Raw genomic sequence first — 115,343 nt, 5'->3', positions numbered from 1 at the left:
CCCGTTCCAGCTTGTGGTGGGCGCCCGCCGCGCCCTCGCCGACATCAGCGCCGTTCGCACCCGCTGGCAGCACGCCACGGGAACTGTCCCGCCACCGCGGCCGCGCCCGGCGCCTGCCACTCGCGCCGGCCCGCCGACCACGACGGCCGCTCACGCCGCCCGCGCCGCGCGAGCAACCCGATAGCACCCCGCATACGCCGGTGGCCGGGCCCGAAGGCCCCGTCACCGGCAGAAGAGACGACACCTCAACGTGACTCCCTCCATCGACGCTCACGTCCGCCTCGACACCCACCCCACCCATCCGAGCGCTGTGACCGCTGTCCTGACCGGCAGCCAGGCCCACATCGCTCTCATAGCTCTCGAGGCAGCCGACTGGGCCGTCCTCGCCGACAACGTCCTGGTCCTAGCCCGCATCGACCACGAGGAGCCCTACTGGGCTGAGGACGCAGCCAAGCACCTGTCCGCCGGCGGCATCACCGTCGAAATCACCCCTCGACTCCGGGAGGCCATGGACGAGCAATGGACCTGGGCGAACTATCCGATGCCGTGGTGCACCCGCAGCGAAATCCGCGAGGTCTCCAACCACGCGCAGAAGATCCACGACGCCATCCGCCACGGCCATCTCCTCATCCACGCACACGCCCACGACGGCCACACCACCGTCGCGGTCGGCACGTACCTCGGCCGTGACGGCAAGTCGGTCTACCTCCACGGCGAGGACCACCTGCGCCAGGTCGCCGACACCTTCGACTCACCCGCTCAGGCCCTGCTCGCCTTCGAGAAGGTCCACGGCACCGACATGCGCCCCGGTCCGGCACCCCTGACCGACGCCGAGCGCGCCGCCGTCGAGGCCCGCACCGCCTTGGACCTCGGCGCAGCGAAACCCGGGCCTCACCGCCCGGAGCCGAAGACCGTCCCCGTCTACCTGGCCGATGCAGGCGACCACGACGCCCTCCTCGACTCCTTCCTCGACAGGCACGGCGAGTTCGAGAAGTGGCGGACTTGGTCCGACGAGACAACCCACGCCATCCACGAGTCGCAGACCCTGCGCATCGAGCGCGTCCACGAGACTTCGGCCCACGAGACCGCGTGGACCGTGGCGGCCTACGAGACGCCCGTCTCCGACCGCATGTGGGTCCTCACCGCTACCGGCGCCACCCCCGCCCCGGTGATAGAGGAACTTCTGCATCACCTCGCCGACGGCGACGGCTGGGACACGCCCACCGGCGCCCCGGTGGACGAGAAGATGGTCACTGCGGCCACCCAGCCGCTCTCCGACGCCGGATGGAAGCACACCGTGGACGGGCGATGGATCCGCTGGACATCCCCCGACGGGAACGTGGGCGTCCAGTTCGACGCCTTCACGGCACAACACCCGAATCAGAACCTAGCCACCTGGACCGTCTGGGCCGGCCCCGGACCGGACCGGCCGACCTGGGCCATCACTGCGTCGCCACATACCCCGACTTCGCTGCTGACGGATCTCTCAGAGAACCTCGCCCACGAAACCGGCACCCGCAGCCATCAGGCCACGGGTCGCGCACCAACAAAGGGACTCGCCGTCACATCGCCGACTGCTCTGGCGGTCACGAGCTTTGCAGCCAGCCATAGGCGCTGATCACGGATACGCCTGAAGAGACCACCCGACGACCAAATCTCGCCAACAGACACCCAAGGCCAGCCGATACTGTCGGCCGTCACTCCGCCCCATAAGCTCGCAGAACGGCTCGTGCGCCCGGTCCACGTGCCTCGGCTGCGGAGCTCCACCCGCACGTCGTCCGCCCAGTAATGGCAGAACGCCCTCCTGAGCGCGAAGCCCGAGGCAGGCTCCGGACCCCCAAGAACGGCGAGGGGAGTCTGGCTGCCCTACGGACCCCTGGAGCTGCACTCTGCTTGCGACCAGCGGCAAGCAGAACTGAACACAAGCAGCCCAGGGGATCCGTCAACCACCACAGGTTGCCGAATCCCCTGGGCGTACATCAGTCGACGAGGTAGTGGGCTTCGATGTAGGCGACGGTGGAGCCATACGGTTCCCCCACCGGCTTCAACGCGTACCGGCGGAAGACCGCGGCGGTGGCGCGGCGGACACCTCGGTTGCGGGCCTCGGCGTTGTCCCACGACTGCGCGAGGGTGCGCTTGACCACTTGATCGATCTCCTCGGCCAGGTTCCGCTCTGTGATGGTGAGGCCGGACGGTGCGTGATCGTGAATGATTCGCGACAGGACACCCACGTGGTCGTCGTCCAGCACGACGGCTTCGTCGGGGTGCTTCTCAGCGTTCACGATGGCACGGGCGACTCGGAGTGCTTCGGCCAGGAACTCCAGGGCGTCCTGGGCGTTCTGGATGATCCGGTCCCGCAGCTGCCTGATCCGCTCTGCCAGGGCGGTGTACTTCGCGGACCCCGGTTCGACCCCCCTTTCGAGGGCGTCCTTGATCTGGTCCAGGATCTCCGCCGCAGACGGCGGCTTCTTGTCCTTGCTGTCGTCCTTGTCGGACTTGGGGCGGACGAGGGCCAGCAGTTCCTTGAGGATGGCGATGCCCTGGGCGTCGAGGACGAGGGGTTCCTCCTGGGAAGCGACCACAGAGAAGGAGTGGACGTGGGCATTGATTATCTCCAGGACCATCGGTCCCAGCTCGCCCAGGCGTTCCTTCCTCTCTTCGTCGGAGGATTTCTTGAACAGGGTCGTGTACGCGGACCCGAACAGCCCGAACCCGTCCTGGTACTTGGCGATCCGCTTGTCGGTGTTGATGAGCGGGTACAGGCGGGCCAAGAGCCGGTAGTCCTTGGAGAACGCCTCGGCGGCGACAGGGTCGGCGTTGAGGAAGACGTTAATGGCTCGTACCGACTCGTACCCGTGGACCGTGAGGTCCAGTCCGTCCACGTTCGCAAACAGGTCTTCGATACGGGCGAAGGTGGTGCGGAACTCGGCGACCAGGTCGGTCACGTCGGTGACGAACCCCCCACCCTTGCCAGCGGTCCCCTCCGCGGTGGGGTCGACGACGGCCCGCTGGACCTCCTCGGCCAGGCTGATGTAGTCCACGACCACACCGGAGGTCTTCACGAACCCGGTCGGGGACACCCAGGTGCGGTTCGGCCGGGTGATTGTCTGGAACAGGTTGTGGGCCTTCAGCGGCTTGTCCAGGTAGAGGACGCCCTCGTTGGGGGCGTCGAACCCCGTCATCAGCTTCGCGGTCACCACCAGGAAGCACAACGGATCGTCCGGGGCGAGGAAGCGCCGCTTCTGCTCCTCCTCGTCGACCTCCGAGAGCCGGTAGGGCCGCATGGCGGCGTCCTCGTCCTTGGAGTCCTTGACGTGGATGTTGACCTCGGCGGTGATCCGGTCATGTTTCCCGACCTCGGCGAGCACCTGTGACGCCTCGAAGCCGGCCAACAGCTCGTTGATTTTGTCGGTGTAGGCCACGGCCAGCTCACGGTTGTAGGCGACGACCTGGGCCTTGAGGCCGTTGCGGTAGGCGCCGGCCAGGTAGTGGTCCACGATGTCCTGGCAGACCGTGTGTATCCGTTCGGGGTTGGCGAACACCGAGGTGAGGCGCCCGAACTTGCGGGACAGGGTTTCACGGTCGGGGTCGTCGAGGTCGAATTCGTCGGCGAACTGGTCGAACTCAGCTTGCAGCGCCTGGTCGTTCATCTCGAAGGTGACCGGGTGCGGGTCCAGCATGACCGGGACGGTGGCCTCGTCATGCAGGGATCGGGACACCGAGTATCGGTGCAGCACCCTGCCCGGGTCGGTCTCCTCTCCGAAGAGGGCGAAGGTGTCGGTGGCGAGGTTCCTGATCGGGGTGCCGGTCATGCCGAAGAACTTCGCATGCGGCAACGCTGCACGCATCTGCCCGGCCAGAGACTCCTCCTTGGAGGACTGGGTGCGATGGGCCTCGTCGACCAGCACGATGATGTTGCGGCGGGTCGATAGGTTCTTGCCGGCGTCGGCGAACTTATGGACGGTGGTGGAGATAACGCCGCGTACGTCGTCGGCCAGCAGGGAACGCAGCTTCTTGCTGGTGGCGGGCTGGTGGAAGTAGGCGTCCCCCATCGCGGAGGTGAATACCCCCGAGGTCTGCCGGACGAGGTCGGTGCGGTCCGAGAGCAAGATGATCGTTGGCGAATCGGTGCGAGTGTCGGCCAACAGCAGGGAGGCGGCGAACACCATCAGCAGTGTCTTGCCACTGCCTTGGTGGTGCCAGATCAGGCCCTTCTGGCCGTCGGCCAGGACCCGCTCGTGGATCAGATGTGCGGCTTCCATCTGCGGATAGCGGGGCAGGTACTTCTTGTCCGCGCCGCCCCCGGAGGTGCTGAAGAGGGTGAAGTTGGCGAGCATGTCCAGGACCGTGCCCGGGGTGAGCAGCAGCTCCACAGAGCGTTGCACGTCGGCCTGCCCGGAAAGGGCCTCATCGTCGGCAGTGGACCGGAACGGCTGCCACAAATTCAGGGGTGCACCGGCGGCACCAAATCGCAGCTTCAGCCCGTCGGAGGCGATGGCGAAGAGGTTGGGGGTGAAGAACCATGGGTACTCGGTGGCGTACACCTCGTTGATCTCGCGGGCGGCGCCGGCCCACCCAGACTTCGCGGTCGGTGACTTCACCTCTACGACAACGAGGGGCAGGCCGTTGACCCAGTAGACGAGGTCGAACCGTCGGGGGGTCTTGCCAGGGATGGTTATGGTCACCTCGTCCGACACGACCAGCGTGTTGGCGATTGGATGCTCGAAGTCGACGAGCTTCAGAGCGTGCCACACGCCGTCGGCGTGCCGGAACTCCTTTTGCCCGCGCAGCAGTTTCAGCACCTGTTCGTTGGCCCGCACCAGCCCGCCCTCGACGGCGTTGACCGTGGCGACGATCTCCTCGACCACGGCGTCCACATCGAACCCGTCGATCACCTCAGGGTTAAGTCGGACGATGGCGTCCCGCAGGTGGCTGACAATCACCGTCTGCGTCGTCTCACGCGGCAGCGACCTGCCAGCTGCGAAGTTCCAGCCCATTGGCAAGGACCATTGGATCATCAAGTTCTGAAACTCGCGTTCCCGAATGCCCTTTGCCACGGCTCAGACCTCCAACTCGGCAGACTTGATGTCGATGGTGCGGTCCAGTAGCCCCGCCAGCAGCCCGGCCCGGACTTGACGGAGGCGGGCGGCCTCTGCGCGGGTAGCCGCGACGACCTCGCTCATCGAGTCGAGCTCTGTCGCGATGCGCTCCTGGTCGGCGACGTTCGGGAGACGCACCATCATCTGGACCGCCCGCCTAGACCCGATATGCTTGATGTTGGTTCCGCCAGCGACGTTACGGAATTGCCCGGACTCGTACGCCCATAGGCACCAGTGCTTGACGAACGCCGGAATGCTGACGCCTTGGATGGCGCGATAGCGAAGCAGAGTGTTCTGGAAGCAGACCGGAGCTGGGAGCTCGTCCCGCCACATGGCTGGCATTCCCACTGCGGTCTCGCTCGCGCTCCCCTCGGAGACGAGGACGTCCCCGTACCGGAGCCCAAAGGTCTCACGCTCGCTCGGGTTGAAGTCCATTTCAAGTACGTCGGAGAGGTCGAGGGTTCCATAACCGACGTTGGCAGACCGTAGGTAGGAAGTCATGTACGGGCCGGTGGCGCGTTGAGGTGAGCGCTGGCGTCCCATCGTGATGCTAAATGCCTCGTCCGCGCGGACTTCATCGACTGAACTGTCGGTCATCGAGTCGGCGCGAAGGCGGCGAAGAACGTCTCGAAGCGCATCCGCCTCCATGTCGAGTGCGGTGACCTGGGCGTCCACCGCATCAAGCACTTCGACGATCCGCGCTTGCACCTCGGGGGGTGGGATGGGGAGTTGGATCTGCAAGAGTTGCTCTGGGTTGAGACGCTTGCGCCGTTGAACCGTCCCGCTCACTCGATTCTTCATTTCTGCCCAAAGTCGCGGTGAGCGGCAGACATGCCTCATCCAGTCGGGCATCAGTTCTGGGCCAAGCGTGAACGTCGGGAACTCGTTGCTGACGACGAAACCGTCGAACTCGGCAGGTACTACGGTGATCGGGCCTTCCCAGGCGGTCAGTTTTCGCATCACGACCTGGTCAGCGCGCAGCACGTTCATTGCTGCGTACTCTGTATCTCCGCCGTCGAGTTCGCCTTTAGCGACCATCCCCTTTCCTGCATTTAGGACCCCGGCCAGGCGGTAGGTAGTTGCAGGCTTCATCGGTGTGCGCTGGATGTCGAGGTGCATTACCTCCCCGAGTGAACGAAGCGGATAACCGTCACTTGTCGAAGCCCTCGATCCCTGCGGCGGAACGGCCGCCTTAGGGCGCACAGGAGTTTCCAGATCACCGAGGCTGATCTGCTGCCAGTCACTCATCGAAGCCCTCGATCCCTGCGGCAGAGAGGACCGCGAGCATGCGCTGCTCGGTCTTTTGGCGCTCAGCCCGGGCGATGTTATAGGCGTCGATGAGGGTGCCGAGGTCCTCCTGCTCCGCGGCGGCCTGCTTGATGTAACGGCCGATGTTGAGGTCGAACCCGTTCGCCGCGATCTCTGTGGCGGGGACAAACCGCGCCGAGAGGCCAGCCTCTCCGTCACCGTCGGAGCCCGAGTGATAGGCCGTCACGATGTCGGTGATGTCTGCGGCAGTAAGGAGGTGACGGTTCTTGGCTTTGGTAAACCGTGTGGAGGCGTCGATGAACAGCACGCCGCCCTGCCGCTCCGGGGTCTTGGTGCCCGGGGCACGCAATACCAGGATGCAGGTCGGAATCGTCGTGTTGTAAAAGAGGTTCGACGGCAGCCCGATCACGGCTTCCAAGAGGTCGTCGTCCAGGACGCGCCGGCGGATAGCTGCCTCCTGACCACCTCGGAAGAGGACGCCGTGCGGCAGGACGACGCCGGCACGGCCCTTCTTCGGATCCATGCTGGCGATCATGTGCTGCACGAATGCCCAGTCCGCCGACGACTGTGGGGCGACCCCACCGATGGCGCGCGGGTCGTTGGTCCAGGGCTTCCACTTCAGGCTGTAGGGCGGATTGGCGACAATCACGTCGAATTGCTTGACGGACCCGTCCGGCTTCTTGAAGCGCGGGTCCCTCAGGGTGTCGCCGACCTCGACCTTGAATTCAGTCAGGTTGTGCATGAAAAGGTTCATGCGGGCCACACCTGCGGTATCCGTTACCGCCTCTTGCCCGTTCAGGCTCAGTGTGTAGCCCCGCCCGCCGTGGGTCTTCAGGAAGTTCGCGGCGGCAATGAGCATGCCACCAGACCCGCAGGTCGGGTCGTACACCGACTCATGGTTCTTGGGGTCCAGCAGCTCGATGATCAGCTCGACGACCTCACGCGGGGTGAAGAACTGGCCGGCGCGGGTGCCTGACCCGTCGGAGAAGCGCTTGAGCAGGTACTCGTACGCTCCACCTAGCACGTCGTGGGACATGTTGCCCTCGTGCATCTTGGGGGTGCGGTCCATCGCCCGCATGACCGACGCCAGCACCTCCCCTGGCAGCACCGTTTCGGAGGTCCAGGTCATGGACCCGAACAGACGGGAGAACTTGTCAGGGTTGGCCGACTCGATGGCCTGGAGGGAAGCGCGAACCCGCTGGCCGAGGCCGTGCTGGGCGACGGTGGCGAGGATGGATGACCAAGAGGCGCGGCGCTCGGCGACGGTACCAGGGAAGATGAAGGGGATCTTGAACGTCTGGTAGTTGCTGTACTCGACCTCGTCGGCTTCCTCGGCTGAGAGGTCGAGGTCCTCGTTCTCCTTGAGGAAGATCTGGTGGGTGTGCTCCCAGGTATCCGACAGGTACTTCCAGAACATCAGAGGGAAGACGACCGAGGAGTACTGCGCTTCGGGCATCGCCACGCGCAGCTCGTCGGCGGCGTCCCACAACCGGTTCTCGATCTCCTGCTGGGTCACTACCATCAGTCGGGGGTGTCCTTGCTCGTCTAAAGGTGGCGACCCGAGGGTCGTGGTGTTCCTATCAGTCAGCCCAGTACGGGGATGCCCGGCGCGCATCCACCGGACACGCCGCCGAGTGGACATGCGCGGGGCGTCGCATCCCTGTGCGGACGACCCGCCAACGATATCCCTCCCCAGGACCACGAAGGACGGCAATCGCGCCCAGCAGGAGACGCTCCGAGACTGACGGAGACGGCGCCACAGCGACGCCGTGGGCTGGCCGCCCTATGGCGCGTGCTCGTCGGCGACCGCCCCTTCTGCGACGTCTGGCGCGCCCGCCCTCGTGATCGACAGGTCACGCCTTCGATCGCGCGCCCGGCAGGTGCATGACTCGGCCCCGATGTGCTCCTGGAGGACGGCGCTATCTACGCCCTCATCACCGACGACTCGATCCCGGGACACGATCACGACGGGCTCTGGGCTTCAGGCACGCCCCCCCCCCGCACTCGCTTGAAATCCCCTCCACGCTGACAGGCACCCGGCGCCTCATCAGTTGCCATGAAGTCTTCACTGAGGTTCCCTACGAGTATGCCGAGGCATCTGCTAGCCGTTGAGCACACCAAGATCAGGGCGCTGCGCGAGCAGGCTGGACTCACTCCGCAGGAGCTTGCTGATCGCGTGGGGGTCACGTACCGCGTGGTCGTGTACTGGGAGGAGGGCAGGTATGCGCCTGAAGCCAGGAACGTGCGGCGGCTCGCCGATGCTCTGGGCTGCGCCACCGCCGACCTCACCGGTACGCCCAGCGGGTCCGAGACGCTGGTTGATCTCCGATATGCCGCTGGTCTCACCGCGGAGGAGGTCGCCACTCGTCTTCGCGCGACTGCCGTCGGCCGTGATCTGTTCGTGGACGCGCACAAAGTCCGCAGCCTGGAGCGGGGCCGTCAGGTGTCCGGCTGGAACTGGAGGAAGCCGGGACACACGGGCCGACTCGTGCAGCAGATTGCCGCCGTGTACGAGGTGCCGGTCCGGATGGTGGTCGACGCCTGGATGCGTACGCGGCCGTCTGATGAGCCCCCGCAGCTGCCCGAGCGGGAGCGGAACGGTCCGCCGGCGTCAGCGGTCGAGGGCTGGGAGGGGCTGAATGAACGGCAGCGGGTCTATCTGGGGGAAATCCTGCGCGATGACCAGATGACTGAAACTGAGATGTGGATGCGCCGGCAGAACCAGGCCGGCGTTCCGCCGGCCAAGCAGTGGCGGAAGTTGCCGTTCGCTCTCGACGCACCCACCGAAGTAGTCGGCCACACGCGCCTTCAGCAGCGCCTGCGGAGCGCTGGCGTCCACGATCAAGGGGCCGGGGCCACCCTCCACTCCCTGGAGCGGCTGGGACTGATCAAAGTGACCAAGGACCGCGTAGACGTTCCAGGGGTCGGCGAGGCGGACCGGACCCTCGTGGAGATTACGCGCCGCGGCCGTGCCTGCGCCCGCGCCGGGCGGGGAGAGCCCGCAGAGTCGGCGCCTCCCGCGCACCTGCTGTCCGAATGGCTGTGGGGCGTTCTGCTGCGTGTCGCCGCGGCCGGCCCGGAAGGTCTCCACGAGAGCGAGCTGACGGGCAAGTCCCTGTTCTACTTGGCTGTCGGCTATCGGCCGAAGCGCCAGGCGCATCCCAGCAGAGGCTTCATCGAACTACGTCCCCGGATGGCACCGGGCGATACGCACGTCCTCGAGTACCGGTGGCACACCACCGCTCTCGGGCAGCAGCACATTGCCTCCTACCTGCACGTCTACACGGAGATGTACCCAGCTGCGGCGTCTCCAGCACAATGATCATTTAGGGCCGTCCGAGGCCGTTCCGGGGGGATTGTCAGACCCGTGCTCTACCGTCGTCTCCCGTGACGACCCATGTCGATGATGACGGCCTGACGTTCTCGCATTTCGAGGCGTTCCGCCTGATCAACTTCACCTTCATCAAAGCCTGTCAGACGATCAATGCCCCGGACCTGAGCCCGAGGGACCGGGCCGAAAAGCTGATGCGGTACCACGGGGACTTGCTCGCCGCGTACGGCCCCGGAGTGCCGCTGTCGTTCGGCGAGTTCCGTCGAAGGCTGCGCGGTCCCATCGACGGCCTGCTCCCGCCGTGGCTGGACCGGTCCGGCTTCGGCGATCTCGACTTTCCCGTTGTCGACGCCGAGGGCTGCGTCACCGGGAACGCCTTCGATCTGCAGTGGGAGACCTCCCAGTTGCACCGGATTTTGAAGCGGCTTCGGCGGATCGGCCGGATGCGGTTCACCGAGGAGCAGCTTCAGGACGAGATCGACCAGGATCAGATGTACGAGATCCTCAAAGGTCGCGGTGACGCCCAGTACGTCAAGGACCGCACCACGCTGGTGGAATGCCCGGCCGGCACGGCCGCGGAGCTGAACAAGCGCGGCCTGCCCCTCAACGCGATCGGCTTCTACGAGCCGATCCCCTACCACGCCGTCTACCGCACCTGGTGGTTCCCCTGCACGGTGTGCAAGTGGCCCATGAAGATCAGCAAGCGGATGAGTGCGGGCCGCGAGTACTACCGCGTCGCCTGCCTCTATGGCCGTCACGCCGATACCGGTGCCAGCTTCATGTTCCGTCCCACGTCCGGAGACGCGCCGCAGCTGCATCCGGACAGCCCCGACACCCCGGCTCCGCACGAGGCAGCTCTCGCGCTGGGCACCAGCGGTGCCGTGCCGGAGGCGAAGCCGGTTGAGGGGCATCTGGCCCTCAAGCGCGGCGTGTGGCGCTACACCTGCGTGCCCGGCCTGCACGAGCTGCGTTTGCACACCGTTCTGCGGGAGCGGCTGGCCACCGCGCTGGCAGATGTGGACGAGGCCGTCAGGCTCTGGCCGATGAGCGATGCCTACGACCATCGCATCGAGGTCAAGGGCCCTGACGGGAGAACGCACGTCTTCACCGTGGATGTGAAGGACTACACCCACGGCCGTGTCCTGGCCGAGAGCCTGCACCGCAACGAAGGTGACAAGGGCGGCGCCGAATGGCTCGTCGTTCCTGACCACCGGGCCGACCAGATCCCCCTGCTGACCGTGACCTGCCACAAGTACGGAATGAAGGCCGCGACCATGACCGACTTCGCCAAGATGGTCTGCCAGAGCGCCGGGGTGGTGTGGGCATGAGCCAGATGACCGTCAGGGACGCCTTCGTCCGCGCCGCGCTTGCCCTGGCCGCACACTACTTCCCGCAGCAGGACGATGACGGCAAGCCGCTGGCCTCCTTCCGCCACGCGGCGTTCTTCGCCAGCTGCAAACCGCAGGCATGGGAGAGATGGAATGAGCTGGGCAGTGAGGAACGACTGCTCGTGGCCGAGGTGATGAAGCTCAGCAACCCCGACCTCGCCGACGAGAAGCGGTTCGCCTCCGCCGCGCGGATCCTCCTGGGCGCCATGGACAGCGCCGACGAGGAGGACGAGGAGACCACCCTCCAGCTGTTCACCCTGGCCGGTGATCCTCTCACCGCCACCGCGGCCTACCCCCTGCTGGGAGGGGACTACCTCGGCTACGCCAAGAGCCTTCTCGCGCCCTACCGGCGGCCGAGCAGCCGGCGCAAGCCCCACGAGTTCGCAGCGCCGGGCCAGACGTACGAGACGAGTGAGCGCACCGAGGGCAACGAGATCGTCCACGGGCGCGTGACCATCCCCCGCTTTCCCGCTTTCACCCAGCCTCTCGGCCACGACACGCTGCCCGCCCTCACCACCCGGCCCAACGTCGACACGGTCCCGGTCTACGTCCAAGATCTCAAGGACATCGCACAGCTCCTGGACACCCAGTACGAGGACACAGAGGCTGGCCCCTGGTTGCACAAGGTGCTGACGGGCCTGCTCGACCGGGTCAAGGCCCGTGACACCGACACCGTCGATGTGCTGGAGCTCCTGGCCGGTTGCACCCAGATCTTCCACGCGCCCACCGGAACCGGTAAGTCCGTGCTGGTCCGTCTCCTGGGCTCGTGGGCCGCGCTCAACGACTACCGCATCACCCTGCTCGTCCCTGATGTGAAGGCCACGCTCGCCTCCGTCTGGGACATCAGCCGCGACCTCGAGATCCTGCACGAGGCGGGCAAGACCGAGCACCTGGCGACGTGCTCTCCGCTAATGTCGCCGTCTTCACGGCACGAGCGGGCCCTCAAGCACGCGGCCCTCGTCAAGGAGGACCCCGACGCCCCCGGGGAATGGGGCAAGCGAGGCCGCCGTGACGTCGACCACCTCGCCTATGGATGCGCACAGCAGCACTGGCTCGACTCCGCCGGCATCTACCGCCCCGGCAAGGAGAACTGCCTGAGCCTGCGCGGCGGCGGAGAAATGCTGGCCTGCCCCTGGATCCCGACCTGCGGCAAGTTCGCCCCTGCTTACCAGGCCGCTGACGCCACGGTGATCGTCACCAACCACCACAACTTCATCCAGGGCACCATGCGGGTGGGCATCCAGATCGACGGCCGCCCGGTCCGGTCCGTCACCGTCCGCGAGTTCGTGCTCCGCGCCAGCGATTTCGTCATCATCGACGAGATCGACGCCTTCCAGGCCGTCGCCGTCGACCGCTGCGCCACCACGGTCGACCTGCACTCCCGACGCCCGTGGACCGCAGAACCGCAGGTCCTGGACACCGCGGCCAAGCACCTTCCTCTGCGCTTCGAGGACCAACTCATCGAACCGGTCAGCCACGTCCGGCTCATGGCCGAGTCCCTGCTGACCGGCCTGTGCACCAAGGCATTCCGCCTCAACCACCACGACGACGCCCGAGTCCCGCGGCTGAGGCACGAATACGACTACGAGGGCTGGCGCCTGCCACGCTCCAAGGACCGAGAGCTCATCAGCCTCCTGTTCCCCGAATACCAGGTCAGCGACGGCCAGCCGCTTCCCGCCGAGGCCATCCACCGGCTCAACGCCCTGGTACCAGCGCCCGACCTCGGCGAAGACGACGAGACGGCTCCTACACCCATGCTCATGGACCCCGAGTGGGAACGAGTGAGCAGCGTCCTCGGGGCCGTCGTGTCGCCGCGCGGCATCAACCAGCGCGACGCGCTCAAACTCAGGCTCCACGAGGCCCTCGCCCCGATGATCAGCGACGGCCGCACACGCAACCGGGCCATCGACCACCTCCTCATCCGCACGCTGATGAGCGAACTGGACGTGTCGCTCGCCGTTCTGCGCGACACCGCCCAGTCCCTGCGCCACTCCGGGCTGCTCAGCGCCAACCGCATCATCGACTCGATGCGCTCCGGCGGCATCGCCGACGTACTTCCGCACGGAACAATCGGCAGGCCGATCAACGGCTACCGGGTCACCGGCATGAAGAACCCGGAGAAGGACGCCAAGCTCTCCACGCAGCACATGGCCGGCGACCCGCACACCTACGTGTCGGAACTCGGCGGACTCGTCTCACTGATCACCGCCGGCGTGGAGCGGCCCATCTTCGGGCTCTCCGCCACGGCCTACTTTCCCCAGGCGGTCAAGGAACACGTCCACGCCCCCGTGATGTGGTGGATGACCGACGCCCAGGAAGAATCCATCCTGGTCGAGTCCTCGGCCGTCACCTACGGCAACGGCCACCGAAAGGCCGGAGAACGCATCCCGATCGCCGGCCAGTTCCCCTCCGACAAGCCCGAAGCCCTGCGCGAAATCGGTGAACGCCTGTACGAGACAAAGCTGTCGAGGAAACTCACACGCCTGGCCAAATCGGAATCGACCCGCACCCGCGCCCGCGTGATCCTCACCGCCAACAGCTACGAACAGTGCGGCCACATCGCCACCGGCATCGCCAAGGCGAAAGGGCTCTCCCACCGCGTGTGCGTCCTCGTCCGGGAAGAAGACCGCCTCAGCAACGTCCGCTACCTCCCCGACCCGTCACTGGTCCGCCGCATCACCGTCGAAGAGGTCGAGGAATTCCCCCAATTCGGCGACATCCTGATCGCCCCACTGGCTAACATCGCCAGAGGACTCAACATCGTCGTCAATCTCCGCTCAGCCATCCACTCCATCTACCTGTGCGTGAGGCCCCCGCTGATCATCGACGACCCCACCTGGATGTACGGCAGTGTCAACGCCGCAGGCATCAACTCGTTGCCCGCATCCGGTGCGTCGGATCCCGTCCAGGCTCTGCAGACGGCTCGCACCGCAGCACGCGACCACTTGGCCACCATTCTGCGTTCCTCCCCGCAGCTGTCGACCATGGACCTCGTCCTCCAGGAACAGATGGTCGCCGGAATGCTGGTGTCCCTCATCCAACTCGCCGGCCGAGCACGACGCGGCGGTACCAACATGGAACTGCACTTCGTGGACTACGCCTTCCACGACGAGACCTGGAGCTCTGACCTGGCCAGCATCATCGAACGCATGGCCTCCCGGTGGCTGCCGGAAGAACGCCAGCAGATGGCCGAACTGTACGGGGAGGCGGTCAACGCCTTCCTGTCCTACGCCGGCGTCGACCTCGCCCTCTCCGCATAGCCCAGCGCTTTTTCCCGAAAGAGATCACAGCATTGAGCGACACCACCACTCTCCCGAGCACCCTCACCCTGCGTTGCACCCCCGAACTCGTCCAGGGCCAGAAGGTGTACGTACGGCTCTTCCCGCGCAGTGTGCGCGATGAATGGGAGAAGCTGAAAGGCGGCGGAGACGACGAGCAGAAGAGCCAGCAGCATCCGGACGAGAAGAAGAATCTGCCGTATTCAACCGCCCTGACCTACCTGAAGTTCAAGACCGGCGGGTACGTCCACCTCGACCGGTACCTCAACTTCCTGGTGTCACTGGAGAAGATCGACGACGAGACCCTGCGCCACGTCTTCCGGTGCGTCGTCGGCTACAGCAAGGGGCTGAACACCGACCAGGCCGTCCTCCTCGACGTACCGCCGGTGGCCGAAGCCATCGCGAACACGCCCGAGCAGGAGTTCGAGATGACGCGCTTCCTCAAGCCGGTGTCCGGCAGGCAGCCGAAGTGTCCCGACTGGATGTACGTGGCCGTGCCCTGGGTGATCTCCAAGAAGCTCGCCCAGGAGAAGTTCACCATCTACGACCTCGTCCCGATCACTGAGAAGGTCGCTGCGAAGGAGAAGGACGGCTCCCCCAAGCTCGACGCCAACGGCGAACAGGTCTACAAGAATCGCACGATCGGCTGGAAAGCCAACCCAAACAAAAGGGAAGTCACCTACCTTCCCGACAGCCGGGGCGGCCTCATCGCCTGGGATCACCCTTTCGGACGCAAGTACAACCTCCGTGACGACGCAACCGAGGTCAACGAGGCCACCAAGGCCCAGTACGCGATGTCCCGGCTCTCGGTGGTCATGAAGACCGAGCCCAACGTCATTCACCCGGTCATCTTCCTGGACGCACATGTCACCCGCGTCCACAGCAACATGGTCTACGCGAAGTCCACGCACATCTACCAGGGCAGCGACGGCCTTCCCATCCTGCACACCGAGCTAGTACGCAACGGCAACGTCCGCGCCGTCAACCAGCGCGCCCTGGAACTGCTCGCACGCGACGAGATGGACATCAGCGTCCTGCAAGCCCTGCAGGCACGCGTCACCGAAGAGCGGGACCTGCTGGAAAGGGCCGCCGAGAAGGGGGAATTCCCCTCGTTCATCACCCCTGACGCCGGCGTCATCCGCCCGCTCATGCCGCAGAACGACAACTTCGCTGTCGGCACGGGACCTGGCACCCTCCACCTGCGGCTCCTGGCCGAACACGTCTCCAAAGTGCTGGGCGAGAAGGCCACCTGGGTCGACTTCACGGTGGAACCGATGACCTTCGAGCCGCGCCCCACGGACAAACAGAAGATGGCCCCGCAGGAGCGTGCAAGCCGTATCGAGGCCGGCGAACTCCTCCACAGCATTGGCTTTCCCCCACCCGAAGAGATCACGGCTTCCGTGAAGGCACAGGGTTTCGAGCACCTGCGGATCGTATGCCTGTGGTACCGCTGGAACACCCGCCTTCGCATGATCAACGCGCTGTCCCTGGCCTTCCCGGACGGCCCGCCCATCGGCGATCCCTCGCCGGGCGAGGAGGTCTTCCTCGCTCCCGGCATCAGCGTGGTGTTCCGCCAGGCCGAGCGCTTCCTGTCACACGGCGACGCCATCAACCGGACCGTGGAGTTCAAATCCCTCGAAGACGACTTCGCCGACAGCGAGCCGCAGGTAATGGTCGGCGCCTGGTGCGAGACCGAGATCCCGGCCCTGAAGAAGAAGGACGGAGAGAAGCGAAACGCCTTCCTGCTGCGCAAGGAGCGCTATGACGGAAAGTTCCAAGTCCGCCGCTTCCTGGCCAAGAAGGGCTTCGTCTGTCAGTTCACCACGGGAATGGAACCGGGATCCTTCGGAAACCCCGCAACAGAAATCAGTCCTCCGAAGCCGGGGAAAGACCACGCCGCTTACATGGCGCTCCTCGACCTGTACCGCTCACTTGGGATCATCGACCAGCGCCTCGCGCGGGCCATCGCGAAGGACCGGAAGGGACGCGAGGCGGGGAAACTCGTCTACTGCGGGATCCACGCCCGCCGGCAAGCCAAGACCGCCGACGGCAAGCACACCAAACGCATCATCGTTGCCACCGCCCTGTTCCCGCCAAAGGAGGAGGGCGACGCCTGGACGATGCGAGCATGGACGCCGCAAATCGGGGCCTGGGTGCCCTACCGGAAGGCAATCGCCGCCTTCCACGCCAGTGACTACACACTCCACGTCGACGGCAAAGGCGAGACGGACAAGGAACGCTGGGCGGAAGCAGCAGCACACGTCGAAGATGCCCTCTCCAGCCTCGTCCGCGACGAGCTGGAACCCGACATGGGCTATGTCGTCATGGTCGACGGGCACGCCTGCCGACGGATGTGGACGGGCCTCCACAACGAGAATCAGAGCTATCAGGAAGAGGACATCACCGATCCGCGCACCTGGCTGCCGGGGTACGGCAAAGGCAGGAACGCACCGCGCAAGAAGCCGAGCGCGGTCATCCGGATGAACGTCGCGGCGGACGAGGTGCCCCAATACGTTCCCGTCCCTCGCGAGAGCGATCCGGACACCGAAAAGGAATCCATCCTGTTCACGTCGGCCAAACTACACCGTGCCGAGGTGGACTTCGGGAATCCCTTCTGGATCCTGTTCAACATCCCGCGCAACTATCAAGCCAAGGGCGGAGACCTGGGCAAGTCCATCACTCGCTGGGATGCCAATCCGGGCAAGGGCGGGGAGGAGGGGGAGCGGGAAACGAATGAGCTTAAGGCTCCGTGGTGGGCCGTCACAGCGACCGAGATCTACCCCGTCGGTGTAGCCGATGGGGTCGACCGGACGATGCTCGCACGGGCGACCGCGCGCTTGTGTCACCAGACCATCGCTTGGTCCGACCGCTCCCGCTACCCCGTCCCCTTGCACGCAGCCAAAACAGCTCGACCTCGACCACCCTCAGTACCGGCGGTCGGCGCCGCCCGAGGAACAGGGAGATGACGCAGCCGACGAGTAGCCCATGGGCGCGTCACTGGGACGATGCCAGAAGGAAAGGCCGGCCCGCCTCCTGGGCCGGCCGATGGCGGTTAGCGGTCTCGTATCCAAGCGCACCGTGTGAGCGTGGGGCAGCGCAACATAGCGCGGGGTCGCCGGTTAGCCAAACCGGCGACCCCGCGCATCATTGGTGGTCCACCGCCACGTTCTGTCCCCGCGTCCAAAGGCATCACCTGACGAGTCCGACCGCGCACACGAGCAGGCACGACCGAGGAAACCGCCGCGATCACGCCGCCGCGTAGCTCGCCAGGAACAGATCTTGCGCCCGCTCCACATCCCTCGGCGTACGCAACTGCACCTCCAGATCACCCGTCCCGTGGTGACCGAGACCGGAGACATCCCGGGTGAATCCCGGGACAAGGTCGACGTCCTTCGGGTTCGCCTTCAGGTAGACCAGCAGCTTGCTCCGCTGCGGCGGACAGAGGCAGGCGAAGTTCCGCAGCCGCTGGTACGCCCGGTACGTCTTGCGATCGACGCGGTTCACACCGTCCCCGAGCCCGAGCAGTGCCTCATCGACCGCGCTCGCTAGCTCAACCATCGACGCGTCCTGGACGCCGGCTGTCGCCCGGGCAACCGCCTGGCGGCGGACTCGGCGTGCCCCCTGTACGCCGCCGCTCCCGGACGCTACGGTCTCAAGCCCGAGCAGGTCGCTCCCGAAGAATCGGTAGCGAACCAGGTCGATCGACCGCCGGTGCTCGTGCACGGCGTGCACGTCGTAACGCGTGAAGTCGCCAGCGATACAGATCAGGCGAGGGCTGCTCCACAGGACCTGGGACGCGGCCCTCATCCCGAGCCGGTCGCGGACCAGGTGCTCGAACTCGGCACGGTGGTCCAGCAGCCACGCCAGGTAAAACAGGCCCTGGTTGATGACGCCGGCGTCGACGCCGCGCTTGTACTCGACGATGACCGGCGATCCGTTCTCGTCCAGCCCGAGCGAATCGATCCGGCCCTTGTGGACCGGCCCGGTGCCGTACTCGCTCGCCAGGAATCGGACGCCTAGCAGCGTCTCCATGTGCGCCTCGACGAGACCCTGCACATCTGCCTCGACCTCAGCAAGACGCGGCATGACCTCGCTCACTCCGCATTGCGATGCATCCGTCCGGAACAACTTCAAGCCGACCACCCCTGTTATCGCATAGGAGATCGACAACGTCGGGCAGGCAGGGATTTGTTTCCGCAACCGGCGCGAGTCACGTGAAGAGCGTGTGCCGGAGGCCCGATCGACTGGTTCAGCTGCCCCGGCGCGCAGCAGGCAGGCCGGTGGTGCCCGTGACTCGTCGGCGTCCAGCACGAAGCCAGCACGGTACGGGTGATGTGGGGTGATGACAGGTGACGATAGGTCAGAAATCCAGCACCTATCCAGCACGGTAAAAATCAAGGGGCCTGACCCCGAAGAGCCAGACCTCAATTGACCTGCATGTTTGCCAGATCAGCGAAGTGGTGCTAAATCACCCGCTAGACGTTGAAGCGGAACGTTTAAGACCGCGATGCCACGAAGCCGACTTGCCTTCCTGGCCGCTGACGTGACGGTGAGCGCCCTGCCTTCCGTCTGACACGGATCGTGGTTCGCGCACTCCTGGGGTCGAGGCAGGCATCGGACTCCTGCTTCCAGCTGCGCATAAGCGGGTCTCGCGCTCGAGTGGCATACGTGACAATGAGGACGGAGGGAGAACCAGCGAGTTCGGGGGTACGTATGTTCGGCAAGTGGCTGGAGCAGGAGCCAGTGGAGCAGCCAGAGGGCGAGCTGCACTATGAGGCCCTCGTCGAGTCTGGAGAACTCGATGACGAGGAGCTGATGGACCAGCTCGGCCGCGATGTGGCCCGCAACTATCTCGCTCCCAGCGAGCTCGCACTCGTGTTCGACGACTTGGGGTCCCCGGAGGTCGCAGCCTACCTGCGCGCCAACAAGTTCCCCACTCGAGTCGCGGTGCGGCACGGTGACTTCGGAGAGATCGTCACCGCTGCCCTCTACCGGAGGGTGCGCCGCTGGTGCGTGCCGATTCTCAAGCTCCGCTACAAGCAGACCCCGAACCAGGCCGTACAAGGCACGGACGTACTCGCCTTCCGCTTCCGCCAGACGCCGCCGGTGATCGCCGTGCCCGAGGTGAAGACCCGCGCCACACGCAAACGGGACCTGGGGAAGGAGGCGTACGACAGCCTGGAGAAGGTCCTCGTCCGCCTGGACGAGAGCATTCATTTCGCGATGGTTCGCTGCGCCGAGCGCGACCACCAGTTCCTGGTACGCCATCTCGCCAGCCTGCTGCGCCGCCCCAAGGAACGCGTGGTGGAGCGGCACATGGTCTTTGTACACGATGCCCAGGCATGGAAGGACGACGTCGTCGACCTCCTAGCGGGCATGGTGACCCAGCCCACCGAACTGACGGTCGTCAAGATCCGCGGACTGCAGGCGTTCGTCGCCCGAGTCTTCGAAGCCGCCGAAACCGGCGCCGGCCCCCGCCGTACCGAGACCAGCGAGGACACCGCGGCGTGAAGGACTACAACGGCACCCTCCACCGGCTCGGCGAGGAAGTCCTCACCGACGGCGACGCCGCCCCGGGTCTGCGCGCCCAGCTGCGCTCGCACGTCCTGGGCGACCAGATCAGCCTCGAAGGCGCCCCCGTCGCCTACACCTACGACCTCGACGGCATGCGCAACGGCCTGACCCTCGCCCGGCTGGGACAGCTCACCCGCACCCCACGCGAACGCCGCGCCGATGCCGGCCCGCTGACCGAGATCGCCGAGGCGTACGCCGACCTCGCCGAGAGGTACGAGGCCGCGCACCCCCGACGCGTGGAGCTGCTGGCCATCGCCGCGACGATGTGGAGTCTGGCTGGCTACCAGGCCAACGCCGCCACCCTCGCCGTCGCCTTCACCCGCGAGGCACGGTCGCTGTTCGCCCTCGGCGAGCTCGAGGTCTTCGAGACGCCGACCACGGCCGCTCCGTACCGGATCGCCGAACTGACCGGAGCAGTCTTGCGCCGTGACCTCGACGAGGTCTCGCGCCTGGGCCAGCAGACCGCCGACGACCTTCGTGTCCTGGGCCAGCGGCTCCTGGGGGAAACCGCCGAGGGGCGGGCCGATGTGGCGGACGCCGCCGTGCTCGCCGCCTACGGCCTCGCCGGACGGGCCGCACGCAACCTCGCCGCTCTGTGGCGTACCGGCAACCGGTCCGCCGGCCACGCGGCCGTCGCCGACCTGCGCAAGGCCGCCTCCATCCTGCTGGACGCCTCGGTGGCCGACACCTGGACCCTGATCGACTCCCTCGCCCACGTCGCCGAGGACATCGTCGCCACCTCGCCCTGGCTGCTGCTGCGCCGCGCGGCCACCTGGGGCCGCCTGTGGGAGCACTACCTCAAGGCCCTGATCGTCGCCGAGCGGCCCGTCATCCAGGTGTGGCCCTCCCAACGCGCCGCCCTGGACGCCGGCCTGGTCGACGCCGCCGCGCGGAACATGGCGGTGACCATGCCCACCTCGGCGGGCAAGACCCACATCGCCGAGTGGGCCATCCTCCACGCCCTCGCCCCCCGGCCCGGCGACGAGAACCGCTGGTGGCTCGTCTCCCGGCTCGCCGTCTATGTCGTCCCCACCCGCGCCCTCGCCGCCCAGGTCGAGCGACACCTGGCCGACAGCCTCGAACTGCTCGGCCTGAGGGTCTCCTCCCTCTTCGGCGGCGCCGAGCACGTCCGCTACGAGATGCAGCTCCTGGACTTCACCGACGTCCTCGTCGTCACCAGCGAAAAACTCGACCTGCTGCTGCGCAACATGCCCGAACTGGCGGCACGCCTCGCCCTGGTCCTCGTTGACGAGGGCCACGCCATCGACCGCTCCGAGCGCGGACTGCGCCTGGAGATGCTGCTGACTCGTATCCGCCGCACCGCCCCGGCCGCCCGCCTCCTCCTGCTCTCCGCCGTCCTGCCCAACGGCGAGGACCTCGCCCGCTGGCTCGAACCCGCCGCCAACGCCACCAACCTCGCCAGCATCAACTGGTCGCCCTCGAGCCTGAGGATGGGGGTCTTCTCCTGGCGCGGCCGCGACGCCGACGGACAACAGGGCGCCATCGACTACGGCAACGGCGGCAACGGCGACTTCTTCCTCCCCCGCGTCCTGACCCGGCACAAGAAGCGCGTCAACCTCTTCCCCAGCGCGCCCAAGGACGTCGCCGCGGCCCTGGCCCTGCACTTCGACCGGCTCGGCCCCGTCCTCATCGCCCAGCCCACCAAGGTCAAGGCCCGCGCCGCCGCCAAGGCCCTGGGCGAGGCCCTGAAGAAGGAGGGCGCGCCGAAACTCGGCATGGCGGACGGATCCTTCAGCGCCGAGGTCGCCCGTCGGCGCCTGGAAGCCTCCGCCGAGATCGGTCGGCACATCGGCACCAGCCACGAGCTGGCCCTCATGGTCCTCGGTGGCTACGCCTACCACCACGCCGAGGTCCCCCAAGCCGTCCGCAACTGCCTCGAGCGCGCCTACCGCAATGGGGCACTCCGGGTCTTGTGCGCGACCAGCACCCTGTCCCAGGGCATGAACCTGCCCACCAAGACCGTCCTCGTGCCCGACACCTGGCGAGGCCAGGGCGAGCGGGTCAGCGTCCGCGACTTCTGGAACACCGCCGGGCGGGCCGGCCGCGCCGGCCAGGAGACCGAAGGCCACGTCGTGCTGATCGCCAAGGACTCCAGCGCCGCCCAGGAACTGCGCCGCCACTATCTGGACCGGGACAGGATCGAACCGGTCGTCTCCACGCTCGCCTCGCTCTACTACGAGCTGATCACTGCCCGCCTCGGCCACCGGCCAGGCACCGGCCAGGATCTCACGGCGCTGGACCTGGCCGACCCCGCCGGCGGACAACTGGCCGAGTGGGCCGCGGGACTGGACATCCAGCTCCTGGCCCTGCTCGCCGAGGAGGTCGTCGACACTCCCGACCAGCACCTCCTCGAGCAGGCCGCCCAAGCACTCCTCGGCGACACCCTCGCCGGACACCAACTCGGCGCTCAGGACTGGTCCTTGGCCCCGCTGGCCCGCTTCTCCGCCCGCCGCGTCGCCGCCATCGCCCAGCGACTGCCCGACCGGCCCGCACGCGCCGCGATCGTCCGCTCCGGCCTCAGCGTCCAGGGCGGCACCGACGCACTCGCCGCCGCCGAGCAGATCCAGACCGTCCTCGACGTACGACCCGAACTACTCACCGCCGAGCACTGGCCCCACCTGCAGCGCCTCATCCTGACCCTCGCCGCGGACGTGCACGAAGTCCAGCGCGGCATCCGCCAGAAGAAGGTCGCCGCTCCCGCACTTGTCCCCCTAGCCACCGACTGGATCGCCGGCCTCCCGGCGGCCGAACTCCACCAGAGGCACCACGGCAACCTGCTCACACTCGACATCACCGCGACGACCAGCGCGATCGACAAGATCATCGTCCAGGACCTCGCCTGGGTCGTCTCCGCGCTGCTCCAGATCCTCGAACTCCGCCGAGGCGTCCCCACCGAGGGCCACCTGGCCGCACTCCCCGCCATGATCAAATACGGGGTCGGCAGCCCGGCTGCCTGCTACGCCTCCAGCATCGGCATCCACGACCGCGCCACCGCGACCATCCTCGCCGCCAACTGCCCCTACCCGGAGCCGACTTTCCGCCAGTTCCTCGACTGGCTCAGCCAGCTCACCACCGACGAGATCACCACGCTCACTGACCCCGACACCGCCCGCCTCCTCATCCGCAGCACCGAGCGCCGAAGTCCCCGCGCCACCCAGGCCGCGATCCTCAGCGGCACCGGTACCTTCACCTGCCCCCTGCGCGGCGTCCGCCACAGCGGCAACGACGCCCACCTCGCGCAACTGCCGGCCGGAACCCCCCTCGACCTCGTCCGCGACCCCGGCAACGAGGCCGACCCGAACGCCATCCAGGTCCAGCACCAAGGAGTCTTCCTCGGATGGATCGCCCGAGAGATCGCCCGCCCGCTCGCCCTCGCTCTCGCTCTCGACGAGGACCCCACACCCCACATCTACACGCAGCTCGCCACCGACGCCCGCTCGATCGCGCAGCAGTACGGCGCAGACCAGCTCCACAGCCAAAACGCAGTCACCCTGACCATCATGCTCACCCCAAGATGACCCTCCGGCCACCCGCGTAAGTTCGGGTCTGAGTGAAGACGAGTGCGGCAGCACTTGACTGCATGCGCGAGACCCCCGGCGTCGGGCCTCCGTCCCGCGTAACCGTCGCAAGTCCGGAGTACACGCGTCTGCACAGCCTATACAAGGCGGAAAGATCATCCGCTGGCGCTGGGAGTCTCCTGGGACTTTTCTGGGACTTTCGGCTGCATCAACAGGCAAGAGCGTGAAACAACCGAAAGGACATTCCCGCAGGTTAGCGCCCCCTAATCACCCATCGCCGCAGGCCACAAAGCTGGCTGGTCTCTTCCGGGACATCTGATCAGCACGACTCAGTAGGTCCACGCTCAGCGTCGCCTGTCCTCGGCGCCCCATCGATGCTCGCCACCTTGACAGGGTCTGACCTGCCCGAAAAGGCGCCTGACGCCCCATCAGAACGAGCGTCAAATGAGCGTCACGAGCGTCATTTCAGCGTCAAGATATCGCCCGTACCGCCCACACCGCACATAATGCGCACGCACAAAACCGCAGGTCAGGCGCCCTTCGCGACCGGTTCAAGGATCGCCACGCACTCCACATGATGCGTCATCGGAAACAGATCGAACGCCCGCAGCGTCCGCACCCGGTACCCCCCGTCCCGGAAGTACGCCAGATCCCGCGCGAGGGCCGCCGGGTCGCAGGCCACGTACGCGATCCGGCGTGCGCCCAGGGACGACAGGTGCGCGACCGTCTTCCGGCCCGCTCCCGAACGGGGCGGGTCGAGGACGATGAGGTCGACCTCCGTGATGCCCGTGCGCGGCAGTACCGACTCGACCTTGCCCTGCTCGATGCGGACGCGGTCGAAGTCGGCGAGGTTGTGCCGGGCGTCCTCCACCGCGCGCTTGCCCGACTCGATGCCGAGCACCGCGCCCTTGTCGCCGACCCGGTCGGCGAGCGCTCCCGCGAACAGGCCGACGCCGCAGTACAGGTCCAGCGCCGTCTCGCCCTTGCGCGGCAGCAGGCCCTGCATGACCGCCGTCACCAGGGTGTCCGCCGCCTTCGGGTGGACCTGCCAGAAGCCGCCGCCGCCGACCCGGTGGGTGCGGCCGTCCGCGCGTTCGCGGACGAAGGGGCGGCCGTGGACGCGGTGGACGCCGCCGGAGCGTTCGTCCACGCGCATCACCGACACGGGGCGGTCCAGTTCCACCAGCGGCAGGCGCGCGCCCGGCTTCGGCGTGAGGATCACCTGGCGGTCCTGGGAGCCAGTCGCCGCGATCGCCTCGACGGAGTCCATGCCGGTCCAGTCGCGCTTCTCGATGCCGAGTTCGCTCACCCCGGGTGCGGCGATCATGCAGTGGTCGATGGGCTCTACCTCGTGCGAGCGGTGGCGGCGCAGGCCCGCCCGGCCGTCGGCGGTCACCGCGTACTGCACGCGCGTCCGCCACGCCGGGACCTGGCCCGCGGGCACCTTGTCGCCCTCGGCCGGGACCACCGTGCCGTCCCAGCCGGCCTCCTCGGGCGTGAGTCCGGCGAGCCGCTCCAGTTGCTCGGCGACGACCTCGGCCTTGAACCGGCGCTGGGCGCCCGGCTTGGCGTGCTGCCAGTCGCAGCCGCCGCAGCGGCCGGGGCCGGCGAACGGGCAGGGGGCGTCGATGCGGTCCTTGGACGCCTCCAGGATCCTCACCGCGTCGGCGCGCAGGAAGCGGGCGCCCTCCTCGCCCTCCGTGACACGGGCGACGACCCGCTCACCGGGCAGCGCGTGCCGGACGAACAGCACCTGCCCGGGGGACGTACGGGCGATGCAGTGGCCGCCGTGGGCGACGGGGCCGATCTCGACCTCGTACTCCTCCCCCACCAGCGACTTCCTCGGTTCTGCCTGCATGGTGGGGTGACTCCGCAACTTCACGAGAGGGACGGTCGGACAACAGCCCACCAGTCTACTGGGACGCGGAGGACTCCCTGTCCCGCTCCTGCGCCGGACCGCGCCGCACCGAGCCCGGCGCGTTCCACTCCTTGCGGGCGCGCCGCTTGGCCACCTCGGAGGAGGCCAGCTGGTACGGCACCGACGTCACCATGACGCCCGGCGTGAACAGCAGCCGGCCCTTCAGACGCAGCGCGCTCTGGTTGTGCAGCAGGTGCTCGTACCAGTGGCCGACCACGTACTCCGGGATGATCACGGACACCACGTCGCGCGGCGACTCCTTGCGCAGGCTCTTGACGTACTCGATGACCGGCCGGGTGATCTCGCGGTACGGCGAGTCGAGCACCTTCAGCGGTACGTCGATGCCGCGCCGCTCCCACTCGGCGCGCAGCGCCTTGGTCTCCGCCGGGTCGACGTTGACGCTGAGCGCCTCCAGGGTGTCCGAGCGCAGCAGCTTGGCGTAGGCGAGGGCGCGCAGCGTCGGGCGGTGGATCTTGGAGATGAGGACGACGGAGTGGACGCGCGACGGCCGGACGATGTCGTCGCTCGGGCCCTCGGGGGCCGCGATCTCCTCGGCGACGCGGTCGTAGTGCTTGCGGATCGCCGTCATCGTGGCATAGAAGATCACCATGCCGAGCAGGGCGACCCAGGCGCCGTGCGTGAACTTGGTGACGAGGACGACGACCAGCACCAGCCCGGTGAAGAAGGCGCCGAAGGCGTTGATCGCGCGGGAGCGGATCATGTGGCGGCGCTTGGCCGTGTCCTTCTCGGTGGCCAGGTGGCGGTTCCAGTGCCGCACCATGCCGGTCTGGCTGAGCGTGAAGGACACGAACACGCCGACGATGTAGAGCTGGATCAGGCGCGTGGAGTCGGCTCTGTAGATCCACACGAGCAGCATGGCCGCGCCGGCCAGCAGCACGATGCCGTTGGAGAACGCCAGACGGTCACCGCGGGTGTGCAGCTGGCGGGGCAGGTAGCGGTCCTGGGCGAGGATCGAGCCCAGCAGCGGGAAGCCGTTGTACGCGGTGTTCGCGGCGAGGAACAGCACCAGCGCGGTGGCCGCGGCGAGCAGGATGAACAGGATGCTGTCGGAGCCGAAGACGGCCTCGGCGACCTGGGCGATGACCGGGTGCTGCACGTAGTCGGCGCCGACCGGGACGCCGTTGTGGACCAGGTCGACGGCCGGGTTCTCGGCCATGCGGACGCCGGTCGCCCGGGCCAGCGCGATGATGCCGCAGAACATGGTGACGGCGAGCAGGCCCATCAGCGCGAGCGTGCTCGCCGCGTTCCTGGACTTGGGCTTGCGGAAGGCCGGGACGCCGTTGGAGATCGCCTCGACACCGGTGAGCGCGGCACAGCCGGAGGAGAAGGCCCGCAGGAGGAGGAAGACCAGGGCGAAGCCGGCCAGCCCCTGGTGCTCCGGCTTGATCTGGTAGTCGGCCGTCGGCGCCCGCATCTCGTCGCCGAGCACCACCCCGCGGAACGCACCCCACGCGATCATGGTGAAGACGCCGGCGACGAAGACGTACGTCGGGATGGCGAAGACCGTCCCGGACTCCTTGACGCCGCGCAGGTTCATCAGCGTCAGCAGCACGATCACGGCGATGGCGCAGAAGACCTTGTGCTCCACGACGAACGGGATCGCCGAGCCGAGGTTCTCGATGCCGGAGGAGATCGACACCGCGACGGTCAGGACGTAGTCGACGAGCAGGGCGCTCGCCACCGTGAGTCCCGCCTTCGGGCCGAGGTTGGTGTTCGCCACCTCGTAGTCGCCGCCGCCGCTCGGGTACGCGTGCACGTTCTGCCGGTAGGAGGCGACCACGGTGAACATCAGCACGACGACCGCGGCCGCGATCCAGGGGCTGAAGTGGTACGCCGACACGCCCGCGATGGACAGGACCAGCAGGACCTCGCCGGGCGCGTACGCCACGGAGGACAGCGGGTCGGAGGCGAAGACGGGGAGTGCGATGCGCTTGGGCAGGAGCGTTTCCCCCAGCCGGTCACTGCGCAGTGCGCGCCCGATGAGGATCCGTTTGGGCACGTCGGTCAGTTTGGACACAACAGAGGATCGTAAGCGTTCGAACGCGCGGTCGCCCACCCGCCACCCCACTTCGGCACCCGGCCCCCTCCGCGTCTGCTCTCCGGGTGAAATCACGGGCCGCCCCGGCTGCGGTTTCCGCAGGTGGCGGGGGTGCCGTGCCTATATGACACAACCCGATGACAAAACCCGTACGACAAACGTCCTTTCCCGGCCGCCGCCGCCCCGTGGAGGTTCCATGCACTCGACCGCAGAGCTGATCGGCGCCGCGGCCGCCCTCGTCGGCCTCGCGATCCTGACCCTCGCCAGCGTGCGCAGCATCAGCCGCCGCTGACCGTCGGGCATCGCGCGACCGTGCACGGGGCTCCCCTCCCAGGACCGTGCGTGTGTAGCTTGGGCGGCGGTCTGAGACCCTGTGGAAGACAGGTCAGCAACCCTTGACACCGGAAGGACGGTCGTGCACATCGTCATCATGGGCTGCGGAAGAGTGGGCTCCGCTCTTGCGCAGACCCTGGAGGAACAGGGGCACACGGTCGCCGTGATCGACCAGGACCCCACCGCCTTCCGCCGCCTGGGCTCCTCGTTCGGCGGCCGCCGGGTCACCGGAGTCGGCTTCGACCAGGACACGCTGCGCGAGGCCGGCATCGAGGAGGCAGGCGCCTTCGCGGCCGTCTCCAGCGGTGACAACTCGAACATCATCGCCGCGCGTGTGGCCCGCGAGATGTTCGGCGTGGAGAACGTGGCGGCCCGTATCTACGACCCGCGCCGTGCCGAGGTCTACCAGCGCCTGGGCATCCCCACCGTCGCCACCGTCCGCTGGACCGCCGACCAGATGCTGCGCCGTCTGCTGCCGTCGGGCGCCGAGCCGCTGTGGCGCGATCCCACCGGCGGCGTCCAACTCGCCGAGGTGCACACGTCCGCGTCCTGGGTCGGGCACAAGATCAGCCGACTGCAGGAGGAGACGGGCGTCCGGGTGGCGTTCCTGACCCGGCTCGGCGAGGCGATCCTGCCCACGTCCCAGACGGTGCTGCAGGAAGGCGACCTGGTGCACGTGATGATGCGTACCGACGAGATCGACAGGGTCGAGGCGGCGTTCGCCAAGGGTCCCGAAGGGGAGGGCGGTCACTGATGAGGGTCGCCATTGCCGGAGCCGGGGCGGTCGGCCGCTCGATCGCGGGCGAACTGCTGGAGAACGGGCACGAGATCCTGCTGATCGACAAGGCGCCGACCGCCATCTCGGTCGAACGCGTCCCGCAGGCCGAGTGGCTGCTCGCGGACGCCTGCGAGATCACCTCCCTGGACGAGGCGGCGCTCCAGCGCTGCAACGTCGTCATCGCCGCGACGGGCGACGACAAGGTGAACCTCGTCGTCTCGCTCCTCGCCAAGACCGAGTACGGCGTGCCGCGCGTCGTCGCCCGGGTCAACAATCCCAAGAACGAGTGGCTCTTCAACGAGGCCTGGGGCGTGGACGTCGCCGTCTCCACGCCGCGCCTGATGTCGGCCCTGGTCGAGGAGGCGGTGAGCGTCGGCGACCTGGTACGCCTGCTGCGCTTCAGCCACGGCGACGCCAACCTCGTCGAGCTGACCCTGCCGGAGGAGTCCGCCCTGGCGGGCACGCAGGTCGGTGACGTGGAGTGGCCCGAGGACACGTCCCTGGTCACCATCATCCGCGGCACCCGCGTGCTGACCCCCACCCGGGACGACTCCCTGGAGGCCGGCGACGAACTCCTCTTCGTGGCCGCTCAGGCCCGCGAGGAGCAGCTGGAGGACCTGCTGTCGGTCCGGCGCGAGGACTCGGCGAGCTGAGCCTGCCGCAGCCTGACAAGGAAGAAGGGCGCCCGGAGCGGTCCGGGCGCCCTTCGCCGTCGTGGCAGCGTGGCGCGTGCATACGGTCACGCTGGGCGACCGCCCGCCTCACTGCTTGCGGTGCCTGGCCCTGGAGTCGGCCGAGCGCTCGTCGGTGCCGTCCGCGAGACGGTGGAGCGTCTCGTCGACCATGGGGTCCATCGCCCTGGCGAACGTCTCCGCCGTGCGCTGCCGCTCCTCCTTCTCCCGCTCCGCCTTCTCCGCGGCCTCCATCTCGGCGAACACGTCGATCGGCGCCGGTGCCTTCGCCAGGAACACCCAGGTCAGCCACACCGCGAGCAGGAACGGCGGGATCTTCAGGGCGACCAGCACCCAGCCCAGCTGTGTGGTGTCGGCCCACCAGTACAGCGGGAACAGGATCGCGCACTTGGCGAGCAGGATCAGGCCCCAGGCCCAACTGGCCTTGGCGTACGCCTTCTTGCGGCCCGGGTTGCGGGTGCGCCAGGAGAGGTTCTCCTTGAACACCGGGCCGAGGATCAGGCCGATCAGCGGCACGCCGCACAGGGTGGTGATGATGTACGCGAGTCCCAGGCCCAGCGTGTACAGCATGCCGGGCAGGTAGAAGTCCTTCGCGTTGCCCGTCATCATCGCGAAGACCACACCGAAGGCGACGCCGAACACCCCGCTGAAGGCGTGCTTGACGGTGTCCTTCATGGCCAGCCGGACCACGACCATGATCAGGGACACGGCCAGCGCGGCGATAGCCGACAGGTGCAGGTCCTTGTCGACCGTGTAGATGGTGACGAAGAGGAGGCCGGGCAGCACCGTCTCGACCATGCCCCGCACCCCGCCGAACGCCTCGAACAGCGCGGCCTCCGTCACCGCCCGGGCGTCGTCCGTGGATGTGTCTTCGGTCGGCTTGTCGAGGGACGTCACCGGCTACTCCCGTCCGAGGGGTCTGAGTTCGTACTTGGGGTTGAACAGCACCCGGCGGCCCCGGCTCATCGAGATCCGGCCCGATGCGATCAGCTTGCGCCCCGGTTCTATCCCCGTGATGGAGCGCCGGCCGAGCCACACCACGTCCAGCGCGGCGGAGCCGTCGAACAGCTCGGCCTCCAGGGCCGGGACTCCGGCACGCGGACGCAGGGTGACCGTGCGCAAGGTACCAGTAACCGTCACGATCTGCCGGTCCTGGCAGTCGCCGATGCGTATGCAGCCGGCGGTCTCGGCGTCCTCCCGCAGTTCCTCGGACTCCAGGTCCTCCTGCGACGAGGAGAGCCGGTCGAGCATGCGCCGGAACCGGCCCACCGGCTTCTCGGAACGAGGAACAGCACTCATACCTCGAAGCGTACCGGGATGCGCCGACAAGCCACGTACCCGCCGGGCTCCGCATCGAACCGGCGTTTGCCGGCCGGGCGAGCGCCTGACCCTGTCGAAGCGGTAGCCCGTCCCCGGCTCGGTGACTTCACCGGCTCCAGCCCCTGCGCCCCTCCCCGTGAACCGGGCTCCGGTATCACCGTCCGGCGCCCGGCCCGGTGACCGCGTCAGGCGGGGTTGTCCCCGTGGGTGAGGGTCTCCCAGGCGACGAAGAGGTTGTTGCTGCCGGCGGGGCGGCCCTGCACGGTCAGCGTCGCGGTGTTGGTCATGGCGTGGCCGAGGCGGTTAGCGAGCGCGTTGTGGCCGACCTCGGTGACCGGGCCGAGCCCGAGCTTCAGCGAGCCGCCGCACAGCCAGCTGGGGACGGCGGCGCCGAGCTGGTACTTGGCGTGGAAGCCGAGGCCGTGCCGCAGCCGCTCGCCGACGTCGGTGCCGTACAGGTCCTGGCCCTGGATCCGGCTGGTCTCGGCGATGTGCGAGATGGCCGACAGGCCGTAGCCGGTGTGCGTGAAGTCGCGGCAGGTCTCCTGGCTCAGGCCGGTGACGAAGGTCGACTGGCCCTGCCAGTAGCGGACGACCTTCTCCCGGGTGTCGAGGTTCTGGCTCGGCACGGTCTTGGGCAGGTCGCCGTCGGAGGCCAGGTAGACGTAGGCGGCCGTGCGGGTGCGGAACGTCGCCATGGCCTTGTCGTACGACGCCCTGTCCTCCAGGAACACGGAGATGCCGACGGCGGCCTCCATCATCGACAGCTCCCAGTTGCCGTTGGAGTGCGAGCCGTTGATGACGTCCGGGAGGTAGACGGTGCGGAGCATGGTGGCGAAGCGGCCGGAGTTCGCCCAGCTCCCCGGGTACGTGTACGTGATGATCTCGGCGGCCTTCGGCCAGGAGGAACCGGCCCAGCCGGTCTGCAGGGGGGCGTTGCTGTTGGTGTGGTCCTTGATCACGGCCGACCAGGCGTCCATCAGTTCGATGGCCTTCCTGGCGTGTCGCTCGTCGCGGGTGACGTACCAGGCCAGGGCGTGCGTGTAGGCGGCGATCGCGTCCTCGCGCTCGTCGGTGCAGCCGTGGTTGGGGTTGGAGTAGGAGCCGCACTCGACGATCGCACGGGGCTTGGGGGTCCGGCCGAGGTCGGCGTACTTGCTCGCCATCATCCGGTCGAAGGCGCCCTTCCAGGGCTGGGTACCGGCGTTGACCTTGCCGCGCGCGAAGTCCAGTTGCGCCTTCGAGACGGTGACGCCGGGGTGGACGAAGGTGGCGGGGGCGGCGTCGGCACGATCGCCGTCGGCGCGGAGCAGGAGCGTGCCGACGAGCGCCGTGGCCAGGGCGGCGAACAGCGCGACGCGGAATCGGCGTCGGTGACGTTCGGGAGCAGGTGACATACGGGGCCATCCGTTCTCGTACGTGAACGATGAGCGCGTTTTTGAACGCGCGGGGATGGCCGGTGACGTTAGGTACGGACCAATACGCCGTCAAGGGGTCGCGCACGTACGACGCTCGGGCAGCCCCGCGCGTCATGAAGAAGAAACGCGCCGCGAAGAACGCGCCACGGCAGACCCCGAGAGCCGCGGCGGGCCACGGGCCCGCACAGGCGTGAAAAAGGGCCGCACCCGTCGGGGTGCGGCCCTGTCGCGATCGTGCGCCTAGCGGACCTCGGTGATCTCCGGGCCGCGCTGGAGCTGGCCCATGCCTCCGGCGAAGCGGGAGCCCTCCTCCTGCTGGACGCCCTCGGGGACCATCTGCGCGTCGTTCGGCAGCTTGAGGACGATCGGGTCGCGAGGTGCCATCGGACCGTCGCCGCGGACCACGACCGTGTCCCGGAAGATCTGCTCCAGCAGCCCGGCGGCCTGCGGCTGGACCGCGCCCTGACCCGAGATCACACCGCGCAGGAACCAGCGCGGGCCGTCCACACCGACGAACCGCACGACCTGGAAGCCGCCGGTGCCGTCCGGCAGCTGCACCGGCACCTGGGCGCGCAGCTCCCAGCCCAGCGGCCCCTCGACCTCGTCGATGATGCCGCCCTGCTGGGTGATGCCGGCCGCGATCTCCTCGCGCACCTCGCCCCAGATGCCCTCACGCTTGGGAGCGGCGAAGGCCTGCAGCTGGATCGCGCTGTCGCGCAGCACGACCGTCGCCGCGACGATCGCGTCGCCCGCGACCTCCACCCGCAGCTCCATGCCCTCGACACCCGGCACGAACAGGCCACCCAGGTCCACCCGGCCCTCGCCGGGGTCGCGGACCTCGGAGCTGTCCCACGGCCCGTCGGGCCGCGGCGCCGGCTCGAGCCTCAGGCGCTCGGCCTCCGCTTCGTCCGCCTCAGTGTCGACACCGTCGACGACCTGCTCGGCCTCGCCGGCCGCGTCCTCGGCGGCACCCTTCTTCTTGCGACGTCCGAACACGTCACTGTCCTTCCCGGTCGGATACGACCGAAGCGTATCGATTCCCACCCGTTGTACCGCCCACGGCGGCTTGACCGCTTGTGCCGCTTGTCCCGCTCGTTCCGGCCACCGCGGCATGGCCGCCGGTGGACCCGAAGCCCCCCTCGGCCCGCGCCGAGTCGGGAAGCTCCGCGACCTCCTGGAAGCGGACCCTCTCGACCTGCTGGACGACCAGTTGGGCAATCCGGTCGAAGCGCTCGAACCGCACGGGCTCGCGCGGGTCGAGATTCACCACGATCACCTTGATCTCCCCACGGTACCCGGCATCAACCGTCCCCGGGGCATTCACGAGGGCGACGCCGCAGCGGGCGGCCAGGCCGGATCGCGGGTGCACGAAGGCCGCGTACCCCTCCGGCAGGGCCACAGACACCCCCGTGGGCAGGACGGCCCGTTCACCGGGCCCGAGTGCGCAGGCCTCGGTGGTGCGCAGATCGGCCCCCGCGTCACCGGGGTGCGCGTACGTCGGAAGCGGTACGTCCGGGTCGACGCGCCGCACGAGCACCTCGAGGTGCCGGCGGGGCTCGCGACCGAGGGGGCTGCTGACGGGGCTCATGGGGCTGACGGGGCTCACGGGTTCACCTCGAAGGCACGGGCGCGCCGGACCTGGTCCGGGTCGTTCATGGCGGCCTTGATCTCCTCCTCGCGGCCGTGGTCGATGAAGTGGTCGACCTTGACCTCGATGAACAGGGCGTCGGCGCGGACGGCGACGGGACCGTCGGGACCGCCGACGCGTCCGGTGGCGGTCGAGTAGATCTTCCGTCCGGCCACCGCCGTCACCTCGGCCTCCAGGTACAGCGTGGTGCCGACGGGCACGGGCCGTACGAAGTCGGTCTCCAGCCGTCCGGTCACGGCGATCGTGCGCAGCAGCCAGTTGAGCGAGCCGAGCGTCTCGTCCAGCGCGGTGGCCAGCACCCCGCCGTGCGCGAGGCCGGGGGCGCCCTGGTGGGCGGACTGCACGGTGAACTCGGCGGTGAGGGACACGCCCTCGCCCGCACGCGCCTCCAGGTGCAGCCCGTGGGGCTGCTCGCCACCACAGCCGAAACACTGGCCGTAGTGGGCCCCGAGGAGCTCACCCGGCGCGGGGGCGTCCGGATGTCGCACCGGTGCGACGGCGTCGGCCGGAGGCTGAAGAGCTGCGGAAGTACCACTCACAGCCGCAGACCTTACCCGCGCGTCGGCGCTGTCCCGACACCGTGCCAAGCTTGGTTCCATGCAGCTCTCCGCCACCCCGTACGAAGAACGCCTCACCGCGCCCCGCTCCTGGTGGCTGATCTCCTTGCTGGTGGGTCTCTCGCTCGGCCTGGTCCTGCTGCCCTTCGGCACCCTGCCGATGCTCGGCGGCCTGGCGGGCGGCACCGCGGCGGCGGCGGTCCTCGCCAGTTCGTACGGCTCGGTGCGCATCCGTGTGGTCGGCGGGCTGCTGATCGCGGGCGAGGCGAAGATCCCCGTGTCGGCGCTGGGCGAGGCGGAGGTCCTGGACGCCGAGGAGGCGCGCGCCTGGCGCACCCACAAGGCCGACACCCGCGCCTTCCTCCTGCTGCGCGCCTACATTCCGACGGCCCTGCGCGTGGAGGTCACGGACCCGCAGGACCCGACGCCGTACCTGTACCTGTCGACCCGTGAGCCGGAGCGCCTGGCCCAGGCGCTGGAGGCGGCCAAGCAGGCCGCGTAGACCGGACGGCGAGGACAGCGGCGCCACAGCGGCGCGACGCCCGCTCGGGACACACCTGGGCGAGGCCTTCGCCCGGCCGGATGTCGCGCGGAGCTCAGCGCCCGTCGCCAGGCCGCGTCATCGGCTCCCGTCGTCAGCGCCCGTCGTCGCGGGGGTCGCTCCGGTGGGGGCTCTCGTACTCCTTGATCGCGTCCTCGGTGATCCCGCCCATGTCCAGGGCGTCCGCCGGGCGCTCCAGGGCGGGCTGCGCGGCAAGCGCGTCCCACGGCACCTGCATCCTGCGCAGGTCGTCGCGGATCCGGGCGGCGAGCTTCCTGGTGTCGCGGCGGTTCATGGCCGCGCCGACGGCCGCTCCCACCAGGAACGGCATCAGGTTCGGCAGATTGCGGACCGTCCGCTTCATGATCCGCTGCCGCAGTTCCCGCTTCATGCGGCTGTTGAGCGCGGCACTCACCGTGGACGGCTTGGTGGCGTCGATGCCGCGCTCCTCCGTCCAGGAGTTCAGATACGCGGTGCTGCGCTGCTTGAGGTTGCCGGCCGGGCGTACGCCGTACACCTCGTGGAGCTCGGCGATCAGCTTCAGCTCGATCGCGGCGACTCCGGTGACCTCGGCGGCCAGTTCGGTCGGCATCGCGGGCGGCACGGGGAGCATCGCCGCCGCACCGACTCCCGCTCCGACCGTGGCGGTCGCCTTGGCCGCGCCCGCCACGAGCTTGTCGGCGAGCTCTTCGGGCCCGAGGCCGGGGAACTGACGGCGGAGCGTGGCCAGGTCCCGTACGGGGACGCGCGGGGCGAGCTCGATGATCCGGTCGGCGAGGAACCCCAGCCCGGCCCTCGCCCTGACGCCGCCTCTGCGGGCACCCTCCCTCGCCTTGTCCCGGAGCGCGGCCACCCGCCGTCGGGTGGCCGGGGTGACCTCCGCGGTCGCCGGGAGGTCGCCCCGGTCAGCTGCCGGTTCGAGCGAGGCCGCCCCCGTACCGGTTGCGCCTCGCTCGTCGTCACGCGTGCCGTGCTGTGGGCCGTCCTGCGGCCCCTTGTCCGCTCCCCTCAGGGAGAATCGGCGCTTCCGAGGAGGGGTCGAGCCAGTCACGGCCGACCCGCCCTCAGTCGCAGTCGCGGCAGATCGGCTGACCGTTCTTCTCCCGGGCCAGCTGGCTGCGGTGGTGTACCAGGAAGCAGCTCATGCACGTGAACTCGTCCTGCTGCTTCGGCAGCACCCGGACGGCCAGCTCCTCGTTCGAGAGGTCCGCGCCGGGCAGTTCGAGGCCTTCCGCGGCCTCGAACTCGTCGACGTCCACGGAGGAGGCCGACTTGTCGTTCCGCCGAGCCTTCAGCTCTTCGAGGCTGTCCGAGTCGACGTCGTCGTCGGTCTTGCGTGGAGTGTCGTAATCGGTTGCCATGTCGCTCTCCCCCTCTGGGTGTCTGCGGTGTCTCCAGCGCACGTAACGCGTGAGAGGCCGGACTTGTGCCCGACCCGAGGCGGAGATTTTGCCTCACATCAAGGTCTGTTACTCAATCGACACCCAACCGGACTCCTCATGAGTGATCGGCTTGGATGGCGATGGGGACCGTACACGGTCCCGATGCCGCACTTCAAAGGCGTCTCACCGTGTACTTCCCGTGATCAGGGCCCTCGAAAACCGGGATTTTCCCGGCTTTCCGGCAGGACTCATGATCACGGAGAGTAGATGGCCGGAAAATCGCCCTTGTGATCGATCACACACGGGGCCGCCGGTCGGACGACTCGAAAATTCCGCGCAAAGCGAACAAGACCGCCGGTCGCCGAAGTGATCGGCGCCATGATCTCAGATGGGCAGCGTGACCCGCATCACGAGCCCACCCCCCTCGCGTGGCTGGGCGTAGATGTGCCCGCCGTGGGCCCGGGCGACGGACCGGACGATGGACAGCCCGAGGCCCACGCCCTTGTCACTGCCGGTGCGCTCGGTGCGCAGCCGCCGGAACGGCTCGAAGAGGTTGTCGATCTCGTACGCCGGCACGACCGGCCCGGTGTTGGAGACGACCAGGACGGCCTGGCCGTGCTGGACCTCGGTGGTGACCTCCACCCAGCCGTCGTCGGGGACGTTGTAGCGCACCGCGTTCTGGACGAGGTTGAGCGCGATCCGCTCCAGCAGCACGCCGTTGCCCTGGACGACGGCCGGCTTCTGCTCGCCGCTGATCCGTACGCCCTTGGCCTCCGCCTCGGCGCGCACCTGGTCGATGGCCTGCCCGGCGACCTCGGCGAGGTCCACCGGCTTGCGCTCGACGATCTGGTTGTCGCTGCGGGCGAGGAGCAGCAGCCCCTCCACCAGCTGCTCGCTGCGCTCGTTGGTGGCCAGCAGCGTCTTGCCGAGCTGCTGGAGCTCCACGGGGGCGTTCGGGTCCGACAGGTGCACTTCCAGGAGCGTGCGGTTGATCGCCAGCGGGGTGCGCAGCTCGTGCGAGGCGTTGCCGACGAAGCGCTGCTGGGCGGTGAAGGCCCGCTGCAGCCGCTCCAGCATGTCGTCGAAGGTGTCGGCCAGCTCCTTGAGCTCGTCGTCCGGGCCGTCCAGCTCGATCCGGCGCGACAAGTCGGAGCCCGCCACCGCGCGGGCGGTGCGGGTGATCCGGCCGAGCGGCGACAGGACGCGGCCGGCCATGGCGTAGCCGAAGGCGAAGGCGATCACGGCGAGGCCCAGCAGGGCCAGCAGGGAGCGGCTGAGGAGGTTGTCCAGGGCGACCTGGCGCTGGTGGTCGATGCACTCGCTGATCGCGGCGTTGAACTGGGAGAGCGACAGGTTGTCGGTGTTGATCCCGGGGCAGTCGCTGCTGGCGACCTTCAGGTCCGCGAAGTCGACGATCTTGAACAACGGCTGGTTGCCCGTGCGCAGGGCCTGTGCGGCCAGCAGGTAGATGATCGACAGCAGCAGGATGCCGGCGATCAGGAACATCCCGCCGTACAGCAGCGTGAGCCTTATGCGGATGGTCGGGCGCAGCCACGGGAAGGGCTGGGCCGGCCTCCTGGGGTCCCAGGTCGGCTTCGGGGGCGCCTGCGGAGGCGCGGGGGTGGTGGCCACGGGCGATCAGATCCGATACCCGGAGCCGGGGACGGTGACGATGACGGGAGGCTCACCGAGCTTGCGGCGCAGGGTCATGACGGTCACCCGCACGACGTTGGTGAACGGGTCGGTGTTCTCGTCCCAGGCCTTCTCCAGCAGTTGCTCCGCGGAGACGACCGCGCCCTCGCTGCGCATGAGCACCTCCAGCACGGCGAACTCCTTGGGCGCGAGCTGGACCTCCCGGCCGTCGCGGAAGACCTCGCGGCGGTTGGGGTCGAGCTTGATCCCGGCGCGCTCCAGCACGGGCGGCAGCGGCACGCTGGTGCGCCGCCCGAGGGCACGCACACGCGCGATGAGCTCGCTGAAGGCGAAGGGCTTGGGCAGATAGTCGTCGGCGCCGATCTCCAGGCCCTCGACACGGTCACTGACGTCGCCGGAGGCCGTGAGCATCAGCACGCGCGTGGGCATGCCGAGCTCGACGATCTTGCGGCAGACGTCGTCGCCGTGCACGAGCGGGAGGTCGCGGTCGAGGACGACCACGTCGTAGTCGTTGACGCCGATGCGCTCCAGGGCGGCCGCACCGTCGTACACGACGTCGACGGCCATGGCCTCCCGGCGCAGTCCGGTGGCCACCGCATCGGCGAGCAGTTGCTCGTCCTCGACGACGAGTACGCGCACGTCGCTTGTCCTTCCTCAAGTCCACCCGCGTAGCGCTTCCGGGGCGTGCGCGGGCAGGGGTCTTCGTGGGTGTGTAGACCTCCATCCTGCCCTTTTCGGCCATAAGTCGGCAGTAAGGCAGGTGGGCGGAGGTGGCCGCGAGGGGTGCGGGCGGTGGCCGTGCGGGGAGGGAACGGGGAATACGAGATTTTCTCGGTGGGTTGAGGTTTCCGCGTAAGGGAGCGGGGGGAGGACGGCTTTACACCCCGCGATCACGCTCTGCTTGTACCGCACCACCATGCGGTGCGGCGGCAATCCGCTTCCGCAGAGCGGGCGTGGGTGTCCGGCACCGTCGCCGCCCGGCCGAGCGGCGCTGGGCATCCACCGGAGACGTGATCGTCCCTTCCGAACGGCACACCCCGGTGCCATCGACCCACGACCCAGGACGAGGGGGCGCAGCATGGACGCATTCACCGCAGGACTTCTGCAGCGCATAAGGGCGACCGAGTCCGATCTGTCCCGGGCTCGCGACGAGGGCGACGAGTTCCTCGTCGAGGTGGAGCAGGGCGAACTCGACGACCTGCGCCGTCTCGCCGCCGAGCACGGTGTGGAGGTCGGCGCGTCGCGCGTCTGATAGCCCGTACGGAGCGGGCCCCGGCGAATCCAGCGCCGGGGCCCGCTTCGTCGGCTCGGACGTCTTTCGCCGGCTGTTCGCCTGCGGGACGCCTCGCTGTCAGTCGTGCCAGGCGCCGAAGTCCTCCAGGAGGCGCTGGAGGGGCTCGAAGACGCCAGGGGTACCCGCGACCGTGAGATCGCGTGAGGGGCGCTCTCCGGGGCGCCCACCGGTCAGGGCGCCCGCCTCCCGGGCGATCAGGTCGCCCGCGGCGAAGTCCCAGGCGTTCAGCCCGCGCTCGTAGTAGCCGTCGAGGCGGCCCGCGGCCAGGTCGCACAGGTCGACCGCGGCCGAGCCGCCGCGCCGGATGTCGCGCACCAGCGGGATCAGCCGGTGGGCGACCTCGGCCTGGTGGACGCGGACCTCGGTGACGTAGTTGAAGCCGGTCGAGACCAGCGCCTGGTCCAGCGGCGCGGTGGGGCGGCAGGTGAGCCTGCGCTCCCCGTCCCAGGCCCCGGTGGCCCACGCTCCGCCGCCGCGGACCGCGTGGTACGTCTCTTCGCGCATCGGGGCCGCGACGACCCCGACGACGGTCTCGCCGTCGTGCTCGGCGGCGATGGAGACGGCCCAAGTGGGCAGCCCGTAAAGGTAGTTGACCGTACCGTCGAGCGGGTCGATGACCCAGCGGACGCCGCTCGTGCCCTCGGTGGCGGCGCCCTCCTCGCCGAGGAAGCCGTCGTCCGGGCGGTGCTCGGCGATCAGTCCGGTGATCAGCTTCTCGGCCGCGATGTCCATCTCGGTGACGACGTCGATGGGGCTGGACTTGGTCGCGGCGACCGCGAGGTCGGCCGGGCGGCCGTCCCGCAGCAGCTCGCCCGCGCGGCGGGCGGCCTGACGGGCGAGCTGGAGCAGGTCCGAGTGGCGGGGGTCGGTCACGGGGCTCCTCACGTGTAGGGGCTGTCGGCGCCCGCGGCGGCCGGGCGGGGGGCGCGGGCCGGGCAGCAGCCGACGGGGCAGAGGTGGTGGCTGGCCCCGAGGGCGCCCAGGGCGCAGGGGGTGACCTCCTGGCCGCGCTCGGCCGCGGCGCGCTCCAGGACGAGCTCGCGGATCGCGGCGGCGAATCTTGGGTCGGCTCCGACGGTGGCCGAGCGGCGCATCGCCAGGCCCAGTTCCTCGGCCTTCGCCTTGGCCTCCGTGTCGAGGTCGTACAGGACCTCCATGTGGTCGGAGACGAAGCCGATGGGTGCGATCACGACGGCCGGGACGCCGGCGGCGTGCCGCTCCTCCAGGTGGTCGCAGATGTCGGGCTCCAGCCACGGGATGTGCGGGGCGCCGGAACGCGACTGGTAGACGAGCTGCCAGGGGTGGTCGACACCGGTGCGCTCGCGCACGGCGTCGGCGATCACCTTGGCCACGTCCAGGTGCTGCTTGACGTACGCGCCGCCGTCACCGTGCTCCTCGACGGGTCCGGAGGTGTCCGCGGCGGAGGTCGGGATCGAGTGGGTCGAGAAGGCGATGTGCGCGCTGTCGCGGACGTCCTCGGGGAGGTCGGCCAGGGAGCGCAGCACACCGTCGATCATGGGCTCCACGAAGCCCGGGTGGTTGAAGTAGTGCCGCAGCTTGTCGATCTTCGGCAGCGGCAGGCCCTCGTCCTGGAGCGTCGAGAGCGCGTCGGCGAGGTTCTCGCGGTACTGGCGGCAGCCGGAGTACGAGGCGTAGGCGCTGGTGGCGAGGACGAGGATGCGGCGGCGCCCGTCGCGGACCATCTCGCGCAGGGTGTCCGTCAGATACGGGGCCCAGTTGCGGTTGCCCCAGTAGACCGGCAGGTCCAGCCCGTGCTCACCGAAGTCCTTGCGCAGGGCGTCCAGCAGGGCGCGGTTCTGGTCGTTGATGGGGCTGACCCCGCCGAACATGAAGTAGTGCTGACCGACCTCCTTCAGCCGTTCCCTGGGGATGCCGCGCCCGCGTGTCACGTTCTCCAGGAACGGGACCACGTCGTCCGGCCCCTCCGGGCCGCCGAAGGAGAGCAGGAGCAGGGCGTCGTAGGGAGTGGCGTCGTGGGGGGTGGCAGGGAGCGCGTCTGGCATGGGTCGATCCTGCCACCCGGCACCGACAGCCGGGCAGCGACCCGGTGACCTCTGGTGCCCCGGCCGGTGTCCGAGGTGCTGCGGGGTCACCCGAGGCGTAAGCTGTACAGGTTGCGTTCACACCTTACGTTCACACGTTCACCGACCGCATACTGAGTTTCTTCCCCCGCGCCGTTCCCGGAGACCGAGTTGCCCAGCCCCTACCGCGCCCTGTTCGCCGCCCCCGGCACCAAGGGCTTCTCCGCCGCGGGCTTCCTCGGCCGCATGCCGCTGTCGATGATGGGCATCGGCGTCGTCACGATGATCTCCCAGCTCACCGGGCGGTACGGACTGGCCGGAGCCCTGTCGGCCACCATCGCGCTCGCCGCCGCGGTGGCCGGCCCGCAGGTCTCGCGGCTGGTGGACCAGTACGGGCAGCGGCGCGTGCTGCGCCCGGCGACGCTGCTGTCGCTCGCCGCGGCGGCCGGGCTGCTGCTCGCCGCTCACTACGGGTGGCCGGACTGGGTGCTGTTCGTGTGCTGCGTCGGCATCGGCTGCGTACCGAGCGTGGGCGCGATGATCCGGGCCCGCTGGGCGGCCCTGTACCGGGGCACCCCGCAACTGCACACCGCGTACTCCTTCGAGTCCGTGGTGGACGAGGTCTGCTTCATCGTCGGGCCGATCATCTCCATCGGCCTGTCCACGGCGTGGTTCCCGGAGGCCGGTCCACTGCTGGCCGCCTGCTTCCTGGCGGTCGGCGTCTTCTGGCTGACCGCGCAGCGCGGCACCGAGCCGGAGCCGCACCCGCGCGGGCGGAACGGCGGCGGCCACGGCAGCGCGCTGCGCTCCCGTGGCCTGCAGGTCCTGGTGGCCACCTTCGTGGCGACCGGCGCGATCTTCGGGGCCGTCGACGTGGTCACCGTGGCCTTCGCCGAGGAGCGGGGGCACAAGGCCGCCGCGAGCGTCGTGCTCGCCCTGTACGCGGCCGGCTCCTGCGTGGCCGGAGCCGTCTTCGGGCTGCTGCGCTTCACGGGGGCGCCGGAACGCCGGTGGCTGCTGGGCGTCTGTGCGATGGCCGTGAGTATGATCCCCCTCCTACTGGTCGGGAACTTGCCGTTTCTGGCCGTGGCGCTGTTCGTTGCGGGCCTGTCCATCGCTCCCACGATGATCACGACCATGTCCCTCATCGAAGAGCACGTACCGCGCGCCCAGTTGACCGAGGGCATGACCTGGGTGAGCACCGGGCTCGCCATCGGGGTGGCGCTCGGCTCCGCTGTGGCCGGCTGGGTCATCGACGCGGCCGGGGCGCGCGCCGGGTACGGGGTTCCGGCTGTGGCCGGGGCCGTCGCGGTCGCGGTGGGTTTCCTCGGGTACCGCCGGCTCAAGCGGCCGGCTCCGGGTCGGGGAGGCTCCGTTGGGCAGCACAGCGAGCGGGAACAACGGCACGTGGCGTAACTGGGGCGGCAATGTCTCCGCGCGTTACGCGCGGGAGGTCACTCCCGCCTCCGTCGACGAACTGGCCGAGGCCGTGCGGAGGGCGGCCGAGGACGGGCTCCGGGTGAAGGCCGTCGGTACCGGCCACTCCTTCACCTCCATAGCGGCCACCGACGGTGTGTTGATACGCCCTCAACTATTGACGGGCATACGCGGCATTGACCGCGAGAACATGACGGTCACGGTCGAGGCCGGCACCCCGCTCAAGAGGCTCAACCTGGCCCTGGCACGGGAGGGTCTGTCGCTGACCAACATGGGCGACATCATGGAGCAGACGGTCTCCGGAGCCACCAGCACCGGCACGCACGGCACGGGCCGCGAGTCCGGCTCGATCGCCGCCCAGATCAGGGCCCTGGAACTGGTCACCGCGGACGGGTCGGTCCTCACCTGCTCCGAGAAGGAGAACCCGGAGGTCTTCGCGGCCGCCCGCATCGGCCTCGGCGCGCTCGGCATCGTCACCGCGATCACCTTCGCCGTCGAGCCGATCTTCCTCCTCACGGCCCGCGAGGAACCCCTGCCGTTCGACGGGGTCCTCGCCCGGTTCGACGAGTTGTGGGCCGAGAACGAGCACTTCGAGTTCTACTGGTTCCCGCACACCGGCAACACCAACACCAAGCGCAACAACCGCAGCGCGGGCCCGGAGCGGCCGGTGAGCCGGCTCAAGGGCTGGTTCGAGGACGAGTTCCTCTCCAACGGCGTCTTCCAGGCGGCCAACTGGGTCGGCCGCGCGGTGCCCGCCACGATCCCCGCGATCGCACAGATCTCCAGCAAGGCGCTGTCCGCGAGGAGCTACACGGACATCCCGTACAAGGTCTTCACATCCCCGCGCCGGGTGCGCTTCGTGGAGATGGAGTACGCCGTCCCGCGCGAGGCCGTCGTCGAGACGCTGCGCGAACTGAAGGCCATGGTCGACCGCTCCGGCCTGCGCATCAGCTTCCCCGTCGAGGTGCGCACCGCCCCGGCCGACGACATCACGCTGTCCACGGCCTCCGGCCGCGACAGCGCGTACATCGCCGTCCACATGTTCCGGGGGACGCCGTACCAGCGGTACTTCACCGCCGCCGAGCGGATCTTCACCGCGCACGAGGGACGGCCGCACTGGGGCAAGGTGCACACACGGGACGCCGAGTACTTCTCCCGGGTGTATCCGCGCTTCGACGAGTTCACGGCGCTGCGGGACCGTCTCGACCCGGACCGGCGGTTCCACAACGACTACCTGCGGAGGGTCCTGGGGGCGTAGCGGCAGGACGGGGGCCTTTCGTTCCGTTTCCGGCGATAGCGTGAAGTTCCCCACGTTCTGGATCGCGGGAAACGGGGCAAGAGGCGGCCAAGTCCCACCCCTTGCCAGAAGTTGGGCGGCGTGCCAATCCACGCACGTGGCCCGAATGGAGTACTGTTGCGAGCCCTGGGTCCGGTCTCCCGCCAGGGTGTACGGGGCCTTTACGGACCGCCGGGAGGGGGCTAGTTGCACAGGGTGACGGAGTTGGTCACTTAGCGTTGCGAATAGGTAACCGTGCCATAACGGCGATCCAGGGCCCCCGCCCGACACGCCGGGCAACTCGGCAAGGTTGTGGCAGGCTGCACCCGGGCAGGCCACACTCGACTAGCGGAAGCAGCGACGCACGTGACGTCGGCAGGCACCACCCGGGAGGTCCCCATGCCCGAACTGCGTGTCGTGGCCGTCTCCAATGACGGCACACGGCTGGTGCTGAAGGCTGCGGACAGCACGGAGTACACGCTTCCGATCGACGAACGGCTCCGCGCCGCCGTGCGCGGCGACCGTCCCCGCCTCGGCCAGATCGAGATCGAGGTGGAGAGCCATCTCCGCCCCCGCGACATCCAGGCGCGTATACGAGCAGGCGCGACCGCGGAAGAGGTCGCGCAGATGGCCGGCATTCCCGTCGACCGCGTACGGCGGTTCGAGGGCCCCGTGCTCGCCGAGCGCGCCTTCATGGCCGAGCGCGCCCGCAAGACCCCGGTGCGCCGCCCCGGCGAGAACTCCGGCCCCCCGTTGGGCGAGGCCGTCCATGAGCGGCTGCTGCTGCGCGGCGCGGAGAAGGACACCGTCCAGTGGGACTCCTGGCGCCGCGACGACGGCACTTGGGAGGTCATGCTGGTCTACCGGGTCGCGGGCGAACCGCACTCGGCGAGCTGGACGTACGACCCGCCCCGGCGGCTCGTCCAGGCCGTCGACGACGAGGCCCGCTCGCTGATCGGCGAGTCCGACGACCTCGCCGCGCCGGAGCCCAGCTTCCCGTTCGTACCGCGGATCGCCCGGCTGCCGCGCGACCGTCCGCTGGACCGTTCCGCCGACCGGGAGCGGCCGAGCCTGCCGGCGCAGGCGTCGGAACCCTCGGAGGAGAGCACCGGCGAGCGGGACTCGCTGACCAGTCTGCTGGAGGCGGTGCCGAGTTTCCGGGGCGACCTGGTGGTCCCGGAACGCACGTCGGAATCCGCCGAGGAGCCGCCCGAGCCCGAGCCGGAGGCGGAGGAGCCCCCGGCGCCCGCGGCCTCGGCCGGTTCCGCGTACGCGGACGTCCTCATGCCGCGCTCCGTCGGCAGCCACCGCGACCGGCTCATCGGCGCCACCGACCGCCAGGCCGAGGCGGACGGTGTCCGCCCGGGCCGCCGTGCGGCGGTGCCGAGCTGGGACGAGATCGTGTTCGGGACGCGCCGCAAGAAGCAGGAGTAGCAGCCCGTACGAGCCCGGAGGGGCTCGTACGGCGGTGACACGAGAGAGAGGGACCTCGCCGATCGGTGAGGTCCCTCCGTCACGTCCCGCGCCGGTGCGCGCTACTGCGGATCCGGTCCCACGGCGACCGGCCGGCGGGGATCCGAGGACCACTCCGACCAGGAACCGGCGTACAGCGCCGCCGGGATGCCCGCGATGGCCAGCGCCAGCACCTCGTGCGCCGCCGAGACACCCGAGCCGCAGTACACGCCGACCTCCGAACCGTCCGACACGCCAAGGCCCTTGAAGCGGGCCCGCAGCTCCTCCGCGGGCAGGAAACGGCCGTCCGGGCCGACGTTCTGCGTCGTGGGCGCCGACACCGAGCCCGGAATGTGCCCGCCTACCGGGTCGATCGGCTCCACCTCACCCCGGTACCGCTCCCCCGCCCGCGCGTCCAGCAGCACCCCCGCACGCGCCAGCGCCGCCGCACCGTCGGCGTCGAGCAGCCCCCTCGCCCCCGGCACCGGCACGAAATCGCCCTCGGCCGGCATGGGAACCTTTACCGACAACGGCCCGTCCCAGGACGGCAACCCGCCGTCCAGGACCCGCACGTCCGGGTGACCCGTCCAGCTCAGCAGCCACCAGGCGCGAGCCGCCGCCCAGCCCAGCCCGCCGTCGTAGACGACAACCGGCCGCCGGGACGACACGCCCGCCCGTCGCATCGCGGCGCCGAACTCCGCGAGATCGGGCAGCGGATGCCGGCCGCCCTTGCCGGGCGGGGCGGCCAACTCCCTGTCCAGATCGACGAAGACGGCCCCCGGAAGATGCCCGGCCTCGTACGCGGCCCGCCCGTCGAACGGCGGCTCACCGGCCGCCGTGGCCACACTGAGCTGCCAGCGGACGTCGAGCAGGACCGGCGGCTCGTCACCCGCCAGGGCGCTCGCGAGTTCGGATGCGGAGATGATGGCGTTCATGGCCACCATCCTCGCGCACGGGGTGGCCGACTCCCCCGCGTCCGGCTACTCTGCTCCGCCGGACAGCACCGATTACGACGTGTACGGCGTCGGACACATGCTGTACAGCTGATCGAGACACCTCAGCGAGCGCGCCGAAGCGGACACGCACCCGCACATCGGGCATTCTCCGGGCAGGGGCCGCCACGCGGGGCGAGCCCACCACGCGCGGCCCCACGGCTGGTGCGAGCAATCGGCACACGGTCCGGAGAGCGGCGGACACGACGCGGCCCACACGAGGGCCAGGACGAACGGCCCACACGAGGGCCGGGAGGACCACGGCCCGCACGAGGGCCGAGATGACCACGGCCACCGCGAGGGCCGGGAAGAGAGTGACGATGACCGACGCACGGGGGTCCGCCGGACCGAACGGGGCGGCGCCCGCCCGGCGCACATCCGGCACGCCCTGCTGGGTGAGCCTGATGGTGCACGGGCCAGCCACCATCCAGGAGTTCTACGCAGCGCTGTTCGGCTGGGAGTTCGAGGCGGGTCCCCGGCAACCCGGCCCGTACGTACGGGCCCTGCTCGACGGACGGGAAGTGGCCGGCATCGGGCAGCTGCCGCCGGACCGTCATCTGCCCACCGCTTGGACCCCCTACTTCGCCTCCGGGAACGTCGACCGGACGGCCGAGACGGTGCGGCTGTGCGGCGGCACCGTCGGAGTGGGCCCGCTGGACGCGGCCGGCGTCGGGCGCCTGGCGATCGGCTCCGACCCGTCGGGCGCCGTGTTCGGCGTCCGGCAGGCCGCCGCGCACATCGGCACGGCGCTCGCGGGCGTGCCCGGCACACCCGCCTGGAAGGAGCTGAGGACGTTCGAGTCGGAGTCCGTCGCCAAGTTCTACGAGACGGTGTTCGGTTACGACGAGGAGCCGGTCGTCTCCGCCGACCTCGACTACGTGACCCTGCACCTCGACGGCCGGCCCGTCGCCGGCATCCACGGCATGGGAAGCTCCCTGCCCCGCGACCGGGGTCCGCACTGGATGACGTACTTCCAGGTGACCGACGTCGACGACGCCGTGGACCACGTCCTGCACCTGGGCGGTCAGGTCCTGCGACCGGCCCGCGACACCCCGCACGGCCGTGCGGCGACGGTGGAGGACCCGGAGGGCGCCCGGTTCGCGCTGCTGGAGCCCGCGCGCTGACCCGCGTCAGGACGGCGACACCGGCAGGACGTCCGGGGACAGGGCCGCCGCGCGGGCCGTCGCGGCGGTCATGCGGCGGCGGTGGTGACGACGGCACAGCACCTCGTAGCCGACCTCGTCGGCGGAGTCGGTGACGTCGCCTACGACCACCTGCGCCCCCTCGACGACCATCACGCCCCCGACCGTGCGGGCGTTGTGGGTGGCGCGGGCGCCGCACCAGCACAGCGCCTCCACCTGGAGGACCTCGACACGGTCGGCGAGCTCCACCAGCCGCTGGGAGCCGGGGAACAGCTTGGAACGGAAGTCGGTCGTGATGCCGAAGGCGTAGACGTCGATGCCCAGGTCGTCCACCACGCGCGCGAGTTGGTCGATCTGCTCCGGCGCCAGGAACTGCGCCTCGTCGGCGATCACATAGTCCGCGCGCCCGCCGTGCGAGAGATGGTCGACGAGGTGGCCGTACAGGTCCATCTCGTCCCCGACCTCCACTGCGTCCGTGACCAGGCCGAGGCGGGAGGACAACTTGCCTTCCCCGGCGCGGTCGTTGCGGGTGAGGATCATCCCCACGAGGCCCCGTGCCGAACGGTTGTGCTCGATCTGGAGAGCCAGCGTCGACTTCCCGCAGTCCATCGTTCCGGAGAAGAACACCAGCTCGGGCATGGTGAGGCGAGCACCTTTCGGCAACAGCGAACAGGGGGGAGGCTTCAGGAGCGTACTTCGAGCAGGGGAACGAACTGCTCCGCAGGGGTCATCGAACCGTGGTTGCCGACCATCGCCGACTCCTTCGGCTCCCGCTCGGAGGCGATGATCAGGACGTCGTCCCGTGCGGCGGCGACGACATCGCCGATACGGTCGTAGACCCGTTCATCGATCCGCGGGCCGAACCAGCCCGCCGCGATCGCCTCGTCCCGCGAGGCCACCCAGAACTGCTCGCCGAGCACCTCGCGCCAGCAGGTCAGGACGTCGTTGGCGGCGCCGGGCACCGCGTAGACGTGCCGGGCGCGTCCCTCGCCGCCCAGCAGGGCGACCCCGGCGCGCAGCTCCCAGTCCTCGTCGAAGTCGATGCGGTGCTGCTCGTCGAAGGGCACGTCGATCATGCCGTGGTCGGCGGTGACGTAGAGCGCGCTGCGCGGGGGCAGCTGCTCGGCCAGCCGCTGGACCAGGCGGTCGACGTACATCAGCTGGCCGCGCCAGGTGTCGGAGTCGACGCCGAAGCGGTGGCCTGCGCCGTCGACCTCGGCGTAGTACGTGTAGACCAGGGACCGGTCGGCGGCGGCCAGTTGCTCGGCGGCCAGGTCCACGCGGTCCTCACCGGACAGCCGCCCGAGGAACGTGCCGCCGCTGAGCGCGACCTTGGTCAGCGGGGTGTTCTCGAAGGTGGGCGAGGACACCTGAGCGGCGTGCACACCCGCCTGGTGCGCCAGCTGGAACAGCGTCGGGTACGGCTGCCAGGGGCCCGGCGGGGTCCACGGCTGCCAGCGCAGCTGGTTCATCAGCTCGCCGGTCTCCGGGTTGCGCACGGTGTAGCCGGGCAGGCCGTGCACGCCGGGCGGCAGGCCGGTGCCGACGGAGGCCAGGGAGACCGCCGTGGTCGCCGGGAATCCGGCGGTGAGGGGACGTCCCGTGCCGCCGCGCGACGTGGCGAGCAGCGAGGTCATGAAGGGGGCGTCCTCGGGGTGCGCGATCAGCTGCTCCCAGCCGAGGCCGTCGATCAGGAACACGCAGTTCCGGTCGGCGGGGATCAGTTCCGGGATGGTGGCCGCCATGCCGGGCACGCCCATGCCGGCGGCCAGCGTGGGCAGCAGGTCGGCGAGCGAGCCGGTGCCGTACTCGGGCACGGGTGCGGAGTCGACGGCGAGGGGCTCCGGGTGGTGGTCCCAGGCGGTGAGCTGCGTCATCAGCGGGCGGGGTCCGCGGTCGCCTCGGAGAGGGCCTGGGCGAAGGCGAGTGCCTGGCGGACCGTCTCCGGGCCGTCCCCGGCCTCGCTGACGCGCAGGCTGAGGTCGTCCGCCGTCGAGCTGCCCGTGTAGCCGTGGTCGGCCTCGCAGTTCGGGTCGCCGCAGGCGGCGGGCTCCAGGTCGAGGCGGGAGACGGCGCCCCAGCCGATGGTGAGCACGACCTCGCGGGGCAGCGTGCCCGGCGTGTACTGCTCCGGGTTGGCGACGACGCGGCTGACCACGATCGACGAGATGCGGCTGAGCTTCACGGACTCCGTGGACGTCGTGGCGTACGGCGTCGGGGAGGTGTCGTCCGCGGCCTGTTCGTCGGTGTGGCTGACGATGAACCGGTTGTCGGTGAGGACGAGCACCGTCACGTGCCGCCGCACCTCGTTCTGGTCGAACGTCGTCTCCTGATGGACCAGGTACGACCGGATGGGCTCGCCGCCCACGGCGGCCTCCACCGCCTCGGACACGAGAGCCGGGTAGTAGCCGCTGCGTTCGATCGCCGCACGCAGCCCCTGGGTCGTCGTACTGGTCTTGGCCATGACGCCCATCCTACGGGGGACCACTGACTGCGAGGGACCGCTCGCCCCCGGTCAGTACGCCGGGAGCGTGCGCGGGCCGAGGTCGTCGCGGGCGGGCGGGGGCGCCAGGCGGACCGAGGCGCCGAGAACGCTCAGGCCGCGCGGGGCGACGACGACCGGCTCCAGGGTGACGGCGACGACCTCCGGGTGGTCGTCGACCAGCCGGGACACGCGCAGCAGCAGCTCCTCCAGGGCGGGGGTGTCCACCGGCGCCGAGCCGCGCCAGCCGAACAGCAACGGTGCCGTGCGGATGGAACGCACCAGGGAGCTCGCCTCCCGGTCGGTGACGGGGATCAGCCGGTGCGCCATGTCCCCGAGCAACTGCGAGGCGGCTCCGGCGAGCCCGAAGGAGAGCACGGCTCCGGCCGCGGGATCGATGACGGCCCGTACGACGGTGTCGACGCCGCGCGGCGCCATCCGCTGCACCACCGGGCGCAACTCCTCCGGCGTCCCGAACAGCTCGGTCAACTCGGTGTAGGCGCGGCGAAGTTGGTCCTCGTCGGCGAGGTCCAGGCGTACGCCGCCCAGGTCTGCGCGGTGCCGCAGGTGCGGCGCGGTGGCCTTGAGGGCCACGGGGTAGCCGAGAGCGCGGGCGGCGTCGGCGGCGGCGTCGGAGGTGGGGGCGGTCAGGGCGCGGTGCACATGGACGCCGTACGTGCCGAGGAGGTCGCAGGTCGCCTCGGTGCCGAGCGTGAGGCCCTGACCGCGCGCGAGCAGCCCGCCGATCAGCTGGGCGGCGCCCTTCTCGTCGATGTCCTCGTACTCGGGCACCTTGCCGGGGTCGGCGGCCTCGCGTCTCCACTGGGCGTACGTCACGGCCTGGGCGAGGGCGCGGACGGCGCGTTCGGCGGCGGGGTAGGCGGGGATGAGGTGGGCGCCTTCGGGGGCCTGGACCGCGGTGGTCATCCGCTCCCCGGGACGGAAGGGGTGGTCGGGGGGTGCCACGACGGCCTGCGGCGCGGTGCTCGCCGCGGCGGACAGCGCCTGGGCGAGGCCGCCGAGCTCCACGTGGACCACCAGCACCGGCTTGGAAGGGACGGCGGCGGCGGCCGACCGCAGCGCCTCCGCGAGCGCGGCGTCCCCGGCCGAGCCCTCCCCCACCGTCGGTATCGCCGTCACGACCACCGCGTCGCACGTGTCGTCGGCCAGCGCCCTGGACAGGGCCGCGTGGAAGTCCGCCGGTGCGGCGGCCGTGGTCAGGTCCAGCGGGCGGTGCGGTCGCAGGCCCTCGGCGAGGCACGCGTCGTAGGTGAGCAGTCCCAGCGACTCGGAGTTGCCCAGGATCGCCACGCGGGGGCCGGCGGGCAGGGGCTGGCGCGCGAGCAGCAGGCCCGCGTCGACCAGGTCGGTGATGGTGTCCACCCGGATCACCCCGGCCTGCCGCAGCAGCGCCGAGACGGTCGCGTGCGGCAGCCGCGTCGCGCGTACGGCGTGACCCTGGGGTGCCGCCCCGTGGCGGGCGCCCTGGACGACGACCAGTGGCTTGGCGGCGGCCGTGCGGCGCGCGAGGCGGGTGAACTTGCGGGGGTTGCCGATGGACTCCAGGTACATCAGCACGACGTCGGTGTCGGGGTCCTCGTACCAGTACTGGAGGAGGTCGTTGCCGGAGACGTCGGCCCGGTTGCCGGAGGAGACGAAGGTGGACACGCCGGTGAAGCCGGTGACGCCTCCGCCGCGCCGGTGCAGCCGGGACAGCAGGGCGATGCCGATCGCGCCGGACTGGGCGAACAGGCCGATGCGGCCCGGTCGCGGCATCTCCGGGGCGAGGGAGGCGTTGAGCCGCACCCCAGGTGAGGTGTTGATGATCCCGAAGGCGTTCGGCCCGATGAGGCGCATGCCGTACGCGCGTGCGTGCCGGACGAGGGCCCGCTGGCGCTCGCGTCCCTCGGGCCCGCTCTCGGCGTACCCGGCGGAGACCACGACGAGCCCCTGCACGCCGTGCTCGCCGCACTCGGTGACCACCTCGGGGACGCGCTCGGCCGGCACGGCGACGACGGCGAGGTCGACGGGCCCCTCGATGTCCCGCACCGAGCGGTACGCGGGCACCCCGTCGAGCTCCTTCAGGCCCTCGGGGAAGGCGTGGTTCACGGCGTGCAGCCGGCCGGTGAACCCGGCGTCCCGGATGTTGTCCAGCACGCTGCGGCCCACGCCGCCGGGGGCGCGGCCGGTGCCGATGACGGCGACCGAGCCGGGCGCGAGGAGCCGCTGCACGGACCTGGCCTCGGCGCGCTGCTCGCGCGCGTACTGCACGGCCAGGGAGCGATCGGTGGGTTCCAGGTCGAACTCCAGGCGGACCACGCCGTCCTCGAAGCTGCGCTTCTGGGTGTACCCGGCGTCCGTGAACACCTTGATCATCTTGGTGTTGGCGGGCAGCACCTCGGCGGCGAAACGGCGGATGCCGCGTTCCCGGGCGACGGCAGCGATGTGCTCCAGGAGGGCGGAGGCCACGCCCCGCCCCTGGTGGGCGTCCTGCACGAGGAAGGCGACCTCGGCCTCGTCGGCAGGGGCCGACGCGGGCATTCCGTCGGAGCCGATCCGGTCGTAGCGTACGGTGGCGATGAACTCGCCGCCGACCGTGGCCGCGAGTCCCACCCGGTCCACAAAGTCGTGGTGCGTGAAGCGGTGGACGTCCTTGGCGGACAGACGCGGGTAGGGCGCGAAGAAGCGGTAGTACTTCGACTCGTCCGACACCTGCTCGTAGAAGCTGACCAGACGGTCTGCGTCATCAACGGTGATGGGGCGGATGCGTGCGGTGCCGCCGTCGCGCAGCACCACGTCGGCTTCCCAGTGGGCGGGGTACTCGTGCCGGTCCGACGAGGTCTGCATGGGCCCCAGAGTACGGCTCGCGTCCGACAACGGCGCGAGGCAGTCTGTGGAGGACGGAAGTTCGGGCCGAGGCCGCGGCCCGACCGCCACCATCCGGAGAAGGCGTACACCCGGTACGCCCGTTCCGGCCCAGGTTCACGTGTGGGAAACTGGTCTAGACAACCCTGAACACCTGAAGGGCAGCAACACATGGCTGAGCGCCGCGTCAACGTCGGCTGGGCCGAGGGCCTCCACGCCCGCCCCGCCTCCATCTTCGTCCGAGCCGCCACGGCCGCAGGCGTCCCGGTGACGATCGCCAAGGCAGGCGGTACCCCCGTCAACGCGGCCTCCATGCTGGCCGTCCTGGGCCTCGGCGCCCAGGGCGGCGAGGAGATCGTCCTCGCCTCCGACGCCGAGGGCGCGGACGCCGCCCTGGACCGGCTGGCCAAGCTGGTCGCCGAGGGTCTCGAGGAGCTTCCCGAGACCGTCTGAGCCGACCGCGGCAGCACGGTGAGCCGCGTCGCCCTTCCCGGGCGGCGCGGCTCCGCCGTTTTCCGGGTCCACACCACCGGGGTTTCCGCCCTGGGTTTCGCCGCTGGGTCGCCGCCGACTTCACGGAGTCGACTTTCTCGGACAGGCTTTACGGAACCGGCTTCACACCGGCCGGGCAAACCGCCGGAATTCAAGAGACACGAAGAAAAGGGCAGCGGAAAGAGACCCCGCCGAATAACCTCTTCTTTGTATACGGCCCCCGTGTTAATGCCGCAGGCTCGGCGTGTTTACGGGATGTTGCGCTTTCCTCACGCGGTCTCCGCCGGAGGAGAAACGCAGCCGGTGCGCGGAGCTCGCGCGCTCGGCGTGCAGCGCCGTGAGCGCCCGGGCGCGCTCGCTGTCGCCGCGGGCCACGGCGTCCACGATCGCCCCGTGCTCCGTCCAGGACCCTACGGGGTCGGTGGGCGCCTCCACGGCGTACATCCAGGCGATCTTGTGGCGCAGCTGGGTCAGCACCGACGTCAGCGCGGGGCTGCCGCAGGCCTGGGCGAGCGTCTCGTGGAACCAGCCGCCCAGGGAGCGCAGATCCTCGCTGTTGCCCCTGCGGGCACGCTCCTGGCCCAGCCTCACCAGGCCGCGCAGCACCTTCAGATGGGCCTCGGTGCGGCGCTGGGCGGCACGGGAGGCGCCGAGCGGCTCCAGGAGCACGCGCATCTCCAGCAGGTCGGCGGCCTCCTCCTCGGTGGGTTCCGCCACGCACGCGCCCGCGTGCCGCCGGGTCACCACGAAACCCTCGGCCTCCAGGGTGCGCAGGGCCTCCCGGACGGGGACGCGGGAGACGCCGTAGCGGCGCGCGAGGAGTTCCTCGGTGAGCCGGCTGCCGCGCTCGTGGACACCCGCGACGATGTCGTCGCGGATCGCCGTGCATACCGAGTGCGCCGGAATACGCATGACCGACCTCCGCCTTAATCCCCGTGAAACGTCGACGATGGACGCGTGTTCCGTGACTCTATTGCAATGAGCCGGAATTTCCGACGGCGGGCCGGAATCCATGGATATTTTTTGGACAGTCGGCCGTCCCGAAACGGCGAAAGCCCCGGCTCGGGGAGCCGGGGCCTTGCCGTACGGACCGTACGGGTCAGAGGTCGACGCCGTGCGCGCGGAGGTAGGCGACGGGGTCCATGTCGGAGCCGTACTTCTGGCTCGTCCGGGCCTCGAAGTGCAGGTGCGCGCCGGTGACGTTGCCGGTCGCGCCGGACAGACCGATCCGTTGGCCGGGGGTGACCTGCTGGCCCACCGAGACGCCGATCGACGACAGGTGGCCGTACTGCGTGTACGTGCCGTCGTGCATCTTGATCACGACCTGGTTGCCGTACGCCCCGCCCCAGCCGGCCTCGACGACCGTGCCCATGCCGACCGCCTGGACGGGGGTGCCGCTGGCGGCGTGGAAGTCGACGCCCGTGTGGCTGCCGGAGGACCACACGGCGCCGCCGGCCTTGTAGCCGGTGGAGACGTAGGAGCCGGCGATGGGCGGCACGAACGTGTTCAGGCGCTTGCGCTCTGCCTCGCGGGCGGCGCGCTCCTTGGCCTCACGGGCCCGCTCGGCGGCCTCGGCCGCCTGCCGGCGGGCGGCCTCCTCGGCCTTCTTGCGGGCGGCGGCCTCCTCGGCGGCCTGCCGCTGGGCGGCGGCCTGCGCGTCGATCTGGTCGGCCACGGCGTCGCCGATGGTGATGACCGGGGTGAGGCCGGTCTGCTCGGCGGCGGGCTCGGCGGCGAACGCCGGGGCCGCGACGGTGCCGACGACGCCGGTGGTGGCCAGGGCCGCGACGCCGGCCGCGCGGGCGGTGCCGCGCTTGATGCGGGTGGGACGACGGTGCTTCCCGGTGGCGCGCGTGAACGCCATGAAGTGTGCTGGTCCTTTCCTTCCCTCTCGCCTACCGGGTTAGCTGACGGGTTCGGAGCAGGAAGGTCTCCTACGGACCCCCTCGCGGCTCGCGCGGGCGTCCGATTCACCCCAGGGACTGCTGATGGGTCCCCGGCTCCCCTGGCTCGCGCCGTACGGGGACTCGGCGATGACTGTCCGCTGCCGCGGGTGCGGCGCACTGCCTGACGGACAGCCCGGACGAAGCTAAACGGGACGAGTTTCAATCCCCAAACGGATCGCGGCTTTTGTAGCGCATCCCACAGGGCAGACAGGCCGCCTCCGCCCCAATTCGGGCATAAGGGGGCCCTGGTGACGTTCACGCCACCAGGGCCTCACGCGCGCGTGCCGCTACTCGGCGGACACCACGGTGACTTCACCGATGCCGAGGGCCTCGACCGGCTCCTTGATCTCGCTCGCGTCGCCGACGAGGACGGTCACCAGACGGTCCACCGGGAAGGCGCTCACGGCCGCCGCGGTGGCCTCCACGGTGCCGGTCGCGGCGAGCTGCCGGTACAGCGCTGCCTGGTAGTCGTCGGGCAGGTGCTGCTCGACCTGGTCCGCCAGCGTGCTCGCGACGGCCGCCGCGGTCTCGTACTTCAGCGGCGCCACACCCACCAGGTTCTGCACGGCGACATCGCGCTCGGCGTCGGTGAGCCCCTCCGCGGCGAGCGTGCGCAGCACCGTCCACAGGTCCTGCAGCGCGGGGCCGGTGTTCGGGGTGTCGACGGAGCCGCTGATGGCCAGCATCGCCGCTCCCGTGCCCTCCGGGGAGGACCTGAGGACCTGGGCGAACGACCGCACCCCGTAGGTGTAGCCCTTCTCCTCGCGCAGGACGCGGTCCAGGCGGGAGGTGAGGGTGCCACCGAGGCAGTACGTGCCGAGGACCTGCGCGGGCCACACGCGGTCGTGCCGGTCGGGACCGATGCGGCCGATCAGCAGCTGCGTCTGGACGGCGCCGGGGCGGTCCACGATCACGACCCGCCCGGTGTCGTCGGCGGTCACCGGCGGCACCGGCCGCGGCTCGCTCTGGGAGCCGGTCCAGGAGCCGAGCGTGTCGCCGAGCAGCGCGTCGAGGTCGATGCCGGTGAGGTCGCCGACGACCACGGCGGTGGCCGTGGCGGGGCGCACGTGCTTCTCGTAGAAGGCGCGTACGGCCGCGGCGTCGATCTTCGCGACCGTCTCCTCGGAGCCCTGGCGCGGGCGCGACATGCGCGAGCCCGCCGGGAACAGCTCCTTGGAGAGCTCCTTGGCGGCACGGCGGGAGGGGTTGGCCAGCTCGTGCGGGATCTCGTCGAGGCGGTTGCGGACGAGCCGTTCGACCTCGCTGTCCGCGAACGCGGGCGCCCTGAGGGCGTCGGCGACCAGGCCGAGCGCCTTGGCGAGCCGCGAGGCGGGCACCTCCAGGCTGAGGCGCACACCGGGATGGTCGGCGTGCGAGTCCAGGGTGGCGCCGCAGCGCTCCAGCTCGGCGGCGAACTCCTCGGCGGAGTGCTTGTCGGTGCCCTCCGAGAAGGCCCGCGCCATGATCGTGGCGACGCCGTCGAGGCCGGCGGGCTCGGCGTCCAGGGGCGCCTCCAGCAGGACCTCCACGGCGACGACCTGCTGGCCGGGGCGGTGGCAGCGCAGGACCGTCAGGCCGTTGTCGAGCGCGCCGCGCTCGGGCGCCGGAAACGCCCACGGCTTGGGCTCGCCCGCCCGCGGCTGGGGGTGGAACTCCATCGTGGCGAGCTCGGTCACTTCGCCGCCTCCTCGTTGTCGTCGGTGGCTTCCACGGTCGCCGCGGACTCCGGGTCTTCGGTGCCTTCCACGTCCTCGGCGTGCTCCGGGGTGATCGGCTCGTAGACGAGCACCGCCCGGTTGTCGGGCCGCAGGCGCGCCTGGGCGATCTCCCGGACCTCCTCGGGCGTCACCTCCAGCACGCGCTGGACGGCGGTGAGGGCGAGCTGGGGGTCGCCGAACAGCACCGCGTACCGGCACAGTTCGTCGGCGCGGCCGGCGACCGTGCCGAGCCGGTCGAGCCACTCGCGCTCCAACTGGGCCTGAGCGCGCTCCATCTCCTCCGGGGTCGGGCCCTCCTCGGCGAACCGGGCGAGTTCCTCGTCGATGGCGGTCTCGATGACGGGCACCTCCACGTCGCCGGAGGTCTTCACGTCCAGCCAGCCCAGGGAGGGTGCCCCGGCCAGCCGCAGCAGGCCGAAGCCGGCCGCGACCGCCGTACGGTCCCGCCGCACGAGCCGGTTGTACAGACGGGAGGACTCGCCGCCGCCGAGGATGGTGAGCGCCAGGTCGGCCGCGTCGCACGCGCGCGTGCCGTCGTGCGGGAGGCGGTAGGCGGCCATCAGGGCACGGGCCGGGACCTCCTCCTCGACGACCTCGCGCAGCTGCTCGCCGATGACGTCGGGCAGCGTGCCGTCCCGTGGCGCGGGCTTGCCGTCGTGGCCGGGGATGGAGCCGAAGTACTTCTCGATCCAGGCGAGGGTCTGCTCCGGGTCGATGTCCCCGACGACCGACAGCACCGCGTTGTTGGGCGCGTAGTAGGTGCGGAAGAACTGGCGGGCGTCCTCCAGGTTGGCCGCGTCCAGGTCCGCCATCGAGCCGATGGGCGTGTGGTGGTACGGGTGGCCCTCGGGGTAGACCAGGGCGGTCAGCTTCTCGAAGGCGGTGCCGTAGGGGACGTTGTCGTAGCGCTGTCGGCGTTCGTTCTTGACGACGTCCCGCTGGTTCTCCATCGACTCGTCGTCCAGGGCGGCGAGCAGGGAGCCCATGCGGTCGGCCTCCAGCCAGAGGGCGAGCTCCAGCTGGTGGGCGGGCATGGTCTCGAAGTAGTTGGTCCGCTCGAAGCTGGTGGTGCCGTTCAGCGAGCCGCCGGCGCCCTGGACGAGCTCGAAGTGGCCGTTGCCCTTCACCTGGGCGGAACCCTGGAACATGAGGTGCTCGAAAAGGTGAGCCAGGCCGGTACGCCCCTTGACTTCGTGGCGTGAGCCGACGTCGTACCAGAGGCACACCGCCGCGACGGGGGTCAGGTGGTCCTCGGAGAGCACCACGCGCAGGCCGTTGGCCAGGCGGTGCTCGGTCGCTGTCAGGCCCCCGGAGCCTGCCTGGGCTGTGGCCGTGTGACCCATGGGCATGTACGTCCCTTCGATCGCGGTGACGGTCGTCGAAACCGCCGTTTTCCTGCCGGTCCTGCCACTGTATGCAAGCGCGCGGAGCCCCGGTGAAGTTCCCGGGCGGCGTACGCCGACAGCGAGAACGGGGTTACGGCGCGCGAGGGCGTAGCCTTCGGCAGTGCCGGGCCCGGCGGCCGACGCCGGGTCCCCGGCCCGCGTTGTCAGTGGCTCGGTCCACAATGGTCCGCGTCAGATCCCCGTCAACCGCTTCAGCAAGGAGCCGGCAGCGATGGCCCGCCGCAGCACGAAGACCCCGCCGCCCGACGACTCGTACGAGGAGAAGATCCTCGACATCGACGTCGTCGACGAGATGCAGGGCTCCTTCCTCGAGTACGCGTACTCGGTCATCTACTCCCGCGCCCTGCCGGACGCCCGCGACGGCCTGAAGCCGGTGCACCGCCGCATCGTCTACCAGATGAACGAGATGGGGCTGCGTCCCGAGCGCGGCTACGTGAAGTGCGCCCGGGTCGTCGGCGAGGTCATGGGCAAGCTGCACCCGCACGGTGACGCGTCGATCTACGACGCCCTGGTGCGCATGGCCCAGCCCTTCTCGATGCGGGTCCCGCTCGTCGACGGCCACGGCAACTTCGGCTCGCTGGGCAACGACGACCCGCCGGCGGCCATGCGGTACACCGAGTGCCGGATGGCCGAGGCCACGGGCCTGATGACGGAGTCGATCGACGAGGACACCGTCGACTTCCAGCCCAACTACGACGGCCAGGAGCGCGAGCCGGTGGCGCTGCCCGCCGCCTTCCCGAACCTGCTGGTCAACGGGGCCTCGGGCATCGCGGTCGGCATGGCCACGAACATGCCTCCGCACAACCTGCGGGAGGTGATCGCGGCGGCCCGCCACCTGATCCGGCACCCGAACGCCGATCTCGACGCCCTGATGAAGCACGTCCCGGGCCCCGACCTGCCCACCGGCGGCCGGATTGTCGGCCTGGCCGGCATCCGGGACGCGTACGAGACGGGCCGCGGCACGTTCAAGATGCGCGCGACCGTCACCGTGGAGACCGTGACGGCGCGCCGCAAGGGCCTGGTCGTCACGGAGCTGCCCTTCACGGTCGGCCCGGAGAAGGTCATCGCCAAGATCAAGGATCTGGTGGGCTCGAAGAAGCTGCAGGGCATCGCCGACGTCAAGGACCTCACCGACCGGCAGCACGGCCTGCGCCTGGTCATCGAGATCAAGAACGGCTTCGTGCCGGAGGCGGTCCTGGAGCAGCTGTACAAGCTGACGCCGATGGAGGAGTCCTTCGGCATCAACAACGTGGCCCTGGTGGACGGCCAGCCGCTCACGCTGGGCCTGAAGGAGCTCCTGGAGGTCTATCTCGACCACCGCTTCGACGTCGTACGACGGCGTTCGGAGTTCCGCCGGGGCAAGAAGCGCGACCGCCTGCACCTGGTCGAGGGTCTGCTCACGGCGCTGCTCGACATCGACGAGGTCATCCGCCTCATCCGCTCCAGTGAGAACTCCGCGCAGGCCAAGGAGCGCCTGATGGGGCACTTCTCGCTGAGCGAGGTGCAGACGCAGTACATCCTCGACACGCCGCTGCGCCGTCTCACCAAGTACGACCGCATCGAGCTGGAGGCGGAGAAGGACCGGCTGAACGCGGAGATCGAGGAGCTGACCCGGATCCTGGAGTCGGACGCGGAGCTGCGCAAGCTGGTCTCCTCGGAACTGGCCGCCGTCGCCAAGAAGTTCGGCACCGACCGGCGCACGGTCCTGCTGGAGTCGGCCGGGGCCACGGCCGCCACCGTTCCGCTCCAGGTGGCGGACGACCCGTGCCGGGTGCTGCTGTCCTCCACGGGTCTGCTGGCGCGCACGGCCAACGGCGAGCCCTTCCCGGAGGACGGCGCCGCCAAGCGCGTCAAGCACGACGTGATCGTCTCGGCGGTCCCGGCCACGGCCCGTGGCGAGGTGGGCGTGGTCACCTCGGCCGGCCGCCTGCTCCGGGTGAACGTGATCGACCTGCCGCAGCTCCCCGAGGAGATGCCGAGGCCGAACCTGTCGGGCGGCGCCCCGCTGGCGGAGTTCGTCTCCCTGGAGGACGACGAGGACGTGGTGTGCCTGACCACCCTCGACGAGTCCTCGCCGGGCCTGGCGCTCGGCACGGAGCAGGGTGTCGTCAAGCGCGTGGTGCCCGACTACCCGGCCAACAAGGACGAGCTGGAAGTGATCACACTCAAGGAGGGCGACCGGATCGTCGGCGCGGTCGAGCTGCGCACCGGCGAGGAGGACCTGGTCTTCATCACCGACGACGCCCAGCTGCTGCGTTTCCAGGCGTCCCAGGTCCGGCCGCAGGGCCGCCCGGCGGGCGGGGTGGCGGGCATCAAGCTCGCCGAGGGCGCGAAGGTCATCTCCTTCACGGCCGTCGACCCGGCGTCGGACGCGGTCGTCTTCACGGTCGCCGGATCGCGCGGCACGCTGGACGACTCCGTGCAGACGACGGCCAAGCTGACGCCGTTCGACCAGTTCCCGCGCAAGGGCCGGGCCACCGGCGGGGTGCGCTGCCAGCGGTTCCTGAAGGGTGAGGACTGCCTGTCCCTGGGCTGGGCGGGCCCGGCCCCGGCCCTCGCCGCGCAGAAGAACGGCTCCCCGGCCGAGCTGCCCGACCCCGACCCGCGCCGCGATGGCTCGGGCGTCTCGCTGCCGAAGACGGTGGCGGTGGTGGCGGGGCCGGTCTAGGAGGTGCTTTGCGGATCACGTCGGCGACGCCGGGGCTGAGACCCTAGGCCGCGGGATCCTCGGGGGCTTCCGGGTCCCCGGGGTCGTCGTCGTAGGGCCGCCACTGAACGGGCCCCTGGTCCTCGGGGTCCCGCACGTAGCGCAGGACGCCCCACATGCCGTGCTCGTCGGCGTGCGGGGTGTCGTTCGGGCACCCCTCCAGCTGTGTGCCGAGGGCGGGCACGTCGATGCCGGAGCCGATGAGGACGAGCTGGGTGAGGCGCTCCTCGGCGGGTGCCCAGGGCTCCGGGTAGAACCGCAGGAAACGTCCGACGGCGTGGACGGCGTAGCGGTTGCGGGTGTCGTACGGGCCGAAGTCGACGTATCCCTTGATCCGGTACAGCCCCGCGGGCCGGCTGTCGAGGAACTCCATCAGCCGGCGCGGGTCGAGGGGGACACGGGAGACGAACGACAGGCTGTCGTAGCCGGTGTGCAGGTGCCCGGCGTGCTCGTCCTCTCCGTCGCCGTGCTCGTGCAGGTCGTCGAAGGACAGCTGCCCGATGCGCTCCTCGCTCGGCCTGCAGTCGAAGAGGAACTCCGGGTCGATACGGCCGTAGGAAGCCGGCACGACGGCGGCGCGGTCGACGAGGGACCGCACGAGTGCGAGCACGCGTTCCGCGCCGGCGGCCCGGTCGACCTTGTTGACGACGACGAGGTCGGCGAGGCCGATGTGCCGGTCGAGCTCGGGATGCCGGGCCCGGGTGTCGTCGAACTCGGCAGCGTCGACGACCTCGACGAGACCCCCGTACACGATGCCCGGAAGCTCACTGGCCAGAACCATGCGCACGAGTTCCTGGGGCTCGGCCAGGCCGCTGGCCTCGATGACGATGACGTCGATGCCGAGCGAGGGCTGGGCGAGCCGCTCCAGATAGACATCGAGCTCGCTGGCGTCCACGGCACAGCACAGGCACCCGTTGCCCAGCGACACCGTCGAGTCGCCGAGCGCGCCGGCCACGGCCATCGCGTCGATCTCGATGGCTCCGAAGTCGTTGACGATGGCGCCGATACGGCTGCCGCCGCTGCGGTGGAGGAGATGGTTGAGCAGGGTCGTCTTCCCGGAGCCGAGGAATCCGGCCAGGACGACGACCGGGATCTGGCGGGGGCCGGAACTCGGGTTCGGGCTCGGATCCGTGCTCGGACTCGTGCTCGGCTGACTCACCGTGCGACCTCTCTCACGCCGACGCGTGCACCGGCTCACGGCCCGGTGCACGTACGAAGATTGAATGCCGCCCCAGGATACGAGCCGTAAGAATCGCGACGAAGTGAACGATTGTTAGCAGCACTTGCGGGGCAGACGTTGGGCATGGCGCCGGACTGTGCGACCCTCGCTTCCCTCCGTGCGCCGCCTCTCCGCCTCCCTGCCGATCAGAGCCGCTCGGCACTCTGGGAGACGGCAAGCGCCGCCCACCGCTCGCCGGTCCCCACCAGTCGACCCGCACCCCGACGACCGGCGGACGGCCGCCTGATTCGGGGGTTGACATGGCCACACAGAAGTCCGGGATCCAGGGGCTGGGCTCCGCAGCGCTGGCAGGCGTCGGCCTGCTGGCGGGAGCTGTCGCCGCCATGGCCGCACAGCGCCGCAGGATCGATTCGCTCCGCATCCGGCTCGATCACCTGGAGCAGGCCGCGCAGACCCAGCGCCACGCCGACCTCGCCACCCAGCAGCGCCTTCACTGGGAGCTTCTGAGCAAGGCGATCGACCACCCGGATCTGGCGGAGGTGCTCGACGTCTTCGAGGTTCAGGTGTCTCCCCAGCAGCTGCGCCAGTTCCTCTTCGCCAACGCCCTCTACACCAACCAGGTGTTCGCGTACCGCGTCGGCAACATCAGCCGTGAGGAGTTCTTCGGGTTCATGCGCGGACTGTTCCAGAATCCGATCGTCCGTGAGTACTGGTACGCGGGCCGGCACCAGCGGGCGACCATGGCCGACGAATCCGACGAGGCCAGGCTGGGACGCCTGGTCGACGACCTGCTGCGTCAGCTGGAGGAGGCGGACATCGACGAATGGTGGGTCGTCGGGGAACCGCCCACTGAGTAACGAGGGTCACAACGACACCAACAATCACATTGGGTCAACTTCGTCCTCCTTTCATCGGGTATCGCAAGAGTGAACCCAATCCAGCCATAACGAAGTGGCAAACACCTTCTGTTTTCACGGGTTTCAGAAGCTCTACCGGCGAGGCGCCCCCACCATTGAGAGGCTGAGCACTCCCAGCCGGTGTTCACTGCTCTCGACACCGATGGATGGTTGGGCTGCCCTGCGCGCGCGGGACAGCCCACCACCCATGTCTCGAACCGTGCGAGCGAAGGAAAAGCAACAGTGAGTCAGATCATCCGTCGCCTTGGTGCATCGCCACGCGACCGGGGCAGCGCAGGCGGAGCCAACTGCCCGGACATTTTCGAATTGTCCGACGGGCGCTTTGCCGTGATCGGTACGGATGTCACGGACTCGCTGGACGCCGAACTCCCCGACGACGCCTCGCGTGCCGATGACGAACGCATCGTGGTCATCACCCGGGAGACCCTGGTCCGGGCGAAGGCCGATATTCCTGACGCGTAGACACTGCTTGCGCGGCCGGCTCGACAGACATCGGGCCGGCCTTCGTCATGCCGCCGGCACGGCTGTCGGCACCGCCTGTGGCGCCCGAGGCCCCACATACCGCGCCACCGGCCTGATGATCTTGGAGTCCTCCGCCTGTTCCAGGATGTTGGCGCTCCAGCCGACCACCCGTGCCGCCGCGAACGTCGGGGTGAACATCTCGCGCGGCAGACCGCAGAGCTCCATGACCACACCCGCGTAGAACTCGACGTTGGTGTGGAGTTCCCGTCCCGGTTTCAGTTCGGCGAGGATCGCCTCGACACGGCGCTCGACCTCCACGGCGAAGTCCACGCGTGGTCCGCCGAACCGCTGAGCGACCTCGCGGAGCATGCGCGAGCGAGGGTCCTCGGTGCGGTAGATCGCGTGGCCGAAGCCCATGATGCGCTCCCCGGCGACGACTCGCTCCCGGATCCAGGAGTCGATGCGGTCGGGGGTCGCGATGGCGTCCAGGGTGTCCAGCGCACGGCTCGGGGCACCTCCGTGCAACGGCCCGGACAGCGCCGCCACCGCTCCGACGAGACATGCCGCCACGTCGGCCCCGGTCGACGCGATGACCCTCGCCGTGAAGGTTGACGCATTGAATCCGTGATCAATGGTTGAGATCAAGTACTGCTCGATGGCCCGGGCGCGCTCCTCGTCCGGCTCCGCGCCCGTCAGCATGTACAGGTAGTTCGCCGCGTACGACAGGTCCTCGCGCGGCTCGACGGGGTCGAGCCCCTTGCCCAGCCGGTACAGCGCGGTGAGCAGCGTCGGCACCGCCGCAGCTGCCTCCAGGGTGTCCTGACGGCGCCGGTCCGCATCGATGTCGTACACGGGCCGGAACCCCTTCGCGGCGCCGAGCAGCGAGAGCGCCGTACGCATCCCGGAGAGCGGGCCGGAGCGGCCGGCGGCGGCCGCGATGGCGGGCAGGGCGGCCCGCACGTCGTCGGGGAGCCGTCGCAGGGCAGCGGCCTCGGCGGCGAAGACGGCACCGCGCCCGGCGTCCGGCAGGTCGCCGAAGACGAGCAGGTGCCACGCGTCCTCGAAGCTGCGGGTCCGCGCGAGTTCGACGGCCGAGTACTGCCGGTAGTGGTAGAAGCCCTCGAGGCCACGGACATCACCGACGCGGGTGTCGGTGACGACGACTCCCGCGAGTCCCCGCGGTACCTCGACGAATGGGGCTGCGGACCTGTTGACGGACATGATTCCTCCCTGGACTTGATTCGAATGTCCATGATTGACTCAGAGGTGTCAATATTGATTCGATCAATGCAGCGATCAATGTGCGGCGGAGGCGGATACGGTGACCCCCATGCGCGATCAAGAACCCGCCCCGGCCGACGCGGAACGGCGCCTGACCACCAAGGAGGCCGCGGAACTGCTCGGCGTGAAGCCCGAGACCGTGTACGCGTACGTCAGCCGAGGCCAGCTCAGCAGCCGGCGGGTGCCCGGCGGCCGGGGCAGCACGTTCGACGCCGAGGAGGTCGAGGCGCTCGCCCGGCGCAACAGGCGGGACGGCGGCGGGAATTCGGCCTCCCGCGGCGAGTTGTCCGTGCGGACCCGCCTCACCCTCATCGACGGGGACCGGTACTACTTCCGGGGCGTCGACGCGGTGGAACTCGCGGCACGCCACACCTACGAAGAGGTCGCCGAGTGGCTGTGGACCGGCCGGCTGCGTCCGGGCGTCACCTTCACCGCGCCCGACACCTCCGTCGCCGCAGCCCGCCGCGCCGTCGACGCGCTGCCCGAACACACCGCGCCCACCGACCGGTTGAGGGTCGCGGCGATCGCCGCCGCGAGCGCCGACCCGCTGCGCTTCGACCTGTCCGAGGAGGCCGTGCTGGGCGCTGCCCGCACCCTCATCCCGACCCTCGTCGCCGCGCTCCCACCGGTGCGGTTCTCCCACCTGGACGAGGGCCCCCTCGCCCACCGTCTGTGGGCCCGGCTCAGCGGACGGGAGCCGGACGAGGCGTCACTGCGGGCACTGGACCGGGCACTCGCCCTCCTGGTCGACCACGATCTGGCCGCCTCCACGCTGGCGGTGCGCGTCGCCGCCTCCGCCCGTGCGCACGCCTACGCGGCCGTCTCCGCCGGGCTCGGTGTGCTGGAGGGCCCCCTGCACGGTGCGGCCAGTGGCCTCGCCCACCGGCTGCTGCTCGACGTGCTCGACCACGGCGACCCGGCCCCCGTGATCGCGGACGAACTGCGGGCCGGCCGCCGTATCCCGGGCCTCGGTCACCGGCTCTACCCGGGCGAGGATCCACGCGCGCGTGCCCTGTTCGAGCTCCTGGAGGAGATTCCGCGCGCGGCGCCCGCCCTCGCCGCGGCCCGCGACGTCGTCGCCACCACCGCGCGTCACGCTCCCCTGCACGCCAACGTGGACCTGGCGCTCGCCGTGCTCACCGCGTCCTGTGGCATGCCCGCCACGGCGGGCGAGACGATCTTCGCCGTGGCCCGTACGGCGGGGTGGATCGCCCACGCCCTGGAGGAGTACGGCGAACCCCCGCTGCGCATGCGGCCGAGCGGTCTGTACGTGGGTCCCAGGCCGCCTCAGCCACTGCCGGAGTAGGACACGCCGGGCCGGGAAGTCATCGCCGTGCAAGTCAGGTTAGGCTCACCTCTGTGAGTACGTGCTCAACCGTCTCCCGAGACCTCGACGAGCCCGTTTCGGGAACCGCGGCCACCGCGAGGACCTGGCTGCTGCTGGAGCAGCCCGGGCCCTGGGGCGCCAAGGCGCTCACGTCGAGCCGCCTGGACCCCGCTCTGGGCCGTGCCCTGGAGGCAGCCGCCAAGGGCACGGGCGTACGCATCGCGCTCATCCGCCGCCCCGGGCGCCACGCGGACTGCCGGATGCCCGCCACACGGCGGGTGTACGCGGCGCACACCGTGCCCGGCGGGGTGTGGCTGCACGGCGCCACGACCGCCGACCCCGGGCAGTTGCTCGACCTCGACTTCGGCGCGCTCGGCAGGGGCGACCACCGCGGCTTCGACGCGGTGCTCGGGGGGCGGCCGCACGAGGGCGGCCACCTCGCCCTCGTCTGCACCAACGGCAAGCGCGACCGCTGCTGCGCCCTCCTCGGCCGGCCCCTCGCGGCCGAGCTCGCCTCCTCCGGGGTCGAGGGCGTCTGGGAGGTCACCCATCTGGGTGGTCATCGCTTCTCCCCGACCGTGCTGGTCCTGCCGTACGGCTACGCGTACGGCCGCGCGGAGGCCCACACCGTCAAGGAGGTCCTGCACGGCGTGCAGGAGGGACGGATCGTCGTGGAGGGCTGCCGCGGCGCTTCCGCCTGGGAGCGCCCCGGGCAGGCGGCCGAGCTGGCCGTGCGCGCGGCCGTGGGCGAGTACGCGGCGGAGGCGCTGCGCATCGTGCGGACGGACGGTGCCGCCCCGCGCTGGGAGGTGACCGTCGCCCATGCCGACGGGCGCCAATGGCGCGTCGTCGTGGCGCAGGGGGCTTCCCTGCCGCCCCGCCCGGAGAGCTGCGGAGTGTCGGTGCTGGGGTCCCCCGCGCGGATGGACGTGGTGGAGGTGCGCGAACGGACGGTGGCGGCGCTGGCGAGCTGACGGCTGCGGGGAGGCGCGGGCACTGCCTGTCCTGCGCATGCGGAGCCGGGCGCCCCCCTTGGCGTCGTCTGCTTCGCGCGGCTCCTGGTCGCGCGTTTCGATCGCCCGCACGCGCGCGTGGCCGTACCAGGCCGCTACGGCCTCGCGCCTGTGACCGTACCGTCCCGCCTGTGGCCACCCCGGCGCCCTGTTCCCCCCGCCCACCAGGAGATCCACGCCACACCCCTACGGCCCGGCGCGCGCACCCACGTACCGTCGTGGGTATGAGCCCCACTCCCTCCGCACGCCGCCTGCGCCTCGGCCTGCCGCGGCGGGTGTTCTCGCAGGTACTGCTGATGCAGGTGGCGATCGCGGCGGGCGTCGCGGTGCTCGCGACCGGGCTGTTCCTCGCGCCGCTCGGCGACCAGCTGGACGACCAGGCGATGCGCCGGGCGCTGGCGATCGCGCAGACCACCGCGGAGCAGCCCCAGATCGCCCGGGACCTGCAGAACACCCCTCCGACGCCGAAGGGGCCGGTGCAGCGGGAGGCGGAGCGGATCCGCAAGGCCACCCACGCCGAGTACGTCGTGGTGATGGACCGGCGAGGAGTGCGCTGGTCGCACACCGACCCGCAGCGGATCGGGGGGCACGTCTCGACCGACCCCGGCCGGGCCCTGGCCGGCAAGGAGGTCATGGAGATCGACAGCGGCACGCTGGGCCGCTCCGCCCGCGGCAAGGTGCCGCTGCGCGACAGCCACGGCGACATCATCGGGGCGGTCTCGGTGGGCATCGCCTACGACAGCGTCCGCGCCCGGCTGCTCCACGCGATCCCGGGGCTGTTCGCGTACGCGGGTGGCGCCCTGGCCGTCGGCGCGCTGGCCGCCTGGCTCATCTCCCGGCGGGTCCAGCGGCAGACCCGCGACCTGGCCTTCTCGGACATCGCGGCGCTGCTCGCGGAGCGCGAGGCGATGCTGCACAGCATCCGGGAGGGGGTCGTCGCCCTGGACCGCACCGGCCGTATCCGCCTTCTCAACGACGAGGCGCAGCGGCTGCTGGACCTCGACGACGGCGTGGTGGGCAGGACCCCCGACGAGGCGCTCGGCGAGGGCCGTACGGCCGACGTGCTGGCCGGGCGGGTGACCGGCACGGATCTGCTCACCGTCCGCGGCCAGCGTGTGCTGGTCGCCAACCGGATGCCCACCGACGACGGCGGCGCCGTCGCGACCCTGCGCGACCGCACCGAACTGGAGCAGCTCGGCCGGGAGCTCGACTCCACGCGCGGCCTGATCGACGCCCTGCGCGCGCAGGACCACGAGCACGCCAACCGTATGCACACGCTGCTGGGCCTGCTCGAACTGGAGATGTACGACGACGCCGTGGAGTTCGTCGGAGAGGTGGTCGGCGACCACCGGGCCACCGCGGAGCAGGTCACCGAGAAGATCCAGGACCCGCTGCTCGCCGCCCTGCTGGTGGGCAAGGCGACTGTCGCGGCCGAGCGCGGTGTCGCGCTGTGGGTCTCGGACCGGACGCGGCTGCCGGACCGGCTGGTCGATCCCAGGGGGCTCGTCACCATCGTCGGGAACCTGGTGGACAACGCGCTCGACGCCGTGGCGGGAACCCTCCACGCGCGCGTGGAGGTGGAATTGCGTGCCGAGGGACGGACCGCGATCCTCACAGTGCGCGACACCGGGCCCGGAATCCCGGTGGAGCACCGGGAGTTGGTCTTCACCGAGGGATGGTCCACGAAGAAGCCGCCGGCCCACCGCGAACGCGGCATCGGTCTCTCCCTGGTGCGCAGGCTCGCCGAGCGGCAGGGCGGCACCGCGACCGTGGGCGAGGCGGACGGCGGCGGCGCGCAGTTCACCGTCGTCCTGCCGGAGGCGCTGGCCGAGCCCGCACCGGCACCGGCCCTGAGCGTGCCGTCAGCCCCGCAGAGCGCCAAGGAGGAGTCGCAATGATCGAGGTCCTGGTCGTGGACGACGACACCAGGGTCGCGCGGGTCAACGCCGCCTACGTCGAGAAGGTGCCGGGCTTCCATGTGGCCGGCGAGGCGCACAGCGCGGCGGAGGCGCTGCGCCAGTTGGAGACACTGCCTCACCTGGACCTCGTCCTCATGGACCACTATCTGCCCGACGAGACGGGGCTGGCGGTCGTCCAGGAGATGCGCCGGCGCGGCCACCAGACCGATGTGATCATGGTGACGGCTGCCCGGGACGTGTCCACCGTGCAGGCGGCGATGCGGCAGGGCGCCCTGCAGTACCTGGTCAAGCCGTTCGCCTTCGCGGGCCTGCGCGCCAAGCTGGAGGCGTACGCGGAGCTGCGCCGCACCCTGGACGGCGGCGGCGAGGCGGAGCAGGCCGAGGTGGACCGCATCTTCGGCGCCCTGTCGGCACCGTCGGAGCCGGACCTGCCCAAGGGGCACTCCCCCACCACGGCGGAACTGGTGCGCCAGTCCCTGATGAACGCCGACGGGCCGCTGTCCGCCCAGGAGATCGCCGAGCGAACCGGCGTGAGCCGCCAGACCGCCCAGCGCTATCTGAAGCTGCTGGAGCGCACCGGGCGGGCGAGGCTGACCCTCAAGTACGGCGACGCGGGCCGCCCGGAACACCGTTACGTGTGGGCGACCCGCGCCTAGGGCACGGCCGGGTGGGGGCGGGGAAGGGACCGTGCCCCTCTCCGGTACGGATCAGACGGCCGTCGGATTCACTCCGGTCCGGCCTGCGGTCGGCTTCGCTCCGTCCGGCCTGCCGTCGGGTTCACTCCCGGCCTGCCGTCTGGGCGACTTCCTTCACCGCCACCGTCGTCGGTGCCTTCCCCCGCCGTCGTCTTCACTCAGCCCGTCGCCTTGTCCACGAACTCGGTCGTGTACGTACCGGCGAGGTCGATCTTGGCGTTCTTGATGTTCGGGTTGAACGCCTTGAGCACCTTCTCGACGGTCTGCGGGCCGCCCGCAGGCATCACGCCGTCCTTGGTGAACATCGGCAGTGTGCTCTTGATCGCCTGGGCGTAGAGCGCCTTGTCGCCCTGGGAGTAGTCGGCGGGCATCTTGGCGGCGATCTGGGAAGCGCTGTGCGTGGACATCCACTTGAGTGTCTTGACGAATGCGTTGACCAGCTTCTGCACCGTGTCCTTGTGGCTGTTCACCCAGTCCGTCTGCATGTACAGACTGGACGAGGGATACAGGCCGCCGAGCGCTTCCCGGGATCCCTGGGGCGTGCGCAGGTCGAGGAGGACCTTGCCGGCCTTCTTGTCCAGGATCGTCGCGACCGTCGGGTCGGTCGTCATGCCGCCGTCGATGGAGCCCTTCTGGAGCGCGGAGATGAAGGTCGGCCCGGCGCCGACGGCGACCGGCGTGAACTCGCTGACCGACACGCCGTTCTTGACGGCGAGGTACTTGGTGAGGAAGTCGGTCGAGGAGCCGAGGCCGGTGATGCCGAGCTTTTTGCCCTTGAAGTCCTTGGGCGAGGTGATGTGACCCGCCGCCTTGTCCGAGACGATCTCGACCTCGCCGGGCGCCTGCGAGAACTGCACGACGGACTCGACGTGCTTGCCCTTGGTCTGGAGGTCGAGGGTGTGGTCGTAGAAACCGACGGCTCCCTGGACCTGTCCGGAGACGAGCGCGGTCTCGGCCTGGACGCCGGCGGGCTCGCTCAGCAGCTGAACGTCGAGTCCCTCGGCGTCGAAGTAGCCGAGCCGCTGGGTGAGCATCGCGGGCAGGTAGATGACCTTGTCAAGGCCACCCACCATGATCTTGACCTTCTCGCCCTTGCCGTCGCCCTGACTGCCGGAGTCGGCCGTCGTACCGGCTGCGTCGTTGGCGCAGGCGGTGAGCGAGGAGAGGGCGAGGAGGCCGGCGGCGGCCAGGGCGGCGTAGCGGGCGGTCTTGGGCATGGCGGTTCACGTCCTTGTGCGAGGCGGTGCGAGGCGGTACGGGGACAAGAAGGGGGTTCCGCAGCGGGGGTTCAGCCGTCCGAACCGGAGGCCGGCTTCCAGCGGAAGATGCGGCGTTCGGCGAAGGTGAGCAGCCCCTCGGCGAGGAGCGCGACGACGGCGAGGATGACCATCGCCGCGTACACACCGGCCGCGTTGAACGTGCCCTGGGACTGCGCGACGAGCAGGCCGATGCCTTTGGTGGCGCCGATGTACTCGCCGACGATGGCACCGATGAGGGCGAAGCCGAAGCTGACGTGGAGGCTGGTGAAGATCCACGAGGTGGCGGAGGGGACGACCACCTGCAGGGTCACCCGGCGGTCGCTCGCGCCCAGGATCCGGGCGTTGGCGACCAGGTTGCGGTCCACTTCGCGGGCGCCCTGGAAGGCGTTGAAGAACACCGGGAAGAAGACCAGAACGACGGCGGAGGCGACCTTGGAGGCGGGGCCCAGCCCGAACCAGATGACGAAGATCGGTGCGAGGACGATCCTGGGAATCGAGTTGAGCACCTTGATGTATGGACCAAGGACATCGGCGAGCAAGGTGATCCGCCCGAGCGCGATGCCGAGGACGACACCGCTGATCACGCCGAGGATCCACCCGAGGAGCGCCTCGTACAGCGTGTACCAGATCTGCTCCCCCAGGGAGCCGAGCGCGGTCCCGTGCGTGACCCAGGTGTAGATCTGGTCCCAAATCTTCGACGGCATCGAGAAGTTGAACGGATCGATGACCGCGGCCCGGGAGAGCACCTCCCACAGGCCGAGGACGGCGACCAGGAGCAGTACCCGGACGATCGTGATGACGATCCTGCGCCTGCGGGCGGCTCGGGCGCGCGTGTGCGCGCGGTCCGGGGTCTTGACGGGGTGGTCGGCGACCGGCGTGCTGAGGACGTCAGGCGACATGGGCGGCACCCCTCTCGCGGGTGATGCGCACCTCTTCGCCCAGGCACTCCCAGATCTCGCGGTAGATCTCGAGGAACCGTGGTTCCAGGCGCACCGCCTCGACCTTGCGCGGCCGCGGCAGGTCGATGTCGAAGACCTGTTTGACGGTGGCGGGCCCGGCCGTCATCACGACGACCTTGTCGGCCAGCGCGATGGACTCCTCCAGGTCGTGGGTGACGAAGACGACGGAAGAGTGTGTGCCCTCCCACAGCTCCAGCAGTTCGTCGGACATCAGCGCCCGGGTCTGCACGTCCAGCGCCGAGAACGGCTCGTCCATCAGCAGGATCCCGGGGTCGTTGACGAAGGTCGCGGCGAGGGCGACGCGTTTGCGCTGGCCGCCGGAGAGCTGGTGCGGATAGCGGTCCTCGAACGCGGACAGCCCGACCCGGGCCAGCCACTCGCGTGCCTTCCGCTTCGCCTCCGCCTTGGGCAGGCCGCGGAAGCGCGGGCCCGCCATGACGTTGGAGAGCACCGTACGCCACGGGAAGGTGGCGTCCTGCTGGAAGACGAAACCGACCTTGTCGCCGACGCCGCGTACCGGCTGCCCGGCGACGCGCACCTCGCCCTCGGTGGGTTCCTCCAGGCCGCTGACCAGGGTCAGCGTGGTCGACTTACCGCAGCCGGTGGGGCCGACGACGGCCACGAACTCCCCACGGGCGACCGTGAGATCCAGGTCGCGGACGGCCGTGTGCAAACCGCCCGACGGTGTCCTGAACGTCTTGCTCGCGCCCCGCAGTTCGATGGCGGGGCTGGTGTCAGCGCTCATGGCCGGGGACGGTAGAGGTGGTCCGGGCCACACCATCAGTCTTGTGAGCACATACCGTTCTTTTGCTCGCAAGAGCCTGTTGTGCTCGTTCTGCTCGCGTTACAACAACGGAGCCGAAACACGGGCTCCAGCGCCCGCGTGGCCTTGAACGGAGAGAGGCCCGATGATTGACGTCCTCGTCGTGGACGACGACTTCCGTGTTGCCGAGATCAACGCCAGGTACGTGGCAAAGGTCCCCGGTTTCCGGGTGGCCGCCCGCGCGCACAGCGCCGCCCAGGCGCTGGTCGCCGTACAGCGCGGCGGCATCGATCTGGTGCTGCTGGACCACTACCTGCCCGACTGGACGGGCCTCGCACTCGTCCAGCGCATGCGGGACCAGGGCCACGGCACCGACGTCATCATGATCACCGCGGCCGGGGACGTGGCCACCGTCCAGACCGCGATGCGGCTCGGCGCGTTGCACTACCTGGTCAAACCGTTCACCTTCGCCGCACTGCACGCCCGCCTCGACTCCTACGCCGCACTGCGCCGCACCGTCGAACGCGTCGGGGGCGGACGGGGCATGGCCGGCCAGGAGCAGGTCGACCGGATTTTCAGCGCCCTGCGCACCACCGCGCCCTCGCCACCGGGGCTGCCGAGCGGGCACTCGGAGCCGACCACGGAACTGATTTGCCGCGTCCTGCACCACGCGGACCACCCGCTCTCCGCGCACGAGGTCGCCGCCGAGACGGGCCTGAGCCGCTCCACGGCCCAGCGCTACCTCCGCCACCTGGAACAGGCCGGCCGCCTCCGCCTCACCCTCAGATACGGCGACACGGGCCGACCGGAACACCGGTACGCCTGGGTGACGCCGTAGCCGGGCGACTGCGAGCGCGGCAGCCGTACGGGAAGCCCCGCCGCACCTGCGGCGAGAACGGCAGCCGTACGAGGACGATCCCCGCGCCCGTCACCTCCAGCGCCGCGGCAGCCCGGAGAGGATCCGGCCCACGTCGTACGCCCACCCGCCGGCCTTCCGGTACGGCGACACAGACCGACCGGAACACTGGTGGCGCGGAGCCCCTCAGCCGGGCGACCGCGCGAACGGCAGCCGTACGGGAGCACGATCCCCGCGCCCGTCACCTCCACACGGCGGCAGCCCCGCCAGGACGCGGCCCGCGTCGCACCTCCACAAGGGGGCGCGTGTCACACGGACCCGGCGCCCGTCAGCGACCGCACCTCCGTCTCCGCGTGTTTGGCCTCGTCCGGGGCCTCCGCCGAGGTGACCGTTCCGAGCCAGCCCGCGAGGAAGCCGAGCGGGATGGAGACCAGGCCGGGGTTCTGCAACGGGAAGTACTGGAAGTCGGCGCCCGGGAACAGCGATTCGGGGCTGCCCGAGACCACCGGGGACAGCAGCACCAGCACCACGGCCGGGATCAGGCCGCCGTAGACGGCCCACACGGCGCCACGCGTGGTGAAGCCGCGCCAGAACAGCGAGTACAGCAGCACCGGCAGATTGGCGGAGGCGGCGACGGCGAAGGCCAGGCCCACGAGGAAGGCGACGTTGAGGTCACGGGCCAGCAGACCGAGGGCGATCGCGACCATGCCGATCCCCACCGCGGCGACGCGGGCCACGGCCACCTCGCTGCGCACCCTGCCGCGCCGGCGTCGCAGGGACGCGTACAGGTCGTGGGCGACGGACGCCGAGGAGGCGAGGGTGATGCCGGCGACGACGGCGAGGATCGTGGCGAAGGCGACGGCGGCGACGACCGCGAAGAGAACCGTTCCGCCAGTGGAGTCCGCGCCGCCGCCCAGATCGAGTGCCAGCAGCGGAACCGCCGTGTTCCCGGCCGCGTTAGACCCGCGTACGGCGTCCGGTCCCACGAGGGCCGCGGCGCCGAAGCCGAGGACGATCGTCATCAGGTAGAAGCCGCCGATGAGCCCGATCGACCAGACGACCGAACGCCGTGCGGCCCGCGCGGTGGGCACGGTGTAGAAGCGGGACAGGATGTGCGGCAGCCCTGCCGTGCCCAGCACGAGGGCGAGTCCGAGGCTGATGAAGTCGAACCGTGCGGTCCAGTCCCCGCCGTACTTCAGTCCCGGCGCGAGGAAGGCCTCTCCATGACCGCTGCGCTCGGCCGCGGCGAGCAGCAGCCGGTCGATGTCACCGTGGAACCGCACCAGGACGAGCGCCGTCAGCGCGATCGTGCCACCCAGCAGCAGGACCGCCTTGACGATCTGGATCCACGTGGTGGCCCGCATCCCTCCCAACGACACATAGATCACCATGAGCGCGCCGACGCCGATGACGGTCCAGGCCTGCGCCGCTTCACTCGTGCCCCCGAGCAGCAGCGCGACCAGGCTGCCCGCACCCACCATCTGCGCCACCAGATAGAGAACGGACACCGTGACCGAGGAAGTTCCCGCCGCGATCCGCACCGGCCGCTCCCTCATCCGCGCCGCCACCACGTCGGCCAGCGTGAAACGACCGCAGTTGCGCACCAGTTCGGCGACGAGGAACAGGACGACGAGCCAGGCCACGAGGAAGCCCACCGAGTACAGCATCCCGTCGTAGCCGTAGAGGGCGATGAGCCCCGAGATACCGAGGAAGGACGCGGCCGACATGTAGTCGCCCGCGATGGCAAAACCGTTCTCCATGGGGGAGAAGAGCCGGCCGCCCGCGTAGAACTCCTCCGCCGAGCCCTGCCGCCTCCGGCTCACCCATGTGGTGATGGCCAGTGTGACCGCCACGAACGCGCTGAACAGCAGCAGCGCCAGCGTCTGATGATCTCCCGTCACGGCGTACCACCTCTCACCCCGCGCGTCATCTCCTGGGTGTCCCATCGCAGTTCCAGCGCTGCGCGGTCCCGGCGCAGCCGCGCGTGCCGGGCGTAGGCCCAGGTCAGCAGGAACGTGGTCAGGAACTGTCCGAGCCCGGCGAGCATCGCCACGTTCACCGCTCCCGCCACGGGCCGCGCCATCAGCCCGGGTACGGCGGTGGCCGTCACGACGTACGCCACGTACCAGGCGAAGAAGACGGTGACGGCCGGGACCACGAACCTCCGGTACCGGCTGCGCACCTCCCGGAACGCCGCACTGCGCTGCACCTCGAGATACACGTCGGCCGCTGCCGGGGCCCCGTCGCGCGTGCGTGCGGTCGGCACCGCCGGAGCCGGCGTCCCTATGCCGGCCGATTCACCCCAGCCTGCGGCCAGGACGTCGTACCAAGGGTCGTCGTACCGTGCCGTTCCGGGCACCTCTGCGATGGCCGGGTGATGACCCGCGGGGTGCCCGACCGAACTCTCGTGACCGCCCCCGCCTCGGCGGGGACGACCGTCGCTTGGCTCCATGCCCAAGGATGGACAGAACGGGAAGATCCCTGACTCTTCTTCCCCTTTCTCTTCACCCCATCAGGTGACTCAATCCGCTGGTGGGGCGGGCGGTGCCGCGCGCGTCGGCGCCTCGGCAGGGAGCCGAACACGAGCAGCCGTACGGCCCAAACGCCGCCAGTCGCCGCGACCGCCCGCACACCGCCTGTGACCACCCGGCCGAACCATCTGGCTTCGCCACGGCTCGGCCGGCGTGCAGCGCCTACGCGTCGATCCGCGACCGGTCCAGCGTCGCCGCCGAGTTGGAGATGAACTCCTTGCGGGGCGCGACGTCGTTGCCCATCAGCAGATCGAAGACCTGCTCGGCGGACTCGAGGTCGGTGAGGTTGATCCGGCGCAGGGTGCGGCGACGCGGGTCCATGGTCGTCTCGGCCAGCTGGTCGGCGTCCATCTCGCCGAGACCCTTGTAACGCTGGATGGTGTCCTTGTACCGGACGCCCTTGCTCTGGAACTCCATGAGCTTGTCGCGCAGCTCACGGTCCGAGTACGTGTAGACGTACTTGTCCTGGCCCTTCTTCGGCTGGATCAGCTCGATGCGGTGCAGCGGCGGCACCGCGGCGAAGACCCGGCCCGCCTCGACCATGGGCCGCATGTAACGGTGGAAGAGCGTCAGCAGCAGCGTCCGGATGTGAGAGCCGTCCACGTCGGCGTCGGTCATCATGATGATCTTGCCGTAGCGCGCCGCGTCGATGTCGAAGGTACGGCCCGACCCGGCCCCTATGACCTGGATGATCGCACCACACTCGGCGTTCTTCAGCATGTCCGTCACGGACGACTTCTGTACGTTGAGGATCTTGCCGCGGATGGGCAGCAGCGCCTGGAACTCGGAGTTCCGGGCGAGCTTCGCCGTGCCGAGCGCGGAGTCGCCCTCGACGATGAACAATTCACTGCGGTCGACGTCGTCGCTGCGGCAGTCGGCGAGCTTGGCCGGCAGCGAGGAGGTCTCCAGAGCCGTCTTGCGGCGCTGGGCATCCTTGTGCTGGCGGGCCGCGATGCGCGTACGGGCGGCGGCGACGGCCTTCTCCATGACGACGCGGGCCTGCTGGGCTGCGTCCCGCTTGGTGGAGGTCAGGAACGCCTTGAGTTCCTTGGTGACCACGCTGTTCACGATGCGGCGGGCCGCCGAGGTGCCGAGCACCTCCTTGGTCTGGCCCTCGAACTGCGGCTCCGCGAGGCGGACCGTGACGACCGCCGTGAGGCCCTCCAGGGCGTCGTCCTTGACGATGTCGTCCTCGGCGACGCGCAGCAGCTTCTTGGCGCGCAGCACCTCGTTCATCGTCTTGGTGACGGCCTGCTCGAAGCCGGCCACGTGGGTGCCGCCCTTGGGAGTGGCGATGATGTTGACGAACGACTTGACCGTCGTGTCGTAACCGGTGCCCCAGCGCAGCGCCACGTCGACAGCGAGCTCGCGCGTGACCTCGGTCGGGGTCATCTGGCCCCGGTCGTCCAGGACGGGCACCGTCTCCTTGAAGGTGCCCTGCCCGGTGAAGCGGAGGACATCGCAGACCGGCCTGTCGCTGGCCAGGAACTCGCAGAACTCGCTGATCCCGCCGTCGAAGCGGAACGACTCCTCGCCCTTGCTGCCGCCCTCACCGAGCCCGTACTCGTCGCGGACGACGATGGTCAGTCCGGGCACCAGGAACGCGGTCTGGCGGGCGCGCTGGTGCAGCGTGTCCAGGGAGAGCTTGGCGTCCTTGAGGAAGATCTGGCGGTCGGCCCAGTACCGCACGCGCGTACCGGTGCGGTTCTTCGGGATCTTCTTGGTCTTGCGCAGCCCGCTCTTGGCCTCGAACTTCGCGTCGGGGCCGTTCCCGGTGAAGGCGCCGGGGACGCCGCGCCGGAAGCTGATCGCGTTGGTGTGCCCGCCGCGGTCCACCTCGACGTCCAGCCGGGCGGACAGGGCGTTCACGACGGAGGCGCCGACGCCGTGCAGACCGCCGGATGCGGCGTAGGAGCCGCCGCCGAACTTGCCGCCGGCGTGCAGCTTGGTCATGACGACCTCGACGCCGGACAGGCCCGTCTTGGGCTCGACGTCGACCGGGATGCCTCGGCCGTTGTCGCGGACCTCGACCGAGCCGTCGTCGTGGAGGATCACGTCGATGTGGTCGCAGTAGCCCCCGAGGGCCTCGTCCACGGAGTTGTCGATGATCTCCCACAGGCAGTGCATCAGACCGCGGCTGTCGGTCGAGCCGATGTACATTCCGGGGCGCTTGCGCACGGCCTCGAGCCCCTCGAGGACGAGCAGGTGCCGCGCGGTGTAGTTGGAACCGTCCCGGTCTGCTCCTGCCAGCAGCGCTGTGGACGGCACGGACGTCTCGGCGGTCACGCGGTTCGCTCCTCGCTGAATTTCAGATGGGGCCCTACTGGGTAAGGGCGCGGCATCGGTCACCGGTGAGAGGGTACCGAGGCCTGGTAGAGCCGTTGTAACGCCACCCTCGTCGAGACCTCAGAGTAGTCCACGATCGTATACGTGTTCGATCCCTCGATGGGGTGAAGTCCACATCACGTTCCCTTCCAGGCATGAACCATTTAGGCTCCGGGCACGTCCTCATGAACAAACCGGCAACCCAGCCGGGAGGACCGACCCTGACCGACAGCGCGAAACCGTAGGACACAGCGACACGCAATACGGCACATTCGCCGCCAACCGGCAGCAGCCAGCCGCCTCGGGAAGATTTTTCGAGGAAAAGCCGCGAGCGGGAACGTTTTGGGGCTGGTTGGATGTTGACCCTGGTACGACAGCTCGTCGAGCTAGAGAAGAGGCGACGTGACTACTGTTCTGACTTCCGCAAGCCCGCTGACGGCCGCTGATCGCTGCGACCGCTGCGGCGCCCAGGCATACCTGCGCGTCGTCCTGCTGAGCGGCGGAGAACTGCTCTTCTGCGCCCACCACGGTCGCAAGTTCGAGCCGGAACTCAAGAAGATCGCCGCTGAGATACAGGACGAGACGGAGCGGCTCACCACCATTCCCGCGACCGCTTCAGAAGATGAGCGCTGACACCTAGCGTCCGACGACGAGCCAGCCCGGCACAGGCCGGTGAAACGGGCGGCTGCCTCTGCTTCCAGAGACAGCCGCCCGTCGTCGTACCCGAAAGCCACTCAGAGTCCGTCGGACGCCCCCTGCGGCCCTCGCACGCCCGTGTCCCAGCCGAGCCTTCGCATGACGTGCGACACACGCGTGTAGACGCCGGGGCTGCCCGCCCTTCCGCAGCCGCTCCCCCAGGACACCAGCCCCACCAGCCGCCCCTGGACGACCAGCGGCCCCCCGCTGTCCCCCTGGCACGCGTCACGGCCGCCCCCGACCTCGCCGGCGCACAGCATGGTCTCGGCGCGGTACGTGCCCTCGTCGCCGCCTGGATACGCCGTTTCACACAGGGCATCGGGCAGTACGCGCACCTGTGCCGCCCGAAGGCTGCTCGCGTAGTCGCCGGAGCCCGTCACGTCCCCCCAGCCGTAGACCGTCGCGGCATTGCCCGACCCGTACGCGGGATCGCCGGCGGCCGCCATCCGGATCACCGAGCCGTCGGGGAGGGGTTCGGCGAGGGTGAGCACCGCGAAGTCGCCGGAGTTGCTGACCGGGTCGTATCCCGGGTTGACCCAGCTGGCACGCACGGGGATCTCCCGGCCCTCGTCCGACAGCAGGTTCGTGCGCCCCGCGATGACCTTGAGGTCGCGCAGTCGTTCCGGCCGGACTCCCAGGGCCTCCTTGTCCAGGCAGTGGGCCGCGGTCAGCACGGTGGTGGGGCCGACAGCCACACCACCGCAGAACTGTCCGGCCCGCGTACCCCCGAACCGGTCACGGCTGGACAGTGCCACCGTCCACGGACTCTGCGACACATCGACCGGGAAACCGCCGACGACAACGCTGTCGGCGGCCGCGGGAGCGGCGGACAGCAACGGTATGGCGGACGCGGCAGCAGCCAGGGCCAACGTCCCGGAGAGGGCCCGGGCAATGCGACGACGCATACGCTCTCCTCACTCTGAGGTGGTCATAGGACACCCAGAGTGATGCAAGCCGCCTCTCCGCGCACCCGCGACACAGGACGAAGGCCCGGCTCCCTCTGGGGAACCGGGCCTTCCGGGTCGTGCGACCGCGACCTAGTCGAGGTAGTCGCGCAGCACCTGGGACCGCGACGGGTGGCGCAGCTTCGACATGGTCTTGGACTCGATCTGGCGGATGCGTTCGCGCGTGACGCCGTACACCTTGCCGATCTCGTCGAGGGTCTTCGGCTGACCGTCGGTGAGACCGAAACGCATCGAGACGACGCCCGCCTCGCGTTCGGACAGGGTGTCGAGCACGGAGTGCAGCTGCTCCTGCAGGAGCGTGAAGCTGACCGCGTCGGCCGGGACGACGGCTTCGGAGTCCTCGATGAGGTCACCGAACTCGCTGTCGCCGTCCTCGCCCAGCGGGGTGTGCAGCGAGATGGGCTCGCGGCCGTACTTCTGGACCTCGATGACCTTCTCCGGGGTCATGTCGAGCTCCTTGGCCAGCTCCTCCGGGGTGGGCTCGCGGCCCAGGTCCTGGAGCATCTGACGCTGTACACGCGCGAGCTTGTTGATGACCTCGACCATGTGCACCGGGATACGGATGGTGCGGGCCTGGTCGGCCATCGCGCGGGTGATCGCCTGGCGGATCCACCAGGTGGCGTACGTGGAGAACTTGTAGCCCTTGGTGTAGTCGAACTTCTCGACCGCACGGATCAGACCGAGGTTGCCCTCCTGGATGAGGTCCAGGAAGAGCATGCCGCGGCCGGTGTAGCGCTTGGCCAGGGAGACCACCAGGCGGAGGTTGGCCTCCAGGAGGTGGTTCTTGGCGCGGCGGCCGTCCTCGGCGATGATCTCCAGCTCGCGCTTGAGCTTGGGGGCCAGCTTGTCGGAGTTCGCCAGCTTGTCCTCGGCGAACAGACCCGCCTCGATGCGCTTGGCGAGCTCGACCTCCTGCTCGGCGTTGAGCAGCGGGACCTTGCCGATCTGCTTGAGGTAGTCCTTGACGGGGTCGGCGGTGGCACCGGCGGCGGCGACCTGCTGGGCGGGCGCGTCGTCCTCGTCCTCGTCGGAGAGCACGAAACCGGCGCTCTCGGCGCTCTCGGGCTCCTCCGCGACCTTGGTGTCCTCGAGCACCTCCTCGTCGATCAGCTCGACGTCGTCCTTCTTGGCGCTGGTCTTCTTGGCGGCCGTCTTCTTGGCGGCGGTCGTCTTCTTCGCCGCCGCCTTCTTGGCGGTCGTCTTCTTTGCTGCGGCCTTCTTCGCGGGTGCCTCTTCCTCGGCGGCCGGCTCGGCGGCAGGCGCCGCCGGCGTGGCCGTGGCGGTGGCCTTCCTGGTGGTCACCGCCTTCGCCGCGACCGTCTTGGTGGCGGTGCGCTTGGCGGGGCTCTTCGCTGCGACGCTCTTACGGGTGCGCTTGGGCTCTGCGGCACTGACCATCAGCGTCACACCCTCTTCCTCGAGGATCTGGTTGAGGCTGCGCAGTACGTTCTTCCACTGAGTGGCCGGAATCTGGTCAGCTTCGAAGGCCCGACGCACGTCATCGCCGGCGATCTGCCCCTCAGCCTTTCCCCGCTCAATGAGCGCCATGACAGAGACGGACTCGGCGATCTCCGGCGGGAGCGTACGGGATGTGCTGGCCGACACGAACAACCTCTCGGAACGTTGGAAAACGGCTTCCGGCCCCGTCCACAGTGGACTGGAGCCGACCGCCGGCTTGGGGATGGGCCGACGGCGCGGGCGGGGACCCGGGAGATGCACAGCGCCGTCACCGGCGTCCGTATTCCCTCCGCGGCTGTCACCTCTTAGGTCATCGCGTTCTCCCCACGAGCGTTACGCCCAATCTGCGTGGCCCGAGTCACACCCCGTAAGCAATCAAAACCTGTCGGACAGGGGCAAAGTAGATCACTTGCGGCCTTGACCGGTCCGCTCAGGCGGATCGGTCCCCTTATCGACCGTCGGACCCCGTGGGATCACGAAGATCCCACGGGGTCCGACGGGAGGCGGTTCACCGGCCGGGCGCTGCCACAGGAGGGGGGTGGCACATCCGGCCGCGCCGCCCGCGGAACGCGGTCAGTGCTCGCGCGGGGCGGGCACCACGCGTTCCACCTCGGGGTGGACCGTGAGCAACTGGCGCATGGCCGTCTCCGCCGCCACACCGTCGCCGGTGGCGAGGGCGTCGACGATCCGGCTGTGCTGCCCCAGCGACGTCTCGTTCGGCCGGTCGCATCCCGTGACCGGGCCACCCGAAACGTGCAGCGCGGCCGACACGATCCCCGAGAGGTGCTCCAGCATGCGGTTGCCCGCGACCTGGATGAGCAGCGAGTGGAACTCCGAGTCGGCGCGGGAGAAGGTGAGCGCGTCACCCTGGCTCATGGCGTGCCCCATGATCTCCACCATGTCGGCCAGGCGCTGCTGGACCTCCTCGCGTCCGTGTCCGGCGGCGAGGCGCGCGGCGAGCGGCTCGATGGTCCAGCGCAGCTCGCTGAGCTCGCGGCGCTGGTTGTCGCGCTGCGGACCGAAGGCCCGCCACTCGATGATGTCCGGATCGAGGAGGTTCCAGTCGCTGACGGGACGCACGCGCGTGCCGACGTTCGGGCGGGCGCTGACCAGCCCCTTGGCCTCCAGGACGCGGAGCGACTCGCGCACGACGGTGCGGGAGACCTCGAAGCGCTGGCCGATCTCCTCGGGCACCAGCGGACGGTCGGCGCCCAGGTCCCCGGAGACGATCATCTGACCCAGCTGCTGGACGAGTTGGCCGTGCAGTCCGCGTCCGCGGCTGCCCGCGGCGCGTCGGCCCACGCGTCCCAGATCGGGATCCCCCCCGTCCCAGGCCGGGGCTCCGACGCGGTCGACGGCGGGCGCCTCGGCGTAGGGGTAGCGGTCGAGTTCGCCCGGGTTCGCGAGGCCGGAGTCGGCGGAGCGGGCGGCGGTCATCATGGTGTGCGCAAGGGTACTCACGCATCCTTTGTCGGCGCCGCTTCCAACTCCCTTGAGGTCTTTGGTGAAAAGCACACGAAAGGGTGATCGCTCACCCCGTCGCAATTGACGCCTTATCGGAAAGAAATGGGCGCGCTCCGGGGAGTTGTGCGCACGGCCGCATCACACGACTGCGGACCGTAGTCAGCGGACCCTGCTCCGCAGCGTGGTGAGCAGATAAGCGCAGAGCAGGGCGGTCAGGGACAACGTCAGCGCACTGCCGACGGGTTGGGCGATCACGCGCAGCGCACCCTCCAGATAGCGCTCTCCCCCGAAGGGCCACCGCGGCAGGAACGTCTCGCGCAGCCGCCCGGGAAGCCCGGCGGCGGTCCGCACGGACGACCCCTCCACGGCCTTGTGTACGAGGGGTACCACGAGGAGGGGGACGGCGGCCACTGCGGCCAGGCCGGCGGTCGTGGACCGGAACACACCCGCGGCCAGTACGCCGGCCCAGGCGCACCCGACCACGAGCGCGATCCAACTCGCGCCGAGCGGCAGCCAGTCGGCGGGAACCTGGGCGAGCTCCCGTCCGTAGACGAGATAGAGCACTTCCGCGTCGCACCCCACGGTGAGGACGGCGAGCAGCACCGCGGCCGCCGAGGCGACGAGAAGTTTGGCGGCCAGCAGCCCGAGCCGGCGGGGCACGGTGCCGCGGTCCGCCGCCAGCGCGGGGTGGCGGAACTCGTCGCCGAAGGCGAGCGCGCCGAGCAGCCCGGCCCCGAGTGCCGCGGGCGGCAGAGGCAGCTCCCGTGGCCACGCGGCGAGCAGGCGCGGCTGCGGGGTGTGACCGATCCGCGCCAGCACCACGGCGGTGACGGCGGACACGAGGAGCACGGCGCCCCCGACGAGGAATCCCGTGCTCACTCCGGTGGCTCGGCGGATTTCGTAGCGGAGCGGACGCAGGGGGCTGGGGGCGGAGCGGACGGAGATGGGGGGTGGGAGAACGGACAGAGCGTGGAGCGCACGCGCTTCGGCCGGACTGATGGCCTGCCCTGGTGACTCCTGGGCAACCGGTGACATGCCCTGGGGGCGGGCACTGGAGCGGGCGGCAGGGGGGTGGGCGTCGGCGGGTGGTTGTGACTCGGGCGGAGGTGATGGTTGATCGGCGACGGGGCGTGGCCGGTGGGTTGCGGGGGGGTGGTCGTCTGCCGGGAGGTTCGGTTCGTTCGCTGCGAGGTTGCGGGTGTCGGCTGCGAACTTGGGAAGGTCTGTCGGGAGCTTGGGGGCGTCTGTCACGGGGTCCGGTTCGTCTGCCGCGCACTCCGGTTCCTCTGCCGCAAGCGTGGGGGCGTCTGCCGCGGGTTCTGGTTCATCTGTCGCGCAGCTAGGGGCGTCTGCCGCGGGTTCCGGTGTGCCTGTGGAAGGCCCGGGGTCGGCGGACCGCGCGTCGGCTGCCGGTTCCGGCTCGATGGCGCGGGGCCGTCCCGCGTCGGTCTGCTGCCGCCTGCCCTTCCCGTTCCCTTCTTCGGTGGGACGCCGTGCCGGGGTCGTGTGAGGCTGGCCGACGGGCACCGCTGCCGCCTCCGCGCCTGAGCCCGCGCCGGGTCCCATGTCACCGATCTCGTCCGCGAGTTGATGCACGACGATGCCGTGGCGGAACGCGGTCTCGCCGACATGGGCGCAGGTGCTGCCGTACACGGAAAGGCGGTTGCCGCCCTCTCGCACGACCTCGACGGAACGCCGCGAGGTGCGGGCCTCCTTGGCAAGGAGGGCGGCGAGACGCGCGGCATGCGGGCTGCGGACGGCCACGCGGGGCCGCAGGCGGGTGCGCGAGAACTCCGCGGCCTCCTGGTCCGCGACGATCCTGCCCTGTTCCAGCGTGACGACGTGGTCCGCCGTGCGGGCGGCTTCCTTAGGGTCGGCCGTGGTGAACAGGACCGTGCCGCCCTGTGCGGCGTGGGCGCGCAGCATGCCGTGCAGCCAGCGGCTCTCGCGCGAGGAGAGACCGTCGGCGGGGTCGTCGAGGACGAGGGTGTGCGGGTCGGCCAGCATCGCGCAGGCCAGGCCGAGGCGGCGGTCCATGCCCCGTGAGAGCGTGCCGAGGCGCTCGTCGCGCAGGCTCACGAGTCCCACCGCTTCGAGTACTTCGTCGGCACGTCTGACTGGGACACCGGCGGCGGCACACAGCATGCCCAGGTGGCCGCGGATCGAGCGGGCCGGGTGGCCGGGCACGTCGCCCAGGAGGACGCCCACTTCGCGCGAAGGGTGGGTGATGCGGTGCAGGGGGCGGCCTCTGAAGTAGGTGATGCCCCGGCCCGGTTGAAGTTCGAGCATGAGTCTGAGCGCCGTCGTCTTCCCCGCGCCCGGCGCTCCGAGCAGCGTGGTGACCCGACCCGCGAGCGCCTCGAAGGAGACGTCGACGACGGCGGGTGGAAGCTCTTTGCGAGGCTTGCTGGTCAGTCCGAAGGCCTGGATCACCCGAAGCAAGATAGCGCGCTATGTCCCATTTTGCGGACACCGCCGGGCTCACTCTGTCGCAGGCAACGGGCCTTGCCGGGCCCCGTCGCGGTCCGCGGTTCGCCTCTCGCCTCTCGCCTCTCGCCTCTCGCCTCTCGCTCGCCAACGGGCCCATCGCGGCTCCGTGACGGATTAGGTGGGCCGGCGTCACACCTCGGGGCGGAGCATCGGGGGGTTGAGCAGGGTGGCGCCCCCGGCGCGGAAGAGCTGGGCCGGGCGGCCGCCCTGGCGCGTGGTCGTCCCGCCCGTCGGGACCAGGAAGCCGGGTGTGCCCGTCACCTTGCGGTGGAAGTTGCGCGGGTCGAGCGCCACGCCCCAGACCGCCTCGTAGACGCGCCGCAGCTCGCCGACGGTGAACTCGGGCGGACAGAAGGCCGTGGCCAGGGACGAGTACTCGATCTTGGAGCGCGCACGTTCCACACCGTCCGCCAGGATCTGGGCGTGGTCGAAAGCCAGTGGCGCCAGCGGCTCGCCGTCGCGGCCGTAACCGCCCTGCTGCAGCAGTTCCTCGACCGGCGCCCACCGAGCGTTGCTGGCGTCGCCGCCCGCCCGGGGCGCGGGAAGATCCGGGGCGAGAGCGAGGTGGGCGACGCTGACGACACGCATCCGCGGGTCCCGCTTGGGGTCGCCGTAGGTGGCGAGCTGCTCCAGGTGCGCCCCGTTGTCCTGCGGAGGGACGGACGGGTCGTGGACACGCAGCCCCGTCTCCTCGGCCAGCTCCCGGGCCGCAGCCTGCGCCAGATCCTCGTCGGCCCGTACGAAGCCGCCGGGCAGGGCCCAGCGCCCCTGGAACGGCGGTTCGCCCCTGCGGACCGCGAGTGCGCACAGCGAGTGGCGGCGCACGGTCAGCACGACAAGGTCCACGGTGACGGCGAAGGGCGGAAAGGCTGACGGGTCGTAGGGCATGCGGCGATCATAGTCGTCTGCCTGACGATAAACACTCCCTTCGGCGGCCGCATCGGTGGTTGATCCACTTCAGTGCGGCAGGGGCCTCACGTGCTGCTCCCGGTCGCCGTACGGTGGCGCTTCATGCCCGGTCACACTCCTAGCTGCAGTCCGTCGGCCGCCTCCTCGACCATGGCGAGGCCGAGGCGGCTGACTCGTACGGAGAAGGGGGCGCCCGCGACTCGCAGGCCCGTGAGGCCGATCTCGCCCAGGGGCGCGCTGTGCACGGGACGCAGGGTGACCTTCCGGGCCGGGGCGTCGGGGCGTATGCCCACGAGCGTGGTCAGCAGCAGGACTCCGGCGGCCGCCGCCGTGGCGGCCGGTCGGCAGGCGGCCGGGTGAGGCAGGGGAGCGCCTCCGTCGGCACGCTGCTCACCCGCGTACATCTCGGGCAGCCGGTGGCCGAAAGTCCCGGCCGCCGCCAGGACGCCCCGCAGCAGCGAACTCGCCTCCTTCTCGTGGCCCGCGGCGGCCAGGCCCGCAACGGCCAGTGCCGTCTCGTGGACCCGAACGGCACCGGCACGGTGGCCGAACGGGTTGTATCCCGGCTCCTTGGCCCCCAGTCCGCGCAGGCCCCACCCCGAGTCCATGGCCGGGTTGCCGAGCAGCCGGGCGAGGTGTTCGGTCTGCACCTTGTCGAGCAGGCCGGGTGCCTGTTGTCCGCCCCCGAGCAGCCCGGTGTCGAGGAGATGGACGACGGCGGCACCCAGGTGCGGCACGGGCCGGCCGTCCGGGGTGCTGGCCGCGGCCGGGCGGCCGCCTCCCCGGTCGTCGATCCAGAACTCCTCCCGGAACGCTGCCCGCAGGGTCTGTGCCCACTGCCGCAGCCCGGTGCCGCCCGGTCTGCCACAGGCGTCGAGCAGTTCGGCGCCGAGGAGCCCGGCGCGGTGCGCGTGGGCCTGTATCTCGCAGCGCACGGGGCCGCCGGAGTGCGGGTCGCGCAGGTAGGTGCCGTCGCCGACGGCGGTCCGCAGCCACGTCAGGCAACGCTCGGCGGCCGGCAGCAGTTCTTCCGTCTCGTGTTCGGGGAGTCCCCAGCGACGGGCCTCCGCGAGGAGCGCGGGGAAGAGCAGCGTGGCCTCCGTCCCCGTGCACTGCGGCGGCAGGTGGGGTCCTGCGTCCCGTCTCGGTCCGGGAATCATGCCGGAGTGCGGTCCTGTGCCGCGGAGTTGGGTGCGGGCGAGAGTGCGCAGGGTGCCTGCCGCCAGGCCGGTGCCGAGGGCCAGTGTCGACCGGGCGGCGGCCAGGGCGTCTGCGGGGGCGAGGCCACAGCGCCAGGGTGCTCCGGCGGCGAGGTGGATGTCGGCGGGGTCGGCGGGGTCGCGCAGCAGGAGGGCCTGGAGGTCGTCGATGCTGGTCCGCAGAAGAGCGGGAACTCCGGGGTCGTCGCCGGCCGCCCGTGCTGGGGCGAGTGGACTGGTCGCCGCACGGCCCACGGCGCGGAGGGGCCCTGCGCCGTGCGGCCGCACCCGGAGCTCCAGGCTCGTACTGCCGCCCGGAGGCAGGTCGAACTCCCAGCGGAGCAGTCCCGCCGAGGCCAGCGCGTCGGCGGGCGGCGGTTCGGCGGTCACCGACACCTCCCTGTTGGCGCGGGACCAGCGCAGGCCGGAGGCGTGGACTGTGGCGGCCAGTTCGGGTCCCGCGTTGCCGGACGCGATCGCCCTGAGGTCGGCCAGATCCGTGCCGAGGGCGACTTCGACCGGCAGGCGCAGGGGGCGGGAGGCCGCACTGCGCAGCGTGATCCGCTCGGTGCCGTCCGCGTGACGGTTCCGTTCGACGACCACCTCCGGGTCCGGGTGCGGCTGCGGGGAGGTGCGGAGCGTCCCCACGAAGCAGGCCCGGTCGGCGGCGGCCATCCGGGCCTGCACAGCGAGTGGTTCCCGTCCGGCCACGCGCACCTCGCAGCGGGAGAGAAGCCGTCGGCCGGCGCGGTAGAACCCGTCCAGTCCACGTCCGGTCATCTGCCCCTGGTGCGTGGAGATGGCCAAGCTCGGGAGAGCGACGCAGATCATGGCGGTGTGGACGGGCGGTAGGTCGGCGGATCGTGGGGGTGGCAGGGACGGGGCACCACTGGGAGGGGTAGGGGCTGGGCGCCGCGTCTGACTCGTGGGTGGCGTAAAAGAGCGGCCGTGCGCCCCCGACCGGGGTTGTGAGAGGTCCGGTAGGAGCGGCGGCATGGGCAGGCCCAAGGCAGGGCGCCCGGTGGTGGAGGGCGGAGTCGGCTGATGCATGAGAGGGCTTCCTCTGCGCTCTGTGCGCCTCGGGCGGGGTCGGTGCCGATGGCGGGGGCTCCGTCGAGGCAGGGGCTGTGCGGCGTGACGGCTCGTGCAGGCGTTCCGCCACTCAGGTGAACGGCTTGGGCGTCCTACGGGTCACGGGCGGAGCCGGGTGGCCCCGGCCGGGGGTGCGTGGCGGTCCGGAACGGCTGGTCCGTCGTTCAGCGATTCACTCCCCCTCTCCGCCGCGAGCACCGGGCTGGATACCTCCTTCGCAGGCATGGCGTCGGCGCGGGGCTCCTTTGCCCGAGGCCGACGGCCGCGCGCCGGCCGCCCGGCCACTGCCGGGATGCGTCCGGTCCGCCGCTTCGGCGGCGGGGTGCTTGCCGCCCGTCCCGCTGCCGGGATGTGTACCGCCCGCCGGTCCCCTGGCAGGGCGCGTCCTGGCCGCAGGCGTACGGGGGCGGGGAACGCGCGAGGCCGCCTCGCCTGCGGCGGCACGCGCGCGTCGAGGAGCGGCGCCGACCGGACCGGTGGGACGTGTGCGGCGTCGACCGCGCATGGGCGCCGCCGCCTCCCGGGCGGACTCGGCCGCCTCGCCCTCTGCCGGCTGCTCGGCCTGCGCAGTGTCCACCGGCTCCTTGAGGTCGCTCGGCCTCTCCCTGTCGTCCGGCTCCTCGGCGTCACCCGGCTCGGCGACTCCAGAGCCCTCGATCTCTCCATGCCCCTGGCGTTCCACGGGCCGCCCGGTGGCTCCCGGTACCTGGGCGTCTCCCAGCCAGTCGGCGTCCGTCCGGGCAGCCGACGCCCCAGTCCCCGTACGCGCCCGGGTGCCCCGTTCCGAACGCAGGCAGCGGCGAATGGACTCCGGGTCGAGCCCCTCGTTGCAGGCCTGGTGCAGAAGACGCGCGAAGAGGTATTCGGGGTCCGCGCCGAGGGCCATGGCAAGAGCCTCGCGGGCCTCCAGTTCGTCGCCGGTGGACCAGGCGACCCATCCGGCGAGGGTGAGGAGCGCCGCGGCGTGCTCGCCGTACGGCCCGACACAGCGGCGGGCCAGCGTCCGCCACAGACGCAGAGCGGGGCCGGCCTCCTCGCCCTCCATCCACTCGGCCGCCCGGTCGCGGGTCGTGCGGTCCTGGAGGCCGAGGATCAGGGTCGCGGCTTCTTCGTGGGTCACCAGTTCGTCGTCGCGCAGGTCCGCCATGAGCGTGCCGGACACGGGTGGGGCTTCGGCCAGGCGGGCCACGAGCCGCTCGGCCAGCCGCAGTGTCTCCTCGGCCACTTCCTCGCGGCCGGTGTCGTCGAGGATCCGTGGGAGCAGGGCCATGCTGGCGGTGTCCAGGGCGACCTCCTGCTTCCGGGCCGCGGAGGTCTGCCAGGGAAGCAGCCGGGCCCGCAGCTCACGCAGCGTGCCGCGCACCTGGATTCCCGCGTAGGTGGCGGCTGCGGCCAGCACCGAGGTACCGGGCAGGCCCATCGCGGCCCCGTCGGCCGGACAGCACGCCTCGTTCACACAGCAGTAGGACCAGTAACGGCCGTCCGAGATGCACAGGGCCTCGACCACCGGCACGTCCAGGGCACCGCACTCGACGCGCAGCCTCTGGGCCAGGGGACTCAGCCGTTCCTTGACCTGCCGGCCCGACTCCCCCTGCTCTGGTTCCTGGCAGAGGAAGGCGACGATCTGCTCGGGTTTGGCTCCTCGGCGCTCGCTGCCCGTCACCAGGCCGTGGGCCAGTTGCCGGGCGGCCGACGGCCAGTCGTCCGGGTTGCCCGGAATACCGAGCCGGGCCCGGCCGCCGAACCGCCCGCGGCCGTCCCTGTCGTGAAGGGCGACCAGCACGATGCTCTCCTCGGGGCGGTACCCGAGCAGATATGGCAGGGCGTCGGCCAGTTCCGCCGGGGTGCGCAGGGTGATTTGGTGCTCGCTGCCGTGCCGGTCGTAGGCGGTGCCGGCGATGTCCCGCGCACGCCTGTCGCGGCTGTCGCGTCCGCTGGTCGCCTCACCTCCGCCGATGTCGCCGTATTCCGGGGATCCAGTCGTTTCGCTGTGGTTCGTCATGCGAAGACGATCTCGCGGACGGCGAGGTTCCGGTTGCGCCTGTGGATAAGTCCGAGCAGGGACACGTCATCACCGGAGTCGGCAGGCGCCGAGCTGGTGCATCCGGCGCCTGGCAGCCGCACGTCCCCTCTCATCGCGCCCGCCGCGTGCTCCGCCGCCGCGACTGTCAGTGCCGTCCTGTTGTATGGAACGCATGGAGCACACGAGCAACGCGGAACTCCGGTCGGCCGCCGACGCGGTCCTCGCCCGCCTCGTCGGAGACGACTCCGGCACGGCCCGGCTGCGCGAGGACCAGTGGCGGGCGATCGAGGCGCTGGTCGCCGAGCGGCGGCGGGCCCTGGTCGTCCAGCGCACGGGCTGGGGCAAGTCCGCGGTGTACTTCGTGGCGACCTCGCTGCTGCGGGCCCGGGGCAGCGGCCCCACGGTGATCGTCTCCCCGCTGCTCGCGCTCATGCGCAACCAGGTCGAGGCGGCGGCCCGGGCCGGCATCCACGCCCGGACCATCAACTCCTCCAACACCGAGGAGTGGGAGGCCGTCCAGGCCGAGATCTCCGCCGGGAAGGTCGACGTTCTCCTCGTCAGCCCGGAACGGCTCAACAACCCGGACTTCCGTGACCAGGTGCTGCCCAGGCTCGCCGCCGCCACCGGGCTGCTCGTGGTGGACGAGGCCCACTGCATCTCCGACTGGGGCCACGACTTCCGCCCGGACTACCGGCGGCTGCGGACCATGCTCGGTGATCTCCCGGCCGGCGTGCCCGTGCTGGCGACCACCGCCACCGCCAACGCGCGCGTGACCGCCGACGTCGCGGAGCAGTTGGGTACCGGCGGGGCCTCAGATGCCCTGGTGCTGCGCGGCCCGCTGGACCGCGAGAGCCTGAGCCTGAGCGTGCTGCGGCTGCCGGACGCCGCGCACCGGATGGCCTGGCTCGCCGACCACCTCGACGAACTGCCCGGCTCCGGGATCATCTACACGCTCACCGTGGCCGCCGCCGAGGAGGTCACGGCGTTCCTGCGGCAGCGCGGGCACACGGTCGCCGCGTACACGGGCCGGACGGAGAACGCCGACCGGCAGCAAGCCGAGGAGGACCTGCTCGCCAACAAGGTGAAGGCCCTGGTCGCCACCTCCGCGCTAGGCATGGGCTTCGACAAACCCGACCTGGGCTTCGTGGTTCACCTGGGCTCACCGTCCTCCCCCATCGCCTACTACCAGCAGGTCGGCCGCGCGGGACGCGGTGTGGAACACGCCGAGGTGCTGCTCCTGCCGGGCAAGGAGGACGAGGCGATCTGGGAGTACTTCGCGTCGCTGGCCTTCCCGTCGGAGGATCTGGTGCGCCGCACCCTGGACATCCTCGCGCGCGCGGAGGGGCCCATGTCGCTGCCCGCCCTGGAACCGCTCGTGGAGCTGCGCCGCTCCCGTCTGGAGACCATGCTCAAGGTCCTCGACGTGGACGGGGCGGTCAAGCGGGTCAAGGGCGGCTGGATCGCGACCGGGCAGCCGTGGACGTACGACGCGGAGCGGTACGAGTGGGTGGCGCGGCAGCGCAGGGCCGAGCAGCAGGCGATGCGCGAGTACGCGGCGACGACGGACTGCCGGATGGAGTACTTGCAGCGCCAGCTGGACGACGAGGGCGCCAAGCCGTGCGGCCGCTGCGACAACTGCGCGGGCGCGCGCTTCACCGCCGACGCCTCCCAGGACGCCCTGGCCGCGGCGCGCGTGGACCTGGGCCGCGCGGGCGTCGAGGTCGAGCCCCGCCGGATGTGGCCCACCGGGCTTCCCGCGATCGGCGTCGACCTCAAGGGGCGTATCCCGGCCGGGGAACAGGCCGCTTCCGGGCGGGCGTTGGGGCGTCTGTCGGACATCGGCTGGGGCAACCGGCTGCGGCCGATGTTCGCCCCCCACGCACCGGACGGGCCGGTGCCGGACGATGTGGCCAAGGCCGTGGTGGGCGTGCTCGCCGACTGGGCCAAGGGGCCCGGTGGCTGGGCTTCGGCAGCCCTGGACGCCCCGCGGCGTCCGGTGGGCGTGGTCACCGTTGCCTCGCGCACGCGACCCCGACTGGTGCACTCGCTGGGGGCGCACATCGCCGAGGTAGGAAGGCTGCCACTGCTGGGGTCCGTCGAGTACACGGGCGACGCCGCTCCGGTCCCCCGGAGCAACAGCGCCCAGCGTCTGAAGGCGCTCGACGGGGCGCTGACCGTGCCGCCGGCCCTCGCCTCCGCCCTGGCAGAGGCACCGGGCCCGGTCCTCCTCGTGGACGACTACACGGAGACCGGCTGGACCCTCGCGGTCGCAGCCCGCATGCTCCGCAGGGCCGGTGCGCAAGGTGTGTTGCCGCTGGTACTGGCGGTGCAGACCTGAGACGGCTGCCCGGGCGCCCCCCTTTACGCGAAGGGTTGGCGGCGGAGTCGGCGGCGCACACCTCTGGACAGCGGACGTCTCGCTGACGTACGAACGTGTCGCGCTCGAACGCGCCATGCGTCGCCGGGCGACGCGCCGGGTGGGGATATAAGCCGCGGATCATCGGATACCGGTCGGCTGCCCCAATTGCTCGTTGCCGCATCCAAGTTCGACAGGAAGAATTGAAGTCCGCTCCCGCACAGCTCGTCCGCTGCTTCGGTAGGGCTTCGCTGCGGTGCGCGCTCCCCTGAATCCGACCCCGCCCGCTGTGTGGGCGCGTAGCCGAAGGGAGGACCGTGACCTTCGGATTCGCTCCGTCCTCGGCGGCATCGCTGTCGACGTCCGCCGCTTCCGCCAACCGTGTGCTCGAACCCGCGGAGTGGGCCGCCGCCGGGATCCCGCTGCTGCGCAACCCCCGGGAGGTCGTCAGCGGACTGCACGCCCGGCACCAGCCCAGGCCGGCGACGGCGGTCGTGGCCGTCCTGGACCCGGACGATCGGCTGCGGGCGAGTGCCTCGTTCACCCGCCGCCCGGCACCGGCCGACGGCTGGATGTTCCGCAACGTGCTGCTGGCCCAGTTGCGCCGGGTCATCCCGCACGATCTGCGGCGCCGCACACCGGTGCGCACGGCCGTGCTGCTCTACTGCCGTGAGGGCGACGCGCGCTGGACGGAGGAGGACGGCGCGTGGATGTGGGGCCTGCGGGACGCCTGCACACTGCACGGGTTGCGCTGCGGGGCGTACATCACCCTGACCCGTGACGGTTGGCAGGTCCTCGGCGAGGGCCGGGGCGGACGTCGCCCCAGCGCGGACTCGCCCCGGGAACCGTTCGCCACGTCTGAGGCGCCTCCTCCGCTGCCCCGCACCGGCGGCGTCGCATCGGACGTCCTGCGCCGCGCGGCGGCGCGCTGACCAGCCGCCACGACGAAGCCCTCGGCACGTCCCCGCTAGCAGGGCGTACGGCCCGTCCGTACGGCGGCCGGGACCAGCCGGGAGGCAAGCGGGCCCGCGCCTCGCGCAGCGAAACCAGCGACGCGCCCGGTGCCCGCTGTCCCGTGCATGACACCACCGTGCCTGAGTCGCCCGCCTGTCGATGGACAGCAGGCGCACAGCCCTTGCCGACCGTGGTGCAAAAGCAGGCTCGCCCGACCGGGGCAAGCGCAGGCCGACCGCTGCGGACCCTCCGTACACGTCAAGGCACCACGGCGCAGACGCCACCACCGCGGCGTCTGCGGTGACCCCCTGGCGTCCCCCGGACGCCACCGCGTCGGCTCAGACGCCCGCGCCCAGCACCGAGTTGATCTGCTTCGGATCACCGCAGACGATCAACAGGGCGCCGGCCCGGGAGTGAGCCAGGGACAGGGCACTGGCAGCCGCGCCCTCCCCACCGCCGTTGACGGCCACCACGACGACGGGCCGCGAGGCGGCACGGCCCGCGACGGCGGCGTCCGCGTAGAAGACGTCGTCGCCGGCGTCGTGCTGGGCCCAGTAGGAGGCCTCACCGAACGACAGCTCGTGAGCTGCCCACGGGTGCGGCTCGCCCGTGGTGATCACCAGCACGTCACCGGGGGCCCTGCCCGAGTCCAGGAGCAGGTCCACGGCTTCCTCGGCGGCGTCGAGCGCGCCCTGGGCCGAGGCCGGGATCAGCTGGATCTGCGGGGTTGCCGAAGCGGTGGCGGCAGGAGCGGCCGGGCCCGACGGCCCGGGCTTGACGGCGGCCACGTCACGGGGCGTACGTTGCACCGGCGGCGCGGGCCGGAGAGGTCCGGGACGACCGGGACGCGACGGAGCCGCGGGACGGGGGCCTGGTACAGGACGGGGGGTCGGCGCGGTGCGGCCACTGGCCGGGGTGGCGCGGGGACCCTGGGCACTCTCGTGAATCTGAGGCTCCTCGGGAATGAGAGGCATGGGTTGATGTTTATCAAACGTTGGTACGGCTCGCGTCGGCGGGTGGCACCTGCACGCATGCGGAACCGTCAGAAATCGAAGCCGAGCTGACCCTCGATTTCCGGAACACTTCCTTCCGTCCAGCTGCGGACCTTCTTGAGGTGCCGCCACCGGGGCAGCGCATCAAGATACGCCCACGACAACCGGTGGTACGGGGTGGGGCCCCGTTCCGCCAGTGCGGCCTTGTGCACGGGCGACGGATACCCGGCGTTGTCCGCGAAACCGAAGTCTGCATGGTCGATACCCAGTTCGGCCATCATTTTGTCGCGCTGAACCTTGGCGATCACCGACGCCGCCGCGACCGCCACGCACGACTGGTCACCCTTGATCACCGTACGGACCCTCCACGGCGCCCCGAGGTAGTCGTGCTTGCCGTCGAGAATGACCGCGTCCGGGCGTACCGGCAGGGCCTCGAGAGCACGCACCGCCGCGAGGCGCAGGGCGGCCGTCATACCCAGGTCGTCGATCTCCTCCGGAGAGGCGTGCCCCAAGGCGTACGACGTCACCCACGTCCGCAGTTCCTCGGCGAGCGCGGTGCGCCGCTTGAGGGTGAGCAGCTTGGAGTCGGTGAGACCCACGGGGGGCCGACGCAGACCGGTGATCGCCGCGCAGACGGTGACGGGGCCGGCCCACGCACCGCGCCCCACCTCGTCGACACCGGCAATGATCTTCGCTCCGGTCGTGGCGCGGAGGGAGCGCTCGACGGTGTGAGTAGGTGGTTCGTACGGCATGGCGCCCTTAGATTACGCCGCCCGGCACCGTCCGCGACACCCTGGTTTCCCGGAGCGACTCAACGCCCCGCGCACGTACGCTCAGGCAGTGTCCGGCCGTAGCAGCGGAAGCATGAGCTGGTCGACCATCTCTTCGAGATCTTCGTTGCTCCATTCACTTCCGCGCATCTTCGCGCGGTACATCATCATCGCCGGAACGGCGTCGAAGACGTAGCCGTTGTCCGCGTCCGGTCTCACTTCACCACGCCGGATGCCACGCATGATGACGTCACGGAGGAGCTTGACGATAGGCCCCACGACCCCCTCGAAGATCACATCATGAAAGCGCTCCACCTGCGTCGGATCGCATTCGTGAATGACCGCCCGGAGGGCGAATCCGGGCCGGGAATAGAGGGCGTCGCGCGCCTGCCGGCACAGTGCGAACAGATCCTCGCGCACGCCGCCGAGGTCGGGAGCCTCCTCGAAGCGGGGCAGACCGGCCTGCAGGGCGTCCGCGACGAGGTCCTCCTTGGACGGCCAGCGCCGGTAGACGGCGGCCTTGCCGGTCTGGGCACCGGCGGCGACGCCCTCCATCGTGAGGCCGTTCCATCCGACCGTGCTCAACTGCTCCAACGCGGCGTCGAGGATCGCGCGTTCGAGCACGGCACCGCGCCGACGGGGAGTGGCCGCCCGAGCGGGGGCAGCCGTCCAGCGCGAGGTCACCATCAGTGTCTCCAGCAAACAGGGGAAGCGGGGATTCCGGGGACGGGGTCTTGTCATACGGCAGCAAAGCGGGCTCGGCACACTGCGACCTTTTAAGTGAACGCTTGCGTTCACTACTGGGGACTCACTACCGTCGACGCGTTAGTGAACGCGAGCGTTCACTAACGCTTGTGTGGGGGACCCATAGTGACAACCTCTCAGTTGACGAAGGACCAGAAACCAGGTGTGGCACGCCGGGAGGGGCATCCCGGCATCGCGCTCACCGTCATCGCGGCCTGCCAACTCATGGTGGTACTCGACGCGACGATTGTGAACATCGCGCTCCCGCACATTCAAGCAGCGCTCCAGTTCAGCACCACCGACCTCACCTGGGTCGTCAGCTCCTACACGCTCACCTTCGGCGGTCTGCTGCTCCTGGGCGGCCGAGCCGGTGACATCCTCGGCCGCCGCCGGGTCTTCATGACCGGCATCCTGCTGTTCACGCTCGCCTCGCTGCTCGGCGGTCTCGCCCAGGAGCCCTGGCAGCTGCTGGCCGCACGCGTACTGCAGGGTATGGGCGGAGCGATCGCGTCGCCCACGGCGCTGGCGCTCATCACCACCACCTTCGCGGAAGGGCCGGAGCGCAACAGGGCCTTCGGTGTCTTCGCCGCCGTCTCGGCGGGCGGCGGTGCCATCGGCCTGCTCGCGGGCGGCATGCTCACCGAGTGGCTCGACTGGCGGTGGGTGCTCTTCGTCAATGTTCCGATCGGCGTACTGATCGCCGTCCTCGCACCGCTGTACATCAACGAGTCCGAACGGCACACCGGCCGCTTCGACGTTCTGGGCGCGGTGACCTCGACTGCGGGTATGGCGTCCCTCGTCTACGGCTTCATCCGCGCGGCGGAGGAGGGCTGGCGGGACGGCCTGACCATCGGTTCGTTCGCCGCCGCGGTGGTCCTGCTGCTGGCCTTCTCGGTCATCGAGTCCCGGACCAAGGAACCGATCACACCGCTGAGGATGTTCGCCGACCGCAACCGCTCGGGTACGTACCTGATCATGCTGAGCCTGGCCGCGGCGATGTTCGGCATGTTCTTCTACATCGTGCTCTTCGTGCAGAACGTGCTGGGATACAGCGCGATCGAGGCGGGGCTCGCCTTCCTTCCGGTGACGGTCGTGATCGCCCTCGGCGCGGGCCTGTCCCAGCGGTTCCTGCCGGTTCTGGGCCCCAAGCCGTTCATGCTTGCGGGCTCCGCGCTGGTCGTGCTCGGGCTGGCCTGGCAGACCCTGCTCAGTTCCGACAGCTCGTACGCCGGCGGAGTGCTCGGCCCGATGCTGCTCTTCGGCTTCGGCATGGGTCCGGGCTGCTGAACACCACGCAGCAGGTGGGCGGGGCGCTCGGCCTGTCCATTCTGACGACTGTGTTCGGCACGGCCAGCAGGGAGGAGGCCGACCGGCAACTGCCGGCGTTCATGGCCGACGGCTCGGCGGAGCAGAAGGCGGAGTTCGCCAGGACGCACCAGCTGCCCGCCCCCTGGGGGCACGAGGTGCTCGCCCAGGGCATCTCCACGGCCTTCGTCCCGGGTGTCGCGATGGCCCTGCTCGCCCTGGTCACCGCCTGGCTGGTGATCCGGGTCCGCAAGAGCGACCTGGAGGCGCTCTCCGGGTCGGCCGGACCGGGAATGGGCTGACGGCGGCGCACCGTGTGACGGTGGCGCATCGCGGGTGGGCCCCGGCGGTTCATCGGCAGGCGCGACGGGAATCTGTCGGCGGCTGCCGGGGCGACCCGCCACGGGCCGCGGACGGCCAGGCCAACCCATGGGGACTGACGATCCTCGCAGGTCGAGCGGCCCTCGAAGGTCGAGCGACCCTCGGAGCACGAATGGCCCCCACCCGAGGACCAACGGCCACCTGAGGGCGAACGGCCTCAAGGCGATCAACACCGAGGACGACAGTCGGGCCCTCCGCGCGCACCCCAGGCACGCCACTGCGCCCCACGAGGTGAGCAGAACAACGACCAGCACCTCCACGATCCCCCTGTCGCGCTCCCGCATGCGCCGCACACGTGTGTGCCCTCCCGGCTCACACAGCGGTTGTCACGACAACGCACGACCGGTCACGGAGAGTTCCCGATACGCACAGAGAGTTGCAGCGGCTAGGCCATGGCGGGCACCCACACCGGCAGCGCTTCCGTCCGCTCCACCCACTCGGCAGGCGGAGCCCCGGCCTTTCCGGAGGCGATCACTCCGCCCACGATGGCGCAGGTCGTGTCCACGTCCCCGCCGACCTGAGCGGTCGTCCAGAACGCCTGCTCGTAGTCACCGAGGGCTCGGGCCGCCGACCAGAGCGCGAACGGCACCGTGTCGTGGGCCGTCGTACGCCGCCCGCAGCCCAGCACGGCCGCGACGGTCGCCGCGTCGGCGTAGTCGAGCATGTCCCGGGCCCGGCGCAGCCCCGCGCCGACCGCGCTCCTCGCGGGAACCAGCGCGATGACCCCGTCGAGCAGGGCTTCGCCCCCGGGCGGCCCGCCCGGAGCGTCGGCGAAGGCGGCGGCCGCTGCGACGGCCATGGCTCCGACCACGGCCTCACGATGCTGGTGGGTGGGATAGGCCGAGATCTCCGCCTGGTGGGTCGCCTGCTCGGGATCGTCCGCGTACCAGGCACCCAGGGGCGCGATCCGCATCGCGGCGCCGTTGCCCCAGGAACCCTGTCCGTTGAAGAGCGCGGCGGCGAGTTCGCGCCAGTCGCCGCCCTCCCGCACCAGGCGCAGCAGGCGGTTCACCGCCGGGCCGTAGCCCCGGTCGAAGTCGTGGTGCTGGGCGAAGGACTGCGCCAGGGCGTCCTGGTCGATGCGGCGGTGGGCTGCCAGCACGGCGACGATCGAGCAAGCCATCTCCGTGTCGTCGGTCCACTGCCAGGGGCCGGACGGCAGCTCGCGGCGCTTGAGCAGTGGGTAGTTCACCGGCACGAAGAACTGAGAGCCCAGCGCGTCCCCGACCGACAGTCCACGCAGGCTGGCCAGGGCGCGGGCCACGCGCCCGTCGGAGGAGGAATCAGCGGTCATCGCCCTGCCACTCTATCCGGTGATCCCGTACGGTTCCGGATCTCGCCACCGTTCGAAGGGCCGGTCAAGCGTGTACTTGCCGTCGTCCCCCAGAACGAGCATCCGCATTTCCGCGTTCCCGGGGTTCGACAGCGACTCGAACTCCGCCACCGTCCAGTGGAACCAGCGCATGCAGAACAGCCGCATCGCCAGGCCGTGGGTGACCAGGAGGACGTTCGGCGGATGGTCGGGGGCCTCGAAACTGCGGAAGAGGCTCTCCAGGAAGTTGCCGACCCGGTCGTAGACGTCGGCACCCGACTCGCCCTGCGCGAAGCGGTAGAAGAAGTGGCCGTACGCGTCCCGGTAGGCCTTCTGCAGGCGCACGTCGTCCCTGTCCTGCCAGTTGCCCCAGTCCTGCTCGCGCAGCCGCGGCTCCTCGCGCACCCGTATGAGCTCGGGGTCGAGGTGGAAGGCGCGCAGTGTCTCGTGCGTACGGCGGTACGGGGAGACGTACACACTGACGCGTTCCCGGCCGAACAGCTCGCGCAGTCTCTTGCCCGTCTCCTCGGCCTGCCGCCAGCCCCGCTCGGTCAGGGCTAGCGCGTGGTCGGGCTCGCGCTCGTACACGGAGTCATCAACATTGCCCGTTGACTCGCCGTGCCGGACAAGGACGATGCGCCGTGGTCGTGCCATGCCAGAACCCTAGATCGAGGTACGCCATGCCCAGCACGCGGACGGGCGCCAAAGGGCACAGGTCACACACATCCTGCACCACTTGCCACACAGGCACACACGCGCAGCGGCTCGGCCGTGCGTCCGAAGTCACACCGTCCAGGCCGGTTCCAGCTCCACGATGTCACCCGTGAGGGCCGCTATGTCGGCCTCCGTCTGCGCGCGGAGAGCCAGCCGCTCCACGCGTTCGGTGCGGTACTTGCCGTGCTCGGCGGCCGACCGCCACATCGACAGGACCAGGAACTCGTTGCCGGGCGCTTCCCCGAAGAGCCCGCGGATCATGCCGGGCGAGCCGGCCATCGCCGGGTTCCAGACCTTTTCCTGCATCAGGACGAAATGGTCGGCCCGCTCCTCGTGGACGCGGCACAGCGCGACCCGCAGGAGGTCGGCGTCCGTGAAGCGCGGTTCGAAGCCGGTCTTCACATCGAAACGGTGGTCGAAGAGTCTGACCTGGGTGTCCTTGAAGGTGCCCGACTGGGCGGACGCGAGCCGGTCGTGGGAGCGCGCCATGAAGGAGTCGTAGAAAGCGCGGCTCTCCCAGAAGGAGAAGATGTGCGCCACGTCCGGCCGACCCCGGCTCCAGCCGCCCCCCTGCCCGCGAAAACCCGGCTCCCCCAGAAGCCCCGCCCACTTTCGCTGCCCCCGCTCGAAACCGCGGCGGTCCACCACGGTGCAGCGAATCCACTTGACCAGCACCGCGCCATGGTAAGGCCACGGAGCGTGGCGCCGGTCACCCTCGGGAGGACAACTGCCCCGCACGCGCACACGCGCGCGTGGCAGGATGGACAACCAGTCATCACTGCCCGGCAGTTGGGTGACCGGCAGGGCGGTACGGGGAAGGGGAAGTCTGGTGAACGGCCTCAACAAGGGGATGCGCAAGGTCGAGGTCGCCGTGCGATGGGACCCCAGTCCGGCGGGGCAGGCGCCCACCGACCTCGATCTGCTCGCCGCGACCTACCTGGCGAGCGATCCGTATGGCGACCCGGTCTATGTGGTGCACCACGGCAGCCGCGCACCCGACGGCACGATCACGCTGAACCGGGACAGCAAGGACGGTCAGGGGTTCGGCTACGACGAGGTCATGACGCTCGAACTCGACCGGCTCGACGCCCGCTACGCGCGCGTGGTGGTGGGTGTCGCCATCCAGCAGCACCCCGCGCTGCGCGACTTCGGCAGCGTAACCAATCCGGGACTGCGCATCCGCGAGGGGTACACGGTCCTGACCCAGGACGACTTCGGCGGCGTCCTCGGGGCCACGGCGGCGACGGTCGCGGAGTTCGTCCGGGACGGTTCCGGCCCGTGGGAGTTCCGTCCGGGCGTCCACGGCTTCGACGGCGATCCGGCAAGCTTCGCCAGGACGATGGGCGCGGCACGCCGCTGAGCCGGCGAGCCGGTGACGGCCTCTTCTGAGGGTGGGACAGCTGAGCCCGGGCTGGTCGACGGCCACTGGGCCGAGCTCCCGCCCCCTGGAGAACCTGGCGGCGCGGTCCGCACGACATCGTTGACCAGCGTGGCCCTCATGAGGCCCGCAGACGCCGAGGGCGGTGGCGCCGGGAAACCGGCTCCACCGCCCTGACCAGCTAGGTCACACCCGGAGGGTGCCTCGCATCAGCTGCAGCCGCTCGTCGAGCCGCAGCCCTCGCAGATGTAGCAGGATCCGGCGCGCTGCATCTTCGTGCCGCAGGAGAAGCACAGCGGGGCGTCGGCCTGGATGCCCAGCTGCATCTCCACCAGTTCGGCGCTGGTGTGCGCCTGCTGCGGGGCGGGCTTGACCACCTCGGACTCGGCCTTCGGCGTGGCGACGGCCTTCAGTTCCTGGGCGCGCGGCGCCGACTGGGCCAGGCCCTCGACGTCGACCTCGTCATCGTCGATGGACTGCTCGTACGAACCGGTCTCCAGGTGACGCTGACGCTCCTCGGCGGAGTGGATGCCGAGCGCGGAGCGGGTCTCGAAGGGCAGGAAGTCCAGCGCCAGGCGGCGGAAGATGTAGTCGACGATCGACTGCGCCATCCGCACGTCCGGGTCGTCCGTCATGCCGGCCGGCTCGAAGCGCATGTTCGTGAACTTGGAGACGTACGTCTCCAGCGGCACGCCGTACTGCAGGCCGACGGAGACCGCGATGGAGAAGGCGTCCATCATGCCCGCGAGGGTCGAGCCCTGCTTGGACATCTTCAGGAAGACCTCGCCGAGACCGTCGTCCGGGTAGGAGTTGGCGGTCATGTAGCCCTCGGCGCCGCCGACGGTGAAGGACGTGGTGATGCCGGGACGTCCCTTCGGGAGGCGCTTGCGGACCGGGCGGTACTCGACGACCTTCTCGACCTTGGTCTCGACGGCGGGCTGCTCCTCGGCCTTCTTCTCCTCCTCCTTCTTCTTGGCGGAGAGAGGCTGGCCGACCTTGCAGTTGTCGCGGTAGATGGCGAGCGCCTTGACGCCCAGCTTCCAGGCCTCGAAGTAGATCTCCTCGACCTCCTCGACGGTCGCCGTCTCCGGCATGTTGACCGTCTTGGAGATGGCGCCGGAGATCCACGGCTGGATCGCGGCCATCATGCGCACGTGGCCCATCGGGGAGATGGCCCGCTCACCCATGGCGCAGTCGAACACCTCGTAGTGCTCCGGCTTGAGGCCGGGGGCGTCGATCACATTGCCGTGCTCGGCGATGTGGGCGACGATCGCCTCGATCTGCTCCTCCTGGTAGCCCAGGCGGCGCAAGGCCTGCGGAACGGTGCCGTTGACGATCTGCATCGAGCCGCCGCCGACCAGCTTCTTGAACTTCACCAGGGCGAGGTCCGGCTCGACACCGGTGGTGTCGCAGCCCATGGCGAGACCGATGGTGCCGGTCGGGGCGAGGACGGACGCCTGGGAGTTACGGAAACCGTTCTTCTCGCCGAGGCGCAGCACGTCCTGCCAGGCCTCGGTGGCGGCGGCCCACACCGGGCTGTCCAGGTCGTCCATGCGGACGGCCGTGCCGTTGGCGTCGGCGTGCTGCTTCATGACGCGCTTGTGGGCGTCGGCGTTGCGGGCATAGCCGTCGTACGGGCCGACGACCGCGGCGAGTTCGGCGGAGCGGCGGTAGGCCGTACCCGTCATCAGGGAGGTGATGGCGCCGGCCAGGGCGCGGCCGCCGTCGGAGTCGTAGGCGTGGCCGGTGGCCATCAGCAGGGCGCCGAGGTTGGCGTAGCCGATACCGAGCTGGCGGAACGCGCGCGTGTTCTCGCCGATCTTCTGGGTCGGGAAGTCCGCGAAGCAGATGGAGATGTCCATCGCGGTAATGACGAGCTCGACGACCTTCTGGAAACGCTCGGCCTCGAAGGACTGGTTGCCCTTGCCGTCGTCCTTCAGGAACTTCATCAGGTTCAGCGAGGCCAGGTTGCAGGACGTGTTGTCCAGGTGCATGTACTCGCTGCACGGGTTCGACGCGGTGATCCGGCCGGACTCGGGGCAGGTGTGCCAGTTGTTGATGGTGTCGTCGTACTGGATGCCGGGGTCGGCGCAGGCCCAGGCGGCCTCGGCGATCTTACGGAAGAGCGCCTTGGCGTCGACCTCCTCGATGACCTCGCCGGTCATCCGGGCACGCAGGCCGAACTTGCCGCCGTCCTCGACCGCCTTCATGAACTCGTCGTTCACCCGGACCGAGTTGTTGGCGTTCTGGTACTGGACGGACGTGATGTCGTCGCCGCCCAGGTCCATGTCGAAGCCCGCGTCGCGCAGGACGCGGATCTTCTCCTCTTCCTTGACCTTGGTCTCGATGAAGTCCTCGATGTCCGGGTGGTCCACGTCGAGGACGACCATCTTGGCGGCGCGGCGGGTGGCGCCACCGGACTTGATCGTTCCGGCGGAGGCGTCGGCGCCCCGCATGAAGGACACCGGGCCGGAGGCGTTGCCGCCGGAGGAGAGCAGCTCCTTGGAGGAGCGGATGCGGGAGAGGTTCAGGCCGGCACCGGAGCCGCCCTTGAAGATCATGCCCTCTTCCTTGTACCAGTCGAGGATCGACTCCATGGAGTCGTCGACGGACAGGATGAAGCAGGCGGAGACCTGCTGAGGCTGGGCCGTGCCGACGTTGAACCACACAGGGCTGTTGAAGCTGAAGATCTGGTGCAGGAGCGCGTACGCCAGCTCGTGCTCGAAGATCTCGGCGTCGGCGGGCGAGGCGAAGTACTTGTGGTCCTCACCGGCCTTCCGGTACGTCTTCACGATGCGGTCGATCAGCTGCTTGAGGCTGGTCTCGCGCTGCGGGGTGCCGACGGCACCGCGGAAGTACTTGCTGGTGACGATGTTGACCGAGTTCACCGACCAGAAGTCGGGGAACTCCACGCCGCGCTGCTCGAAGTTGACCGAGCCGTCGCGCCAGTTGGTCATGACGACGTCACGGCGCTCCCAGGCCACCTCGTCGTACGGGTGGACCCCAGGGGTGGTGTGGATGCGCTCGACACGCAGTCCCTTGCCCGCCTTGGCGCTCTTGGCACGGGAACTCCGTGCCGGACCGCTCGCCGTCTCTGTCATGCCGCCTCCCTGTACGGGCGAAAACGCCCTGAAGTGCCCCGTTGTTCCCGTGGCACGGTGTTCTGTCTGGTGTCGCGGGCACCCACTCGCATCGCCCGCGACAGGTTTTCTCCTCGCCGCCGACCGGCCGGGCCCGGGCTCTGCCGTCCGGGTCCGGCCCGCCTGTCAGTCGGCGGCGCCTGCGGGCTCGGGGACCTGAGCAGTCCCTCCGGACCCGCGGTCGTCTTCCTGGCTCCCCGCACCCGTGTCCCCGCGGTTGCCTTCGTCCGCGTCGGTGCGTCCCGTCTGTTCCCTCAGTTCCGCGATGGCCGCCTCGAAGTCCTCGAGCGAGTCGAACGCCCGGTAGACGGAGGCGAAGCGCAGATAGGCGACGAGATCGAGCTCCTGCAAGGGGCCGAGTATGGCCAGCCCCACGTCGTGGGTGGTCAGCTCGGCGCTTCCGGTGGCCCGCACCGCCTCCTCGACCCGCTGGCCGAGCTGGGCGAGCGCGTCCTCCGTGACGGGCCGTCCCTGGCACGCCTTGCGCACACCGTTGATGATCTTGGTACGACTGAAAGGCTCGGTGACTCCGGACCGCTTGACCACCATGAGCGAGCACGTCTCCACGGTCGTGAAACGACGGGAGCAGTCAGGACACTGGCGACGCCTGCGGATCGACGTGCCGTCGTCGGTCGTACGGCTGTCGACGACCCGGCTGTCGGGGTGCCTGCAGAAGGGGCAGTGCATGAACTCCAACCCTCCTCACAGCAGACTCAATAGCCTCGCTGGACCTCTTGGGCCCCACGAAGCAGCCCCAAGCATAGGCGATCGCCGTGGGCGCGGAGACCCGGGGGACCACAACTTCTGGGCTGCTGCCGCAATCCAACCACTAGATGTGGGGATTGGCTCATACATACACGCCATAGGCGCGTGTCGTCCTCAGAGACACGGGCGACACACGACCGGGAGGTGTCGGCGACGCCCGGCCGACGCGCCGCACGGGCAGACGCACGCGCGCGTGGCACAGCGACGCAGCATGCGGAGACGGCGTGAGCACCCCGGGGAGGGGACGTGCGACTCCCGCACAGATGGGGGGCGATCCACGGGGGACGGGCTGCCGGATGGCAGACTGCACCCACAAGGTCGTCGTCCCGGCGGTGAAGAGTACAGCAATGGGCTCATTTGTCCGCCGGGGACCGTGTTGGCAATACACCTGGACATGTAGTCACGTCAGGCGATTCGCGATTTTTCACTCGAACGTGTGTTTGGCGCAACCTTTCGAAAGCAACTACCGTTGTGCTGCAGGGAGACCATCGAGAGGGGCCGACGTGACCACCACCGCAGACAGTGCCACCATCACTGCCCAGGACCGCTCCCAGGGCCGACTCGAGCCGGTGCACGCGATGAACGAAGCCACGAATCCTGAGGGGCACAAGCGCTCCCTGCCGGGCCGACCTCCCGGCATCCGGGCCGACAGCTCCGGACTCACCGACCGCCAGCGCCGGGTGATCGAGGTCATCAGGGACTCCGTGCAGCGACGCGGCTACCCCCCGTCAATGCGGGAGATCGGCCAGGCGGTCGGGCTCTCCAGCACCTCCTCCGTCGCCCACCAGCTCATGGCACTGGAGCGCAAGGGCTTCCTGCGCCGCGACCCGCACCGTCCGCGCGCGTACGAGGTGCGCGGCTCCGACCAGGCCGCCTCAGTGCAGCCCACGGACACCGCGGGCAAGCCGGCCGCGTCTTACGTCCCGCTGGTCGGCCGGATCGCCGCCGGTGGCCCCATCCTCGCCGAGGAGTCCGTCGAGGACGTCTTCCCCCTCCCCCGCCAGCTCGTCGGTGACGGTGAGCTGTTCGTCCTCAAGGTCGTCGGTGACTCGATGATCGAGGCCGCGATCTGCGACGGCGACTGGGTCACGGTCCGCCGACAGCCCGTCGCCGAGAACGGCGACATCGTCGCCGCGATGCTGGACGGCGAGGCCACCGTCAAGCGCTTCAAGCGCGAGGACGGCCACGTGTGGCTCCTCCCGCACAACTCCGCCTACGAGCCGATCCCCGGCGACGACGCGACCATCCTCGGCAAGGTGGTCGCCGTTCTGCGCCGCGTCTGACACCACGGCGAGTGAGCCGAAGAGGTGACCTGTCGCCTCACAGGCGGCCGCGTGAGCAGCGGGCGGAAGACCCTCTCCGCCGCGCCCTGTGACCGGGCCCCGGGACCCCTGCGCCGGTTCCGGGGCCCTGTGCTGTCCCGACCCGGTGGCGCTGGGGCGTGGATCAAAGGGTGGCCTCTTGCGGCGCCTCGACAGGCCACCCTTTGATCACTGCTGTGCTTCCGCCTGCTGGGCCGCCGCGTCGATGGCGGCCAGCGACTTGCGAACCTGGTTACGGTCCGTCGTGAACCAGAAGTCGGGCAGGGACGCCTTCAGGTAGCTCCCGTACCGAGCGGTGGCCAGGCGCTGGTCCAGTACGGCGACCACGCCCCGGTCCCCCGACGCTCGAACGAGCCGGCCGGCGCCCTGGGCCATGAGCAGCGCGGCATGGGTGGCGGCGACCGCCATGAAGCCGTTTCCGCCCGCGTCCTCCACGGCCTTCTGCCGGGCGCTCATCAACGGGTCGTCCGGGCGCGGGAACGGGATCTTGTCCATGACGACCAGCTGACAGCTGGGTCCCGGCACGTCGACGCCCTGCCAGAGCGAGAGCGTGCCGAAGAGACAGGTCTTCGGGTCGGCCGCGAAGTTCTTGATCAGCTCACCGAGGGTCTCCTCGCCTTGCAGGAGGATCGGGTACTCCGGGATCCGGGAGCGCAGTTCCTCGGCAGCCAGCTGCGCCGCCCGCATCGAGGAGAACAGGCCCAAGGTGCGACCGCCCGCGGCCTGGATCAGCTCCGTGAGTTCGTCCAGCATGTCGGCGCGGTCGCCGTCCCGCGCCGGGCGTGACAAGTGCTTCGCCACGTACAGGATGCCCTGCTTGCGGTAGTCGAACGGCGAGCCGACGTCGATGCCCTTCCACTGGGGGAGGTCGTCGCCCTCGGTGCCTTCGGGGCCGAGGCCCAGGGACGCGCCGACGCCGTTGAAGTCGCCGCCCAGCTTCAGGGTGGCGGAGGTCAGGATGACGGAGCGGTCCGCGAAGAGCTTCTCGCGCAACAGGCCCGAGACCGACATGGGGGCGACGCGCAGGGAGGCTCCGAAGCGGTCATGGCGTTCGTACCAGACGACGTCCCACTCGGAGCCGTTCGTGATCCGTTCCGCCACATCGTGAACGGTCTCGACGGAAGCCAGCGCCTGCTTGCGGACGGCGTCCTCGTCCTGGACGGACTTGTCGCGCGTGGCGCCGATGGAGGAGATCACCGTGCGGCAGGCGTCGCGCAGTGCCATGAGCGCGTACCCGAGCTCCTCCGGGATCTCCTCGAGGCGGCCGGGGAGGGCCAGCTCCATCAGTCGTTCGAAGCCCTCGGCGGCGGTCTGGAGCTGATCGGCGGCCTTCTCGTTGACGAGCTTCGCGGCGCGGCGCACCGCGCGGTTGACCTGGCCCGGGGTGAGCTCGCCGGTGGCGACGCCGGTGACCCGGGAGACCAGTTCGTGCGCCTCGTCGACGATCAGCACCTCGTGCTGGGGCAGGACCGGGGCGCCTTCGATGGCGTCGATCGCGAGCAGCGCGTGATTGGTGACGACGACCTCCGCCAGCTTGGCGCGCTCGCGGGCCATCTCCGCGAAGCACTCGGCGCCGTACGCGCACTTCGAGGCGCCCAGGCATTCGCGGGAGGACACCGACACCTGGGACCAGGCGCGGTCCGAGACGCCCGGCGTGAGGTTGTCGCGGTCGCCGGTCTCCGTCTCGTCCGCCCAGTCGCGCAGCCGCAGCAGGTCCTGGCCGAGCTTGCTGGTGGGTGCTGCCGCCTCGAACTGGTCGAAGAGGCCTTCCTCCTCGTCCTGCGGGACGCCCTCGTGCAGGCGGTGCAGACACAGGTAGTTCGACCGGCCCTTGAGCATCGCGAACTCAGGGCGGCGGCGCAGCAGCGGGTGGAGGGCCTCCACCGTGCGCGGCAGGTCCCGCTCCACGAGCTGGCGCTGCAGGGCCAGCGTGGCGGTCGCGACGACGACCCGCTCCCCGTGAGCGAGCGCCGGCACCAGGTAGCCCAGCGACTTTCCGGTGCCGGTGCCGGCCTGGACCAGGAGATGGGAACCGTCGTCGATCGCCTCCGCGACGGCTTCGGCCATGGCCACCTGGCCGGGGCGCTCCGTGCCGCCGACGGCAGTGACGGCAGCGTGCAGGAGTTCGGGGAGTGAGGGCTTCGTCATAGCGCGACCACCCTACGGCCCAGCACTGACAAACGGGTGATCAAGGCGGGGACGAGGGGTGTGATCAAGACGGAGGGCTCCTCGGATGAGAGGCGGGGTCGGGCCAGAGCTTGCGGCGGGGTGTTCCGGCCGGGACTGACAGGCTGGTTTTGCGGCCGGGGGTGAAGGCGGGGGTTCGGTCACGGGCCGAGAGGCCGGGGTGGCGTCTCGGGGATGCGCCGTGCTCCGGGCGGGACGCGAGTGGCGGGACCGGCGGGGGTCGGAGGCCGGTGCGGGGCAACGGGAAATCCGAGCGTCGCGAGTGGGAACCGGAGGGGCGCGAGCGGTGTACCACACGTGAAAGCGAAGTGACACAGCGCTACAACACTCGGCGCAGGGACCGGTCTCGGACCATGAGGGCGGCTCGCTTGGCGGGCAGGTCGATCTCGGCGGAGAAGCGGAAACCGGCGCTCAGGAAGGCGGAAACGGAGGCGGTGTTGCGAAGGTCGGGTTCCGCGATGACGCGTGCGCAGGCGGGTCTTCTGTCGAGGGTGAGATCGGCGACGGATCTGAGCAGGGCGCTGCCGAGGCGTCGCCCTCGGTGGGCGACAGGACCGATGAGGAGGTGGATTCCGGTGTCATGAGGCCTGGCGGGATAGTGGCGGGCCAGCGGGTCGAGGTCCGCCCGGTAGATCTCCCAGTAGCTCATGGGCGTGCCGTCCAGCACACCGATGCACGGGACGCTGCGGCCGTCGCCGGCGAGTTGGGCGCGAATGTGGTCCTCGGTCACGCTGTGCGGCCCGGACAGTTCCCAGAACGCCGCGACGGCGGGGTCGTTCATCCAGCGGCTGATGAGGGGCAGATCCCGTTCCAGGCGCACGGGCACCAGGTGGAACACGCCCGCAGAGGTGGCGATCGGACCCCAGTCCGCGACGCCGTCGAGCAGGTCGTCGTCGATCGTGGCGAGGGAGGCCCGGCTGGCGAGCGTGGCCACGCTGGGCCGCGGCACGCCGTGGGACTGCCTCCGGTCACCGGCGGTGTCCGTGACACCTTTCGCGAGGACGGAGGCGGTCTCCTCCTCCGCGAAGAGGGCGATGAGTTCGTCCGGCAAGCGCAGGTCGAGTGTGTCCTCGCAGTCCGTGCGTTCGCCGGTCGCGGTCCCCGTTCCGCTCGTGCCCTTACCGGTGCTCGGGTCCCGGGCGGACTCACCGGTGCCGGGGCCCGAGCCGGCTTGCGTGTTCCTGTGGACGTCGGTGGTGGGGGCTGCGGTACCGGCGTCGGCGCTCGCGTCGTCGGGAGGCACGGCAACGCTCCTCTCAGGGGGCGGGACAGGGCATGGTCCTCAGGGATGAAGGGAGTGAACGATCTTGAGGATGCTCGGCGTTCAGCAGTGCAGGGGGTTGGCGATGGTGACGTAGACGGACTGGGTGTCGACCGGGCCGACGAGTTCGTCGAGGCCGTGGAGCCGGGTCAGCAGGTTGGCCTTGCAGCGCAGCACGGGTGAGTCGAGCAGGTGGGCGGGGAGCGAGGTGCGCAGTCGGGCGGGACCGGACGCGATCTCCCGGAGGAAGCGCCGGAACGCGGCGAGGAGCAGGCGCTCGTCGGCCAGGTGCTGGGAGCCGAACGCGCCGATGAGGCCGCACACGTTGTTGATCGCCAGGTAATAGGCGAGACGCTCGTCCGCGACGCCGTCGGCAACGAAGGTGTCGCTGTGCTCTCCGATACCGGGGAGCCGGGCGTCGAGTTCGGTGCGCCGAGACGCACGGAAGTAGTAGCCCTGGTTGTCGCGGTAGCGACCGCCCGCCGGCCAGCCGTCGGCGTCCAGGAGGAGCAGAGTGTTCTGCTGGTGGGCCTCCAGGGCGACACCCGCCTCCGCGTCCAGCCACAGCACAGGACGTACGACGTGCTCGAGGTACCGCAGGAACCACTCGGCGGCAACGGCCACGAGGGGTCGGCCGGTACGGGCGGCGAGGCGCGTGACGACCTGGGCCAACCGGGACCGCATGGCCAGGCCGTGCGGGCCGGATGTGCAGGCGGCGGTGCCCGGTCGTGCACAGGGACGCGGGGCGACGAGTCCGGCCACGCAGGAGACGTCGTCGGTGGGACTGAAGGGGTTGTGCCGGATCACCACGTCGGCTCCGGGCACGGGCTCGCCGTCCGGCCCGTCCACCGCGATCCAGGCCGGGTCGCGGACGATGTCGAAGCCCGGATGCACGGCCCGCCACTGCTGGGACAGGCCGGTCCGCAGCAGGCGGTGGACCTCGACGCCCCGGTGGAGTTCCTTGCGGAGGTTCTCACGGCAGGAGTTGGTGATGCGCAGGCCGAGCGACAGCTTGAGCATGGCGGGTGCGCCGGTGCGGTGCACGGTTCGTACGGAGGAGGTGGGGTGCCAGGGGGCGCCGTGAGCGCCGAGTTCGCGCAGCGCCCCGGCATCCAACAGCGCCGCGATCCCCGGGCGGTGCCGCAGCTCACGCAGTTGCCAGGGGTGCATCGGCAGGGCCGCGTACCCGTCCGGCAGGGGCAGTCCGCTCCCGGCGAGGCGGGCGGTGAGCTGGGGCGCGGCGACACGGCGGCCCCGTTCGGTCCAGGCGGAGTCGGTGGCCAGTGCGGAGGGGGCGACAGCCATCCAGTGCAGGGGGAAGGAGCCGTGTGATTCGGGCGAGTACGGACGGGCTTCTGCTTCGGAGAAGCCCTCGCGGCTCTTCGGGGTGGGGTGCAGCGGGTGTCCGAGGACGAGGGCCTGTTCCGCGGTCAGGAAGAGGTCTGGGCTGGAGGCCGGGTGGTCTCGGTGGTCGCTGATGAAAGTGGCGACGCGGCGGGTGGAGTCGGCGACCCGGGCGACGAGGTCGGCAGCGTCGGCGACTGCGGGGAGAGGGGTGGCTGGGGTGGGGAAGGGGGCTGTGCCCGGGGTGGGACGACCTGGGTGCCGCTCGGCGTCTGGGCCGGGGTCCGAATGCGTGGGGGTGAAACCCGGGGTCAGGAGCGAGTCGTTCGCCGCTGCCGCCCTCAGTGCGTCCGCCGCCCAGGCCTCTTGCGGACCGCTTCCCCGGGCCGGCGCCTCTCGGGTGAGCAGGGCGGCGACCGTGACCGCGTCGGCCGGTGGGGCATCGTCGGGGGCGTCGGCCAGATGCGGGAGGCCGAAGCGGTGCCAGCCTGTCGGGGACCAGTAGTGGACGGGAACCAGCAAGGCCGTTCCGCTGGCGGGGAGGGGGATGTGGAGCAGGCCGTTGTCGGGGGCGGGCAGGTCGGTCTCGCGCACCCAGCAGCGCAGGAGGGCCTCCACGGCCGCCGCTTGGGCCGCGATGTGCGGGTCGGGGTGGTCCAGGAGGTCGGTGCCGGTATCGCGCAACCGCTCCGCGCTCTGCGTTCCTCTCTTCTGGTGAGGGACCGACAGGGCCATGGGCCGGCCCGGTGCCTGCGCTCGGGGGGTGCTGGGGAGGCCGGTCCGGCTGGACGCCGAGGCGCGCTCGTCGGGCGCGGGGGTGGTGTTCAAGAGGGTTCCTCGTCGGTGGTTCAGGGTCGTGCGGTGCCGGCCGGGAAGTTGCCGGGACCAGTTCGACCGTGCGCTCAGATGTCGTGCGGAGGCGGTGTCGTTCCGCCGGAGGGAAGGTGCAGAGATGTTCCCGTCGAAGTGAAAGGGGAACGAGCTGGCGCGGCTGTGCGGGGGCCGCTGGTCACCCCGTTCGCTCGGCGTGCGTGGAAGGACGGGCTTCGCCGCGTGGCCGGCGCGGTGTGGATGGCTGGTCCTGACGGGTGTGGCTCCGGGCCACCGCCTGGACCGCGTCGGCCAGTCGGTCGAGCACCGCAGTGGCCTGCTCGTCGCTGATCGTCAGGGGTGGGAGCAGCCGGACGACACTCGCGTGGCGGCCGCCGAGTTCGACGATCAGGCCGCGCCGCAGGCACTCCTCCTGGACGGCGGCGGCGAGGCGGGGAGCGGCGGGACGAGGCCCACGCGCAGGGCCCGGCACCACTGGCAGATCGGCGCCCACGTGTCCGGCGCCGAGGGTCAACGAGGCGTCGGCTCCGGGAACCGCGGAAGGTCCCGGGCAACCCGCTCCGCCGACGGTCCCCCGAGCCACCGCCCCACCGCCCAGGGCACCGTAACCACCCGCTGGAGCCATCCGAATGCCGGGCTGGCCTCGGGAATCCGGCCCGGCCGAACCATCAACCAGGACACCGGTGGCACCGGCATTCTCCAGAGCCGCCTTCGCCCCACCACTCCGCTGATCAAGGGCACCCCTGCCGTCGACCCCCCACCCCGTGTCTCCGGGCTCCGACTCCGCATCCACGAACTCGACGCCGATCATCAGCCCGCGTCCTCGTACGTCACCGATGCCGGGGTACTGCGCTGCGAGCTCCCGGAGTTGGGTGAGCATGCGGGAGCCCAGGGTGGCCGCGCGTGCGGAGAGACGGTTTTCGCGGACGTACGCGAGGGTGGCCGTGCCCGCGGCCATGGCGAGCTGGTTGCCGCGGAACGTGCCGGCGTGGGCGCCCGGTTGCCAGACGTCGAGGTCGTCTCGGTAGACCACGACGGCAAGCGGCAGGCTGCCGCCGATGGCCTTGGACAGCACCATCACGTCGGGCGTGACGCCGCTGTGGTCCACCGCCCAGAAGGCACCGGTGCGCCCGACCCCCGTCTGGACCTCGTCGGCGATCAGCGGGATGGAGCGGGCGGCCGTGATCTGCCGCAGGCGCCGCACCCAGGCGTCCGGCGACGGAATCACCCCGCCCTCGCCCTGGACGGGTTCGACGATCACCCCGGCCGGCAGGGGCACCCCCGACTCGGGGTCGTCGAGGACGGACTCGGTCCAGCAGGCGGGGAGTTCGGCTCCGCGCTCACCTCCGACGCCGAACGGGCAGCGGTAGTCCTGCGGATAGGGCAGGCGGGCCACTCGCACGTCGTGGGCACCGCCGGACGCGTCGCACGCGCCCGCGGTCATTCCGTGGTAGGCGCCGGTGAACGCGATCATGCCGGTACGCCCGGTCGCGGCCCGGACGAGTTCGAAGGCGGCTTCCACCGCGTCGGTGCCTGCCGGTCCGCAGAACTGCACGCGCGCGCGGTCGCGGAGGCCGGACGGCAGGGTGCGGAACAGTTCGGTGAGGAAGGCGTCCTTGACGGGTGTCGCCAGGTCGAGCACGTTCAGCGGGGCGCCGGAGTCGATGACCTTGCGGATCGCCTCCAGCACGACCGGGTGGTTGTGACCGAGCGCGAGTGTTCCCGCGCCGGAGAGACAGTCCAGGTAGCGGCGGCCGTCCGCCCCCTCGATGGTCAGGCCGCGTGCCCGCACCGGCACGATCGGCAGGGCTCGGGCGTAGGTACGGGCCGCGGACTCCCGTGCGGACCGCCGTCGCAGAATGCCCTCGTGCGCGGCTCCCGGGCCACGGGGCCCCTCGTCAACGGCGCACTCGGCGACGGCCTTCGCAGACGGCACAGACGTACGCCCCACCACTCCCCGTCCTCCCACGGCCACCCCCGCGCTCTGTCAGAGGCGAGTCGGTTCGGTGTCTCGCCTGGCTACGGGCACAAGGGGCTGCCCTCGGACAGCAGACCCCCACCGCTACCAACCGCGGTCCGTTCCACGGGTTACGGGTCAAAGAGGAAGTACGCGGCCTGTCACGCGTACTCACGGCTTCCGTACCGGCACAGAAGCCCGGGCCCTCCCAGCCCGCCTCGGTGCGCGGTGCCGCGTGTGGCTCACCGCCCGGCGCGGTCACCCGCTCCTTCGGACCGGCCGCTCGACGGTAGGTGTCCGTCGATGCGCTCGCCGTGGATCGGCCTGGCGTGCCCGGCACCTCGCCGACGCGGCTTGGCCCTGCCGTACGAAAGCGGTGCGTCTGCGGATGATGTGCCAGGTCAGACGGCTTGTAGCCGAACCGTTGCCGTTCCGTCGGCACTCCCCCGCAGCGAGCGCATAGTGTGTGGTGCCGTCCCGGACCACGCCGTGAGGTCGACCCGAACTCCGCGTGGGAGCAGGGCGCGAGCACGGCTGAGGCACCAAGTACGTTCACACCAGGGGGAGTCAGATCATGCGATCCATACGGCCGTCGTCCACCGCTCGCCGAAGGAGGACGCCGCGCCGCAGCACCTCCCCCGTGCTGACCGCCGTGGCCCTCGCCTCGGCGCTCGCGCTCACCGCCACCGCCTGCCAGTCGGGTGACGCCGCGGCGGGCGGAGAGGCCTCGGCGTCCGCAACCGCCGGCTCCGACGACGGCAAGCTGAGGATCCCGGACGACATCAGGGACCGGCTCAAGGAGCACGGGATCGACATCGA

The 115,343-nt window shown here is 70.2% G+C and carries 84 protein-coding genes, 2 pseudogenes and 1 riboswitch (2 of these 87 cut by a window edge); of the genes and pseudogenes, 32 read left to right on the top strand and 54 right to left on the bottom strand.

Going from position 1 to position 115,343, the window contains the following annotated elements; genetic code table 11:
• Positions 1 to 184: the end of a DnaB-like helicase N-terminal domain-containing protein gene (locus tag ACFPZJ_RS12070; RefSeq protein WP_381020395.1), read on the top strand. The gene continues 935 nt to the left of window position 1, outside the view; only the last 184 of its 1,119 coding nucleotides appear in the window; its start codon lies off the left edge, out of view; its stop codon occupies positions 182 to 184.
• Between the two features lie 66 nt (positions 185 to 250).
• On the top strand, positions 251 to 1,618 hold the full coding sequence (locus ACFPZJ_RS12065) for an SPDY domain-containing protein (protein WP_381020393.1): 1,368 nt from the start codon (positions 251 to 253) through the stop codon (positions 1,616 to 1,618).
• Between the two features lie 361 nt (positions 1,619 to 1,979).
• Here ACFPZJ_RS12065 and ACFPZJ_RS12060 read toward each other — a convergent pair whose 3' ends face one another.
• The 3 genes from ACFPZJ_RS12060 to ACFPZJ_RS12050 are packed head-to-tail and all read right to left on the bottom strand — an operon-like array spanning position 1,980 to position 7,890.
• Complete coding sequence (locus ACFPZJ_RS12060) at positions 1,980 to 5,057, bottom strand: type I restriction endonuclease subunit R (protein WP_381020391.1); 3,078 nt, start codon at positions 5,055 to 5,057, stop codon at positions 1,980 to 1,982.
• A gap of 3 nt (positions 5,058 to 5,060) precedes the next feature.
• Positions 5,061 to 6,347: a restriction endonuclease subunit S gene (locus ACFPZJ_RS12055; RefSeq protein WP_381020389.1), complete on the bottom strand. Its 1,287-nt coding sequence runs from the start codon at positions 6,345 to 6,347 to the stop codon at positions 5,061 to 5,063.
• Positions 6,340 to 7,890, bottom strand: a complete 1,551-nt coding sequence (locus ACFPZJ_RS12050; protein WP_381020388.1) for a type I restriction-modification system subunit M — start codon at positions 7,888 to 7,890, stop codon at positions 6,340 to 6,342. Before ACFPZJ_RS12050 ends, ACFPZJ_RS12055 begins: the two co-directional genes overlap by 8 nt.
• A gap of 564 nt (positions 7,891 to 8,454) precedes the next feature.
• Here ACFPZJ_RS12050 and ACFPZJ_RS12045 point away from each other — a divergent pair.
• The 4 genes from ACFPZJ_RS12045 to ACFPZJ_RS12030 all read left to right on the top strand — a co-directional run bounded on the left by ACFPZJ_RS12045 (position 8,455) and on the right by ACFPZJ_RS12030 (position 17,331).
• On the top strand, positions 8,455 to 9,690 hold the full coding sequence (locus ACFPZJ_RS12045; protein WP_381020386.1) for a helix-turn-helix transcriptional regulator: 1,236 nt from the start codon (positions 8,455 to 8,457) through the stop codon (positions 9,688 to 9,690).
• Between the two features lie 65 nt (positions 9,691 to 9,755).
• On the top strand, positions 9,756 to 11,027 hold the full coding sequence (locus tag ACFPZJ_RS12040; RefSeq protein ID WP_381020385.1) for a restriction endonuclease-related protein: 1,272 nt from the start codon (positions 9,756 to 9,758) through the stop codon (positions 11,025 to 11,027).
• Positions 11,024 to 14,347 (top strand): hypothetical protein, encoded by a 3,324-nt coding sequence (locus ACFPZJ_RS12035; RefSeq protein WP_381020383.1) that lies wholly within the window; start codon positions 11,024 to 11,026, stop codon positions 14,345 to 14,347. The genes ACFPZJ_RS12040 and ACFPZJ_RS12035 overlap by 4 nt, the downstream gene beginning before the upstream one ends.
• Before the next feature lie 32 nt (positions 14,348 to 14,379).
• Positions 14,380 to 17,331 carry an RNaseH domain-containing protein gene (locus ACFPZJ_RS12030; protein ID WP_381020381.1) on the top strand — a complete coding sequence of 984 codons (2,952 nt, stop codon included), beginning with the start codon at positions 14,380 to 14,382 and terminating at the stop codon, positions 17,329 to 17,331.
• 280 nt (positions 17,332 to 17,611) lie between these two features.
• On the opposite strand, the gene ACFPZJ_RS12025 is transcribed toward ACFPZJ_RS12030, so the two are convergent.
• Positions 17,612 to 18,508, bottom strand: coding sequence for a DUF5655 domain-containing protein (locus ACFPZJ_RS12025; RefSeq protein WP_381021282.1), 897 nt, complete (start codon positions 18,506 to 18,508; stop codon positions 17,612 to 17,614).
• Between the two features lie 531 nt (positions 18,509 to 19,039).
• On the opposite strand from ACFPZJ_RS12025, the pseudogene ACFPZJ_RS12020 reads away from it, so the two are divergent.
• A pseudogene (locus ACFPZJ_RS12020) lies at positions 19,040 to 19,807 on the top strand (Hachiman antiphage defense system protein HamA); the annotation flags it as partial.
• Positions 19,808 to 19,872: 65 nt separating this feature from the next.
• Positions 19,873 to 23,478: a DEAD/DEAH box helicase gene (locus ACFPZJ_RS12010; RefSeq protein WP_381020379.1), complete on the top strand. Its 3,606-nt coding sequence runs from the start codon at positions 19,873 to 19,875 to the stop codon at positions 23,476 to 23,478.
• A 529-nt stretch (positions 23,479 to 24,007) separates the two neighbouring features.
• On the opposite strand, the gene ACFPZJ_RS12005 is transcribed toward ACFPZJ_RS12010, so the two are convergent.
• A complete protein-coding gene (locus ACFPZJ_RS12005) occupies positions 24,008 to 25,336 on the bottom strand; it encodes a class I SAM-dependent RNA methyltransferase (protein ID WP_381020377.1) in 1,329 nt (442 codons plus the stop codon).
• Between the two features lie 55 nt (positions 25,337 to 25,391).
• Complete coding sequence (locus ACFPZJ_RS12000) at positions 25,392 to 27,434, bottom strand: APC family permease (RefSeq protein ID WP_381020376.1); 2,043 nt, start codon at positions 27,432 to 27,434, stop codon at positions 25,392 to 25,394.
• A 436-nt stretch (positions 27,435 to 27,870) separates the two neighbouring features.
• Between ACFPZJ_RS12000 and ACFPZJ_RS11995 the strand changes: the two genes are divergently transcribed.
• On the top strand, positions 27,871 to 28,542 hold the full coding sequence (locus ACFPZJ_RS11995; protein ID WP_381020374.1) for a potassium channel family protein: 672 nt from the start codon (positions 27,871 to 27,873) through the stop codon (positions 28,540 to 28,542).
• Complete coding sequence (locus ACFPZJ_RS11990; RefSeq protein WP_381020372.1) at positions 28,542 to 29,219, top strand: potassium channel family protein; 678 nt, start codon at positions 28,542 to 28,544, stop codon at positions 29,217 to 29,219. Before ACFPZJ_RS11995 ends, ACFPZJ_RS11990 begins: the two co-directional genes overlap by 1 nt.
• Positions 29,220 to 29,327: 108 nt before the next feature.
• Here the strand turns inward: ACFPZJ_RS11990 and ACFPZJ_RS11985 are convergent, their stop codons facing one another.
• The 6 genes from ACFPZJ_RS11985 to ACFPZJ_RS11960 all read right to left on the bottom strand — a co-directional run bounded on the left by ACFPZJ_RS11985 (position 29,328) and on the right by ACFPZJ_RS11960 (position 34,183).
• Entirely contained in the window at positions 29,328 to 30,155 is an 828-nt protein-coding gene (locus ACFPZJ_RS11985) for a DUF3159 domain-containing protein (RefSeq protein WP_381020370.1), read from the bottom strand.
• Positions 30,156 to 30,158: 3 nt separating this feature from the next.
• Complete coding sequence (locus ACFPZJ_RS11980; RefSeq protein WP_381020369.1) at positions 30,159 to 30,557, bottom strand: OB-fold nucleic acid binding domain-containing protein; 399 nt, start codon at positions 30,555 to 30,557, stop codon at positions 30,159 to 30,161.
• Between the two features lie 206 nt (positions 30,558 to 30,763).
• A complete protein-coding gene (locus ACFPZJ_RS11975) occupies positions 30,764 to 31,975 on the bottom strand; it encodes an alginate lyase family protein (RefSeq protein ID WP_381020367.1) in 1,212 nt (403 codons plus the stop codon).
• A 261-nt stretch (positions 31,976 to 32,236) separates the two neighbouring features.
• A complete protein-coding gene (locus ACFPZJ_RS11970) occupies positions 32,237 to 32,992 on the bottom strand; it encodes a DUF3710 domain-containing protein (protein ID WP_381020365.1) in 756 nt (251 codons plus the stop codon).
• Between the two features lies 1 nt (position 32,993).
• Positions 32,994 to 33,584 (bottom strand): dUTP diphosphatase, encoded by a 591-nt coding sequence (gene dut / locus ACFPZJ_RS11965; RefSeq protein ID WP_381021280.1) that lies wholly within the window; start codon positions 33,582 to 33,584, stop codon positions 32,994 to 32,996.
• Positions 33,585 to 33,598: 14 nt separating this feature from the next.
• Positions 33,599 to 34,183 (bottom strand): PaaI family thioesterase, encoded by a 585-nt coding sequence (locus ACFPZJ_RS11960; protein ID WP_381020363.1) that lies wholly within the window; start codon positions 34,181 to 34,183, stop codon positions 33,599 to 33,601.
• A 58-nt stretch (positions 34,184 to 34,241) separates the two neighbouring features.
• Between ACFPZJ_RS11960 and ACFPZJ_RS11955 the strand changes: the two genes are divergently transcribed.
• The gene (locus ACFPZJ_RS11955) at positions 34,242 to 34,703 is read left to right on the top strand and encodes a DUF3093 domain-containing protein (RefSeq protein ID WP_381020361.1); all 462 of its coding nucleotides are present in this window, start codon (positions 34,242 to 34,244) and stop codon (positions 34,701 to 34,703) included.
• A 133-nt stretch (positions 34,704 to 34,836) separates the two neighbouring features.
• Here the strand turns inward: ACFPZJ_RS11955 and ACFPZJ_RS11950 are convergent, their stop codons facing one another.
• The 4 genes from ACFPZJ_RS11950 to ACFPZJ_RS11935 all read right to left on the bottom strand — a co-directional run bounded on the left by ACFPZJ_RS11950 (position 34,837) and on the right by ACFPZJ_RS11935 (position 38,416).
• On the bottom strand, positions 34,837 to 35,793 hold the full coding sequence (locus ACFPZJ_RS11950) for a hypothetical protein (protein ID WP_381020359.1): 957 nt from the start codon (positions 35,791 to 35,793) through the stop codon (positions 34,837 to 34,839).
• A 13-nt stretch (positions 35,794 to 35,806) separates the two neighbouring features.
• A complete protein-coding gene (locus tag ACFPZJ_RS11945) occupies positions 35,807 to 36,103 on the bottom strand; it encodes a DUF4193 domain-containing protein (RefSeq protein ID WP_043504706.1) in 297 nt (98 codons plus the stop codon).
• Positions 36,104 to 36,508: 405 nt separating this feature from the next.
• A complete protein-coding gene (locus ACFPZJ_RS11940; RefSeq protein WP_381020357.1) occupies positions 36,509 to 37,756 on the bottom strand; it encodes a sensor histidine kinase in 1,248 nt (415 codons plus the stop codon).
• Positions 37,757 to 37,762: 6 nt separating this feature from the next.
• The gene (locus ACFPZJ_RS11935) at positions 37,763 to 38,416 is read right to left on the bottom strand and encodes a response regulator transcription factor (RefSeq protein WP_010353034.1); all 654 of its coding nucleotides are present in this window, start codon (positions 38,414 to 38,416) and stop codon (positions 37,763 to 37,765) included.
• Between the two features lie 439 nt (positions 38,417 to 38,855).
• Here ACFPZJ_RS11935 and ACFPZJ_RS11930 point away from each other — a divergent pair, with 439 nt between their 5' ends.
• Positions 38,856 to 39,029, top strand: coding sequence for a hypothetical protein (locus ACFPZJ_RS11930; RefSeq protein ID WP_381020356.1), 174 nt, complete (start codon positions 38,856 to 38,858; stop codon positions 39,027 to 39,029).
• 99 nt (positions 39,030 to 39,128) lie between these two features.
• On the opposite strand, the gene ACFPZJ_RS11925 is transcribed toward ACFPZJ_RS11930, so the two are convergent.
• Both ACFPZJ_RS11925 and ACFPZJ_RS11920 read right to left on the bottom strand, forming a co-directional pair.
• The gene (locus tag ACFPZJ_RS11925; protein WP_381020354.1) at positions 39,129 to 39,944 is read right to left on the bottom strand and encodes an inositol monophosphatase family protein; all 816 of its coding nucleotides are present in this window, start codon (positions 39,942 to 39,944) and stop codon (positions 39,129 to 39,131) included.
• Between the two features lie 8 nt (positions 39,945 to 39,952).
• Positions 39,953 to 41,095: a ferrochelatase gene (locus ACFPZJ_RS11920; RefSeq protein WP_381020352.1), complete on the bottom strand. Its 1,143-nt coding sequence runs from the start codon at positions 41,093 to 41,095 to the stop codon at positions 39,953 to 39,955.
• Between the two features lie 189 nt (positions 41,096 to 41,284).
• Here ACFPZJ_RS11920 and ACFPZJ_RS11915 point away from each other — a divergent pair, with 189 nt between their 5' ends.
• The 3 genes from ACFPZJ_RS11915 (at position 41,285) to sepH (ending at position 45,260) form a co-directional block, all read left to right on the top strand.
• Complete coding sequence (locus ACFPZJ_RS11915) at positions 41,285 to 42,529, top strand: MFS transporter (RefSeq protein ID WP_381020351.1); 1,245 nt, start codon at positions 41,285 to 41,287, stop codon at positions 42,527 to 42,529.
• Positions 42,489 to 43,808, top strand: a complete 1,320-nt coding sequence (locus ACFPZJ_RS11910; RefSeq protein ID WP_381020349.1) for a D-arabinono-1,4-lactone oxidase — start codon at positions 42,489 to 42,491, stop codon at positions 43,806 to 43,808. The genes ACFPZJ_RS11915 and ACFPZJ_RS11910 overlap by 41 nt, the downstream gene beginning before the upstream one ends.
• A 417-nt stretch (positions 43,809 to 44,225) precedes the next feature.
• Positions 44,226 to 45,260, top strand: a complete 1,035-nt coding sequence (gene sepH, locus ACFPZJ_RS11905; RefSeq protein ID WP_381020347.1) for a septation protein SepH — start codon at positions 44,226 to 44,228, stop codon at positions 45,258 to 45,260.
• Positions 45,261 to 45,361: 101 nt separating this feature from the next.
• On the opposite strand, the gene ACFPZJ_RS11900 is transcribed toward sepH, so the two are convergent.
• Entirely contained in the window at positions 45,362 to 46,213 is an 852-nt protein-coding gene (locus tag ACFPZJ_RS11900) for a sulfurtransferase (protein WP_381020345.1), read from the bottom strand.
• Between the two features lie 377 nt (positions 46,214 to 46,590).
• On the opposite strand from ACFPZJ_RS11900, the gene ACFPZJ_RS11895 reads away from it, so the two are divergent.
• Positions 46,591 to 47,394, top strand: coding sequence for a VOC family protein (locus ACFPZJ_RS11895; protein ID WP_381020343.1), 804 nt, complete (start codon positions 46,591 to 46,593; stop codon positions 47,392 to 47,394).
• A gap of 6 nt (positions 47,395 to 47,400) precedes the next feature.
• Here ACFPZJ_RS11895 and ACFPZJ_RS11890 read toward each other — a convergent pair whose 3' ends face one another.
• From ACFPZJ_RS11890 to ACFPZJ_RS11875, 4 genes are read right to left on the bottom strand one after another with little or no spacing between them, the layout of a single operon-like run.
• Entirely contained in the window at positions 47,401 to 48,051 is a 651-nt protein-coding gene (locus tag ACFPZJ_RS11890) for a thymidine kinase (RefSeq protein WP_381020341.1), read from the bottom strand.
• Between the two features lie 44 nt (positions 48,052 to 48,095).
• Positions 48,096 to 49,289, bottom strand: coding sequence for an alkaline phosphatase family protein (locus tag ACFPZJ_RS11885; protein ID WP_381020340.1), 1,194 nt, complete (start codon positions 49,287 to 49,289; stop codon positions 48,096 to 48,098).
• The gene (locus ACFPZJ_RS11880; protein WP_381021278.1) at positions 49,289 to 49,885 is read right to left on the bottom strand and encodes a DUF5998 family protein; all 597 of its coding nucleotides are present in this window, start codon (positions 49,883 to 49,885) and stop codon (positions 49,289 to 49,291) included. The genes ACFPZJ_RS11885 and ACFPZJ_RS11880 overlap by 1 nt, the downstream gene beginning before the upstream one ends.
• A gap of 42 nt (positions 49,886 to 49,927) precedes the next feature.
• Positions 49,928 to 52,741, bottom strand: coding sequence for a bifunctional acetate--CoA ligase family protein/GNAT family N-acetyltransferase (locus ACFPZJ_RS11875; protein WP_381020338.1), 2,814 nt, complete (start codon positions 52,739 to 52,741; stop codon positions 49,928 to 49,930).
• Between the two features lie 189 nt (positions 52,742 to 52,930).
• On the opposite strand from ACFPZJ_RS11875, the gene ACFPZJ_RS11870 reads away from it, so the two are divergent.
• On the top strand, positions 52,931 to 53,212 hold the full coding sequence (locus ACFPZJ_RS11870) for an HPr family phosphocarrier protein (RefSeq protein WP_006136411.1): 282 nt from the start codon (positions 52,931 to 52,933) through the stop codon (positions 53,210 to 53,212).
• 264 nt (positions 53,213 to 53,476) lie between these two features.
• Here ACFPZJ_RS11870 and ACFPZJ_RS11865 read toward each other — a convergent pair whose 3' ends face one another.
• The 4 genes from ACFPZJ_RS11865 to ACFPZJ_RS11850 all read right to left on the bottom strand — a co-directional run bounded on the left by ACFPZJ_RS11865 (position 53,477) and on the right by ACFPZJ_RS11850 (position 58,264).
• Positions 53,477 to 54,163 (bottom strand): GntR family transcriptional regulator, encoded by a 687-nt coding sequence (locus tag ACFPZJ_RS11865; protein ID WP_381020336.1) that lies wholly within the window; start codon positions 54,161 to 54,163, stop codon positions 53,477 to 53,479.
• Positions 54,164 to 54,350: 187 nt separating this feature from the next.
• The gene (locus tag ACFPZJ_RS11860) at positions 54,351 to 55,115 is read right to left on the bottom strand and encodes a M23 family metallopeptidase (RefSeq protein ID WP_381020334.1); all 765 of its coding nucleotides are present in this window, start codon (positions 55,113 to 55,115) and stop codon (positions 54,351 to 54,353) included.
• Positions 55,116 to 55,128: 13 nt separating this feature from the next.
• Positions 55,129 to 55,294, bottom strand: a riboswitch (cyclic di-AMP (ydaO/yuaA leader).
• A gap of 190 nt (positions 55,295 to 55,484) precedes the next feature.
• The gene (locus ACFPZJ_RS11855; protein WP_381020333.1) at positions 55,485 to 56,873 is read right to left on the bottom strand and encodes a M16 family metallopeptidase; all 1,389 of its coding nucleotides are present in this window, start codon (positions 56,871 to 56,873) and stop codon (positions 55,485 to 55,487) included.
• A complete protein-coding gene (locus tag ACFPZJ_RS11850; RefSeq protein WP_381020331.1) occupies positions 56,870 to 58,264 on the bottom strand; it encodes a M16 family metallopeptidase in 1,395 nt (464 codons plus the stop codon). The genes ACFPZJ_RS11855 and ACFPZJ_RS11850 overlap by 4 nt, the downstream gene beginning before the upstream one ends.
• Before the next feature lie 268 nt (positions 58,265 to 58,532).
• Between ACFPZJ_RS11850 and ACFPZJ_RS11845 the strand changes: the two genes are divergently transcribed.
• On the top strand, positions 58,533 to 60,989 hold the full coding sequence (locus ACFPZJ_RS11845; RefSeq protein WP_381020330.1) for a DNA gyrase/topoisomerase IV subunit A: 2,457 nt from the start codon (positions 58,533 to 58,535) through the stop codon (positions 60,987 to 60,989).
• 43 nt (positions 60,990 to 61,032) lie between these two features.
• Here ACFPZJ_RS11845 and ACFPZJ_RS11840 read toward each other — a convergent pair whose 3' ends face one another.
• The gene (locus tag ACFPZJ_RS11840) at positions 61,033 to 62,187 is read right to left on the bottom strand and encodes a CobW family GTP-binding protein (protein WP_381020328.1); all 1,155 of its coding nucleotides are present in this window, start codon (positions 62,185 to 62,187) and stop codon (positions 61,033 to 61,035) included.
• Positions 62,188 to 62,507: 320 nt separating this feature from the next.
• Here ACFPZJ_RS11840 and ACFPZJ_RS11835 point away from each other — a divergent pair, with 320 nt between their 5' ends.
• Together ACFPZJ_RS11835 and ACFPZJ_RS11830 are read left to right on the top strand one after the other, a co-directional pair.
• On the top strand, positions 62,508 to 63,065 hold the full coding sequence (locus ACFPZJ_RS11835; RefSeq protein ID WP_381020327.1) for a DUF6082 family protein: 558 nt from the start codon (positions 62,508 to 62,510) through the stop codon (positions 63,063 to 63,065).
• Positions 63,066 to 63,347: 282 nt separating this feature from the next.
• Positions 63,348 to 63,587: a hypothetical protein gene (locus tag ACFPZJ_RS11830; RefSeq protein WP_381020325.1), complete on the top strand. Its 240-nt coding sequence runs from the start codon at positions 63,348 to 63,350 to the stop codon at positions 63,585 to 63,587.
• A 45-nt stretch (positions 63,588 to 63,632) separates the two neighbouring features.
• Here the strand turns inward: ACFPZJ_RS11830 and ACFPZJ_RS11825 are convergent, their stop codons facing one another.
• The gene (locus ACFPZJ_RS11825) at positions 63,633 to 64,808 is read right to left on the bottom strand and encodes a citrate synthase/methylcitrate synthase (RefSeq protein ID WP_381020323.1); all 1,176 of its coding nucleotides are present in this window, start codon (positions 64,806 to 64,808) and stop codon (positions 63,633 to 63,635) included.
• 109 nt (positions 64,809 to 64,917) lie between these two features.
• Between ACFPZJ_RS11825 and ACFPZJ_RS11820 the strand changes: the two genes are divergently transcribed.
• The 4 genes from ACFPZJ_RS11820 (at position 64,918) to ACFPZJ_RS11805 (ending at position 69,783) form a co-directional block, all read left to right on the top strand.
• Positions 64,918 to 66,174: a citrate synthase gene (locus ACFPZJ_RS11820; RefSeq protein WP_381020321.1), complete on the top strand. Its 1,257-nt coding sequence runs from the start codon at positions 64,918 to 64,920 to the stop codon at positions 66,172 to 66,174.
• A gap of 53 nt (positions 66,175 to 66,227) precedes the next feature.
• Positions 66,228 to 67,169: a sucrase ferredoxin gene (locus ACFPZJ_RS11815; protein ID WP_381020319.1), complete on the top strand. Its 942-nt coding sequence runs from the start codon at positions 66,228 to 66,230 to the stop codon at positions 67,167 to 67,169.
• A 263-nt stretch (positions 67,170 to 67,432) separates the two neighbouring features.
• The gene (locus tag ACFPZJ_RS11810; protein ID WP_381020317.1) at positions 67,433 to 69,106 is read left to right on the top strand and encodes an ATP-binding protein; all 1,674 of its coding nucleotides are present in this window, start codon (positions 67,433 to 67,435) and stop codon (positions 69,104 to 69,106) included.
• A complete protein-coding gene (locus ACFPZJ_RS11805) occupies positions 69,103 to 69,783 on the top strand; it encodes a response regulator (RefSeq protein ID WP_381020315.1) in 681 nt (226 codons plus the stop codon). The genes ACFPZJ_RS11810 and ACFPZJ_RS11805 overlap by 4 nt, the downstream gene beginning before the upstream one ends.
• 197 nt (positions 69,784 to 69,980) lie before the next feature.
• Here the strand turns inward: ACFPZJ_RS11805 and ACFPZJ_RS11800 are convergent, their stop codons facing one another.
• From ACFPZJ_RS11800 to ACFPZJ_RS11790, 3 genes are all read right to left on the bottom strand, one after another.
• Positions 69,981 to 71,039: an ABC transporter substrate-binding protein gene (locus ACFPZJ_RS11800; protein ID WP_381020313.1), complete on the bottom strand. Its 1,059-nt coding sequence runs from the start codon at positions 71,037 to 71,039 to the stop codon at positions 69,981 to 69,983.
• Positions 71,040 to 71,110: 71 nt separating this feature from the next.
• Positions 71,111 to 71,980 carry an ABC transporter permease gene (locus ACFPZJ_RS11795; protein ID WP_381020311.1) on the bottom strand — a complete coding sequence of 290 codons (870 nt, stop codon included), beginning with the start codon at positions 71,978 to 71,980 and terminating at the stop codon, positions 71,111 to 71,113.
• Positions 71,970 to 72,785 (bottom strand): ABC transporter ATP-binding protein, encoded by an 816-nt coding sequence (locus ACFPZJ_RS11790; protein WP_381020309.1) that lies wholly within the window; start codon positions 72,783 to 72,785, stop codon positions 71,970 to 71,972. The genes ACFPZJ_RS11795 and ACFPZJ_RS11790 overlap by 11 nt, the downstream gene beginning before the upstream one ends.
• 163 nt (positions 72,786 to 72,948) lie before the next feature.
• On the opposite strand from ACFPZJ_RS11790, the gene ACFPZJ_RS11785 reads away from it, so the two are divergent.
• Positions 72,949 to 73,641 carry a response regulator gene (locus ACFPZJ_RS11785; RefSeq protein ID WP_381020307.1) on the top strand — a complete coding sequence of 231 codons (693 nt, stop codon included), beginning with the start codon at positions 72,949 to 72,951 and terminating at the stop codon, positions 73,639 to 73,641.
• A gap of 326 nt (positions 73,642 to 73,967) precedes the next feature.
• Here ACFPZJ_RS11785 and ACFPZJ_RS11780 read toward each other — a convergent pair whose 3' ends face one another.
• From ACFPZJ_RS11780 to ACFPZJ_RS11770, 3 genes are all read right to left on the bottom strand, one after another.
• On the bottom strand, positions 73,968 to 75,560 hold the full coding sequence (locus ACFPZJ_RS11780; protein ID WP_381020305.1) for a solute symporter family protein: 1,593 nt from the start codon (positions 75,558 to 75,560) through the stop codon (positions 73,968 to 73,970).
• Complete coding sequence (locus ACFPZJ_RS11775; protein WP_381020303.1) at positions 75,557 to 76,111, bottom strand: DUF485 domain-containing protein; 555 nt, start codon at positions 76,109 to 76,111, stop codon at positions 75,557 to 75,559. The genes ACFPZJ_RS11780 and ACFPZJ_RS11775 overlap by 4 nt, the downstream gene beginning before the upstream one ends.
• 241 nt (positions 76,112 to 76,352) lie before the next feature.
• A complete protein-coding gene (locus ACFPZJ_RS11770) occupies positions 76,353 to 78,476 on the bottom strand; it encodes a DNA gyrase/topoisomerase IV subunit B (RefSeq protein WP_381020302.1) in 2,124 nt (707 codons plus the stop codon).
• Positions 78,477 to 78,917: 441 nt separating this feature from the next.
• Here ACFPZJ_RS11770 and ACFPZJ_RS11765 point away from each other — a divergent pair, with 441 nt between their 5' ends.
• A complete protein-coding gene (locus ACFPZJ_RS11765; RefSeq protein WP_381020300.1) occupies positions 78,918 to 79,148 on the top strand; it encodes a DUF7455 domain-containing protein in 231 nt (76 codons plus the stop codon).
• Between the two features lie 101 nt (positions 79,149 to 79,249).
• Here ACFPZJ_RS11765 and ACFPZJ_RS11760 read toward each other — a convergent pair whose 3' ends face one another.
• From ACFPZJ_RS11760 to ACFPZJ_RS11730, 7 genes are all read right to left on the bottom strand, one after another.
• Positions 79,250 to 80,116: a S1 family peptidase gene (locus ACFPZJ_RS11760; RefSeq protein WP_381020299.1), complete on the bottom strand. Its 867-nt coding sequence runs from the start codon at positions 80,114 to 80,116 to the stop codon at positions 79,250 to 79,252.
• Positions 80,117 to 80,248: 132 nt separating this feature from the next.
• A complete protein-coding gene (locus ACFPZJ_RS11755; protein WP_381020297.1) occupies positions 80,249 to 81,781 on the bottom strand; it encodes an RNA polymerase sigma factor in 1,533 nt (510 codons plus the stop codon).
• A 426-nt stretch (positions 81,782 to 82,207) separates the two neighbouring features.
• Positions 82,208 to 83,095, bottom strand: a complete 888-nt coding sequence (locus tag ACFPZJ_RS11750) for a FadR/GntR family transcriptional regulator (RefSeq protein ID WP_381020295.1) — start codon at positions 83,093 to 83,095, stop codon at positions 82,208 to 82,210.
• Positions 83,096 to 83,257: 162 nt separating this feature from the next.
• Positions 83,258 to 85,531, bottom strand: a complete 2,274-nt coding sequence (locus tag ACFPZJ_RS11745; protein ID WP_381020293.1) for an ABC transporter ATP-binding protein — start codon at positions 85,529 to 85,531, stop codon at positions 83,258 to 83,260.
• Positions 85,532 to 85,717: 186 nt separating this feature from the next.
• Positions 85,718 to 86,476: an NUDIX hydrolase gene (locus tag ACFPZJ_RS11740; RefSeq protein ID WP_381020291.1), complete on the bottom strand. Its 759-nt coding sequence runs from the start codon at positions 86,474 to 86,476 to the stop codon at positions 85,718 to 85,720.
• Positions 86,477 to 86,607: 131 nt separating this feature from the next.
• Entirely contained in the window at positions 86,608 to 88,476 is a 1,869-nt protein-coding gene (locus ACFPZJ_RS11735; protein ID WP_381020289.1) for a glycogen debranching N-terminal domain-containing protein, read from the bottom strand.
• 484 nt (positions 88,477 to 88,960) lie between these two features.
• A complete protein-coding gene (locus ACFPZJ_RS11730) occupies positions 88,961 to 90,790 on the bottom strand; it encodes a DUF4192 domain-containing protein (RefSeq protein WP_381020287.1) in 1,830 nt (609 codons plus the stop codon).
• A gap of 193 nt (positions 90,791 to 90,983) precedes the next feature.
• On the opposite strand from ACFPZJ_RS11730, the gene ACFPZJ_RS11725 reads away from it, so the two are divergent.
• Entirely contained in the window at positions 90,984 to 93,149 is a 2,166-nt protein-coding gene (locus tag ACFPZJ_RS11725) for a RecQ family ATP-dependent DNA helicase (protein ID WP_381020286.1), read from the top strand.
• Positions 93,150 to 93,484: 335 nt separating this feature from the next.
• The gene (locus tag ACFPZJ_RS11720) at positions 93,485 to 94,099 is read left to right on the top strand and encodes a hypothetical protein (protein WP_381020284.1); all 615 of its coding nucleotides are present in this window, start codon (positions 93,485 to 93,487) and stop codon (positions 94,097 to 94,099) included.
• Between the two features lie 360 nt (positions 94,100 to 94,459).
• Here the strand turns inward: ACFPZJ_RS11720 and ACFPZJ_RS11715 are convergent, their stop codons facing one another.
• From ACFPZJ_RS11715 to ACFPZJ_RS11705, 3 genes are all read right to left on the bottom strand, one after another.
• Positions 94,460 to 95,095: a hypothetical protein gene (locus tag ACFPZJ_RS11715; RefSeq protein WP_381020282.1), complete on the bottom strand. Its 636-nt coding sequence runs from the start codon at positions 95,093 to 95,095 to the stop codon at positions 94,460 to 94,462.
• 68 nt (positions 95,096 to 95,163) lie between these two features.
• The gene (locus ACFPZJ_RS11710; RefSeq protein ID WP_381020281.1) at positions 95,164 to 95,865 is read right to left on the bottom strand and encodes a ribonuclease HII; all 702 of its coding nucleotides are present in this window, start codon (positions 95,863 to 95,865) and stop codon (positions 95,164 to 95,166) included.
• Positions 95,866 to 95,946: 81 nt separating this feature from the next.
• Positions 95,947 to 96,570 (bottom strand): TetR/AcrR family transcriptional regulator, encoded by a 624-nt coding sequence (locus ACFPZJ_RS11705; protein ID WP_381020279.1) that lies wholly within the window; start codon positions 96,568 to 96,570, stop codon positions 95,947 to 95,949.
• A 183-nt stretch (positions 96,571 to 96,753) separates the two neighbouring features.
• On the opposite strand from ACFPZJ_RS11705, the pseudogene ACFPZJ_RS11700 reads away from it, so the two are divergent.
• A pseudogene (locus tag ACFPZJ_RS11700) lies at positions 96,754 to 98,234 on the top strand (MFS transporter).
• Between the two features lie 464 nt (positions 98,235 to 98,698).
• Here the strand turns inward: ACFPZJ_RS11700 and ACFPZJ_RS11695 are convergent.
• The 3 genes from ACFPZJ_RS11695 to ACFPZJ_RS11685 all read right to left on the bottom strand — a co-directional run bounded on the left by ACFPZJ_RS11695 (position 98,699) and on the right by ACFPZJ_RS11685 (position 101,014).
• On the bottom strand, positions 98,699 to 99,607 hold the full coding sequence (locus ACFPZJ_RS11695) for an ADP-ribosylglycohydrolase family protein (RefSeq protein WP_381020277.1): 909 nt from the start codon (positions 99,605 to 99,607) through the stop codon (positions 98,699 to 98,701).
• Positions 99,608 to 99,619: 12 nt separating this feature from the next.
• Complete coding sequence (locus ACFPZJ_RS11690) at positions 99,620 to 100,279, bottom strand: histidine phosphatase family protein (RefSeq protein WP_381020275.1); 660 nt, start codon at positions 100,277 to 100,279, stop codon at positions 99,620 to 99,622.
• A 129-nt stretch (positions 100,280 to 100,408) separates the two neighbouring features.
• Positions 100,409 to 101,014 (bottom strand): YdbC family protein, encoded by a 606-nt coding sequence (locus ACFPZJ_RS11685; protein WP_381020273.1) that lies wholly within the window; start codon positions 101,012 to 101,014, stop codon positions 100,409 to 100,411.
• A gap of 154 nt (positions 101,015 to 101,168) precedes the next feature.
• Here ACFPZJ_RS11685 and ACFPZJ_RS11680 point away from each other — a divergent pair, with 154 nt between their 5' ends.
• A complete protein-coding gene (locus tag ACFPZJ_RS11680; protein WP_381020271.1) occupies positions 101,169 to 101,699 on the top strand; it encodes a TerD family protein in 531 nt (176 codons plus the stop codon).
• Between the two features lie 227 nt (positions 101,700 to 101,926).
• On the opposite strand, the gene ACFPZJ_RS11675 is transcribed toward ACFPZJ_RS11680, so the two are convergent.
• Together ACFPZJ_RS11675 and nrdR are read right to left on the bottom strand one after the other, a co-directional pair.
• On the bottom strand, positions 101,927 to 104,818 hold the full coding sequence (locus tag ACFPZJ_RS11675; RefSeq protein ID WP_381020269.1) for a vitamin B12-dependent ribonucleotide reductase: 2,892 nt from the start codon (positions 104,816 to 104,818) through the stop codon (positions 101,927 to 101,929).
• Between the two features lie 165 nt (positions 104,819 to 104,983).
• Positions 104,984 to 105,544 carry a transcriptional regulator NrdR gene (nrdR, locus tag ACFPZJ_RS11670; protein WP_381020267.1) on the bottom strand — a complete coding sequence of 187 codons (561 nt, stop codon included), beginning with the start codon at positions 105,542 to 105,544 and terminating at the stop codon, positions 104,984 to 104,986.
• A gap of 581 nt (positions 105,545 to 106,125) precedes the next feature.
• Here nrdR and lexA point away from each other — a divergent pair.
• Positions 106,126 to 106,905, top strand: a complete 780-nt coding sequence (gene lexA / locus ACFPZJ_RS11665; RefSeq protein ID WP_210589133.1) for a transcriptional repressor LexA — start codon at positions 106,126 to 106,128, stop codon at positions 106,903 to 106,905.
• A gap of 207 nt (positions 106,906 to 107,112) precedes the next feature.
• Here lexA and ACFPZJ_RS11660 read toward each other — a convergent pair whose 3' ends face one another.
• From ACFPZJ_RS11660 to ACFPZJ_RS11645, 4 genes are all read right to left on the bottom strand, one after another.
• Complete coding sequence (locus ACFPZJ_RS11660; protein ID WP_381020264.1) at positions 107,113 to 109,092, bottom strand: ATP-dependent DNA helicase; 1,980 nt, start codon at positions 109,090 to 109,092, stop codon at positions 107,113 to 107,115.
• Between the two features lie 358 nt (positions 109,093 to 109,450).
• Positions 109,451 to 110,374, bottom strand: coding sequence for a GNAT family N-acetyltransferase (locus tag ACFPZJ_RS11655; RefSeq protein ID WP_381020262.1), 924 nt, complete (start codon positions 110,372 to 110,374; stop codon positions 109,451 to 109,453).
• Between the two features lie 81 nt (positions 110,375 to 110,455).
• Positions 110,456 to 112,564, bottom strand: a complete 2,109-nt coding sequence (locus ACFPZJ_RS11650) for an IucA/IucC family protein (protein WP_381020260.1) — start codon at positions 112,562 to 112,564, stop codon at positions 110,456 to 110,458.
• A gap of 181 nt (positions 112,565 to 112,745) precedes the next feature.
• Positions 112,746 to 114,503 carry a diaminobutyrate--2-oxoglutarate transaminase family protein gene (locus tag ACFPZJ_RS11645; RefSeq protein ID WP_381020258.1) on the bottom strand — a complete coding sequence of 586 codons (1,758 nt, stop codon included), beginning with the start codon at positions 114,501 to 114,503 and terminating at the stop codon, positions 112,746 to 112,748.
• Between the two features lie 595 nt (positions 114,504 to 115,098).
• On the opposite strand from ACFPZJ_RS11645, the gene ACFPZJ_RS11640 reads away from it, so the two are divergent.
• Positions 115,099 to 115,343, top strand: the 5' portion of a protein-coding gene (locus ACFPZJ_RS11640; protein ID WP_381020255.1) for a trypsin-like serine peptidase. The gene runs 985 nt beyond the window's last position; only the first 245 of its 1,230 coding nucleotides appear in the window; it begins with the start codon at positions 115,099 to 115,101; its stop codon lies off the right edge, out of view.

The sequence above is a fragment of the Streptomyces bullii genome (assembly GCF_042657145.1).
GTDB lineage: Bacteria > Actinomycetota > Actinomycetes > Streptomycetales > Streptomycetaceae > Streptomyces > Streptomyces bullii.
The sequence above is the reverse complement of the archived record's forward strand: the minus strand, read 5'-3'. Positions and strand labels throughout refer to the sequence as shown.

Bases quoted from the DNA above. Each gene is read 5' to 3' on its own strand.
- ACFPZJ_RS12055 (WP_381020389.1), bottom strand. From the start codon at position 6,347: ATGAGTGACTGGCAGCAGATCAGCCTCGGTGATCTGGAAACTCCTGTG.
- ACFPZJ_RS12050 (WP_381020388.1), bottom strand. From the start codon at position 7,890: ATGGTAGTGACCCAGCAGGAGATCGAGAACCGGTTGTGGGACGCCGCC.
- ACFPZJ_RS12045 (WP_381020386.1), top strand. From the start codon at position 8,455: ATGCCGAGGCATCTGCTAGCCGTTGAGCACACCAAGATCAGGGCGCTG.
- ACFPZJ_RS12035 (WP_381020383.1), top strand. From the start codon at position 11,024: ATGAGCCAGATGACCGTCAGGGACGCCTTCGTCCGCGCCGCGCTTGCC.
- ACFPZJ_RS12005 (WP_381020377.1), bottom strand. From the start codon at position 25,336: ATGCAGGCAGAACCGAGGAAGTCGCTGGTGGGGGAGGAGTACGAGGTC.
- ACFPZJ_RS11990 (WP_381020372.1), top strand. From the start codon at position 28,542: ATGAGGGTCGCCATTGCCGGAGCCGGGGCGGTCGGCCGCTCGATCGCG.
- ACFPZJ_RS11980 (WP_381020369.1), bottom strand. From the start codon at position 30,557: ATGAGTGCTGTTCCTCGTTCCGAGAAGCCGGTGGGCCGGTTCCGGCGC.
- ACFPZJ_RS11975 (WP_381020367.1), bottom strand. From the start codon at position 31,975: ATGTCACCTGCTCCCGAACGTCACCGACGCCGATTCCGCGTCGCGCTG.
- dut (WP_381021280.1), bottom strand. From the start codon at position 33,584: ATGAGCCCCGTCAGCAGCCCCCTCGGTCGCGAGCCCCGCCGGCACCTC.
- ACFPZJ_RS11955 (WP_381020361.1), top strand. From the start codon at position 34,242: ATGCAGCTCTCCGCCACCCCGTACGAAGAACGCCTCACCGCGCCCCGC.
- ACFPZJ_RS11945 (WP_043504706.1), bottom strand. From the start codon at position 36,103: ATGGCAACCGATTACGACACTCCACGCAAGACCGACGACGACGTCGAC.
- ACFPZJ_RS11930 (WP_381020356.1), top strand. From the start codon at position 38,856: ATGGACGCATTCACCGCAGGACTTCTGCAGCGCATAAGGGCGACCGAG.
- ACFPZJ_RS11920 (WP_381020352.1), bottom strand. From the start codon at position 41,095: ATGCCAGACGCGCTCCCTGCCACCCCCCACGACGCCACTCCCTACGAC.
- sepH (WP_381020347.1), top strand. From the start codon at position 44,226: ATGCCCGAACTGCGTGTCGTGGCCGTCTCCAATGACGGCACACGGCTG.
- ACFPZJ_RS11900 (WP_381020345.1), bottom strand. From the start codon at position 46,213: ATGAACGCCATCATCTCCGCATCCGAACTCGCGAGCGCCCTGGCGGGT.
- ACFPZJ_RS11895 (WP_381020343.1), top strand. From the start codon at position 46,591: ATGACCGACGCACGGGGGTCCGCCGGACCGAACGGGGCGGCGCCCGCC.
- ACFPZJ_RS11890 (WP_381020341.1), bottom strand. From the start codon at position 48,051: ATGCCCGAGCTGGTGTTCTTCTCCGGAACGATGGACTGCGGGAAGTCG.
- ACFPZJ_RS11885 (WP_381020340.1), bottom strand. From the start codon at position 49,289: ATGACGCAGCTCACCGCCTGGGACCACCACCCGGAGCCCCTCGCCGTC.
- ACFPZJ_RS11880 (WP_381021278.1), bottom strand. From the start codon at position 49,885: ATGGGCGTCATGGCCAAGACCAGTACGACGACCCAGGGGCTGCGTGCG.
- ACFPZJ_RS11875 (WP_381020338.1), bottom strand. From the start codon at position 52,741: ATGCAGACCTCGTCGGACCGGCACGAGTACCCCGCCCACTGGGAAGCC.
- ACFPZJ_RS11870 (WP_006136411.1), top strand. From the start codon at position 52,931: ATGGCTGAGCGCCGCGTCAACGTCGGCTGGGCCGAGGGCCTCCACGCC.
- ACFPZJ_RS11865 (WP_381020336.1), bottom strand. From the start codon at position 54,163: ATGCGTATTCCGGCGCACTCGGTATGCACGGCGATCCGCGACGACATC.
- ACFPZJ_RS11860 (WP_381020334.1), bottom strand. From the start codon at position 55,115: ATGGCGTTCACGCGCGCCACCGGGAAGCACCGTCGTCCCACCCGCATC.
- ACFPZJ_RS11850 (WP_381020331.1), bottom strand. From the start codon at position 58,264: ATGCCCATGGGTCACACGGCCACAGCCCAGGCAGGCTCCGGGGGCCTG.
- ACFPZJ_RS11845 (WP_381020330.1), top strand. From the start codon at position 58,533: ATGGCCCGCCGCAGCACGAAGACCCCGCCGCCCGACGACTCGTACGAG.
- ACFPZJ_RS11835 (WP_381020327.1), top strand. From the start codon at position 62,508: ATGGCCACACAGAAGTCCGGGATCCAGGGGCTGGGCTCCGCAGCGCTG.
- ACFPZJ_RS11825 (WP_381020323.1), bottom strand. From the start codon at position 64,808: ATGTCCGTCAACAGGTCCGCAGCCCCATTCGTCGAGGTACCGCGGGGA.
- ACFPZJ_RS11820 (WP_381020321.1), top strand. From the start codon at position 64,918: ATGCGCGATCAAGAACCCGCCCCGGCCGACGCGGAACGGCGCCTGACC.
- ACFPZJ_RS11810 (WP_381020317.1), top strand. From the start codon at position 67,433: ATGAGCCCCACTCCCTCCGCACGCCGCCTGCGCCTCGGCCTGCCGCGG.
- ACFPZJ_RS11805 (WP_381020315.1), top strand. From the start codon at position 69,103: ATGATCGAGGTCCTGGTCGTGGACGACGACACCAGGGTCGCGCGGGTC.
- ACFPZJ_RS11800 (WP_381020313.1), bottom strand. From the start codon at position 71,039: ATGCCCAAGACCGCCCGCTACGCCGCCCTGGCCGCCGCCGGCCTCCTC.
- ACFPZJ_RS11795 (WP_381020311.1), bottom strand. From the start codon at position 71,980: ATGTCGCCTGACGTCCTCAGCACGCCGGTCGCCGACCACCCCGTCAAG.
- ACFPZJ_RS11790 (WP_381020309.1), bottom strand. From the start codon at position 72,785: ATGAGCGCTGACACCAGCCCCGCCATCGAACTGCGGGGCGCGAGCAAG.
- ACFPZJ_RS11785 (WP_381020307.1), top strand. From the start codon at position 72,949: ATGATTGACGTCCTCGTCGTGGACGACGACTTCCGTGTTGCCGAGATC.
- ACFPZJ_RS11775 (WP_381020303.1), bottom strand. From the start codon at position 76,111: ATGGAGCCAAGCGACGGTCGTCCCCGCCGAGGCGGGGGCGGTCACGAG.
- ACFPZJ_RS11760 (WP_381020299.1), bottom strand. From the start codon at position 80,116: ATGCGTCGTCGCATTGCCCGGGCCCTCTCCGGGACGTTGGCCCTGGCT.
- ACFPZJ_RS11740 (WP_381020291.1), bottom strand. From the start codon at position 86,476: ATGCCCTACGACCCGTCAGCCTTTCCGCCCTTCGCCGTCACCGTGGAC.
- ACFPZJ_RS11735 (WP_381020289.1), bottom strand. From the start codon at position 88,476: ATGACCGGACGTGGACTGGACGGGTTCTACCGCGCCGGCCGACGGCTT.
- ACFPZJ_RS11730 (WP_381020287.1), bottom strand. From the start codon at position 90,790: ATGACGAACCACAGCGAAACGACTGGATCCCCGGAATACGGCGACATC.
- ACFPZJ_RS11725 (WP_381020286.1), top strand. From the start codon at position 90,984: ATGGAGCACACGAGCAACGCGGAACTCCGGTCGGCCGCCGACGCGGTC.
- ACFPZJ_RS11715 (WP_381020282.1), bottom strand. From the start codon at position 95,095: ATGCCTCTCATTCCCGAGGAGCCTCAGATTCACGAGAGTGCCCAGGGT.
- ACFPZJ_RS11710 (WP_381020281.1), bottom strand. From the start codon at position 95,865: ATGCCGTACGAACCACCTACTCACACCGTCGAGCGCTCCCTCCGCGCC.
- ACFPZJ_RS11705 (WP_381020279.1), bottom strand. From the start codon at position 96,570: ATGGTGACCTCGCGCTGGACGGCTGCCCCCGCTCGGGCGGCCACTCCC.
- ACFPZJ_RS11695 (WP_381020277.1), bottom strand. From the start codon at position 99,607: ATGACCGCTGATTCCTCCTCCGACGGGCGCGTGGCCCGCGCCCTGGCC.
- ACFPZJ_RS11690 (WP_381020275.1), bottom strand. From the start codon at position 100,279: ATGGCACGACCACGGCGCATCGTCCTTGTCCGGCACGGCGAGTCAACG.
- ACFPZJ_RS11675 (WP_381020269.1), bottom strand. From the start codon at position 104,818: ATGACAGAGACGGCGAGCGGTCCGGCACGGAGTTCCCGTGCCAAGAGC.
- nrdR (WP_381020267.1), bottom strand. From the start codon at position 105,544: ATGCACTGCCCCTTCTGCAGGCACCCCGACAGCCGGGTCGTCGACAGC.
- ACFPZJ_RS11660 (WP_381020264.1), bottom strand. From the start codon at position 109,092: ATGACGAAGCCCTCACTCCCCGAACTCCTGCACGCTGCCGTCACTGCC.